We start from the raw sequence: 112,693 nt of genomic DNA on the forward strand, positions 1-112,693 counted from the left end.
GCTGTTCGGCCTGTCTCGGCATGAATCCGGACAAGGTGCCAGCGGGCGAACGCTGTGCATCCACCTCCAATCGCAATTTTGTTGGCCGGCAGGGGCCGGGTGCTAGAACGCATCTGATGTCACCAGCCATGGCTGCGGCTGCGGCGGTAACCGGCAAGCTCACCGATGTGCGCGAACTGACGAAATGAGAGGTTGATATGAGCGACGATAATGGAAAAGACGAGCCATCCGTGCAGGAGGGCGATTCCGCCGGCAAGGATGCCGGCAAATGGTCGACCGGAGTCAAGGTCGGCGCGGCGATCGGATCGGCTGCGATAGCCGCTGCGCTCATCTATGCCGGTCGGCACCAGATGAGAAAACATGATGATTTCAAGGCGGCCAAAGGCAAGCCGCTGCCAAAATATGAAAATGAACCGGATTATGATGAAGACGGTGACAGCGAAGCCGCCAACAAAAGCGAAGAAACATAAAGATGAAACCTGTCAAACGCGTTGAAGGCCGCGCCATTCCCTTCGGTCAGAAAAATGTCGACACTGATGTCATTATCTCGGCCAAATGGCTGAAGACGATCTCCCGGGAAGGACTCGGCGAGGGCGCGTTCGAGACGATCCGGGCGAAGGAAGGCAATGTCTTCGACGATCCGGAATATGCCGGCGCCTCGATCCTGATTGCCGGCGACAATTTCGGTTGCGGTTCGAGCCGCGAACATGCGGCCTGGGCGCTGGACGACATGGGTATCAAGGCCGTGATCGCACCGAGTTTTTCCGATATTTTCTCCGGCAATGCCTTCAAGAACGGCTTGCTGGCCATTGCCCTGCCGCAGCAAGCGATTGACCGGCTGATGGAAGTCGCAAAAACCGATCCCGTGACTATCGACATGGAGAGCATGAGCGTCACAACGCCCTATCAGGATCGCTTCCCGTTCGAGATGGATCCTTTTCGTCATCAGTGCCTGGTAGAGGGACTCGACGAAATTGACCTGACAATGGCGAAATCCGATGCCATAGAACGGCACGAGAAAAAGAACGATTCTACGCAGCCCTGGCTCAAACCGGTGGCCGCCTAGGATCTGAAAATGCTTCCAGGGAAGGGAATGATATGAAGGCTTTGATGTCAACCAAGGTGGGCGGACCCGATACGCTTGAAATGCTCGATGTGGACGATCCGGTCGTAGGCAAGGGGCAGGTCCTGATCGATGTCAAAGCCTGTTCAATCAACTATCCCGATGTATTGATCATTCAGGACATGTACCAGTTCAAGCCATCGCGGCCATTCGCGCCGGGTGGAGAAGTTTCCGGTATCATTGCGGCGGTCGGCGAGGGTGTTACCGATCTGAAGGTTGGTGACCGGGTTGCGTCGACCACTGGCCATGGCGGTTTGGTAGAAAAAGTTACGGTCGATCAGAACGCTGTATTCAAAATTCCTGACAGTGTCAGCTTTGAAGAGGCTTCGGCGTTGATCCTGACCTATGGCACGTCGATCCACGCGCTGGTTGATCGCGGTCATATTAAAGAGGGTGATACCCTGCTCGTGCTGGGCGCATCCGGCGGCGTTGGCATTGCCGCCGTCGAACTGGGCAAGGCCTTTGGTGCGCGCGTTGTCGCCGCGGTGTCTTCCGAAGAAAAAGCCGCCTTTGCCAAAGAAGCGGGCGCTGACGAAACCGTGATTTACGAACGGGCACCGTTCGACAAGGACCAGTCCAAGGCTCTGGCCGCACAGTTCAAGGCCGCTGTCGGTCCGAATGGCGCGGATGTCATTTATGATGCGGTCGGCGGCGATTATAGCGAGCCGGCTGTACGCTCGATTGCCTGGGAAGGCCGTTTTCTGGTGGTCGGTTTCCCGGCCGGGATCGCGAAGCTGCCGCTCAATCTGACCCTGCTCAAGTCCTGTGACGTTTGCGGCGTTTTCTGGGGTGCTTATGCAGCGCGCGATCCAGAAGGCAATCGCGCGCATATCGACCGGCTGTTCAAACTCTGGGAACAGGGCAAGATCCAGCCGCGCGTGTCCGAAGTCTTCGCTTTTGAAAATGCCGGTCAGGCCATCCAGAAAATGGCGGATCGTGGCGCTATCGGCAAATTGGTGGTAAAAGTCGCCGATTGATTGTCTCTCGGCACTTGCGGCAGGCTTCGCTGATGCCTATTTTCATACCAACTCAGTTCAAGGGAAGCTCATGACAGATTTTAAGGATCGCGAACACGCATTTGAAGCGAAGTTTGCGCGCGACGAGGAAATGCAGTTCCGGATTACCGCGCGGCGTAACCGTTTGGTAGGACAATGGGCAGCAGAGAAAATGGGCCTGACCGCTGAGGAAACCGACGCCTATGCGAAAGAAGTTGTGGCGGCCGATTTCGAGGAAGCGGGTGATGAAGATGTCATTCGCAAGCTTCTCGGTGATCTGACCTCCGCTGGCGTTGATATCGACGATGCGGCCATTCGCACCGCTCTGTCCGACAAGATGGTGGAAGCCCGCCGCCAGTTTATCGAAGAGGCCAGCTAAGCCCGATGCCGATGGCCAGCGCAGATATCGAGGCGATGATTTTGGAAGCCTTCCCGGATGCTTCGGTAGAAATTACCGATCTTGCCGGCGATGGCGATCATTATGCTGCGAAAGTCACTTCTGCTGCCTTCTCCGGAATGAACCGGGTGAAGCAGCATCAGGCGGTTTATGCTGCGCTGAAGGGAAAAATGGGCGGTGAACTGCACGCGTTGCAACTCACCACCTCCGTTCCCGAATAGGAGAAATTATATGAGCGATGTAAACGCGAAAATCGAATCCGTGGTTAAGAACAATGACGTCGTGCTTTTCATGAAGGGTACGCCGCTGTTCCCGCAATGCGGCTTTTCAAGCCGTGCGATTGCGATCCTCGAACATCTCGGTGTCGCATTTGAATCATTTGACGTTCTGCAGGACATGGAAGTCCGCCAGGGCATCAAGGAATATTCCGACTGGCCAACGATCCCACAGCTTTATGTCAAAGGGGAATTTGTCGGCGGTAGCGATATCATGATGGAAATGTACGAGGCCGGAGAACTGGGCGAACTGATGGCGGAGAAAAAGGTCGCCCCCGCGGAAGCCTGACCAATATCCCGGCAGGGATTATGACAGAATGAAAAACGGCTCGGTCTAGGAGGACCGAGCCGTTTTTATTTGGGGTATGTGTCGTCTAAATTCGTAATGAGAGGGGACAACGAAGACCAGTAGGTTGTCCCCCTCATTAGTACCTCCTGCAAGGAGGTTTTGGGTGTGAAGTATTAAAGACACAATATACTTTGCATTCTCTGTGCCAGTTTTACAAAAACGATATAAAACAACGCAGTATAGGGTTTATCCGCTGTTAACCTTTGCCAGATTGTAAGATTTCCCGACAATGTGCCGTTGGGGCTGCGTACCTTTGCTTTTCGACAAACGGTCACCGGTCATCCACCAACAACATTAATCCCGGGGTTGATATTGTTTACATTCGTAGTCGATGAAACTACAGATGTAGTCACCGACGATTCTCAAGGGAGGGACCGATATCGTGAGCGAGCGCATTAGCGATGCTGAACATGCCGTGATGGAAGTCCTGTGGAAACGCGCGCCCATGACCGCCACGGAAGTAGCGGGACAGGTTGTTGCGGAAAAGGACTGGTCGCTTCAGACGGTCAAGACCCTGTTGTCCCGGCTGGCCGCGAAAGCAGTGGTCGGCACCGAACGCGACGGCCGTCGGTTTCTTTATTCTCCGCTGGTTGAGCGGGACGATTATCTTACCGGCGTATCCAGAAATTTTGTGGACCGGCTTTTCGGGGGAAAAGTCACACCATTGGTTGCGCATCTGGCCGAGGCCGATGAGTTGAGCGCCGATGACATCCGCGAAATCGAAGAGCTTTTGAGGGAGTTGAAAAAATGAGCGGCGAACTGAACCAGTGGATATGGGATACCATGGTGTCGATGACCTTGCTGATGGGGCTGGTGTTGATGATCCGCAAACCGGTCAGCCATTTTTTCGGCGCGCGTATTGCCTATCTGCTATGGATATTGCCGCTCGCACGTCTGTTCATGCCGACGTTGACCCTCGAGGCACCCGCTGCCACCGATCCCGCTGTCGCTCTGGCACCTATGGCACTGGGTTCAGAGATGGTCGCGACCGTGCCGGTAGAGACGAGCGCTTTCGCTGCGCTGGCATCGCTCGACTGGATGATGATCGCGATCATCGTCTGGCTTGGCGGGGCGGGCCTGCTGTTCATCAGCAAACTGGCCGCCTATCTCCAGTTCCGCGAGGATATCGTCTCCGACGGGCGTTTGATCGGACGCCACGAGAATATCAAGATTCTGGAAACCGCAGCGATCAGTGGTCCGCTGGCTTTCGGTCTGCTTGAAAAATATATCGCCGTTCCCACCAATTTCTTTCGTGACTATGCGCCGCGCGAACGGGAACTGGCGCTGGAGCATGAAATTGCCCATCATGAATCGGGCGATCTGGCCGCCAATTTCATCGGACTGACAATCTTGTCGCTGCACTGGTTCAATCCGGTTGCCTGGTTTTCCTGGATCGCCTTCCGGCAGGATCAGGAAACCGCATGCGACGCGCGTATCCTGGCGCAAAGCGGCCGCGAAGTCCGCGCCGTATATGGCCGGACGATCGCCAAATCGGTTTCCGGTCATCGCCTCGGCCTCGCCAGTCCGCTAAATCAGAAGGACAAGATCAAAGGGCGTCTCAAGATGCTCGGTCGATCGGAAAAATCTTCGCTGCGGCGGAAGCTGGGCGCCGGGCTGGTCGCGATCGGTACCGTGGTGACATTGCCGCTGACCGCAACCATTACATATGCCGAGGCTGTCGATCCGCTGGATGTTTCCGAACCACTGGCGCCGGTCGCACCCGCTGTGCCACCAGCACCGCTCGCGCCGACAGCACCGCTTCCTCCGGCGGCTCCCGTTGCGCCGGCTGCGCCGGCCACCGATAGCGATTCGATTAACATCACGATGCTCAACGGTCGCAAAAATCCCGATATCTCGAAAGATTATGTGCACAAGGTCAAGCATAATGGCAGAACCGTCATTCTGCGCACGGACAAGAAGCTGAGCGAAAAGGAGATTCACAAGCTGGTAGCCGAAGCCGAAGCGTCGCGTCTGGCGGCGGACAAGGCTCTGCGCGACAGCGGCCTGGATCGGAAGGACAGGGATTCGACCATGCGCAAGGTGGAACGGGAACTGGCTGCAGCGGAAAAGGAAATGGAGCAGCAGTGGCAGGAAGCCCGGCTAGAGGTTCGCGAAGCGATGCGCGAAGCGGATCAAGCCAGACGCGAGGCTTTGGCGGGAGCCCGGGAAACGCAGCGCGAGGCTTTGGAGGAAATGGCACCCGTTTCGCGCCTCTCGTCGATATTCTATACCAAGGGACGCTCAGTGCCTTCTGCCACCAGCGTCAAGATCAAAGGCCCCGATTGCGTTGCGATGAACAAGCAGATCGCGATGGGCGGTGAGAATGGACTGGCGAGCCAAGCCTGGGCGGTGGTGGCCGGATGCGGCGGGTTTGAAGTCAAGATCGACAAGGCCGCAATACTTGGCGCGGCCTTGAAAGGCCTGAAAAAAGAGCGGGCCGAAGTGGAAAAATGCCACGATAGCGATCCCGACCGTACCAGAAAGATCAAGGAAATCGACCATAGCATCGCAAAAGTCAAAGCCGAGATGGCAATGATATAGGCCGGGGAAGCCGTATATCACGGGAATAAGGGCGGTGTGCGTGGCAGGCCGCCCTTTTTCGTGGTTGTTTTATGGCCCGAATATGCCACATCAGGTCCATGGACTTTGACCCTTCAAAATATCCCACCGGTCTGTGCGAACAGATGGAACCTCTGGTGGCCCGCGTGCTGGCCGGCAATCCCAGCCCCTATACCTATACCGGCACCCAGACCTATATCGTCGGCAATGGATCGGATCGGGCGGTTATCGACCCCGGACCCGCCATGGACGAGCATATCGATGCGATAATCGCAGCGGTTGGCGAGGCCAAAATCAGTGCGATCATGTGCACCCACACCCATCGCGATCATAGTCCCGCCGCCGCGCCGCTGGCAGCGCGCACCGGCGCGCCAATCATCGGCTGTGCGCCGCTGGTACTGGCCGACGACGGACCGCGGGCCGACGAGAGTTTTGACAAGGAATATAAGCCAGACCGTGTGCTTACCGATGGCGAGACGGTCTCCGGCGACGGCTGGACCATCGAAGCGGTGGCGACGCCCGGCCATACGTCCAATCATCTCTGCCTCGCGGTGCAGGAATCCGGCGCGATGTTCACCGGCGACCATGTCATGGCCTGGTCGACCAGCGTCATTGTTCCGCCCGACGGTGATATGGCTGACTATATGGCGAGTCTGCAGAAGCTTTATGAGCGCGAGGACAAGGTCTATTATCCCGCTCACGGCAAGAAAGTGACCAACCCGCGCCAGCTGGTGCGCGGGATGATGGGCCATCGCAAACAGCGCGAACGGCAGATATTGAAGCTGCTCGGAGAAGGTCCGGCGGTTATTACGGACATGGTTCCGCGCATGTACAAGGGGCTTGATCCAAGGCTGAACGGCGCCGCGGGGCAATCGGTGCGCGCGCATCTGATCGACCTGCAGAAAAAGGGGCAGGTGACCCAGTCCGATGATGTCTGGGCGCTGAGCGGATGACGGTCGAAAAGTTACGGCGTCTCTGGGTTCCGGTTGCTGTTACCGGCGTGATATTCATCATTCTCGGTACCTTGGCCTGGCTGCTTTTAACCCGTGTCGAAAACAGCATGGCGCCCGATCCGGTGACGATTGCCAATGCCAGCCTGACCAATATGCAGGAACAGAACCGGTTAACGGTCTTCTCCGCCAGCTACAATGCTACCGTCACCACCACCGTGACCAAATTGGGGCTGTCCGCGCGCAAGACCCTGATCATGCCCGGGACGGTCCGCTACGAGCTCGATCTGGCCAAGCTCGGCGCCGATGATGTCCGCTGGGATGCTCGCGACAACACGCTGTATGTCGAGATCCCGGCGATCGAAATCGCCCGGCCCGAGGTGCATATCGAGCAGATCCAGACCTATGATGACGGCGGCATATTGATGGCGCTGACCGATGCAGAAAATGTCCTCGATCAGGCCAACCGCAAGAAAGGCATTGCGGAACTCGCCGAACAGGCGAAAAATCCGGTTCAGCTGCGTCTCGCCCGGGAAGCCGCGCGCCGTGCGGTGCGGCATAATTTCGCCGTGCCGTTGCAGACCGCCGGCGTGGAAGCAAAGATTGACGCATTTTTTCCTTATGAGCGCAGCCGTTACAAGGAGCGGTGGGACTATTCGCGTCCGATCCAGGATGTTCTGGCGGAACAAAGACAGAAAAGGGACACGGGAGAGTGACAATGCGGGGCATGGCATGGACGGCGATTCTGTTGGGCGGATTGATGTTGACCGGATGCGAGCGCAGCCCGCAACCGGAGCAGCAGTCAGAAATTGCCGACTTCGCGCTGCCCGAACCGATCAGCAATAATGCCGTGGCGGTGGCGGACGGGCCGGAAGGTCCGACCCTCTACAGTTTCAATGGCCTCAAAGCCGGCAAAAGCTGGAAAGATACCAGCAACGCTGCCTTTGCCTGTGTGCTCGCGACCGAAACCTGCAAGACGATCGCGTCCGTCCCGGTCAGGGAAGGGCGCCTGGCCAGTGCGGCGGTGACCGTAGCGGGAAAAATCTATATTTTCGGCGGCTATACGGTTGCGCCCAATGGCGACGAGCTGTCCACGCCCGAGGTTTTTGCCTATGATCCGGCGACCGGCCGCTATGAACAAATGGCTGATATGCCAACCCCGGTCGATGACGCGCTTGCTGTGCCCTACCAGAACCGGTTCATTTATCTGGTCTCCGGTTGGCACGACGAGGGCAATGTCAGCGTGGTGCAAATGTTCGATACGCAAACCGGCGCCTGGACCGAGGCGTCTCCCTTTCCCGGAACGCCTGTCTTTGGCCATAGCGGCGGCATAGCAGGCAACAGCATCATCGTCACCGACGGGGTGGCCTCGGTTCTGGATGACGGCAAACGGAAATTTGTCGCAGCAAAGCTGACATGGCGCGGGGATATCAACCCGCAAAATCCCACGCAGATCAGCTGGCGCGGGGTGAATGCCCATTCCGGTCAGGCAAAATACCGGATGGCGGCGATTGGCGACGAGGCCGGGCAGCGGATCATTTTCGCCGGCGGCGGCGACAATCCCTATAATTATGACGGCATCGGCTATGACGGGGTGCCGGCGAAACCATTGGGCGGCTTTTTCGCCTATGATCTGAAAAGCGACCGATGGTTGGAACTGGGGCGGCTGGCCGAGCCGAGCATGGATCATCGCGGCCTCGCGAAGGCTGGCGCGGACTATTATATCGTGGGTGGCATGGATGCGGAGCAGAAGGTTATCGACCGGATTGTCAAATTCCGTATCAGCAATTGATTTCCTTTGGACGGTGACTTGCCCTAAACTAGTCGGGAATCAGAAACTCCGTTCGCCCTGAGCCTGTCTAAGGGCGGCAAGAGCATGTTTCGACAAGCTCGACAGGAACGGAACAGGAAATAGGAAGAGTATAATGGATGCACGTGGTGGAATTGGTGGCAGCTTGGCCGGGGTCGACATTGTCGAGGAAATCAACAAGCTGCGCAAGGAGCGCAACGCGATCATCCTTGCCCATTATTACCAGAAACCGGAAATCCAAGATATCGCTGACTTTGTCGGCGACAGTCTGGAATTGTCCCGCAAGGCCGCGGAAACCGATGCCGATGTGATTGCCTTTTGCGGTGTGAAATTCATGGCCGAAACCGCGAAAATCCTGTCGCCGGAGAAGATTGTCGTGCTGCCGGACATGGACGCCGGCTGCTCACTGGAAGACAGTTGTCCGCCGGACAAGTTCAAGGCGTTCCGCGACGAGCATCCCGATCATATCGCGCTGACCTATATCAATTGCTCGGCCGAGGTGAAGGCGCTCAGCGACATCATCGTCACCAGCTCATCGGCGGAACATATTCTCTCGCAGATCCCGCTCGACCAGAAAATCATCTTTGGCCCGGACAAGCATCTCGGCGGCTATATCGCGAAGAAAACCGGGCGTGACATGCTGCTCTGGCCCGGTGTCTGCATCGTCCACGAAGCGTTTAGCGAGACCGAATTGCTCAAGCTGCAGGCCCAGCATCCCGGCGCGCCGGTTGCTGCGCATCCCGAATGCCCCGCCTATATTCTCGATCACGCCGACATGGTCGGCTCGACCAGCGCGATCCTGAAATATGCGAAGTCATTCGAAGGCGACACGATCATCATCGCCACCGAACCGCATATCATCCATCAGATGGAAAAGGCGGTGCCGGAGAAGAATTTTATCGGCGCGCCCGGGGCGGACGGCAACTGCAACTGCAATATCTGTCCCTATATGGCGCTCAACACGATGGAGAAGCTCTATGTGGCGCTGCGTGACCTCGAACCACGCATCGAGATGGACGAGGAACTGCGCCTGCAGGCCCGCAAGTCGATCGACAAGATGATGGAAATGGCGAGCGCAACGGTCGGGCAGGGGGACCTGGGGCCGACTGGTCTTGCGCATAAAGGGTAAGGGGGTGACCTTCACCCTCGACCGTTTCGATCTCGACGCTTTCGTCGCAGCCACGCTCACCGAAGACCTCGGCGCCCCTTATGGGGCAGGGGGGCGCGATGTTACGTCGGAAGCCGTCATCCCCGCCGATGCGATATTCTCCGGTGTGATGGACAGTCGCCACGATGCGGTGATCGCCGGGCTGCCGATTGCCGAGGCTTTTTTCCGCTATCTTGATCCGAATGTCGAGATTGAAACTCTGGTTGCTGAAGGCGAGGCGGTACAGGCAGGCACCGATATCATGCGTCTGAAAGGCAAGGGCCGCGCAATGCTGACCGCCGAACGCAGCGCGCTCAACACGGTGCAGCATCTGACCGGTATCGCGACCATGACCAACGAATATGTCCGGAAAATCACAGGCACGAGTTGCACTTTGCTCGACACGCGCAAGACAATCCCCGGTCTGCGGGTGCTGGAGAAATATGCGACGCGGATGGGCGGAGCGCAAAACCACCGCATGGGCCTGTGGGACGCGGCGATGATCAAGGACAATCATGTCGCGGTCGCTGGTTCTGTCGGCGAAGCGGTCCGACGCGCCAAGGAAGCGGGCGTCGAGAATATCATTTGTGAAGTCGACCGGGTCGACCAGATCGAACCGGCGCTGGCGGCAGGCGCGACGCATTTGCTGCTCGACAATATGGAACCGGCGACCCTGCGCGGCGCGGTGACTTTGATCGGCGGTCGTGTGGCGACCGAAGCGAGCGGCGGCGTGACGCTGGAGACGATCCGCGACAAGGCGGAAACGGGCGTTGATTTTATTTCGGTGGGGCGTTTGACACAATCGGCACCGGCGGCGGATATCGGGCTGGATTTTGAGCAGGTATAGCAATCGTCATCCCGGCGAAGGCCGGGATCGAGGGCAATCGTCCGCGCTACGTGAAACGCGGGTCAGGCCCCAGCCTTCGCTGGGGCGACCAGTGGCTTTATTGCTGTTTTTGGCTATGGCCGCGACCCCCGCCCAAGCCCAATCCTACCAGTGCAGCCCGCCATCCGGCCTCAGCGCGCCCGCCGAGCGCAAGCCGGCCTCCGAACCGCGCCGGCTTACGCCCGTTACCAGCTATACGCTGGCGCTCAGCTGGTCGCCGGAATATTGCCGCACCCGCAAGGACAGCCGCCGCGACAAGACCCAGTGCAGCGGAGACGATGGCAGTTTTGGCTTCATTCTCCATGGCCTGTGGCCCGACACGCGCGGGCCGGCCTATCCGCAATATTGCGCGCCGACCCGGGCGCTGCCGCCTGCTGTGGTGAAGCGCAATTTCTGCATGATGCCGTCGACCAGGATGATGGCGCATGAATGGGCCAAGCACGGGACCTGCATGACCAGACGGCCCGAGACCTATTTCCGCGTGTCGCGGATCATGTTTGACGCGGTGCGTTTCCCCGATATGGATCGCTTGTCGCGCAAGCCGCTGACGGCAGGCCAGTTCCGCAACGCCTTCGCCGCGGCGAATGAGGGGCTGCAGCCCGATATGCTGCGGCTAAAAATTAACCAGCGCGGCTGGTTGCAGGAAGTGAAACTCTGTCTCGGCAGGAGTTTCCGGCCGCAGCGCTGCCCGGCCTATATGCAGACGACGGGGGACGATATGCCGGTCAAGATCTGGCGCGGGGGGTGATTTACCGATCTCTGGGCAAAGACCTACAGCTCCGCCGGTAACAGGAGGGCGTGCGACCAGGGCTCCGCATCAAGGGCGAAGCACGGCCATCAACCCTCCAGCGTCCGTGTGCCGGGGTGATGCTTGTCGAGATGCTTGCGGATGATCTTCAGATTCTTGCTGTTCGAACGCCAGAAAAAGTCGAACACATCGCCGGCGAAAGGAATGGCACCGAGCGCCGTATCGATGCCGACATTGGCCGCCATGCGGGTCAGTTGCAGCTTGGACATGCCCAGATTGCGCGCTTCCCAGACAATATAGGCACCCATGAGGGCGGTGACGATGTCACCGACCACAGGGACCAGTCCGACGATGGAATCGACGCCAATCGGGCGATTGATGCCAGGGATTACGAAGGCGCGCTCCAGCACTTTTTCCATAGCTTCGACGCGGGTGCGCACCGCTTGCGGATCGCGGCTGACATCGGGCAATTGCTCGGCGAGGCGTTTTAACTGTTCTTCGGAAATGGCCATGCGACCTCCCTGTCTTAGACTACTCACACAGTCAGGATATGGGTATGCCGACCAGATTATTCAATGGATGCCATCCGCGCGGGTTCACCGCAAAGCCGCGCTGTCCCGGCCGGGCGATGGACCAGCGGATCGGAACCGCAATCGGTATGAAATTATAATGATCCACCAGCATGATCTCGACCTCGGCATAAAGCCGTGCCTTGATCTGCAAATTGGTTGCAGCATCCGCTGCAGCGATTCTTGAATCTGCGTCATTCAGACAGACCGTCGTCTTGAAGCAGGTGAATTGCTTCAGGAACCATTGGGCGCTGTCATAGGGAGCGATTTCGTCCAGCAGTTGCACATGCGCTTTCTGGTCAAGCGCGACCTTTCGGGCATCCAGCCCCACTCTCCGGAGATCGGACTGGATACGCTTGAAGAATATATCGGCGCCGGCTGCATCGGGCAGCGCGATAGCCAGTGGCACGACCGGCCCTTCGGAGGCTTTCCAGCGACTGACATGGTTTCGGGCAAAGACGATCCGGTCCTGCATGGTCATGCCGGCCCAGTCGGGATAGGCGCTGATGCCGTCGACGTCGAGCGCTTCGGGGATGATCTTGAGCCGGCTTTGCCATGCGCTGACACCCGGAAAGGAGGTCAGCAAGGCCGGGCGGTTGATCGCCATCGCCAGTATTTCCCGATTGCCGGGTACCGCCCAGAAGCCCTCGGCGCGGACGAAACGTAGCCCGAACAGGCCAGCGACCGGATCGAGACGCAGGTCTCCGCTGCTGATGTCGCCGGCATCGACCAGCGGCAGGTGATGATATTTGCCGTTCAGCACCACTTGCACGCCGCCGGCACGATATCGGGCGATCGCCGTGGCGGCGGGGTCGCTGCTCAAGGAAACCCAGCGGTCATCTTCATCCTCTTCATCCTCTCCCTCCTGCGAGGGTTCGTCGAAGCGGGTCAGCTTGATTCCATTGTCTTCGCTCAAGAGGCGCATCGGGCCAGCGCCATGGCCAGCCCGAAACAGGCCGAGTTCGGGCTGGGCGAGCAGTTGCAGGAAATTGGGATGCGGCGCATCCAGCTTGATCTCGATCACCCGGCCGGTCATCGAAACGACCTCGTCGACCACGGACACGTCATATTGCAGCCGGCTTTTGCGCAATTCGGAGAAACGCTCGCGCAGCAGCCGCGCCACCCGCTCGGCCGTGATCTGGCGGCCATCATCCCATTTCGCGTCGTACAGGCGAAAAATATAGCTCAGACCATCGTCGGAAACGATCCATCGGGCGGCCAGTGCAGGGACGACCCGGCCTTCGGCATCGAGACCGACAAGCCCCTTGGCGATCGCCGCGCGCATGGTGGATGAGGAAAAGTTCAGCCTTGTACCGACCGGATTGATCCGCACCGGCGCGTCCTCGATCACCGTGACTCTTACCTGATCCTCGTCACCGGCGAAACCGCAGGCCGTCAGCAGCGGTATCGCAAGGAACGCGGAGAGAAGATTCTGCCAATATCCAGATCGAAAACCCATCATGGCCTTATACGCAGAGTGTAGCTGGGATGCACATTGGAAATATTATCTTCCCATCCGGCAATGCGTTTTGCAACCAGGCTGCGGGTGACGTAGAAATAGAGCGGCAGAACCGGCATGTCGGCAATCAGCATGGTTTCGGCCTGCTGCATCAGAGATTGGCGCTTTGCAGGATCCGGCTCGGCTATCGCCCGCGCCAGAACCCGGTCATAGTCCGGATTTGCATAGCCAGAGTAATTGCCCGCGCCATTGGCTTGCTGATGCACCAGCAGAAAATTTTCCGGCGTCGGCAGATCCGCAATCCAGCCGGAGCGGGCGAGCGAAAATTCGTGGCGGCGCAGTGCGGCAAAATGGAGGGCAGCCTCGCTGTTGAACAGGCTGGCCTCGACCGCGAGCGGCTGCCACATGGCGGCCAGGGCAACGGCAACCCGGCGATGTTCGGCGGAACTGTTGAAGCGGATTTCGAACCGCAAGGGACTGGATGCATCATAGCCGGCATCCTCCAGCAAGGCCCGCGCGGCCTGCAAGCGTTTCTCCCGCGGCCAGTCAGCCCAAGCGGGTCTTGCCGGTTCCGCTCCGGCAAGACCGGGGGGGAGCAGGCCCCATGCCGGAATATTGCCGACACCGATCACCTTGCCGGCTATCCATTCGCGCTCGACCGCCATCGACAGCGCCAGCCGGACCTTTCGGTCATCAAAGGGCGGAATGCGGGTGTTGAACGCGAAATAATAGCTGCCGAGATAGGGCACGCTGTGGGTGAGGTCCGGATGTTTGTTCTCCAGCCACTGGTGCCGGCTCGCCGGATAGTCGGCCGCGATATCCGCGCCACCGGACAGAAACAGGCGCATGGCCGATAGGCTGTCATCCATCGGTTTCCAGATGATGGTCGGAGTTGGCGCGGCCTGATCGTGCCACCGTGGATTGCGCTCCAGCCGGGCATGGTCGTTCAGTTTCCATTCCGCCAGTCGATAGGGGCCGCTGACAATCATCGGTCGGTCGGAGGTCCATTGGTCCCCGGCCTCGCTGATCCGGTGAAGGGGGATTGCGGCCATGGCGGGATGGGCCAGCAGGGCGGGCAGGGCAGGATCAGGGGAGGCCAGGTTGATCAGCAGCCTGGACCCGTCGACCGCTTGGACCGCGATAATATTGCCGAACAGGGATTTTGCCGGCGCCGCCGTGCCGGGGGCGCGCAACCGCTGCCATAGCGCCGGAAAAAGGCTCGCATCAAAAGCTGTGCCATCGGAAAATTGGAGCTTTGGCCGCAAATTGAACGTCCAGTTCAGGCCGCTCTCGTCAGTTTCCCAGTTGCGGGCCAGTCCCGCTACTGCTTTTCCCGCGCCATTCAGTCGCGTCAGGCCCTCGAACTGGTCTGCGGCAACCCGGAGTGATGACAGATCTGAGATTTTCTGCGGGTCGAGACCCTTGATCTCCGAATCGGACAAGCGGACGATTTGCGCCGGGCCGGGCGCGCTGTCCACCGCCGGACCTCTTTCGCACGAGATCAGCAGCAGGCAGGTGCAGAGAAGAGCGATAAAGCGCATATGACCCATCTAGATGGTTTTGCCGCCTCGACAAAGCGTAACTCTTGTGCTTGTTCGTGGCACTTGGGAGAAATGCTGCATGTCCGGTTTAGATTATGATATTTTCAGTATCGGCGAGGTCGGCCACAAGATACTGGTTTTGCTCCCCGAAATTTCGGCGCGCGCCGAGGAAACCGAACAGGCACGGCGCTTGCCGGCCGATCTGGCCGCGAAACTGGCTGCTGCCGGAGCCTTCAATCTTTCCAAACCGGCGGCGATCGGCGGACTGGAACTGGATCCGCTCGACTTTATGAAAATCGTCGCAACGGTTGCCGGGGCAGATGCCAGTGCCGGATGGTGCGTGATGATTGCGGTGACTTCCACCCTTGGCGCCGCCTATATGCCGGAACCAGCAGCGCGCGAAATCTTCGGGGCCGACGATGTCATCACCGGCGGTGTGTTTGCGCCGATGGGAAAGGCCGAGGACAGGGGCGATCATTATCTGCTCAGCGGCCAGTGGCAGTGGGGGTCGGGTTCGGCCAATTGTTCGTGGCTGGGCGGCGGCGCGATGATCTTCAAGGATGGCGAACTGCAGAAATTCGACAATGGCGCGCCCTATCACCGGATGTTGTTCTTCCCGGCGACAGAGGCTTCCTTCATCGACAGTTGGCATGTCGCGGGATTGAAGGGCACCGGTTCGGGTGATTTCTCCGTCGAGGGGGTGAAAGTCCCCAAGCAGCGTAGCGTCTCCTTTGTCGGTGACCGGCCACGCGATCCGGGCGCTTTGTACAAATTCCCGCTTTTTGGCCTGCTGGCGCTCGGCGTTTCGTCGGTCGCGCTGGGAAATGCCCGGGCTGCCCTCGAAGAAATCCATATGATGGTGATGAGCAAGAAAACGCCCGGTGGTGGCCGGTCGATGGCGCAGCGGGCCACCGTACAGGCAGATCTGGCGCGGGCCACCGCATCGCTTTCCGGCGCATTCGGCTATCTGGAAAATGCCATTGCCGGTTGTTGGGCCGAAGCGCGGGGCAGCGCGGAAATATCCGTCAAGGGGCGAGCCAATTTGCGCCTGGCCTGCGCTCATGCAACCGAAATCTCTGCCGAAGTCTGCAAAACGGCCTATACGCTCGGCGGCGGCAGCGCTGTTTATTCGGACAACAGCCTGCAACGCCGGTTCCGCGATGCTCATGTCGCGACCCAGCATATCGCAACCGCTCCTGCAGTGTTTGAAACAGCGGGCCGGGTCTTGCTGGATCAACCCGCTGACTTGGCGATGCTGTAGATATTGGTCAAATGTCGGCAATCCTGTCCGACTTAGCCGGGCAGATTGCCGGATTGTCAAAACTGGTGCGGACGGCGGGACTCGAACCCGCACACCCATTTCGGATAGCAGATTTTAAGTCTGCTGCGTCTACCATTTCGCCACGTCCGCACCGGTAGCTCCGGCCTGAAGCCGGAGCCTAGCGACAAGCATTATTGCGCGCGCGCGGTCAAGTGCGCAGACGCAAAATATCGGAATATTTCGAAAATCAGTCTTCGTTCAGCCGCTCGCGGATTTCCTTGCCCGGCTTGAAATAGGGCACCCGCTTGGCCGGAACCTCCACCGATTCCCCGGTGCGCGGGTTGCGGCCGATGCGGGGATTGCGCTGGCGGGTCGAGAAAGCGCCGAATCCGCGAAGTTCCACGCGCCCGCCTTCAGCCAGTTTCTGGCTGATCTGGTTGAAAAACAGGTCGACTATTTTCTCGATTTCATCCGGCTTCAATTCCGGATTTTCTTCAGCCAGTTTTTCCAGTAATTCAGAACGTATCATCGGTGCGCCTTTCCGATTTCCGGTCGATCCAGTGAACTTCCTTGCAGGAAACTTTCGGAATCGGGCGGTCAGTCAATTTCCAGACTCTAATTGATGCCAGAAATTATGTCTATTTTCAATGGCCTTGGCAACCTTGTCAGAAAATCGACCTGAAATGGGATATGCAAAAGAAAAAGCCCGCCCCGATGAGAGGGCGGGCTTTTCCGCTAAATCCAAGCTGTGATGGAAGAACTATTCTTCTTTCTTTTTCAGCGCGGCGCCGAGGATGTCGCCGAGGCTTGCGCCGGAATCGGTCGAACCGAACTGTTCCACAGCCTGCTTCTCTTCTGCCAGCTGATGCGCCTTGATCGAGAAGTTCGGTTTCTTCGAGCGGTCGAAGCCGGTGATCATCGCGTCGAGCTTCTGGCCAACCTGGAAACGGTCGGGACGCTGTTCGTCGCGGTCGCGGCCCAGATCGCTGCGCTTGATGAAGCCGGTTGCGCCATCGTCGCCCATCTGGACTTCGAGACCACCATCGCGAACTTCGAGAACGGTAACGGTTGCGACCGAACCCTTCTTGAGGCCGCCGGTATCGGCACCGCCCATGGCAGGCGCACCTTTTTCAAGCTGTTTCATGCCAAGCGAAATGCGTTCTTTTTCAACATCGATGTCGAGAACGATTGCTTTGACCTGCTCGCCCTTATGGTGAAGGTTGAGCGCATCTTCGCCGGAAATACCCCATGCGATGTCGGACATGTGAACCATGCCGTCAACGTCGCCTTCCAGCCCGATGAACAGACCGAATTCGGTAGCATTTTTGACTTCGCCTTCAACGGTGGCGCCGATTGGGTGCGTATCAGCAAAATCGGTCCACGGGTTCGACTGGGCCTGTTTGAGGCCAAGCGAGATACGGCGTTTCTCGGTATCGACTTCGAGAACGATGACTTCCACTTCCTGCGAGGTGGAAACGATCTTGCCCGGGTGGACGTTCTTCTTGGTCCAGCTCATTTCCGAAACGTGGACAAGGCCTTCGATGCCTGGTTCCAGTTCGACAAATGCGCCATATTCGGTGATGTTGGTGACCGAACCGGTAAGCTTGGTGCCAACCGCATATTTTTCGGTTGCGCTGTCCCATGGATCGCTCTCGAGCTGTTTCATGCCAAGCGAGATGCGTTGCGTGTCCTTGTTGATCTTGATGATCTGGACTTTCAGCGTGTCGCCGATGTTGATCATCTCGTTCGGGTGGTTGACCCGCTTGTAGCTAAGATCGGTAACATGGAGCAGACCGTCGATACCGCCGAGATCAACGAACGCACCATAATCGGTGATATTCTTGACCACGCCTTCGGTAACCTGACCTTCAGCCAGCGACTCGATAAGACCGCTGCGCTGTTCGGCGCGGGTTTCTTCGAGAATGGCGCGACGCGAAACAACGATATTGCCCCGCTTGCGATCCATCTTGAGGATCTGGAAAGGCTGGGCGATGTCCATCAGCGGGGTCACGTCGCGCACGGGGCGGACATCGACCTGGCTGCCGGGCAGGAAGGCGACGGCGCCGTCGAGGTCGACCGTGAAGCCACCCTTGACGCGACCGAAGATAATGCCTTCGACGCGATTGCCTTCGTCATATTCTTTTTCCAGCTTGTCCCAGCTTGCTTCGCGGCGGGCGCGATCGCGGGACAGCATGGCTTCGCCGTTCACATTTTCGATGCGGTCGACATAGACTTCGACTTCGTCACCGATGGAAATGTCGGCTTTCTGACCGGGAGCGGCGAATTCGCGCAGCGCTACACGGCCTTCTGATTTCAATCCTACATCGATGACAGCCATGTCGTTTTCGATGCCGGTTACGGTGCCTTTGACGACGCGGCCTTCAAAGCCCTGGTCTTCGCCACCGAGTGATTCGTTTAACATTGCCGCGAAATCGTCGCGGGTTGGAAATGCCGTTGAGGCCATATGGTTTATTCCTTGATAGTCAATTTTTCTGGCCAGGCGGTTGGTTCCGCCGGTCTTGGACCAAAATTGCCGCGGCCACCTCATGCGACCGCTGCATCCACCAGAAAACTGCCGATACTGGCTTATGCGTGGGCAAGTGCAAATAGCAAAAGCTGCGCCAAAGTCAGGCCGCTAGTTACACCGCCCGTCTTGCGCATCATTTGTCTGCTATGCCGGATCTTTGTCGTGCCGGCCGCTTGTTCTCGCATTCACCAAGGCAATCGCCTGTTGAACGGCGGCGTCTATAGTCAAATTGGTGGTATCAAGCAAGTCTGCATCTTCCGCAGGCTTGAGCGGCGCTGCGCTGCGGTTCTGGTCGCGGTCATCGCGCTTGAGAATGTCGGCAAGAATATCATCGAAATTGGCCGGTTCGCCGCGCCGTTTCATTTCCTCGAACCGCCGTACGGCGCGTGCTTCGGATGAGGCCGTCACGAACAGTTTGACATCGGCATCGGGGGCGATGACCGTTCCGATATCGCGGCCGTCGAGAACCGCTCCGGCCGGTTGATAGGCAAAATCCCTCTGCCGCTTGTCCAGCGCGCGCCGGACATCCGGGTGAACGGACACCCGGCTGGCGAGCCCGCCAACCGTTTCGCTGCGCAATCCCGGATTGTCGAGCAAGGCACCGTCAAACGCGCATGCCGCCAACGCATCGGCAGGATCATCGGCATTGCCGCCCTGTTCCCTGAGCGTCCAGCCGACCGCCCGATAGAGCAGGCCAGTGTCGAGAAAGGGCAGGGCAAAATATTTCGCCAGTTGCTTGGAGATCGTGCCTTTGCCCGAAGCGGTGGGACCATCGACCGCGATGATCATGATCCCTGCCTCGCCTGCTTCCGATAGGCCTTCCACAGGCCGCCCAGCGCAATCGAGATCCACACCATTTCCAGCAGAAAGGATGCCAGATTGAAATGGACCAGCAGGGAAATGGTCAGCAACAGCGCGCCGAGCAAATTGGTGCCATTATAGACAAACGGGTTCACCGTATCGGCATAGACATTATAGGCATAGGCAGACACCACCAGAATACTGCCCATTATGCCGATCACATTGGCTGTCAGCCCGTCGACCATCAGGACGACAGCTCCGCCATGAGATTCTGAAAGCCCGGGAAACTCGTCTGCACCGGCGCGATGTCGTCGATCGTCAGCCCGGATTTCGTCATCAGGCCGGCGACAGCGAAGCTCATGGCAATGCGGTGATCCAGCGCGGTTTCGATCACCGGTCTGGTGCGTCCGCCCGCCAGCGGTTTGCCGCCACTGCCGTGAATGATAAGCCCGTCGTCCTTTTCGGTGAGCTCGACGCCGAGCGCTTCGAGGCCTTTGGCCATCTGCGACAGGCGGTCGGATTCCTTGACCCGCAATTCGTGCAGCCCGCGGGTAGTTGTGGTGCCTTCGGCCATCGCAGCGGCGATGAACAGGATGGGGAACTCATCAATCATGCTGGGCGCGATATCGGCCGCTATATCAATACCGCTGAGCGAGCTGTGTCTGACATGGATATCCGCGACCGGTTCGCCGCCCACGGTGCGCTTTTTCCGGAAGCGTATGTCGCCCCCCATGTCCTGCAGTACTTCGAACAGGCCGGCGCGGGTTGGATTGATGCCGACATTTTCCACGATGATATCCGATCCCGGGATGATCAGCGCCGCTACCACCATGAAGGCAGCCGAGGACGGATCTCCGGGCACCTTGATCTTCTGCGGCTTCAATTCTGCTTCGCCCGTCAGCGATATGATCCGGCAACCTTCTGCATCGGTTTCTACATTTATGTCCGCACCGAATCCCTTCAGCATGGTCTCGCTGTGGTCGCGGGTAAGCACAGGCTCGATGATCCGGGTGATGCCGGGGGTGTTGAGGCCAGCCAGCAGAATAGCCGACTTGACCTGTGCAGAGGCAACCGGCAGGCGATATTCTATGGGAATGGCCGGACAAATGCCGCGCACCGTCAGCGGCAGACAGGACTTATAATCCGATGTCGCGCGCGCCTGGATGTCGGCGCCCATTTCCGAAAGCGGATCGATCACCCGGCCCATCGGCCGCTTGGACAGGCTGGCATCACCGACAAAGGTCGCGGAAATGCCGTGGGACGCAACCAGCCCCATGAGCAACCGCGTCGACGTGCCGCTATTGCCCATATCGAGTGCTACGGCCGGCTGGATAAGGCCTCCGACGCCGACGCCATGAACGGTCCAGACTTCGTCTTTCTTCTCGATTCTGGCTCCCATAGCCCGCATGGCGGCGGCTGTCGCGAGGACATCCTCGCCCTCCAGCAGCCCGGTGATCCGGCTTTTGCCGACGGCGAGCGCCGACAATATCAGCGCGCGATGGGAAATGGATTTGTCGCCGGGGACGGAAATCTTGCCGGTGAGCGGGCCAGACGGTTTGAACGTAACTGGCTGGGGAGTGTTGCTGGTCATGTCAGAGCTTTGTTAGCGGAACGCACGTATGATTCGTGCAGGAATATCAAACGGCTTTTGACAGCGCTGCAAAGCTATGGCAAGGCGCGCCGGATTTCGCGGCTGAATTAGGCAATACTTGACTCGCCGCATAGCAGACTTACCTTTCAACGAATTGATTTAGACAGGATTTGGACACCAGCCATGGTTAAACCGGAATGGGGCACGAAACGCACATGCCCGAAATGTGGAACTCGTTTTTACGATCTGGGCAAGGAAGACCCGGCAACCTGTGTTGAATGCGGGGAAAGCTTCGTGCCGGAAGCTGTTCTGAAATCCAAGCAGCCCATGCCTTTCGAAGCGCCGAAAAAGGCGGTGAAGAAGGAAGAAGACGCGGTTGACGATGATGATCTGGACATCAACATCGACGATGACGAGCCTTCCCCGGACAATGAAGTCGACCTTGGTGGCGACGACGATCTGGGTGTCAGCAAAGGCAAAGGTGACGACGAACCCGACGAAACCTAATTTTTGATTTGCATGTTGGAGAGTGTCTGGATTAAAGGCGCTCTTCAGATGGGGCCTTAGCTCAGCTGGGAGAGCGCTTCGCTGGCAGCGAAGAGGTCAGCGGTTCGATCCCGCTAGGCTCCACCATTTTCCTATATCTCCCAAAAATCCACCGATGCTGCCGGGTATAAGACGGCAAGACCCGCCGCCGGTCGGACGGCCATCCCGAACGGCTGCCTGCAGCCTTAACGGTCAGGTGATTCGCCAGGCATGTCTTCCGGTGAAGCAAATAACGGCTCACCCAGAATGAAACCGACGATATTTGGGCTGCCGGTCTGGGCGACCAGCGCCTTGCCCACGATCAATAGAGGCACCGCGATCAGGGCGCCCGCCAATCCCCATATCCAGGTAAAATAGCTGATAGCGAGCAGAATGACGACCGGGTTCATGGAAAAGCGCTTGCCCAGGATCGAGGGTGTGACCAGATTGGCTTCAATCGCCTGCAAGCCGATATAGGCGGCAGTAGGGACCAAGCCGCCGCCGAGATCGCCGGTAGAGGCCGCGCCGAAACCAAATAGCAGCACCGCCATCAGCATCGGCCCGAGATAGGGGATGAAGTTCAATATCGCAGCGAGGCCGCCCCACATCAGGGGCGATTCGATACCGAGCGCCCATGCGCCGAAAGCCACGATGATCCCGACCGTGATATTGATCGAGGTAACCGCGCCGATATAGTGGGACAGGTCCCCGGTGATACTTCTGCCGGCCCGGGCCGCTTTCAGGCTGGATGCCAGAGTCGACCGCTGGGACAGGATGATCCGTTTCAGCCGCAAGCGCGATTCGAGCATGAAATAGACCAGCAGCAGCACCAGCAGCAGCTCCAGGAGAATGGCGGGTGTGGCATAAGCGGCTTCTTCCATGACGGTGGGGCTCGCCAGGACCACCTCCCGGCCTCCGGATTCACCGATAGTGGAAGAGAATTCCGTACCCATCTGCGAAACCGACGCGGTAAACTGTCGGATGTCCACGAGCCGTTCCTGCACGATATTGGTAATATCGGGAAACCGTTCCGCCAGCTCCAGGGCGGGCTGCAGGATCAGCATGAATCCAAACGCGAGGAAAAGCAGAAAGGCGAGGACGGAAAAAAAGGCGGCAAGCGGGTTCGGCACGCCCCGTTTCGCAAGCGCACCGGTGAGCGGCATCAGCATCAGCATGATGACCATTGCGGCAAACAGGGGCCGGAAGAAAACCGCGCCCGCAGACAGCACGAACGGCACCGCGAGAAACAGGCCGAGGGACAAAAGAAAAATCGCTGTTGAAAGCTGCCTTCTTGTCGGGCCTGTCCGGCTTATTTGCAGACAAGACTCGGGTGATGCGCTAGCCCTCCCGCCGATATGGTCTCCGTCATCCGCCAATATCTGAAACGCCTTTCTGAGCAAATTTCTCGGCCCCGGCCGTGCATTTTACGGCGACGACCGGATAATCCATTTCCAGTGCCATATCGGACCGAAGCGCGGTGTTTTCCCTTCGCTCGCATTCACCGAGGGTCTCGAACATGCGCTCGTCCCGCGCCATTTCACGGCACATGGACATGTCATCCGAACATCCCATCAGGACGATGGCATAGGCGAGGCTGCTGATCATATCGGGCTCCATCGGCTTGCGGTTGCACTTGTTTTGAAAACGCGGATATCCCCAAAAGGTTGCGAGGGACCAATATGGTGGCAAGGAGTTCGGGAAGACGGGTGGCCCCTTGCAGCCGTTGCCATTGGCACGTATCGCTGTTAAATGCGGCCTCGCGCAGCCGCCGCTTCGCTTGTGCCATCGTCAACGGGACAAGCCGTTTTTCAAATCTGATCATGTTGCTGCAACGGGCGTGGGCCTTGCGAAGCAGAGAACCAATATTACCGCGTAAACGGCCATTGCAACGTTGCCGGCTTTAGAAAGTTTCCGAACATCCGATGTCCAAAGTCCCGACCCATTATGATGCGATAATTCTTGGTGCCGGCGGCGCCGGGTTGATGTGCGCGGCCGTCGCCGGACAGCGCGGGCGCAAGATATTGCTGATCGACCATGCCGACGAACCGGGCAAGAAGATCCTGATCTCCGGTGGTGGGCGCTGCAATTTTACCAATATCGGCACTGCGCCGGACCGCTATCTTTCGCAGAATCGCCATTTCGCCAAATCGGCACTGAGCCGCTATTCTGCCGCTGATTTTATCGCTTTGGTCGACCGTTATGGCATCGACTGGCACGAAAAAACGCTGGGACAATTGTTCTGTGACGGCTCGGCGCGGCAGATAGTGGACATGTTGCTGGCGGAATGCCCGGCCGACAATGTCAGTCTGTCGCTGGGAAAGGCGATTAGCACAGTCAGCCATAATGACGGCCGCTATCGCGTCGAATATGGCGGTGAGACCGCCTTTGCGCCTGCGCTCGTCGTTGCGACCGGCGGACCATCCATCCCGAAAATGGGGGCAACGGGATTCGCTTATGATCTTGCCCGCCAGTTCGGCCTGAAAATAGTCGAACCACGGCCTGCGCTGGTGCCCTTGACCCTGGGCGGGGAAGAAACCCTGTTCCGCTCGCTCTCGGGCGTGTCTGCGCCGGTAATTGCCCGGAGCGGTAAAACAGCATTTCTCGAGGCGGCCCTGTTTACGCACAAGGGGCTGTCCGGACCCGCCATTTTGCAGATATCCTCTTATTGGCAGCATGGCGAATCGGTCGAGATCGATTTTCTTCCCGACCTGCCCGGCGACTGGCTGGTCCAGGCGAAGAAATCCTTGCCGCGGCTCTCGCTCAAAAAGGCGATTAACGCTCATCTGCCTGCGCGGTTAACCGACACGCTGGTCGAGCGGATTGCGCTGGAAGGCGAACTGGGCAATCTGACCGACAAGAAGCTGGAAGAGGCCGCGCGCCGTCTGTCGCACTGGCGATTCATGCCCAATGGAACCGAAGGTTTTGCCAAGGCCGAAGTCACGGCCGGCGGCATCAGCACGGCTGAACTTTCGTCCAAAAATATGGAAGCTAGGCAAGTACCCGGTTTTTATGCTATTGGCGAAGCCGTTGATGTCACCGGCTGGCTCGGTGGCTATAATTTTCAGTGGGCCTGGGCGAGTGGCCATGCTGCCGGCAAGGCAATATGATCCCCAGCGCAGACCGTTTAACAACAAGATATTCTTCATAAACCGCAGGCGACTGGCAGTTCCGCGCGGCTTTCACATTTGCCACGGAATACAGATATTATGCCTTTCTCGAAAATCTCCCCGCTTCTTGCTGAAGCGCTCACGACGCGCGAATATGAAAAGCCGACACCGGTCCAGGCCGCTGTGCTTGAGCCGGAAGCAGATGGCCGCGACCTGATCGTGTCCGCCCAGACCGGCTCCGGCAAGACCGTAGCCTTTGGACTGGCGATGGCACCGCAACTGCTCGACGATAACGGGCGTTTCCCGTTTCTGGTCGAGCCGCTGGCGCTGGTGATCGCTCCGACCCGCGAGCTTGCCCTGCAGGTGAGCCGGGAACTGACCTGGCTCTATCAGCCTGCCGGTGCGCAGATCGCGACCTGTGTCGGCGGTATGGATGCTTCCAAGGAACGCCGGACCCTGCGACGCGGCGCGCATGTCATCGTCGGCACACCGGGCCGTCTGCGCGACCATCTCGAACGCGGCGCCCTTGATCTGTCGAAACTGCGTGCTGTGGTGCTCGATGAAGCGGATGAAATGCTCGACATGGGCTTCCGCGAAGACCTCGAGGAAATTCTGGACGCAACTGGCGAAGAACGGAGAACCCTGCTGTTCTCGGCGACCATGCCGAAGTCGATCGTCTCTTTGGCCAAACGCTATCAGAATGACGCGCTGCGCATTTCCACGGTCGGCGAAGATCGTGGTCATGGTGACATTGCCTATCAGGCGATCACGGTCGCGCCGGCCGACACGGAAAATGCCGTGGTCAATCTGCTGCGTTTTCACGAAGCGGAATCGGCGATGCTGTTCTGCGGCACGCGCGAGGCGGTGCGCCGCCTGCACGCCAGCCTGGTCGATCGCGGCTTCAGCGCCGTAGCACTGTCCGGCGAACATACGCAGAGCGAACGCAACCAGGCGATGCAGGCCCTGCGCAGCAAGCGCGCCCGCGTCTGTGTCGCAACCGATGTCGCGGCGCGCGGACTGGATCTTCCCACCCTGAGCTTGGTGATTCACGTCGAAATTCCGCGCGATGCGGAGACCTTGCAGCACCGCTCCGGCCGGACCGGGCGTGCCGGCAAAAAGGGAACGGCGGTTATCATCGTGCCCTATCAGCGGCGCAAACGGGTTGAATCGATGCTGCGCGGTGCAAAGATCAATGCCGAATGGAAGGATGCGCCAACGCGTGCCGACATTCGCAAGAATGACGCCGATCGGCTGATCGAGACCCTGCTGCAGCCGGTCGAGATCGACGATGATGATATGGAACTGGCCAAGCGTCTGATGGCGGAAAAAACGCCGGAAGAAATCGCTGCAATGCTGGTGCAGTCGCACCGCGCCAAAATGCCGGCGCCGGAGCAGATGCTCGATCGGGGCGCCCAGTCGCAACCCGCTCTCGGCGGCCCGCGTCCGGGATTTGAAGATACGGTCTGGTTCAAGATGAACGTCGGCCACAACCAGCGCGCGGACGCTCGCTGGCTGTTGCCGGTCCTGTGCCGCCGCGGCCATATCACCAAGAACGAAATTGGCGCGATCCGGATCAATGGCGATGACACATTGTTCGAAATTCCGCGCCGGGTGGTGGATAAATTCACCGCCGCCATCGCCGAGAAAAGAGAAACCGGCGGGGATGATACCGATGATATCGTGATCACCCAGTTCGAGGGAAAACCGCGCGACGAAGCCAAGCGCAACCGCAAGGGCGGGCGGGGCGACAACGCGGCAGGAAAACGTGATTATAGCAACGCAAGCAAGAAATTTGGCGGCAAGAAGTTCGGCAAGAACAAGTTCGGCGACAAGAAATATGGCAACAAGCCCAGTAGCGGCAAGCCATATCAGAAGCGGAAGCCAGAGGGAGAAGGCAGTTCTGAGGGTGGCGGACCAAAGCGCGAGTTTGGCGACGGGTTCAAGAAAAAGTCCGACTATAAGGGCGATCGCAAAGCCGGTGCCAAAGGCAAGTTCGGCGGTGGCGGCAAGAAACCGCATCGCGGCAAGCGCCCTTATGACGGCGCGAAATCCGGTGCACCCAAAGCCGACTGATTCGGTCGATGACCGGCGCTATTGAAATATTGGTTGATGCGGATGCCTGCCCGGTAAAGGATGAAATTTACCGGGTGGCGGATCGTCACGGCGTGGCGGTGGTGATTGTCAGCAACAGCCCGTTTCGTGTGCCCAATCATCCGCTGGTCAGCCGCGTGCTGGTCAGCGATGCCTTTGATGCGGCCGATGACTATATCGCAGAGCGCACCGGTGCTCGCACCATTGTGATCACGTCTGATATTTTGCTGGCGGATCGATGTGTGAAGGCGGGCGCTGCTGTGATCGGGTCGAACGGCAAGCCGTTCACAGCAAATTCCATCGGCGCGGCGGTGGCAACCCGCGCAATCATGGCTGACCTGCGGGCCGGCATGGGCAGCGAGAATATCGGCGGACCGCGACCATTCAGCAAGGCGGACCGCTCGCGCTTTCTGTCGTCTCTCGATGAAATACTGATTCGGTTGAAGCGGTCTGGCTAGTCTATGGTGACCTGAAAGGTCAGTGCGAAGCTGCTGGCGGCCGCCAGTGAAGTTGCCGTTGCCGTGATGGTGGAACCGGAAATATAGGCCCCATAGGGATCGCTTTCGTCGCTGCCGGTTGCATCGTCATCCTCGGCTGTTGCGGCGGATCCGCAATTGCTGCCGCTTCGCATCGACCCGGGATTATAGGTGAACGGTCCGGTAAGATTGTCGGTGGCGACAATGGAATCCGCGGTTGTCCCGCCGCTGTTGCTGATCAGAATGCAATATTGCACGATGGCATCCGGTATCCGTTTCGGATTGTCGGAACCATTGACGGGATCGCTGATAATCGAACTGATTTTGGTAACGCTGAGCGTAGTCGTTGGCCGGCAAAAGGTGATATCATGGATCGACATCGCCTGATTGCCCGAACTCGTCGGGGTGGTCGGCGGATAATTGTCATATACCACGGTTACCGAATCCACTGGCGAGGTGAAGGTGACGACCACATTGCCATAGGGATCGGTTGCACCGGAGGCGCCGTCGCCGATCACACTGTTGCCGCTGACATAATTTGCAGTGTTGTTCGACAGGGTCGGCAGCACCGAAGCGCCATTATAGGTGCCGGTGATGGTAACCCTGTCGGTGAACTGGTTGGCCGCATAATCGATATCGAAAATCCTGAACTGCAGGCCGGGAACAGCCGTCGGCAACGTGAATGTCGTGCTGGAACTGTGCGTTTCGTTACCGTTGTTCATGTAGAAGTAGAGAGCCCGGGTGCCGGATGCGCCGCCGCCTGAATTGCTGGTGGTTATTTCCGGCGTACTGTTGACGAAGCCATTTGGCGGCTGGGTGACGTTGAACAGGACATTGCCCAGACCCGAAACATTATAGGACTGGCTGAGCGAGCCGGACGGAGACCATGTGGTTGGCGAGGCCCAGCTGAACTGTAGCTGATTGGAGATTGAGCAAACCGACGTCAGCGGTGGTATATAGCCAGGCAGCCGACTGCCGGCGGTGAAGCTGACGCTGGCATAATCATCCTCGCTGGTCACTCCGTTATTCGGCGTTGAATCATGATCATAGGCGGAGGAAGATCGAATTTCCGCGACATTGGTGATGGTGCCGGACGAGGCCGTGATATTGACGTTCAATTCTATAGTGAATGTCTGCCCCGGCGCTATCGCAGTCCCCAGGGTCCAGATTCCGCCGCTATAGGTGCCGGTGCCCGAGGTGCCCGTGAGTGTGACTCCGGAAGGCAGATTATCGCTGACCGTAACGCCCGTCGCCGTCAATTCTGATGTCGCGGCATTGGTGACCGACAATGTATATTTGCCGGTGTTGGTCGAGGTGGCGCCGAAGCTTTTGCTTATCGAAAGATCCGCAGAGGGAGCTTTTTCGGTGATATACAGATCGGCCCGGCGAAAGGATCCGGTATCGATGCGCTGCTGGTCGCAGATCTTCAGCGTCCAGGTGCCGAATGCATTTTCGCCATCAAAGGCAGACAGGCTGCCCTGGGGCGTTCTGCTGCTGGCATATACCGGCGTCAGCGAATCGTTGGATGTGTGGGAGGCGATGTCGCCGTCATTGCCTTCATCGTCAAACTCGACATTCAGATTATTGGCACCGCCGCCGACATAGTCCATCAGCGTGACGACCGTGCCGCTGGGTGAAGTCAGGCTGATTTCCAGATCGCGACGATAAGTATGGTCCAGCAGGACACCGATGTTGACATCCCCGATAATATAGCTGGTGCCGACGCTGAAGGAGCGGTCGACGGTCGCCGGACAGGCGTTGTCCGGGATCGAGACTGTGCTGCTGTTTGAATAGGTGTTGACGGTCTGCGCTTCGGCTCTGGCGGCCGGGAACAGCGCCGTCGCGCACAGGCAGAGCAGCCCCCACAGCAAAGCGTGGACGGTCAATCGGCTCTGGCCCCCGAAAGATTTCCCCGAAAACATGAGCTTTCCCTATTCCGATAGGGCTAATTATTGGTTAACCACATGGCCGGGGCGGCAGGTTTTACAAGTATTTCAGGACGGTTACATCGGCGGGCGGGGTCGAGGCAGCTCCAGTCAGCGGGGATTCCAGTCCCCGCGACCGGCCATCCACAGGCTGATTGCCGCCAGAGCGGCGGTATCGGCGCGCAATATACGTGGGCCGAGCGAGACCGGCACCGACCGGGGCAGGGCGCGGATCATATCATTCTCCGCGTCGGAAAAACCGCCTTCCGGACCGATCAGGATCGCGGCCGGACCGTCATGCGCAACCAGCGCCTTGCGGAAACTGCCTTCGCCGCTTTCATGGATACGCTCGTCGGCAAAGAAAAGATGGCGGTCGGCGGGCCATTGTCCGAGCAACTCGGGTAATTTCAGCTGTGGAGCAAGCACAGGCAGGGCGGTACGCTCGCATTGCTCCGCTGCCTCGATCATATGGGCGCGAAGCTTCTCGTGCTTGAAATTGGAGCTCTGGGTGCGCTCGGTCTGCACCGGGATCATTTTGGCGACGCCCAGTTCGGTCGCCTTCTCGGCGATCCAGTTGAACCGGTCTTTCTTGATCGGGGCGGAGCACAGCCAGAGGTCGGGGACGGCTTCCCGTCCGCGGGTCTTGCCATTGATGGTCAGGATCAGGTCGCGTTTGCCGAGGGCCGAAACATGGGCGAGATATTCGCCGGTGCGATCGTCGAACAGCTTCACCGGATCACCCTGTCTGATCCGCATGACCTTGAGTAGATAATGGGCATGGCTGCCGTCCAGCCGGATTTGGGCGCCGTCGGCAAGCTCGGCATCGACATAGAGGCGCGGAGCGCTGTGCGGCGGATAGGCTGGTGTGGCTGGCATGGGGCAGTGTTTAGCGCCCGCTTTCAGTCCCGTCATGCTGAATTTGTTTCAGCATCTCGGGCGGAGGACAGTTTATGTCCGGGAGAGGTCCTGAAACAAGTTCAGGATGACGAACAGGGGAAATGACGATATGCGATCATCATGCCCAGCCCGTCAGATCATGTCGTCCCTGATTCCGAACATAAGGGCATCGTCGGCCTTCTGCCCGGGGCGGCGCGACCATTCGCTCTGCTCGCCCGTTTTGACCGGCCGATCGGCTGGTGGCTGCTGTTCTGGCCCTGTGCCTGGGGTGTCGCGCTGGCTGGCGGTGCGATTCAGCGCTGGGACCTGCTGCTCTGGCTATTGCTCGGATCGATCGCGATGCGCGGAGCCGGCTGTGTCTATAATGATATCGTTGACCGGGATCTCGACCGGCAAGTGGAGCGAACCCGCTCGCGGCCGCTGGCCAGTGGTGCCACATCGCTGAAAGCGGCCTGGATATGGCTCGGGATCCTGTGCCTCATCGGCTTGGCTGTCTGGTTCCAGCTCAACACCGCCGCCAAACTGGTCGCGCTGGGCAGTCTCGCTTTGGTTGCCGCTTACCCGTTCATGAAACGCATCACCTGGTGGCCGCAGGCCTGGCTGGGGCTGGTGTTCAGCTGGGGTGCGCTGGTCGGATGGCTGGCGATCGTACCGCAGGTTCACTGGGCCATGGTCTTGCTCTATTGCGGATCAATATTCTGGGTGATCGGCTATGACACGATTTACGCGCTGCAGGACCGGGAAGATGACGCGCTGGTCGGCATCCGGTCGAGCGCGTTGCGGCTGGGCGAAAATGTCCGTTTTGGCGTACTCGTCTTTTACCTTGTTGCGCTGACCAGTTGGGCAGCGGCCTTCTGGATGCTGCGGCCGCAATGGCTGGGTTTGGTGGCGCTGGTGCCGGTCGGGCTGCATCTTCTCTGGCAGGTCACGACCCTGAAAAGCGGCGATGGCGATGATGCGCTCGCCAAGTTCCGGTCCAACCGCTTCGCCGGTTTCCTGTTGTTTCTCGCTTGTCTGGTTCTCGGTCAGGCAGGCTAGCTGCCAACGAAATTGCATTGCGTTTCGCAACCCAAGGCGTCTATGCTGCTTAACCGCATAGTTAATCTGACATCCTGTTTCCCGGAGATATCTGCATGAAAACACGTCGTCTGGGCCGAAGCCCGATCTATGTATCCGAAATCTGCATGGGAACGATGACTTTTGGCAGCGGCGCTGACGAAGCGATGTCACACCGAATCATGGACGAATCGGTCGAGGCGGGAATCAATTTCTTCGACACGGCAGAAAATTACCCGGTGCCGCCCAAACGGGAATGGGCAGGGGAAACGGAAAAGATAGTCGGCCGCTGGATGAAGGGTAAGGATCGCGACAGCCTGATCATTGCGACCAAGGTATCGGGCCCCAGTCACGGATGGATCGAATCTTCGCAACGGGCCGGCATGACCGCCCTTGACCGGCACAATATCGTCAAGGCGCTGGACGACAGTCTCAAACGGCTGCAGACCGATTATATCGACCTTTACCAGACCCATTGGCCCGATCACGGCACGGCTTATGACGAAACCATGGAAGTGCTCGACGAGGAAATCCGCAAGGGCAAGATCCGCGCGATCGGCTGTTCCAACGAAACCAGCTGGGGCCTGATGAAATCGCTGGAAGCGTCCGAACGGCTGGGCGTCACCCGCTATTGCACGATCCAGAATAATTTCAGCATGAACAACCGGCGGTTCGAGGATGAACTGGCGCAGATCTGCCGGATGGAAGGGGTCAGCCTGATCCCTTATTCGCCGCTCGCCGGTGGGGCCCTGTCTGGTAAATATAATGACGGAGCTACGCCGGAAGGCGCGCGTTTTTCTGCCTATCTGAAAATGGGCGGTCGGCAGAAGAAAATGGCCGAGCGGTTCGTCAATCCCAAGTCCGAGGAATCGACGAAGCGCTATATGGCCATTGCCGAAGAACTGGGCGTAGCACCGGTGACGCTGGCGACGGCCTGGTCGAAACAGCATGATTTCGTCGCGTCCACCATCGTCGGCGCGACGCACACTGATCAACTGCCGGAAATATTCGCCGCCGCCGATCTGGAACTCAGCCCAGAGATGATGAAGCGGATCTACAAGATCAGCCGGGAAATCATGTATCCGATGGGCTGAGTCGCCAACGATAAAGAGAAAGACTTTTTATGAACCGTTTCCTTCAACATAGCGGCGCAAAATATCCGATCGTGCAGGCGCCGATGGGATGGATCGCCCGCTCGCAATTGGCTTCGGCCGTGTGCAATGCCGGCGGGCTCGGCATTATCGAGACCAGCTCGGGCGAGACCGAAAACTGCATGGCCGAGATCGAGAAGATGAAGGATCTCACCGACGCGCCCTTTGGTGTCAACCTTCCGATCATGTTCCTGAAAGACCCCGCGATCCTGACCCGTGTTTGCGAATCCGGTGTGAAATTCGTGACGACGTCTGCCGGCAGCCCGCGGAAATTTGTCGGTCCTCTGCAGGAGGCGGGTATCGTGGTCTATCATGCCGTCCCGACTGTTGCTGCCGCCATGGGCTGTGTCGAAGCCGGCGTGGACGGTCTGGTCGTCGAAGGTGCCGAAGGCGGCGGTTTCAAAAATCCCGAGGAAGTGTCGACGCTGGTGCTGCTGCAGGCGATCCGCCGGCAGACCGATATTCCTATGGTCGCCGCTGGCGGTATTGCGGATGGTAAAGGCATGGCGGCAGCCTTCGCGCTCGGCGCCGAAGCGATCCAGATGGGCACGCGCTTTGTGTCGAGCGCCGAAAGCCCTGTGCATATGAATTACAAGCAGGCGATACTCGATGCCGAGGAGACCGGCACCTATGTGCTGAACAAGAAAGCCTCGCCCTGCATTCGCGCGCTGAAGACCGAACGGACCGCAAAAATCCATGAGGACGGGGTGATGCCGCCCGACACGTTCAAGGGCATTATGGACGTCTATTTCGGCGGCGATATGGAGGCCTCCGTCGGGCTGGCCGGGCAATCTTCCGGTTTGATTGACGAGGTAAAAACTGCCAAACAGATTATCGACGAAACGGTGAGCGAATTTTTCGAAATCACCGGAGGACTGGGCGCGCTAGCGGCCAGCAGAAGTTTCTAGAAACATAGAAGAGAGGAATATTTCATGAGCCAATTTCCCGACGCAAAACAACTGTTCACCACCGTCACCGAAGACGGCAAATCGATCCTGTCGGTCGAACCCTATGACGTGCCCGAACCCAGGGAGCATGAAGTCGTGGTCCGGATGGAAGCGGTCCCGATCAATCCGTCCGATCTCGGCCTGCTGACCGCGGCCGCCAATATGGACACGGTGCGCAGCGAGACCGTTGATGGCCATCCGGCGCTGGTAGCCGATGTCGATCCCGCGATGCAGCCGTTTTTCAAAGGCCGTGCGGGCAAGAAGCTGGCGGCCGGCAACGAAGGCGCAGGCACGGTTGTGGCCGCCGGGTCTTCGGACGCGGCGCAGGCGTTGATGGGCAAGGTCGTGACCATCGTCGGTGGCGAGATGTATCGCACCCATCGCGTGATGCCCGCCATGATGTGCGTGCCGCTGCCCGAAGGCGCGCCGGCCAAGGAAGGCGCTTCGCTATTCGTCAACCCGATGACCGTGCAGGGCTTTCTCAACACGATGCGGGCCGAAGGTCATACGGGACTGGTCCACACCGCGGCCGCGTCCAATCTCGGTCAGATGCTGGCCAAGCTTTGCCTCAAGGAAGGCGTGCCGCTCGTCGCCATCGTACGATCCGACGCCCAGAAGAAGATCCTCACCGACATCGGCCTGACCTACGTCATTGACAGCAGCAAGGACGATTTCATGGAGCAGCTGATCGCTGCGCTCGCCGAAACCGGCGCGACGCTCGGCTTCGATGCCATCGGCGGCGGCAAGATGGCGAGTTACATTCTGACCGCAATGGAAAAGGCAGCCGCCGTGCGCGGTGCGGAATTCAGCGTCTACGGCTCGACCGTCAACAAGCAGGTCTATATCTACGGTCGCCTCGACACCGGCGACACCATTCTCGGCGGCGGCCTCGGCCTCTACTGGGGTGTCGGCGGCTGGTTGCTGACCCCGCATCTGGAAAAGGTCGGCGGCGAACGGATGATGGAAATGCGCATGTATAGCGTCGAAGAGCGCAACGGCATCTTCCACAGCGACTATTCCAGTGAGATCAGCCTGATGGACATGATCGATCCGGACATCGCCAAGGGTTATGACAAGAAGGCAACCGGCGAGAAGGTCCTGGTTAATCCGAGCCTGTAAAGGCGCTCAACAGGGGTGTCGTCACCCCGGACATGATCGGAGGGCCGGAGCGGCAACATGCCCGTGTGGCGGTTGCCGCTCTGGATCCTGAATCGGGGTCAGGGTGAGGAAGAGGGGCCTTCACTGATAGCTTACCACTTCCCACTCGATGCCGTTCCAGTCGAAGAAATAGAAGCGGCGGCCCGGATCATAGTCGGCATGGCTGAAAGGTTCGAGACCGGCAGCAATGACCCTGGCTTCCACCGCGTCCAGATCATCGACGGTTATGCCGATATGATTGAGCGGCTCGCCCTTGTTGAACGTGGGGTCTGACGCCTGCACATCCGGGTGGGTGTAGAGCGCGATATACTGATCCTGGGTGCCGACATGGATTGTATGGCCACCCGCCATCGCCGGTCCTTGCCAGCGGATGTGCCAGCCAAACAGATCGTGCAGCAGATCGGCGCTCCGTTGCGGATCGCTTACCGTGATATTGGCGTGTTCCAGTTTTCCGTTGGTCATTTTGCATTTCCTTTCTTCTTGTTTGAGGGGATGATCCGCCATGGCGGGAAGCGGCGATTGTCGCCGCCGCGAAACAGACAGAGCGGGTTGCCTGCGGGGTCGCGGAGCCGTGTCTCGCGCCAGCCCCAGCTCTGGTCGGTTGGTTGGGTGTCGAAGGTGATCCCGGTGGATTGCAGCTGCGCGACAATGTCATCGAGATCGTCGCATTCGAAATAGACCATGGTGGTCGGCGCACCGATTCTGTCCATTTTGTGAATCGAGAAAGTCTCGCCGGCCGGCGTCTCGAAGCGCGCATAGCGAGGCGGAGAATCGACGATCTGGATGAGACCAAGCCTTTGATAAAAGGCAACCGACTCATCATAATCCAGGCATCCCACGGTGACCTGATTGAGTTTCATATCTGGTTTCCTCGCAATATTGACATCGCCATATTGGAAGAATTGGAAGCATGTTTTCCGTATCGCGACCGACGCTCCGTGCCCGCCAATTTCTCCATGCTTGCGATTCGTACAACCTCAAGCTAAGTTGAGGTCAAGCTATTATTTTATCTTTTCATGCGCAGCATGGGGAAGGGGACGATCCGCAGGATGGTGGAGGGGGTAATTGCGGCAATAGGCCCCTCCGTCATCCGCCTTCTCCAAGGCTTCGGCGAAGGCCACCTCCCCATTGCTGCGTAACGGGAGGAAGAGTGGAGGAGACAATGAACATGCCTCAGACAAAAGCCCTGACCATCGGCGCGCTCGCTGCCCGAACCGGCCTGTCAGTCTCCGCCATCCGATTCTACGAAGAAAAGGGGCTTGTCGAACCCTTCCGCTCTGCCGGCGGCCAGCGCCGCTTTCTGCGCTCGGATATCCGTCGGCTGAGTTTCGTCCTTATTGCCCAGCAACTGGGATTGAGTATCGGCGAAATCCAGCGGCAGCTGGCAAATCTGCCTCACGGCCGCACGCCGACCCAGGCCGACTGGACCCGGATCAGCAAGGCGATGCGCGGTGTGATCGACGAACGGATCGCGGAATTGGAACGCACTCGCGACCGGCTTGACGGCTGCATCGGTTGCGGCTGTCTGAGCCTGAAGAAATGCGCGCTCTATAATCCGGAAGACCGGGTCGGACGGAAGGGGCCAGGACCGCAGCTGATATTGGGTGACTGAATTGCCAGATTTTTGAAGCGGACCGGTTCATGCGCGGGAACGCTTTGTGATTCGGCGCGTAACTAACGCCATGAAACACTCAATATTGCTGGACCAGAATTGTCGAGCCAAACGCCAGGAGGAGCTGCAGCACGCCATCGCGTCGATGATCTCCCGGCCGGAATTTCCCTGTGTCGGAGCCAAATCGGCGCTAGCGCGTGATAGTCTCAAGGTGATTACCGGGCATAGTCTCGACAGCAGCTGGGACGATTTGCAGGTCCATCGCGAATTGCTCGTCTGGGCGCGCGAATATCGCGATTCGTCTGAAGGCCTGCGGAGCCTTGCGGTCATATTCGAAGGACCGACAGATATTTCGGAAGCCGAATTCGAAAAGCTGTTGTGGGAGAGGATCCAGTCGATGGCGGACAAGGATGCCTGGCGCGGCCAGAGCTACGACGAACGGGTCAGCGCCAATCCCGATGACCCGCATTTTTCCCTCAGCTTTGGCGGCGAAGCCTTTTTCGTCATCGGTCTGCATCCCAATGCATCGCGCCCGGCCCGCCGCTTTTCCCACCCGGTGCTGGTGTTCAACCTGCACGACCAGTTCGAACGGCTCCGCGAACAGGGCAGCTATGACAAGATGCGCAAAACCATTTTGGCCCGCGATGAAAAGCTGGCCGGCGACATAAATCCGATGCTGGCCAAATATGGTGAGTCGAGCGAGGCTCGGCAATATAGCGGCCGCAAGGTTGGCGATGACTGGAAATGCCCCTTCCGTGATCGGCGCAGCCTATGAGCAGCTTTCGTATAGCGCCGCGCTCGGGCGTCGCGTTCCGGCTGAGGAAGGGCGAATATCTCGACGTGATTGATCCGGATGGCGGTCAGGTTTCGGATTTGCTCGCCTTCAATGCCGACGATGTCCGGGAAGTCATATCCAACGGCCGGACCTTCGATTACGAGGAAACAATCCAGCTGAGCGAGGGGAATTGCCTGTGGTCCAACCGGTCGCGGCGGATGCTGACGATCCTCGAGGATACGGTCGGGTCGCACGATTTTCTGCTGACACCGTGCAGCGAGGATACGTTCAAGCATTTCTATCCGGACAAGCCGGTGCATCGCGGCTGCTTCGGCAATCTGGCAGAGGCTCTGTCCCCCTTCGGCGTGGAGAAGGACTCCATCCCCTGTGCTTTCAACGTGTTCATGAATGTCCCTGTCGATCAGGCTGGCAAGCTGGAAGTGCTGCCACCAACCAGCAAGGCCGGCGACCGGCTGAGGCTGCGTGCGGAAATGGATCTGGTGATCGGACTGACGGCGTGCTCGGCCTATGCGTCGAATGGCGGGACGTTCAAGCCGATCGACTATCGGGTGTTGCCGAACGGAGCGCAGGCAGCGCTGGACGCCTAGCCGTTCAGAATCTTGCGCAATTCCTCGTTCTGTTCACACCAGGACCATTATTCAACCGCTCATATATCGCATGTGTCAAAGCAATCGCAAAGGGACGCATGGCCGGTGTCGCAACCGGTCAGCCCGGATTATCCCGTTAACCCCGATCCGCTGAAGCGCCTTTGTGACTGGCGGATTCGGATCACTCCGCCGCCAGCAATTCTTCTGCCGCGTTCAGATCGACCGACACCAGCTGCGAAATTCCGCGCTCGATCATCGTTACCCCGAACAGGCGGTGCATGCGGCTCATGGTTACGGCATTGTGGGTGACGATCAGGTAGCGGGTGTTGGTTTCGGCGACCATTTTGTCGAGCAGGTCGCAGAAGCGTTCGATATTGGCGTCATCGAGCGGTGCGTCCACCTCGTCCAGCACGCAAATGGGTGCAGGATTGGTCAAAAATAGGCCAAAGATGAGTGCCACGGCGGTCAGCGCCTGTTCGCCGCCCGACAGCAGGGTGAGCGACGTCAGTTTCTTGCCCGGCGGCTGCGCCATGATTTCGAGGCCCGCTTCCAGCGGATCGTCGCTGTTGATCATTTCCAGATGGGCCTTGCCGCCGTTGAACAGGGTGGCAAAGAGCCGCTGGAAATGCTGGTCGACTTCCTCGAAGGCGGCAAGCAGCCGTTGCCGGCCCTCGCGATTCAGGCTGCCGATCGATCCGCGCAACTGGTGGATTGCCTCGTTCAGGTCCTGGCTCTCCTTGGTGGATATAGCCCACTCGCCTTCCAGTTCCGCCAGCTCGTCGGCGGCGACCAGATTGACCGGACCGATGCGTTCGCGGCTGAGTGTGAGCCGCTCGAGTTCTGCCGATTCTTGCGATGCGTCACCAACGCTATCGTCGTCAAATTCCAGTTTTTTCGGCAATACCACCGCCGGGCATTCGAATTTTTCGGCTGAAATGCGGCCCATTTCCATGCGGCGCAAATCCTGGTTCTCGGCACGTGCCTTGGCGCCGGCGCGCAATTCGCGGGCCTGGCTGAGCATTTCACTGGCCTGATTGAGCCGGTCTTCATGGTCGCGCTGGGCGAGTTCGGCGGCCTGCAGCGCCGTGTCCTTTTCCACGACCTTGGCATCCAGCGCGTCCTGTTGTTCGGTCAACCGGGCCACCTCCACCTCGATCACCCGTGGGCGATCGGCAAGATTTTCCACCTCGGTCTCGATCAGCTTGGCTCGTTTGGCCATTTCGGCCATACGCGCTTCGGCTTCTCCCGAGCGATCCTGCCATGACCGGATTTGCGCACTGGCAACGGCTTTTTGCTCCTTCACCTGCGCCAGCTTCTGGTCGATCCCGGAGAGGGCCGCCTGCGCTGTCATCACCTGCTGCCGCGCCGCATCACGCTGGTCCTGCAGGATCGAGCGGGCGTTTTCCTGGGCCGCGCCATCGGGCTGGCTGGCGCGTTCTTTTTGTGCGGCCTCCAGTTCGGCGAGCGCTGCCGCATTTTCCGTCTTTAGCGCAGCCTCCCGCTCGGCGAGACTGGTCGTACGCTTTTGCAGCCATGCCAGCGCTTCTTCCGCCTGATCGGCTTCGCGCAACGCCCGTCGCAAGCCTTCCTCGGCGTCGCGTCGCGCCGTGCGCGCGTCCCCCAGCTGCGTCTCGATTGCCGATATTGTCTCGCGCCGCTCGACAAGCGCTGCTTCCGCAACGGAAACCTTGTCGCCGGCCGGGACGAGCAGCTGCTGCAATTCCCGCAACCGGTTGGCGCGAACCAGCCGTTCGGCGCTGGCATTGCCATCGTCGCGCGCGACAAAACCGTCCCAACGGCGCAAAGCGCCTGCTTTGGTGACAAGACGCTGGCCTACCGCCAGCATCTGGCTATCGTCGCTGTCTGCGACAAAAATCTGTGACAGACGATTGTGCAATTCGGCCGGTGCCTGGACTTGGCCCAACAGGCTTTCAGTACCGGCAGGTTCCTTGCCGGAAATGGTCATATCTCCCCCGCCCCAGAAGCGGTCTCCGTCCTCGCCGATCGATGCCAGCAAATCGTCGCCCAGCGCTGCGGCCAGCGCCCGTTCATAGCCCGGCGCCGGTTTGACCTGATCGATCGCCTTGTTGGTGCTTTCGGCCTTGGACAATTCGCGATCCAGCGCGTCATGTTCGGATTTCAGTCCAGCCAGTTCGGCCTTGAGCGTGGCCAGGCCGGATTGCGCCGCATCGCGAGCAGCTGTGGCCTCGATCCGCTGTTCCTCCAGCGAAGCGATTCTGACGATGCTGCTGTCGGCAGCTTTTTGCGCAGCCTCCCGCGCCGCGACCGCTTCGGTAAGGGATATCTGCAGCTCTCCCTCGTCGCCCATCTCCGCGCGTTCGGCGTTCAGCCGGCCGAGTTCCACTGACAGCCGGTCATGGCGCGTTTGCGCCGCATCGACGGCGGCATTGGCGACCTTGATTTCCGCCTGAATACGGGCTTCCTCGGCAACCGCCTTGGCCAGTTCGACTTCCGCTTCGCTGGCTGCGCGTTCGGCGCGTTCAGCGCCGCGCTCCAGCTCCGGGCGTTCCTTGGTCAGGTTGTTCAATTCGGTCGACAACCGCTTTTCGTCCTGCTCCAGCCGCGCCAGAGCCTCCATCGCATCGCGGGTCAGCTGGTCCTCGCGGGCATTATCCTCGTGGATGCGTTGCGCCTGTGCCTGGAGGTCGAGCAGGCGCGATTTCAGATTGTCGCGTTCGTTGGTCAGCGTCAGCAGCCGGTGGCTGGACTCGCTGGCTTGCTCGCGCGTCCGCTGGACCTCGGCGCGCAGGACGCCGAGCGCCTTGGCGCTTTCATTCTGGGCAGAGACAGCGGCCTGCTGTTCGTTTTGCGCGGCAGCGACTTTTGCTTCCGCCGCCTCGGCTTCGGCTTTGGCTGCATTGGAAGCAGCCGCCGCCTCTTTCCAGCGCGCGTAAATCAGCCGGCCTTCCGCGAGGGTGATTTCTCCGCTTAATTTTCTGTAGCGTTCCGCCTGCTTTGCCTGCCGTCGCAGATTGGCGGCGCGCTGCTCCATATCACCGAGAATATCGTCGAGACGCGCCAGATTTTTCTCCGCCGCGCGCAATTTCTGCTCGGCATCCTTGCGCCGGACGTGAAGGCCGGAAATGCCCGCGGCTTCCTCCAGCATCTCGCGGCGTGCTTCGGGCTTGGAGGAAATGATATTGGAGATTTTACCCTGGCTGACCAGGGCAGGACTGTGCGCGCCGGTGGCAGCATCGGCAAAGATCAGGGCAATATCCTTGGCCCGGACATCGGTGCCATTGGCGCGATAGGCGGAGCCGGCGCCGCGCTCGATCCGGCGGACAATTTCCAGTTCGCTGTCATTGTCGCCGGCGTGAAGCGATGATACGTCATTGGTTTCGCGCTCGGCGGTCAGCGCGACTTCGGCAAATTGCCGTTCGGGCCGGTCCTGGGTGCCGGCGAAAATGACATCTTCCATGCCACCGCCGCGCATCGACTTGGCGCTATTTTCGCCCATCACCCAGCGGATGGCCTCGAGCAGGTTCGATTTGCCGCAGCCGTTGGGGCCGACCACTCCGGTCAGCCCTTTTTCAATGCGCAGCTCGGTGGGATCGACAAAGCTTTTGAAGCCCGAAAGTCTGAGCTTCTTTATCTGCACGGGATGCCCCCCGCGTCGACTGTGTCAGTCACCCTTTGCAATGCGCCCCCCGTGCGACGTGGCCCGGCGCCTATCTGGCGCCGGCCTCCTTCAGTTTTGTTTCGACCGCAGCCCAGTTGGTACCGTCAATTTTCTGGCCGTTGAGCAGGAAGGTCGGGGTTCCCTGGATGTCAAATTCCTCGACCGCTTTCTGCGTATTGTTCATTAGCGCTTCAGCCGCCGCGCTGTCCGCGAGACAGGCCTTGGCCTGATCTTCCGAAATGCCGCGCTGCTGGAAAAAGCTGATCAGGCCCAGCTGTTCGGCAAGACGGACAAAACGTGTGTCCGGGCTGGCGCTCAATATGCTGCTATAGGTCGCCTCGCCCATGCCCTGCGCCTTTTCGAACATGGTTCCCTGGTAGCTCAGCGCCTGCTCGGTCAGGGGAAAAAACGGACCTTCGCCGCCACAGCGGGACAGGATGGCCGCGGAAAGATCGAGCGGATCACGCACGAAATTGCGGATTTCAAAGCTGACCTTGCCGGTTTCGACATAATTGTCGCGCAAGGGCGCAAAGGCCTGTTCGCCGAAATCCTTGCAGTGCGAGCAGGTGATCGACATATATTCGACCAGCTTGAGCGGTGCATCGGGATTGCCCATGACGATGCCGCCGGCTTCCGTCTTCGATACGGTTTCGGACCATTTCTGTCCCGCCGGGGCTTCGACCGCTTCGACCGAACCCGACGCGCTGGCACCGGATTCTCCCTCACTTGCTTCGCCGCATGCGGTTAGCGCCAGAGCGAGAGCCAGGGGAGCGATATAGTTGAAAGTGCGCATATTCTGTTCCTGTTTCCTGAAAATATCGAATGTCTATTGCGGAAGAACCGCCAGTTTCGGTTGCAATGCTGTCCAGCTGTGCACTTTGGCGAGCGGTTGATCGCCGATGGTGAAGCTTGGTGTGCCGGTCAGCTTGAGCGTCGATGTTGCATATTCCGTCATTGCCAGAATCTTGTCCTGTTCAGCCTGGTTGGCGAGACAGGCGTCGATCTGGGGCGCGGTAAAGCCACGGCCTTTCATCAGATTGTCGAGCCCGGCGGCGATGGCGATTTTCTTGAGCCGCTGGGGCACGGTGCCTTCATTGATCGTTTTCATCACTTCGGGAGAGGCGGACTGGAATTTCGTCAGCCATTTGGACTGCTGCATCAGCAGCGCGCGGTGATTGCCGAAAAACCGGGTCCGGCCACCGCAGCGAGCCAGCATGGCAGCCGTCAGGTCAATCGGGTTGAGAACCAGATTGCGCACCTCGAAGCTGATATGGCCCTTGTTCACATATTTGGCGGTTAGCGCGCTATGCGATTCCTTTTCAAAGGCCGCGCAATGGTTGCAGGTATAGCTCATATATTCGGTCAGCTTGTGCCGGGCGAGGGGATTGCCCATGACATGGCCGCCGATGGTGGACTGGGTCACGCGTTTGGTCCAGTCTGTTTCTTGCCCCGAAGCCGGGGCGACCATCACAACCGATGCTGCCAATGCCGAAGCAAGATACGCGCTTCCATACTTCATGTCCGGTCCTTCTTCTTGTCGCCGCCACCGATCTTGCCGATGATCCTGATGCTTTGTTGCGCCTCGTTCTTAGGGTCCGCTTCCGCCTTTGCAACTGCCGATGCCAGCGATTCGAGCACCCGGTTCAATTCGGGATCGCCAATATCGCGAAGATTCTCGCCCAGCTCGATCGGCGCGGGCTTTAGCGAAGCAGGCAGGGGGACCCTTTTTTCCCTGTCTTTCTTGGGCGTTACGGTGCCTTGTCTGAATCTAATCTGACTGACCGCGCCATAGCCGAAGAAGCGGTTGACCCGTTCGATGATGTCGGGCGCAATATGCTGCATCATCGTCGCATAGGCGCCACCGACCAGCAGATGCAGCGTCCCGCCCTCCTTCTCGCCGCGCGGAAAGCGGATCGATTCGGGCAGGGAAACGGCGGCGTAGCGTTCGCCGACAATTTCGGCCCAGCGGCTGACCACTGAGCTCTGGATAAAGCCATAGCGACGAAAGGCGGCGCGACCGATCTCCGGCATAAGATCGGAAATGCTTTTGGCCGGACCGCCGCGCGGACGCTGATATTTCTGATATGCCTTGGCAGCCGGTTTTCTGGCGGCTTTTTTGGGCGATTTTGCGGGCACAGCTTTACCGTTTTCGGCGCCCTTCGCCTTTTCATCACCGATTTTGCCAATTTTCTTCGCCATTATGTCCTTTTATGGCATGGCGCGGCCATGGCCGTCGATAGCTTCTCCGCCAAAGCAGGTAAAATTTCTGCCAATATCGGTGCACATTATGTGGATAAGGCGCGTGAACTCCCCTGGCGTTCGCCGCCGGGCAGCAATTTGCCCGATCCCTATCATGTCTGGCTGTCCGAAGTCATGCTGCAGCAGACGACGGTGGGCGCGGTCAAAAGCTATTTCGAGAAATTCACCACGCGCTGGCCGACGGTGCAGGAGCTGGCGCGGGCCGAGGAGGCGGACGTCATGGCCGCCTGGGCCGGCCTCGGCTATTATGCGCGGGCGCGAAATCTTCGTAAATGTGCGGCGTATGTCACGGAAAAGAAAGACGGAGTCTTTCCTCAGAAAGAGTCTGAACTGCTGAAATTGCCGGGTGTAGGCGTCTATACGGCGGCGGCAATCGCAGCGATTGCCTTTGGCGAGCGGGCGGTGGTGGTGGACGCGAATATAGAGCGGCTGGTGGCACGGCTGTTCGCCATCGACACGCCGCTTCCCAAGGGGAAGGCCGAGATTCGCGCGGCGATGGATGCCATCACCCCGCGCCATGGTGCCGGCGATTTCGCGCAGGCCTGTATGGATATCGGCGCGACCATCTGCACATCCAAAAATCCGAAATGTGACATCTGTCCGGTGCAGGATCAATGCTCCGCCTTTGCGCTTGGCAAGGTCGAGGCCTTTCCGGTCAAGCCGCCAAAGAAAGCCAGGCCGGTCCGCCGCGCGCGCTTTTTCTGGATCGAACAGCAGGGCCGGATATTGCTCGCCACGCGTCCGTCGAAAGGGATGCTTGGCGGGATGCGAGCGCTGCCGGATGACGGCTGGGCTGCGGGCAGGGACGGCCATGCTACGCCGCCGATGGCGGGCGCTTGGCAGGTGCATGACAATATCGTTCAGCACAGCTTCAGCCATTTTTCGCTCGAAGTGGATTTGGCGGTTTATCAGGACGAGAAAATCGTTACTAACAAGGATGACAATATCTGGTGGCCACTGGATGATATAGCGGGGGCAGGGCTGCCGACATTATATGCCAAGGCCGTGCAATGGAAAATGAAGGAAGAAAAATGACTGCTGGAACAATTGCTGCATCTTTGTCTGGACCATCATTTTCCCGGCGCTCCGTGCTCGGCGGCATCGGTGCCGGCGCCTTTCTGGCCGGCATGCCCTCCCTTGCCCTGGCCCGCGAAGCGGCGAACAAATTCCCCGGCCTGACCAAGATCATCAACCAATATGTTGCGGAAAAGAAAGTCGCCGGCATGATGGCCATGATCGGCTTTGGTCAGCAGGTGCCGGAAGTTATCACCGCCGGATCACAGAAACTGGGCGGCGACAGGCCAGTCGGGCCCGACACTTTGTGGCGGATGTATTCGCAGACCAAGCCGGTGACCGGCATGGCCACGATGATGCTGGTCGAAGACGGTCTGATCTCTCTCGATCAGCCGCTGTCGGATATTTTTCCCGAGTTTGCCGATATGCAGGTGCTGGTCGATCCCGAAGGTTCGATCGACAATGTGGAACCGGCCAAGGCCCCGATCACCATCCGACAGCTGCAAACCCACACGGCCGGTCTCGGCTATACGATCATATCCAAGGGGCCGATCCAGAAGGCCTATCTGGCCGCTGGTCTGACCCCGGGGCGCGTGAGCCGCAATCCCATCCCCGGTGTCGATGCCGGCGCGCCGACGCCTGACATCATGACTTTCGTCAAGCGCCTCTCGGAACTGCCTCTGGTCTACCAGCCTGGCACGCAGTGGAGCTATTCGCTCAGCCATGATGTCCTGAGTGCGGTGATCGAAAAGGTCTCCGGCAAGCCGCTCGACCAGTTTCTGCAGGAACGGATGTTCGGGCCCTTGGGCATGGACAGCATATTCTATCAGGTCCCCGCCGACCGCGCGGCTGACCTGGCCGACAATTACGCGCCGTTCGCCGGAGCGCTGATACCGATCGATCCGGGCGCGACCAGCATCTATCTCGACAAGCCGGCTTTTGCCTTTGGCAGCACCGGCCTGGTCGGCACCGCCGGCGATTATGACAAGTTCCTGCAGATGATCCTCGGCTTCGGCAGAGTGGGCGATGTGCAGGTGATGAAGCCGGAAACGGTGAAGCTGGGCATTTCCAATCTGCTGCCCGAAACGGCCAGCACGGCGGGGACCTGGGTGGCCAACCACGGCTTCGGCGCGGGCGGCCGTTCCGGACTCGGCACCGCCGTCAGTCCGCCGGGCACATTTGGCTGGGGCGGCGCAGCCGGTACCTCGGCCTTTGTGGACACCGTTCGCGGGCTGCGGGCCGGCGGCTATACGCAATATATTCCTTCGAACAGCTACCCCTTCCAGTCGGATTTTCCGAAATATGTCTATGCCGATCTTATCGGTGCGGCGCAGGCGGGTGCGGGCAAGACCAGCCCCTGAGGGCAGAAAATTCTCTCCCTGTTCCGGGGAGCAAAGATATAAATATCGTGAATGTCCGGGAGACAAGATGCCAAATACTGAACAGACCATCGTGCCGACCTTTGCCGGCGGAACGCTTGATCGTGCTGACCAGGTACGGGTCAGTCCCGACCGACTGCGCGCGGCGATGATGAATCCGCGGGCCAGGCTGCTCAAACTGGATGGCCTCAACCCGGTATTTGATGCCTATGGTGATCTGGCCTGGGGGGCCGCGTTTGAAGCCTCGCCGGACAATGATCTGCTGTTGCTCGGTATCGACGAGGATATACCCTATTTTGCCGAACTGAACGGGGCAGGGGATGCCGGGCCGGCGGCCAATCGGGCGCTGTGGCAGACTTTGGGTGCTTTGCCGGCCGAGCAGGCGGCAATCTATGCGACGGCGCGCAGTCTGGTCGACTGGCACGCGCGGCACAAATTTTGCGCGCAATGCGGCAAACCGACCGGGTCGCGCAAGGGCGGTTGGGCAAGGCTATGCGACCGCGAGCAGGACGGTTGCGGGGCCGAGCATTTCCCGCGCACCGATCCGGTGGCGATCATGCTGTCGGAATGCGAAGGTAAAGTCCTGCTTGGGCGTCAGCCCCGCTTTCCACCCAAAAGCTTTTCCGCGCTGGCCGGATTTCTGGAGCCCGGCGAGAGTATAGAAGGCTGCGTCAAGCGCGAGCTGTTCGAGGAAGCCGGGATCCATGTCCACGATGTTCGCTATGTCGCCAGCCAGCCATGGCCGTTCCCCTCATCGCTGATGATCGCGTGTACCAGTCATACCGACGATCCGACGCTGACCCTCGACGAAGAGGAAATCGAGGAAGCAGCGTGGTTCACGCTCGCCGAGGTCAAGGCGGCAATGGCCGGTGATCCGGATGCGCTGTTCGTCGCGCCGCCACCCTTTGCTATCGCCCATGATCTGCTGAAACACTGGGTCGACAGCAAAAGCTGATGCGCGGCTAGACCAACCCCAGGCTGGCCAGCTCGCCAAGCATCTCTGCCGGCATCTCTTCTGCGCCTTCCGCGCCATCGGCAAGATCGGGCGGCGCGTCTTTCGCTTCCAGATAGCGCCAGCCCTGATGGGCACGCTTGGGGACCGGTTGGACTGCAATCAGTTTCGGTTCGAGCCGGATCCACTGTTTTCCCTGACCGTTTTCCATGAAGCCGAGGATCGGCGAACGGCCGATAATTTTCTTGGCGTGAATCCAGTAGAGCGAGCCGCCGACCATTTCCGCATGCCGTTTCGGAAGATAACGGGTGGTCAGGCGCGCCTCCCCATCGGTGGTGCTGTTGTCCCTGTGTGATTCCAGCCATTGGCGCAGCGTTGCCGGGCTTTCGCTGCGATAGGCAATCTTGGTCATGTTGAGTGGCATGGGTGATATCTGTGGGGGGCGACCGCTTTAGTCAAGCAGCTTCCGGATCGTAGCGGGACCGACCGGCTCCTTTCCGAGGCGGAATCATGTAGTTTATTATTGCAAATGATTATCAATATCATAATGTAGGGAGAATCGGACAGCAAGGAGAGACAGATTGACCGAGATACTGGAGAAGCTTCTACTACCGTTACCGGATATCCGGTCGCTGCCGGCAGTCGAGGCGAAATTGATCATTGCCTTTCGCCTTGCCGTGGTGGCGAGCCAGAACTCGCTGGACTGTCTGGACAATCTGTCCGACCGGCTGGGAGGGCGGCAGGCGGCAACCCGGATGTTGATATTGGCCGAGACCATCGGATCGGCCTGGCAGGAACCGTTTCAGATCGGACGCCCCTGTTCATCGCTGACAACGCCGGATGAAATATGGCTGGTGGCGGCGATCCGGCTGGCGGCCGGTGACAACCGTCCGGGTTTTGATGCGCTCAGTTGCGAGATGCTGGGCGATTGCGAGCGGGAGCGGATTTATCAGGATCTCGGCAATTTTGTTGCCGCCTATACGAGCACTAGAGGCTGACCATCCCGCTGCCGACGGCGAGCCCGAGAAACGCAAGAAAACCCATGGTGTCGGTGATCATGGTGACGAACACCGAAGAGGCCAGCGCCGGATCCTGATCGATCCGGTCGAGCATGACGGGTACAAAAATCCCGGCAAAACCGGCGATCACAATATTGATCATCATCGCCAGCGCGATCACGCCGCCGAGCATTGGATTGGCAAAGACCAGACCGGTGCCCAGCCCGACCAGCACGGCGATCGTCGCGCCGTTGAGCAGGGCTATGCGGAATTCCCGCCCGATGATCCGGCGGGTGTTGGACCGGGTCAGTTCGTTCATCGCCAGCGCGCGGACCGAGACCGCCATGGTCTGGGTGCCGGCATTGCCGCCGATCGACGCCACGATCGGCATCAATATGGCCAGCGCCACCATCTGTTCGATCGCCGCCCCGAAAATCGAAATGACAAAGCTGGCGACCAGCGCGGTTGCCAGATTGGTGATCAGCCAGCGAACCCGCGCCTTGTAGCTGTCGCGGATCGGCTCGTTGATGTCGCCATCGCCGGCACCGGAGAGCAGCAGCACGTCCTCGCTGGCCTCGTCTTCGACAATGTGCAGAATATCATCGACGGTGATCATCCCGATCAGGCGCCCGTCATCATTGACGACCGCGGCCGAAATAAGATTATATTTCTGGAAGCGCAGCGCCACTTCTTCCTGGTCCAGGTCGACCGGGATCAACGTCTGTTCCCGCTTCATCACGTCGGCGATGGCAATGTCGCGCGGAGTCCTGAGGATCCAGCTGAGCTGGCAAGTGCCGATCGGCCGGAAAGCCGGATCGACGACATAAATTTCCCAGAATTCGGTAGTCAGATCATCATTCTTGCGGAGATAGTCGATCAGGTCGCCGACCATCATATGTTCGGGCACCGCGACAAATTCGCGCTGCATGATCCGGCCGGCGGTTTCTTCCTCATAGGTGAGGGCGCTCTCGATCGCGGCCCGGTCTTCGGCATCCAGTTCGGCGAGAACCGCCTGCTGCTCGCCTTCATCCAGATCCTCGATAATCGCCACCGCGTCATCGGTGTCGAGCTGTTCGGTCAGGTCGGCAATCTGGCTGGCGTCGAGCACGTCGATCAGATCTTCGCGAACATGCTCGTTCATCTCGGCGAGGACGTCGGCGCTGACCAGATCACCCAGCACGCTCGCCAGCGGCGCCCGCTCGTCGGCATCGACCAGTTCGAACAGATCGGCAATATCGGCATTGTGGAGCGGGTTGACCAGCTCCTGCGCCAGAACGCTGTTATTCTCTTCGACCGCATCGGAAACCGAACGGACAAATTCGTCGGTCAGCCGGTTGTCTTCGTCGAGAACCTCTTCGCGGTCGAGGACTGCGTCGGGGGCGTCGTTGATATCGGTCATCGCGATGCTCCCCTTTCTGCGCGAGTTCGGCTGTCTATTAGGCGTTGCACCGTTGCAATTGCAATCTTTTGTGACAATTATCCTAAGGCAGGGTGATTTTTCGCGAGGCCTTGCCTATATGCCCCGCAAGACCGATTCAATGAACGCAAAGGAAAAGACCCGATGTCCCATGAAAAAATGACTTTCCACCTCGATACAGGCGATGTTGAGATCAAGCTCCGTCCGGATCTCGCGCCCAATCATGTCGCGCGGATCACCGAGCTGGCTGCCGAAGGTTTCTACGACGGCGTGGTCTTCCACCGCGTGATCAACGGATTCATGGCGCAGGGCGGCGACCCGACCGGTACCGGCATGTCCGGCAGCGACAAGCCTGATCTCGCCCAGGAATTTTCCAAGGAGCCGCATGTCGAGGGCACTTGCTCGATGGCCCGCACGATGGACCCGAACAGCGCCAACAGCCAGTTTTTCATCTGCCTCGACGATGCCGGTTTCCTCGACGGCCAGTATACGGTCTGGGGTGAAGTGACTTCGGGCATGGAAGCGGTCCACGCGCTGCCCAAGGGCGAACCACCGGCACAGCCGGGCGCGATCAAGTCCGTAACCCTCGGCTAATCGATTAGAAATGCGTCTCGACAAACCCAGGATCGCCCCGCTCGCCGAGTCAGAACTCGGTCCCGAGCACCGGGCGATGCTGGGCGAGCGCTTCAAGACCGGCAAGATACTCAATATCTTCCGGACGCTGATAAAGGCGCCGAAAGCTTATAAAGCCTTCATGTGGTGGGGCGGCTATATCCTGTCCGATCATAATGCGTTGGCCGCCCGCGAGCGCGAGATTGTCATCCTGCGCACCGGCTTCAACTGGAAGTCCGGCTATGAATGGGCGCAACATGTCCGCATCGGCAAGGACTGTGGTCTGACCGATGCTGAAATCGAACGGATCAAGGCCGGGCCGGACGCGCCGGGCTGGACACCGGTTGAGAGCGCAATGCTCCGCGCCACTGATGAACTGACCAGCGATGGCCACGTGTCGGACGCTACTTGGGTTGCTCTTTCGGACCTCACCGAAAAGCAGCGCATGGATCTGGTGATGACCGTCGGCCAATATAGCCAAGTGTCGATGCTGCTGAACAGTTACGGCGTGCAGCTGGACGACGATTTGGAACTGGATCCCGATCTGAAGGCCTGACGGCCCAGGGGGCTAGAGGCCCGCTTTCACCACCCAGTCATGAAAAATCCGCACTGCGCGGTTCTTCATGTCGCGCTTGCGGCAGACGAACCAGTAGCTGTAAGGGCTGTCGACCTGATGATCGAACAGCCGGATCAGCCGCGAATCATTGGCATCCGAAAAATGGCCACCATGCATGATCGCGATTCCGAGACCCTGTGCCGCGGCTTCCAGCATCAGCGGACCACTGTCGAGATGGTCGATACCGGCCGGCTGCAAATCGGGAAGTCCCACGGCTTCTTTCCACTGGTCGAATGCCCGGGTCATATTGCTGTGGATCAGGATATTGTGATTCTGCAGATCCTCGGGCTTGCTGATGGCATTGGGGCCCTTGGTCAGCTCTACCGATGCAATCGCATAGACCTTGTTGCTGTCCAGCTTCACCGCATAGAGATTGGGATCGACATCATCGCTGATGATGATCGCCGCATCGACGGCATCGCCCAGCATATTTTCCGCATGGGAGGACGTATCGACATTGATATGCAGCTTGGGATAGAGTTTCTTGAGCTCCGGCAGGCGTGGTAGCAGGCGGGTGGCTCCGAACAGGGGCAATACGCCAAGCCGCAATCGCATATCGCCGCCGGTGACGGTCATCTGGTCGACCGCTTCGCCGATCACTTCCAGCGCCGGGGCAACCGCTTTCAGCAAGGCCTCGCCATCCCCGTTCAAGACCATCGACTGGTTGCGCCGTTCGAAAAGCGGCTTGCCGATATGGTCTTCCAGCGACTTGATTCGGCGGCTGAGCGCAGGTGCAGACAGCGCAAGTTCCGCCGCCGCAGCCTTGGATGAACCCAGACGGGCTACGCGAATGAAGGCCTCGAGGGCGCGAAGGGGGGGTAAACGGCGCATAGAAGTACCAATATTGAGGCTAAATGAGCTTTGTGCAACGCAAAATTAGAACCGAATCGAGAGGAATGGCGGAAAACTGTCACTACCAATATTGATAAGTTGCAAGTTATGCAACCTACAATGTTCTTTTCGCACTTGCACAATAATATGGTTTGCTGCATTCAGAATGGGCCTTTCAGGCATCCTCTCCTAAAAACTTTTCAGGCCAGTTCTTCGGAACTGGCCTTTTTTTTTGGCAGTTTCCGGTCGCCTGAACCTCCCACTAAAAATCTGATTCGCATATCGGCCTGACGATACCTATCTTGTTGGAAAGAACCGAAACGATTATCGAGGAGATCCACCCCAGTGTCCGATCCAGCGCCAATCAAAAGCAAATCCGATGATGATAATCTGCAGCTGAAGCTGCAGGTTGCCAATGCTCGCCCCGAAGACAGCGGTCGCGGCCTGGCCCGTCTTTCGCGCGATAATCTTGGGAAACTGGGATTGATCGAAGGCGATATCGTTGAAATTATCGGCAAACAGACAACCCCGGCCCGGGCGGTTCTGCCCTATCCGGAAGACGAGGGGCTGGATTTTGTCCGGCTGGACGGGTTGCAGCGGGCCAACGCCGGCATCGGCGCCGGCGATTTCGTCGAAATTCGCAAGGTCGAATCGAAACCGGCCAAGAAAGTGATATTTGGACCGGCGCAAAAGGATCTTCGCCTGCAGGGCAATGGCGGCGGTCTGAAGCGCAGCTTCATGGGGCGTCCGCTCAAGGCCGGAGATTTTGTTGCCACCCACGGCCAGCAACAGGTGGACCGCGGGGACATGCCGCCGCAATTGCGGCAGATGCTGGCGGCACCGGCTTTTTCCCTCACACAAATTCGCCTCAATGTCATCGCGACCACGCCCAAGGGCATCGTCCATATCGACGAGCATACCGAAGTAGAGCTGCGGCCGGAATATGAGGAATCGACGGAGCATCGCCGCGCCGACGTCACCTATGATGATATCGGCGGGCTGCACGAAACGATCGACCAACTCCGCGAGATGGTCGAGCTACCGCTCCGCTACCCGCAATTGTTCACCCGGCTTGGTGTCGATCCGCCACGCGGCGTGTTGTTGCATGGCCCTCCCGGGACCGGCAAAACGCGGCTGGCCCGTGCCGTCGCCAATGAAAGCGATGCCGAATTTTTCCTGATCAATGGCCCCGAAATCATGGGCTCCGCTTTTGGTGAATCGGAAAAGAAGCTGCGCGAAATTTTCGAAGCGGCAACCAAGGCAGCGCCATCGATCCTGTTTATCGACGAAATCGATTCGATCGCGCCGAAGCGCGGGCAGGTCCAGGGCGAAACCGAAAAACGGTTGGTGGCGCAACTGCTCACATTGATGGACGGCCTCGAATCGCGGCTTAATCTCGTGGTCATCGCTGCAACCAATCGTCCCGAAGCGGTCGATGAAGCATTGCGCCGCCCTGGCCGTTTTGACCGGGAGATCATTGTCGGTGTGCCCGATGTGGCCGGCCGGCGGGAAATATTGGGTATCCACACGCGCGGCATGCCGCTGGAAAAGTCGGTCGACCTGAAGGAACTGGCCCGCACCACCTATGGCTTCGTCGGTGCCGATCTGGCAGCGCTGACGCGCGAGGCCGCTATCGAAGCCGTCCGCCGGATCATGCCCAAGCTGGACCTCGAGTCGGAAACCGTACCGCCGGAAGTGCTAGAAGAGCTGGTAGTGCAGCGGCATGATTTTGTCGAAGCCCTGAAACGGGTTCAGCCGTCAGCGATGCGCGAAGTCATGGTCCAGGCACCCGATGTCCGCTGGGAAGATATTGGTGGTCTCGACGAGGCGCAGATGCGGCTCAAGGAGGGTATCGAGCTGCCGATGAAAAACCCCGAAGCCTTCACCCGCCTCGGTATCCGTCCGGCGAAGGGTTTCCTGCTCTATGGGCCACCGGGCACCGGCAAGACCTTGCTGGCCAAGGCAGTCGCGCGCGAGGCCGAGGCCAATTTCATTGCCACCAAATCGAGCGACCTCCTGTCCAAATGGTATGGCGAGAGCGAGCAGCAGATTGCCCGTCTCTTTGCCCGGGCAAGGCAAGTGGCACCGACGATCCTGTTTATCGACGAGATCGACAGTCTGGTGCCGGCGCGCGGTGGCGGCATGGGCGAGCCTCAGGTCACCGAGCGGGTTGTTAACACGATCCTCGCCGAGATGGACGGTTTGGAAGAAATGCAGTCGGTGATCCTGATCGGCGCGACCAACCGCCCGGGTCTGGTCGATCCGGCCTTGCTGCGACCCGGCCGTTTTGACGAACTGGTCTATGTTCCGGTTCCAGGGAAAGCCGGCCGTCGCCGGATATTGGCGATCCACACGGCCAAAATGCCGCTCGGCAAGGATGTCGACCTCGACGACATGGCGGACCGTACCGACCGCTATTCGGGTGCCGATCTGGAGGACCTGGTTCGCCGCGCCGGACTGTACGCCCTGCGGGAATTTGGCGGACTCGTGGAGACTGTCCAGATGAAGCATTTCGAACAGGCACTGGACGACAGCCGCGCTTCGGTCACCGAGGAAATGGAGGAAGAATATTCCAAAATGGAATCGCAGCTGAAGCAGAACGCGATGCGGGCCGAACCGATCGGCTTTGTATCGCCGGGCATGCTGACGCCGGTGAAGGACAGCAAGCACTAGTTGCCGCCACCGGGCCGCGGGCCGCTAGTTTTTGGTCATGACCTGATCGTCGAGCTTGAGAGTTTTGAAACCCCAGCCGAACAGGAATACACAGATGCCGGTCGCCAGCCAGAAGGGCAGGGGGCCGGCATAAGTGTAGAGCAGCACGCCGAATGCCGGCGAGGCGATGAAGGCCATGCCATTGACCGATGCGACGATACCGGCGACGCCGTTTTGTTCGGACCGTTTGACCGCGAGCGAGGCACCGGCGGTGAAGCCGGGGCGGAACAACCCGAAGCCCAGAGACGCCACTGCAAAGCCGATGATGATGCCGTAAAGATCGTGCGACAGGCCGATGATAAGGCAGCCGAATCCACCCAGGACCATGCCCCACAGAACCGAAGAGCGCGGTCCCATTTGCAGCAGTGGGATCAGGCCCCATTGCGAGAGAAGCGTTGCGGCTGCGCCGGACATCAGGACAAGGCCGGTCATCCGGATGCCCAGATCCGGGTCGCCGCGCAAACCGAGCCGGTCGAGCACGAGAAAACCGACGACGCCCAGGATCAGGGCGTGGGCGTTGCCGCCCAAAATGCCGGTAATCAGCCATGGCTTGACCCGGTCATCGCTCCAGCGCAACCGCGGCGGCACGCTGCTCTCCTCTTCGCTGCTGTCGTCCTCTTCTTTAAGACTGCCGGCCGAGGGCGCGGAGCTATAGGGTTCCGACGTCACCACACCACGCGCCTGATAGCCGGGATTGTCATTGGGCAGTTTCAGCGCCAGCGCGATCATTACCAATATGCCGATTGCGGCAAAGGCGAACATCGGACTGGACAGCCCGAGCACCGGTATCATCAGCAGCGGCGCAATCGCCGGGCCGACGATCGTGCCGAGCCCGAAGGAGGAGGAAATCAGCGACAGCGCCTTGGTCCGGTCGGCCCGCGGGGTGCGGGCGGCGACATAGGCTTGCACCGCAGGTGGTGCGGCCGAACCGAGACCGCCATAGAGGCTGCGAAAACTGGCGAACAGGATGAACGTCCAGAGCGCGCTATACCAGCCGAGCAGACCCAGAAAAAGCGCCAGGCCGGCCAGCGCGAACGATGTGGTGAATCCGATCATGCCGAGCCGCATCAGCGCCTTCCGGCCACGATGGTCGGACTGGCGGGCCCATTTCGGTGCGGTATAGACCCAGAGCAGGGCAGACCAGCTGAAGGCGGCGCTGACCCAGAAATCGGGAATCTGCAATTGCGTGCCGATGGTCGGCAATATCGATTGCATCGCTGTATTGCCCGACGCGGTGACCAGCATCACCGAGAACAATACGGCCATCCGGGTGCTGTCTATCGGCTTGGCATCGGAACCTGACGCCAGTGCACGGTTCGGTGGTTCAAGATCGGGAGAATCGGCCATGGGCGCTCCTATGCCACGCTATTTCTGCCAGTCATAGGCACGTTCGACACGGGCAACATGCAGACTATAGGCGCTATACCATTTGTCGCGGCCCTGTTCGCGGATCCGGGCATGTTCCGGATGATCGCGCCAGGCTTTGGCGCTGGCATCGTCGCGCCAATAGCTGACGGTAATCCCGAAACCATCCGCAGAACGGGCATGATCTTCGCCGAGATAGCCCGGTTGTTGCGCCGCGAGCGCCCCCATGGCTGCCGCAGCGTTCTGATAGTCTTGCTCGCCCGAACCGGTGCGCTGGGCGCAAAAAATCACCGCGATGGAGTCGTCTGGATGCAGCTGCATGATGGTCTTTTAGCCGGTCGGATGGAGCGGGCAACCGCTATTATATTTGTCACCGTTGCTGTAACGCTCTACTATGACAGTTTGATCTGTTGCCGGAGGAATGGTTTGTCAAATAGTGTTGCCAAGACGAAAATAACGGACCGTATCAAGTCGGGCCTGGAGCGCCGTCTCGGCCCCTGGGGCGTCTTTTTCAAGGGCTTTGTAAAGCATCCGGTGATGGTTGGCTCGATCATTCCCTCCTCGGATGTCACGGTCAGGAAGATGCTGGAACCGGTCAAATGGGACGAATGCGACCTGTTTGTCGAATATGGCCCGGGCGTGGGGACTTTCTGTCGTCCGGTGCTGGAACGGTTGAAGCCGGGAGCTGCGCTGGTGGTGATCGATCTGAATGAAGATTTTATAGAATATCTGAGCAAGACGATCCGCGACAGCCGCTTTTACCCGATCCACGGATCCGCCGCCGACGTCCAAAAGATCATCAGGGAGCTTGGCCACGAGAAAGCCGATTATGTGCTGTCCGGTCTGCCCTTCTCGACATTGCCCGACCAGCTGGGCCCGAAAATAGCGAGGGAAACCTATGATGTCATCCGGCCGGGTGGCGCCTTTCTGGTCTACCAGTTCGTCAAGAAGGCCCGCGATTTCATGGCGCCGCATTTCGACCGGATCGACAGCGGCTATTCGCTCTGGAATATATTGCCCTGTCATCTGTTCTGGGGCTGGAAGGCAAAATAGCCGTTAGTCGACGCCTGAGGGGCGTTGGTCGAAGCTGGCGGTAGACCCGAGCGGGTTTGACGCCATGTTCAACATTGAAATATCGCATATTGATAGAGAGGAATATCCCGATGTCCCGTTTGTCCCGTTCCCTGTTGCTGGCACTGACCACCACAGCGTTGACGGTCACTGCACCCGCGCTGGCAAAACATCATCAATCCGCCGATCCGGCGCCGGTTAGCGATCTGGTCGCGGAGGTCGATATCCCCTATGAGCAATTCACCCTCGACAATGGTCTGAAAGTTCTCGTCCACACCGATCGCAAGGCGCCGGTTGTCGCGGTCTCCATCTGGTATGGTGTCGGATCGGCCCATGAACCCGAAGGCAAGACCGGCTATGCGCATCTGTTCGAACATATCATGTTCAACGGATCGGAAAATGCCCCCGGCGACTATTTTGAGCCGCTGCGGCAGATTGGTGCCACCGACCTCAACGGCACGACCTGGCTCGACCGGACGAACTATTTCCAGACCGTCCCGACCTCCGCGCTGGACGTCGCCCTGTTCCTCGAGAGCGACCGGATGGGGCATCTGCTCGGTGCGGTGACGCAGGAGAAGCTCGACAACCAGATCGGCGTGGTCTCGAACGAAAAGCGCCAGGGGGACAATCAGCCTTATGGCCTGGTCAGCTATCGCCAGACGGAATTGCTGTTTCCCCCGGACCATCCCTATGGTCACAGCACGATCGGTTCGCTGGAAGATCTCGAAGCGGCGTCGCTCGACGATATGAAGCAATGGTTCACCGACCATTATGGACCGAATAATTCGATCCTTGTGCTGGCTGGTGATATCGATGTCGCGACCGCGCGGACCAAGGTCAATAAATGGTTCGGCGCAATTCCGAGCGGCAAGCCGATCCCCGAACTTGCTCCCGAGCTGCCGACGCTTGATGCCCCGATTTACGAGGTGATGAAGGACAAGGTTGCAACCACGCGCATCTACCGCAACTGGGTGGTGCCGGGCCTCAACGATCCCGATTATACGCCGCTCGATGTCGGTCTGACCGTGCTCGGCGGGCTGGCCAGCTCGCGGCTCGACAATATCATGGTGCGGGACGAGAAAAATGCGGTTTCCGTTTCCGCTTATGTCATCCCGTTCGTGCACGGCAGTCTGGTGAATATCCAGGCCGACGTAAAGCCGGGCGAGGACGCGGATGCGGTTGCCGGGCGGCTGGATGAAATCATTGCCGATTTTATCGCCAACGGCCCGACGGAAGACGAAGTGCAGCGCGTGGCGACACGCAACGCCGCTGCCCGGATTGCCGGGCTGGAACAGGTGGGCGGATTTAGCGGCAAGGCCGTCGCTCTGGCACAGGGCGAGCTATATTCCGACGATCCGGAATATTATAAAAAGGAACTCGGCCGGCTGGCATCGACCACACCGGAAGCGGTGAGGACGGCGATGCAGAAATGGCTGACCCGTCCCGTTCTCGGCATCACCGTGGTGCCGGGCGAGCGGGAGGAATATCAGGAAGTGGGAGCCGGTATCGGTGAACGGACCGGCGTTTTGACCGCGCCCGCTTTCTATATGCAGGACGATCAGGGCGGAACCGTGACCGCTCCCGACCGGTCGACCCTGCCGCCCGTGGGTGATATCCCCAATGTCGACTTTCCGGATGTGGAGACCGCAACCCTGTCCAACGGCATCAAGGTCTATTTCGCCCGTCGTGATGCGGTGCCGATGACCCGGGTGACCCTGTCGTTCGACGCCGGCACCAGCGCCGATTCTCCGGCAAAGCTGGGCTTGCAGAATTTCGTGACCGCGATCCTGGATGAGGGCACGACCAGTCTGAGCTCGGTCGAAATCGCCGAGCAGCAGGAGCGGCTCGGCGCCAATATCAGCATCGGGGGCGGCCGCGATCGCACCGATGTCGATCTGAGCGCGGTTAATCCCAATCTGGATGCGTCGCTGGATCTGATGGCGGATATTGTCAAAAATCCGGCATTCAAAACCGATGATATCGAGCGTATCCGGGTTCGGCAGCTGACCGCCATCGATCGCGAGGAAAGCGATCCGCTGAGCATCGCCAGCAACACGCTCCCGCCGCTGATTTTCGGTACAGACCATCCCTATGGCCGCGGCCTGTCGGGTAACGGCACCAAGGCAACGGTGTCGGCCATCACCCGCGACGACCTGGCTGCTTTCCATCAGCAATGGATGCATCCGGCCAAGGCAACGATCTTTGCCGCCGGACGGATCGACAAGCAGGAACTGGTCGACAAGCTGGAGCTGCGCTTCGGCAAGTGGAAGGGCGCGGCAAAAGCTGCCCCGGCGAAGAATTTCGACGCGGCCATTCCGGAAGGAGAAGGTCGGATCGTCGCCATTCACCGGCCCAATTCTCCGCAGTCGATGATCCTTGCGGGGCAGGTCCTGCCCTACAGGGGATCGGATGATTTGCTGACCCTCAACGCCGCCAACGAGGTGCTCGGCGGCAATTTCCTCTCGCGGATCAATATGGATCTGCGTGAGACCAAGGGCTGGAGCTACGGCACGCGCAACAGCCTGGTGCGCGGCGAAGACCGGGTCATGTACACCATGCGCGCGCCGGTCCAGACCAACCAGACCGGTCCCGCGGTGGCGGCCATTGATGCGCAGGTGCGCGATTTCCTTGGCGAGAACGGGGTGACGGCGGCAGAGCTGGAGCGTACGATTAACGGTAATGTGCGCCAGTTGCCCGGCCAGTTCGAGCGTACGTCCCGGATCCTGGGCCAGATGCAGGGTGATGTGATATTCGGCCGGCCCTCCGACTATGCGGAAACCGTTGCAGACCGCTACCGGGCGCTGACCGAAGATGATCTGAACAGTGCCATGGCCGCAGCCATTGACCCTGACAAATTTACCTGGGTGATTGTGGGCGACCTGACCAAGATCAGGACCCAGCTGGACGCGCTGGACATGCCGGTCGAATATCGCGGCTATGAAGTTAATGACACTGCTGTTAATAGTGATAGCAGTTCGAACGATTCGGCGGGTAGCGACGAATGATCGTCAGCCCCGACAGAGTCAGGGCTTTGACATGAAAAGGAGAATGGAATGTCTATTGATGGAACTTATACTTGCGTAACCAAATCGCCGATGGGAGACCAGACATCGGAATTTACCATTGTTACCGACGGTGACACGTTCACCGGCACCAACGCCGGCGCTATGGGTTCGATGGATGTCGAAAATGGCAAGGTTGACGGCAATCACATCACCTGGGAAATGAACATGACCGTTCCCATGCCGATGAAGCTGGAAGGCGACGCGACGATCACCGATGGCCAATTGGCCGGTTCGGTCAAGGCAGGCGCTTTTGGTGAAATGGCAATGACGGGCACCAAGAAATAAAGGCCGGTCAGACATTAAAAAGGGCCGCTACCTGCACAGGTAGCGGCCCTTTTTTTTGTCCAATGTTCGGCCGTTCTAGCGGATGACGACACTCACGGCGCGGCGGTTCTGGGCCCAGGCGCTTTCGTTCGACCCGAGCGCTTCGGGACGTTCCTTGCCATAGCTGACCGTGGTCATCCGGGCCGGGCTGACGCCCAGCGAGGCGAGATAGTTTTTCGCCGCATTGGCGCGGCGTTCACCGAGCGCAAGGTTATAGTCTCGGGTGCCGCGTTCATCGGCATGGCCTTCGATTGTGACCCGCGCATTGGGATGTTGGGCCAGCCAACGTGCCTGGCTCTGCAGAATGAGCTGGTCCTGCGAGTCGACATTGAAACGGTCGGTATCAAACAAAATCCGGTCGGACATCGTGTTGGCCAGGAAGTCGCCTTGGGAACCCGGTGCATAGCCCGGACCGGAGGGTGTTGGCGTTGGTGCAGGCGTGCTCGTATCGACTGGTGCCGGTGGCAGTTCTTCCGGTGCCTTTTTCGAACAGCCAGCCAGAACCAGACTGGTGGTAATCAGGAGGGGAGTCGCATATTTGATCATAATTCTGCTCCTATTCAATTGTGCCCTTGGGCGTTACATAATCTCTTTTCAGTGGCTTGTCTTGAACTGAATCTATGGCAGCAATGGACCCCAGGCCGGGTCCGATCCGTCTACAGGCGTCGGCAATTGCCGTTCGTTGCGGCCGGTCAGGTCGACCTGCCAGATGCCGGTCTTGCCGGTTCCGCGGGTGGTCCGGAAAAACTGGATCACCCGGCCATTGGGCGCCCATGTCGGAGCTTCGTCCTGCCAGCTGTCGGTGAGCAACCTTTGCCCGCCGCCGCTGGGAGTCATCACGCCTATGCGGAAATTGCCAGCCATTCTGGTGAAGGCAATCAGATCGCCACGCGGGCTCCATTCCGGCGTCGCAAAGCGGCCGCCGCCAAAGCTGATGCGCCGTTCATTGCCGCCGTCCGCATCCATGACATAGAGCTGCTGGCTGCCCGAGCGGTCGCTTTCGAAGACGATCCGGCTACCGTCTGGCGAGAAACTGCCACCGATGTCGATGCCCGGTGAAAAGGTCAGTTGTTGCGGCTTGCCGCCACCGGCTGCCGAAACCTTGTAGATGTCGGTATTGCCGGCAATCGCCATGGAATAGAGAATCCACTTGCCATCCGGTGACCAGCGCGGCGCGAAGGTCGGATTGGTGCTCTGGGTGATCAGGCGCTGCCGTCCGGTGCCGATGTCATAGACATAGATGCGCGGATTGCCGTCGAGAAAGCTCAGATAGACGATGCTCTTGTAATCGGGCGAGAAACGCGGGGTGAGCGCCGTGGCCTGGCCATTGGTGATGAACCGGTGATTGGCACCATCGCTGTCCATGATCGCCAGCCGCTTGACCCGGTTCCCCTTGGGGCCGGTCTCGGCGATATAGGCGATGCGGCTGTCGAAAAACGGTGATTCCCCGCTCAGGCGCGAATAGATGCTGTCGGCGCATTTATGTGCGGCCCGGCGCCAGTCGCGCGGCTCGACGACAAAACCCTGGCGGGTGAGTTCGGTTTCCAGCGCGACATCATAGAGATAGCAGCCCACGGTCAGCTTGCCGTCGGGATTGGCCCGCACGAAGCCCTGGATCAGGGCCGAGGCATTGGTGCTGTTCCAATAGGGAAATTGCGGTGCCGTGACTTCCGAATAGCTGATAGCGCGAACCTGGTTGCGGCCCATCGGCTTGAACAGTCCGCTTGATCGCAGGTCGGTGACGATCACGTCACTGATCCTGCCGCCCAGTTCGGCCGTGCTGCCGGCAGGCGTGTCGATGCTCTGCTGCGTGGGCAGTCCGGGCACGGCGATAACCAGTTCTTCCGAAGCGCTATTATCAACATCGACGGTCAGCTGGGCATGGGCAGATGCGGTCAGCCCGAAACTGGCGAAGATACCGAGCATCGCGCTACGGAAAAAGAGGGAGGGTGATTGCATGGCTGGTCTCCTAAACGCCGAGATAGAGGACAGGTTCAATAACCTTCCATTCGTCATAATATTTTTCCGGGAATGTCGTGAAAGGTGCCGCAAGTTGCACCGCAGCGATGGCCCGCTCCTGATGGATTTCAACCTGAGAGCGATTGCTTGGTGTGATGCCGGTCGTTCTGGCGGTCGGTCTGCCGATGATCTGTCCGCTGCTGTCGAGGCGCGCGGTTACCGTGGTGCGCAACAGTTCGGCGTCTGCGCCCGTCGGCGGACGCCATTTCTGCTTGATTAGCCGGTACAATTCACGCTCCAGCGAGGCGACGGCTGCCGGCGAAGCCCGTTCCGCCGCGATATTCTGGCTGCGGCTGACCGATGGGGCATCGGTTACCCCTTTCAGGAAATCATCGCCCAGACGCGAGCCGCGGGGGGTCGGCCTGGCGACCGGTTTCGGCTCTGCCTTTGGGGCGGTGCTGGCCGGTTTGTCTGGGCGCCGACGGGGTTCCCGGGAGACGGGAGCCGGTTTCGGTGCCGGGGTTGGCTTGGCTTCGGCTTTCGGTGGCTCGGGCAGCGGTTCCGGTGCGGCAATGCTGCTGTCTTCCGGCGCGCCCAGTTCCGGGGCAACGCTGGTCGCGGGAGTGACCATCGCAGGGTCGGGCGCGGCGCTTTCCAGACCCACCTCGTCGGCGATCATTACTTCGATCGGCTTGTTGCGAAACGCGTCATTGGTACTGCTCAATATGCTCAGCGAGAGCACGCCAAACAGGGCCACATGACCCGCCGCCGCTATTCCCAAGCCAATTTTTTCAGCTTTCTCCATATCAGCGGTCCACTCTTACGGCGTCTCTGATGAACCTGTAGTGACCAGCGAAACCCGGTTCAGTCCCGCCCGGTTCAGTTCGCCCATCACCCCCATGATCAGACCATAGTCGAGCGTCTTGTCGCCGCGCAGCATGATCTGGCGCGGGTCCTCGGGATTCTGCTCGGCGGCAATGTCGCGCAGCCTTGTCTCCAGCGCGCCGCGGCTCAGTTCCTCGTCATCGACGAAAATACGGCCTTCGTTGTCGATCGAGATCTGCACCGGTTCCTGTTCCTGTTCCAGGGCGTCGGCGCGGCTTTCCGGCAGGTCGACAGGCACGCCGGTGACCAGTAGCGGTGCGGTCACCATGAAAATGATCAGCAGCACCAGCATCACGTCGACAAAGGGGGTGACGTTGATCTCGGCCATCGGCGCGCGGCCGCGGCCATTGCCGCGCCTGCCGATGCCGGATCCCATGTTCATGCCCATGCTCAGTCTCCCAGTTCCAGTTCGCGGCTGAGCGTTGCGTGGAAACCGTCGGCGAAGCGGCCCATCCGGGCCTCGAGCTTGTTCAGGCGGTGGGAAAAACGGTTATAGGCAATGACAGCGGGAATTGCGGCAAACAGGCCGATGGCCGTGGCGAAGAGGGCCTCGGCAATGCCCGGGGCGACCACGGCGAGCGAGCTGTTCTGTTCTGCGGCAATGGCCGAAAAGCTGCGCATGATGCCCCAGACCGTACCGAACAGGCCGACAAAGGGGGCGACGCTACCTACGGTCGCGAGGAAATTGAGCCGGTCGGCAATCCGGTCGACTTCGCGGGCAATGGTCGTGTTCATTGCGCTGGCAAGCCGCTGGCGCGTGCCTTCGCGGTCGATCGGAGCCTTGGACGTCGATCTGCGCCATTCCCTGACACCGGCGGCCAACACCTTGGCGCTGGGCAGGGAAGACTTGCCATATTCGTCAAAAAATTTGTCCAGATTTTCGGTTTTGTCAAAGGCGCGTTCGAACTTGTCCGATTTGCGTGAGATTTGCCCGATTTTCATGCCGAAGCTGACAATGATCGTCCAGGTCCAGATACTCGCGAGCAACAGACCGATCATCACCGCCTTGACGACTATATCGGCTTCCATGAAAAGCATGAGGGGAGAGAAATTTCCGGCAGTCGCTCCCAGCGAAAGTTGGTCTAGCAAGATCTATTATCCTTCATTTCGTATCGGTCTGGTTCATGACGCTGGCAAATGCCTGTGTCCATGCCTTGGGTTGTCGTCGCGGACGTCCGGCAGGCGTAAGAAATGCTGCGTGAACGGAAGCTGACGTAATCTGGTCCGGGCCACGGATGATTTTCTGGTCGATGATCACGCTGGCGGCGCGCAGCGTCTCGACCGTACTGACAACGACCAGATCGTCATTCAGTTTCGCCGGCAACAGATATTTCATTGTCAGATCGACCACCGCATAAACGCCTTCACCGCTGTCATAGGCCGCGCCCTGATCCATATCTAGCAGGCGCAGCATGTCGGACCGGGCCCGCTCCATATAGCGCAGATAATTGGCGTGATAGACTATGCCGGAGAAATCCGTGTCCTCGAAATAGACGCGACAGGCGAAATAATGTTTGCCGTAAACAAAACGGCCGTCAAATGGCTTGATATCGGCGGGGGCTTGCATGGTCCGCACATTAGGGAGATGTCCGCGCGCGGGGAAGGGTGAAAAGCGATACGGTGACATTTTGGGCGCAAATAAGACTCGATTGGACCGGCGCAGCCTGCATCGGCCTGTTCCAGGCCGGAGGTGCGATGCAATCAGCGGGCGCAATCAATGCATAACGCCGCTGCCGGATCGATTTCCAGCCGGCGAAAGGCAACCGGATCGCCGCACTCGGTGCACCAGCCATATTCATCCTGTCCGATGCGCTTCAGCGCCATTTCGATCCTGGCCAGATCGCTGGTCCGCCGCCGTGCTTCGGCCTGGGCCATTTCCTGCTGTTGCATCGCGTCCATTCGGGACAGGCGGCCGACGCTCTGCTGGTCCAGTTCGACCGTATTGCGCCAGCTCGCTGCTTCTGCATCCAGCGCTTTCAACTCGGTCTGCCGGTCGAGCAGCCTCTTGTGCAGAATGTCAATTTGCGTTGCTGAGAGTTCAAGCGCCACGGTCAATCTTGCGGCGACAGATAATCCAGCGCCGCTGCTGTCATCGCTTCGGTTCCCAGCGTCACAGACTCGCGCGGAGCGACCTTGAAGAAGGGCGAGTGATGGGACGGGACCGGAGGGCCGCCCGCTGCGGCGCGGTCAAAATCGGCCTGCGGCGTGCCGCCGACGGCAAAATAGACACCGGGCACATCGGTATTGGGGGCGACGAAATAGGCGAAATCCTCTGCGCCCATGCCTTCGCGCGGTTTGTTGTCGAAGACATCGTCACCAAAGCGCGCGGCGAAAACGCCCTTCACCCGTTCGGTGAGTTCGGCGTCATTATAAGTGGCCGGAGTCGACTCACGCGAAACCAGAACGTCGGGCAGCCGGTCTTCCGGCAGGCCGTTCATCCGGCCGACATTGGTCGCAATGCGCTTGATCCCTTCGAGCAATTTGGCCCGCGTCTCGGCGTCGTCGGAACGGACGGTCAATTGCATCACCGCCTTGTCGGATATGATATTATGCTTGAAGCCGCTGTGGAAGGAGCCAACGGTTACCACAGCGGGTTTGAGCGGCGCGATTTCACGGCTGACGATGGTCTGCAGCGCCATGATGATTTCGGCGCCCATCACGATCGGATCTTTGCCCCGATGCGGGGATGCGCCGTGCGCGCCAACCCCGTGGATGACGATATCGACGCTGTCTGACGAGGAATAGTTGATCCCTTTGCCCAGTGCCAGCTTGCCGGTCGGCGTGTCGGCCGAAACGTGGAAGGCCATGGCAAAATCCGGCTTTGGAAAACGGCTATAGAGCCCGTCCTCCATCATCAGTCTGGCGCCGCCGATCCGCTCTTCGGCCGGCTGTGCGATCAGCACCAGCGTGCCCGACCACTGATCCTTGCGCGCCGCCATTTGCCGGGCGGTGCCGATCAGCGACGTGATATGCACATCATGGCCACAAGCGTGCATCACCGGCTTTTCCTCGCCATCGATGCTGACCTGTCTGGCCGTGGACATATAGTCCAGCCCGCTATCCTCGACGAGCGGGAGGCCGTCCATATCGGCGCGCAGCATCAGGGTCGGGCCCTCGCCATTTTCCATTACCGCAACCACGCCGGTGCCGCCGACTTTCTCGGTAACGGTAAATCCTGCTTCGCGCCATTTGCCGGCAATGATCCCGGCGGTGCGAACTTCCTTGTAGGACAGTTCCGGGTTTTTGTGGAAATCGATAAACAGGGCTTGCAGCACATTGTCATAATCCGCCGCGATGGCGGCCGCGAGATCGGGTGACGGCGAACTATTCTGTGCCGCCACCGGTGCAGACCAGATCAAAGCCGTTGTCGCGGCGAGTGCCAATAGATGCTTCATGATTTTCTCCCCGTATCTTGTTTCCTTATGTCTGATCAAATCGGATAGCGCAAAGCCGGATTTTGGAGCCGCCGATCAAAAAAGGGCAGAAGCGACGCGCTCCTGCCCCGATCCTTCGGATATGGCTTTGCCGGGATCAACCGGTCGGACAGCTGCCGATGCGTTTGCCGTTGCTTCTGGCGGAAATGTTCATTTTCATGCCGCCTCCGCCACCGACCATGTTCATCGTCATGTCATAGCTGCTCGGTCCATATTGACCATCCATTTCCATGGTCATCTCGCCGGGTGTACCGCCCATATTGCTGCAGGACATTTCGGATGATACGGCGCCGCCGCTCATGTCGAATTTCTTCACTTCGCAATTGGTCTTTTCCTGCGCGGCAAAGAACTGGGCTCCGGGATTTTCCGCTTCTTCCTTGGTAATGCAGGATTTCGTTGTTGTGGTCTGACCCTTCATGCGGTCCATGATGCCGGCCGGCACGCCTTCCGGCAGTCCCTCGATTTCGACATCTACGATTTCTACGGTATTTTCCCATTCGCCGGGCTCAAGCGTAACCTGATTCATTTCTTTGGCCACTTCTTCGGCGGTGATCTTGCCGTCGCCGTCATGGTCGGCACCCGTGTCCGAACAGCCGCCAACAAGGCCGAGTACAGCAACCGAAACCAGTAATTTTCTCACAAGAATTTCCCCTAAATATTATGCGTTGTCGATCACTTTAAGACGATCTGGAGCGGATGTAAATTTTCTATCTCTCCGCAGGGCCAAAAACTCCACAACGGGGATGACATTGGTCCCTTTTTGTTCCATATCGGCTCTATGACAGAATTGGTTATCAGAAGAGGTCTCGCGGAACCCGAAACCGGGGATGATTTCGTTCCGCACAAGCCCAGTCGTCCGGAAAAATCGGAAGGCGGAAGGCGCTTCAAGCTGGTCAGCGATTTTGAACCGGCGGGCGACCAGCCGACGGCTATCCGGGAACTGGTAGAGGGCATGCGCGATGAGGAGCGCGACCAGGTGCTGCTCGGGGTCACCGGGTCGGGCAAGACCTTCACCATGGCCAAGGTGATTGAAGAATTGCAGCGGCCGGCGCTGATTCTGGCGCCGAACAAGATATTGGCGGCGCAGCTGTACGGCGAGTTCAAGAATTTCTTTCCGGAAAATGCCGTCGAATATTTTGTCTCTTATTATGACTATTACCAGCCCGAAGCCTATGTCGCGCGGTCGGACACCTATATCGAGAAGGAAAGCTCGGTAAACGAGGCGATTGACCGGATGCGGCACAGCGCCACCCGTTCGCTGCTCGAGCGCGATGACGTGATCATCGTCGCGTCGGTGTCCTGCCTCTATGGTATCGGCTCGGTTGAAACCTATTCGGCGATGGTCTTTGATCTCAAGAAGGAACAGTCGGTCGACCAGCGGGATATCATCCGCAAGCTGGTGGCGCTGCAGTACAAGCGCAACGATATGGCTTTTGCCCGTGGCAGCTTTCGGGTGCGGGGCGACAATCTCGAGATTTTCCCGTCGCATTATGAAGATATGGCCTGGCGGATCAGCTTTTTCGGCGACGAGATTGAAGAGATTGTCGAATTTGATCCGCTGACCGGCAAGAAGGGCGCGAGCCTGAACAAGGTGCGCGTCTATGCCAATTCGCACCATGTGACGCCGGGGCCGACGATGAAACAGGCGATGGAAGCGATCAAGTTCGAGCTTGCCGAGCGGCTGAAGGAGCTGGAAGCGGAAGGCAAATTGATCGAGCATCAGCGGCTGGAGCAAAGAACCAATTTCGATCTCGAGATGATCGCGGCCACCGGCAGCTGCGCCGGCATCGAAAATTACTCGCGCTTCCTGACCGGTCGCCTGCCCGGCGAACCGCCGCCGACCCTGTTCGAATATCTGCCGGACAATGCGCTGCTGTTTGTTGACGAGAGTCACCAGACGGTGCCGCAAATCGGCGCCATGTCGAAGGGCGACCACCGTCGCAAGATCAATCTCGCGGAATATGGCTTCCGCTTGCCCAGTTGTATTGACAACCGGCCGCTGCGCTTCAACGAGTGGGACGCGATGCGACCGCAGACGGTCAGCGTCTCGGCAACGCCGGGGTCGTGGGAAATGGAGCAGACCGGCGGCGTGTTCAGCGAACAGGTCATTCGTCCCACCGGGCTGATCGATCCGCCGGTCGAGATCCGGCCGGTCGAGGACCAGGTCGATGATGTGATCAACGAATGCCGCAAGGTCGCCGAACAGGGTTATCGGACTTTGATCACCACGCTGACCAAGCGGATGGCCGAAGATCTCACCGAATTCATGCACGAGGCGGGAATCAAGGTCCGCTATATGCACAGCGATGTCGAGACGCTGGAGCGGATCGAGCTGATCCGCGATCTTCGGCTCGGCGTCTATGACGTGCTGATCGGCATCAATCTGCTGCGCGAAGGGCTGGATATTCCGGAATGCGGATTGGTCGCGATACTGGACGCCGACAAGGAGGGTTTCCTGCGCAGCGAGACATCGCTGATCCAGACCATCGGCCGTGCCGCGCGTAATGTCGATGGCCGGGTGATCCTCTATGCCGACCGGATGACCGGGTCGATGGAGCGCGCGATCAGCGAGACCGATCGCCGCCGCGAGAAACAGGTCGCCTATAATCTCGAACACGGTATCACCCCGCTGTCGATCAAGAAGAATATCGGCGATATTGTCGCCCATGCCACGGCCAAGGACATGGTCACCGGCGCGGTCGACGACGACAGCAAGCCTCTGGTCGGCCACAATCTGCGCGCCCATATTGAAAGCCTCGAGAAGCAGATGCGCGATGCAGCGGCGGATCTGGAATTCGAAGAAGCCGGCCGGTTGCGTGACGAGATCCGCAAGCTCGAGGCGGAAGAGCTGGGTCTACCCGCCGACCTGCAGGTGGCGCAACCCAAGGGCCGCTCCACCGAAGGCCGACCGGGCACGCGGAAAATGGGCTATGGCAAGACGCAGCGGAAGATGTAGGGCAGGGATGCTGTCGACAAAAAGGCAACATTTTCAGCAAGCGGGTCATCCCCGTCCGGCTGACATTCGTGGCAGGCGTATGTCGCGGTTACGATCCGGGCAGGAGATGCCCAATCTGTATATTTTTGCCGGAAATCAGGCGTCGAATCAGTATTAAATGTAACTATATGGAAAATAAGGTCTTTTTCAAACGTCATCCGAAATGGCCAATTTCGTCCTGAATATCTGATCTGGCGCTGTGCATAAATTACGCAAAAATGTAATATAATTTCAATGGTTTACCAGTTGTTACCATAGTTTACATGACCGTTCAGGTCAGGTTAGCTAGAGGACGGCCATTACAGATTGCAGAGACAAGAACTGACCCGGCAATCGCATTCCGACAAGCAGGAATGGATCGCGGTCAGCATCGAAACAATAAGTTCTCCATATCCGCCGGCACGTGCTGGCTGGCGGAAGGGAAGAGTTTGACCGGCGGTGCCTTTAAGTAGGGTCGCACGCTGTCGGAGCAAAGGGGGAGGCAGATCCTTGTTGCGTACTGGGTCTGTCTCCCAACCCTCGGGAATGATGCAGGCAGAAAAAGCATTGCTATCGGGTCCGGGGACCTGTTGACGAACGGCCTCAGGGGGCTTGAGGCGGTCGTCCTATCCCCGGATCCTGGGGCGCAGGGCTGGTGCGCGCGTAAAGTTTGCGTACCGGTCCTGCATTATCCAGTCTGTCAGGATGCATATTTGACCGAGCAGCCGTACGGCCGCGCCTGGGCGACACTGACCTTGTCGCCGGATTTGATTTCCTTCAGCGCCGCCAGCACATGATTGCGGGCCATTTTGATATCGGCAACATTTGCCGTTGGCTTGTCATCGATCCCGCCCTGGTAGACCAGAATGCCCTTGTCATTGATAATATACATATGCGGGGTGGTTTTGGCGGCATATGCCTTGCCGACCACGCCCCGTGGGTCGAACAGATAATTGGTCGCCATGATTTTTTGCTCGGCGATCAGCGCCTTCGCCTCGGCACCGGTCATATGACCCTGTTTGCCTTTCGCACCGCTATTGATCGTCAGCCAGACCGCGCCCTGCTGTCTGGCGGCTTTCTGGGTCGCCTGCATATTGCCGCTATCATAATGTTTGGCCACAAAGGGGCAGCCGGGATTGTGCCATTCCAGAACCACGGTCTTGCCGCGGAACTGTGACAGCTGAACCGTCTGTCCGTTGACGTCGGTGAGTTTGAAATCCTGAGCGACGGCACCGTTTCTCTGGGCAGCGGCCAGCGGGCTGGCCAGCGCGATCGCTGCGACACTTGCGGCTGCCAGGGATGAAAAATTTCGCATTGTCAGACTCCATTCATTGGGGAAAGAAAAGGGGAGTTCGCCTTATACCGATTCACCGACCAATTCTGTCAATGTCGATACCGTGAGAATCTGCGGCAGAATGACCGGTTCTTCACCAGGCGCATAATATAGATACAGGGGAACGCCCGCCCGCCCGTGTTTTTCCAGAAATCTGCTGATCACCGGATCGGGGCGGGTCCAGTCGCCCATCAATACGGCAACTTCGGCGGCCTTGAACGCGTCCGCGGTCTCGCTGCGCTGGATGGCGGCGGCCTCGTTGGCCTTGCAGGTGATGCACCAGTCGGCGGTGAAATAGGCAAAGACCGGCTGGCCGGATTCGCGCAGTTCGGCCAGTCGTGTTTCGCTAAAGGGTTCACTGGGCAGGGTGGCGCCGGAAGCCGCGGTCAGTTTCCGGCTTTCCATCGCCTCTTCGCCGGGCAGGCTGATGACACCGCCGACCAGAACGGCGATCATTGTCGCGCTAGCCAGCGCACCGCGCGAGATGCCCTTGACCTGTCCGCCGCCGAACCACCAGAGGATAAGACCGACAACCAGCAGGAAGACCAGCGACAGACCCAGCGCATCGGTTCCGATCTGGCGACCGAGCAGCCAGATCAGACCGATGCCGGTGAGAAACATCGGGATCGCCATGACTTTGCGAAAGCCGTCCAGCCAGGGCCCCGGTTTTGGCAGGCGGTTGCGGATTGCCGGCACGAAGGCGATAAGCAGGAAGGGCAAAGCGAGGCCGACGCCCAGTCCTGCAAAAATCACCAGCGCCGCGATCGGCGGCAAAATGATAGTCGCCCCGAGGGCCGCGGCCATGAACGGCCCGGTACAGGGTGTGGCGACAAAGGCGGCCAGTGCGCCGGTCCAGAACGATCCGGCGGCGCCGTCTTTCTGGGTCAGCTTGTTGCCGAAGTTGATATTGGGCAGCTCGAACAGCCCGGCCAGATTGAAGCCGATGGCGGTGACCAGGGCCAGCAGGATGAAGATGATCCGTGGGTCCTGCAGCTGAAATGCCCAGCCGACCGCCGCACCGCTGGCGCGCAAGCCGAGCAGGGCCGCTCCGAGCGCCGTGGCGAAGAGAACAACACCGGCGGTATAGGCAAGCGCATCGCGCCGGACGACCGTTTCACTGCCGCCGGCCTTGGCCAGGCTGATTGCTTTCAGGCTGAGAATCGGGAAGACGCAGGGCATCAGGTTGAGCAAAAGCCCGCCCAGAATGGCGCCGCCCAGTGCCAAGAACAGCAGCGAGCCACCGCCCTCGTCCTTTGCGCTGTCGCCGGACAGGGGGAGGCCGGTCATTTCGACCTTGCCCTTGGTGGCAGTGATCAGAAAACCGTCATGATCGCCAATCTTCAATATGCCGCTGATTGTGTCATAGCCATCGCCGCGCGCGCCGGTTTCGAGGATCAGGCGGTCGCCGTCACGATTGAATGTCTGCGGCGCGGCATAGTCGACAATGCCATCTTGCAGAATGAAGAAATAGGGCTGGTCGATCGCGACGTTCGCGGGCAGCGGGATAGACAGGCGGAACAGGTCTGCGTCGACAGCAAAGCTGGCTTCACTGCCCAGAGGACGAGGCAGGGCCGCGCGGAACGCGTCAAACGCCGTGTTTCGCGAGATTGATGTATCCTCGCCGACAACCTGCAGGGTGATCGACAGTTCGTCCTGTTCGGGCACGCAAATCTCGTCGGTGCAGGACAGCCATTCGGATTTTACCGCAATCGGGAGGGGGCCCGGGCGGACTTCACCGGACAGGGTCAGGTTGACCAGGACCGCATAATCGCCCTTGTAGATATAGTTCATGATACCGGCGATCAGCAGCCTGTCGGGTACCTGGAACTGGGCCTCTCCGGCCGTCACGCCCGGGGGCAAAGTCCAGTCAAAGCTCATGCCGATACCGGCATCGCCGGGATTTTCCCAATAGCCGTGCCAGGTCGGTTTCGGCTCCATGACAAAGGCGAGTGTCACGCTTTCCCCGGCCTTCACCTGCTGGGATTCCGCTACCAGTGTGGCGGCTACATTCAGCTCCGTATTGCCCAGCCGGTTCTGTGCTTCGGCTACCGGCGCAAAAAACAGCGCGGCAAACGCCACCATGATCGAAAATAGACGCAAATCAGATGTCATAAAAACTCACTATTTCCTGTATAATGGCATTTAGGCTATTGGACCGTTGCTTTCTATAGCGACAATTACCCGTGAGGACCATTCGTGCAAAAATCGATTCTAGTTACAGCTGTTGCAGCGCTTATCACATTTTCCGGAACCGCTCATGCGGAAGATTCCGGCCAAAGGAAATCGGCCCAGCCGGATCTTGTGGTCGCCATATCGGTGGACCAGTTTTCCGCCGATCTTTTTAGCGAGTATCGCAGCAGCTTTACCGGCGGTCTGGCCCGGCTGGCGCAGGGTGTGGTGTTCCCGTCCGGCTATCAGTCGCACGCTGCGACGGAGACCTGTCCGGGCCATGCAACGATTATGACCGGTGTCCATTCCGGGCGGGCGGGGATCATTGCCAACAACTGGATCGATCTGTCGATCGAGCGCGAGGACAAAACTGTCTATTGCGCCGAGGACGAGCGCATCGACGGGTCCAGCTTCGGTGACATTACCGCTGCCGCGCAGGGTGATTATATCGCTTCGGTCTGGCATCTTCTGGTGCCGACGCTGGGCGACCGGCTCAAGAAAGTCTCGCCGGATTCGCGCAATGTTGCGGTGTCGGGCAAGGACCGCGCGGCGCTGATGATGGGCGGACATGATGTCGACGAAATATACTGGTGGAAAGGCAAGGGCTTTTCCACGCTTCAGGGTCGCAAGACCATGCCGGCTATTGCCGCCCTCAACAAGTCGATTGCTTCGACTATCGACAAGGCGCGGCCAGCTTTTGCGGTGCCGGCCCATTGCGCGGCGCGCAATGCCCGTATTGCACATGGCGAAGGCAAGTCGGTTGGCGATTATGCCTTTCAGCGCCCCGAAGGCGCCGCAAGCGTTTATCGCGGGTCTCCGGACTTCGACAAGTCGGTGATCGACGCGGCAACGGTCCTGATCAAGGAACTCGAGCTGGGGCAGGGCGACGCCACCGATATCCTGTCTGTCGGACTGTCCGCAACCGATTATATCGGCCACGGCTTTGGCACCGAAGGGCTGGAGATGTGCATCCAGATGAGCGAACTGGATCGTTCTCTCGGGCAGTTTTTTGATCTGCTGGACGGAGCGGATATTGACTATGTCGTGATGTTGACCGCCGATCATGGCGGGCTCGACCTGCCGGAACGGATGAGCCTGCAGGGCGTAGCGACAGCGCAGCGGGTCGACCCTGATCTGAACGCCAAGACGATCGGCCGGAAGGTCGCAGAAGTTTTGGGCCTTCCGGCTGACCAGCCTGTGCTCTACGCCGATGGCCCATTCGGCGACTATTATGTCAGCACAGAGCTTTCCGAGGATATGCGGAAAAAGGTCAAGGATAGCGCGGTAGCGCTGATCGCCGCCCACACGCAGGTGGAGATGGTGCTGGAACATGACGAGATTGCGGCGATTGAGGTGCCGCGCAGCGCTCCGGAAGAATGGACCTTGCCGCAGCGTGCCCGCGCCTCTTTTCACCCCGACCGGTCCGGTGATTTTGTCGTTCTGCTTAAAAAGGCGGTGACGCCGATCGCCACTACCGCGCGGGGATATGTAGCAACCCATGGCAGCCCATGGGATTATGACCGTCGCGTTCCGATCCTGTTCTGGCGCGAGGGCATCCGGCATTTCGAACAGCCCTTGTCGGTGATGACGGTCGATATTGCACCGACGCTGGGTGCGCTCGTCGGCGTGGACATCCCGGCGGAGGAAACCGACGGACAATGTCTCGATATTGACGGCGGTCCGCTAAACAGCTGCGAGTGAGGCGAGGGGCTTTCTAGCGCCGCTGGTAGCGGGTCAGGCCGCGTCCGAGACTGTTGTTGGCAATGCGAAGCTGGTCGCCGCTCCAGTCGGCAACAAACCAGGTGTTCCGGTTCACGCCCTTGGCGAGCGAAGCGCTGTTGGAATGGATGTTGAGACCTTCCGAACTATGGTCGCGGTCTTCCGCGGCGATGGCAATGAAAGCGCTCCAGTTTTCCTTGTTCTGGCCCTGCACGAAGACATTGCCGCTGATTACGCCGGTGGCGCCGGCCGGAAGATCGATCATATAGTTGGTGGTGCGACCCTGCGTGTCATCAAAGCTGTTGTTGGTGATCGTCGCCCGCGGGGCGCGGCTTTTGACATAATGGCCACCGCTGCCCTTTTCGAAGCGGCTGTTGGTCACCTTCAGCGATCCGAAATTACCGATATAGATGCTGTGCGCGCAGGACAGGCCCCGATCGCAGCGTCCGAGCCGCTGAAAGGTTGACCGGTCGATGACAATTTCCGCGCTCGGGTCATTGGCGCTCAATATGCCCTGTTCGGCATTGCGGAACAGGGCGTTATAGACATAAAGGTCGCCGCGCTCGATCCGGATGCCCGCACCATTGCCGTCCGGCACCCGCTGGTTCTGGAAAATGATGCCGTCGATCGTCGCCGCCTTGCCCCGCAGGACGAGACTCGCTTTGCCTTCGCAGACGCCGCCATCCAATATGGTCTGGCCGGGAACCGATGCCTTGTAGGTGATGCGGCCGGCTGTCTGCACCGCACAATCGCCATAGGCACCGGGAGCGATGACAATGGTGGCATTATTTCCACCAATGGCAGCCACTGCATCGGCCAGACGCTGGTAGCTCTGGCCGGTTTCCATCACCTTGAACGCCCCGACACGCTGGCCCTGTGCAGCCGTACCGGCCAGTGAAGCCAATATAACGGTGGCGATCAAACGTGTCTTGAGCTTCATTTCGGCTGTCCTGAATAGAGGGAATTGGGCAGTTTCAATATCGCCTGCGGCAATATCAAACAACATCTATGCTTATATTGTCCCAGATGAATTCAGGCTGAGCGGCAGAGGTTAACGGGATTGCCGGAGGGGCTATTCGTTCAAATTGGGCCGCAGCCATTGCCGCGCCTGGTCGAGGCCGACGCCGCGCCGCGCCGCATAATCCTCTACCTGGTCCTCGCTGATTCGCGCCACACCGAAATAATCCGCCTGCGGATGGCCAAAATAGAAGCCCGACACGGCAGCGGTCGGTGTCATTGCAAAGCCGCTGGTCAGTTCGATTCCCGTATGCGCGGTGGCATCAAGCATCTCGAACAGGATCGGTTTCAGACTGTGGTCCGGGCAGGCCGGATAGCCGGGGGCGGGGCGAATGCCCTGATATTTTTCCTGGATCAGCTGCTTGTTGTTAAAATTTTCGTCCGCCGCATAGCCCCACAGGTCCTTGCGGACATGTTCGTGCATACGCTCGGCAAAGGCCTCGGCCAGCCGGTCGGCCAGCGCCTTTAGCAGGATGCTGTTATAGTCGTCCTTGTCCATCTCGAAACGCTGGACATGTTCTTCAATGCCGTGGCCGGCGGTGACGGCAAAGCCGCCGATCCAGTCATCCTCGGTATCGATGAAATCAGCGAGGCAATTGTTTGGCTTGCCGCCGCGCTTGATCACCTGCTGGCGCAGCATCGGCAAGCTATATTCCGCATTGTCCGGAGAGACGCGAATATCGTCGCCGTCGCGCCGGGCGCGCCAGAGTCCGGCCACACCTTTGGCCGTCAGCCATTTCTCCGCGATAATCTGGTCGAGCATCGCCTGCGCATCGCGGAACAGGTCGCTGGCGCTCTCGCCGACGATTTCGTCGGTCAGAATGGCGGGATAGTTGCCGGCCAGTTCCCAGGCGCGGAAGAAGGGCGTCCAGTCGATATAGTCGCGCAGCTCGGCAAGATCCCAGTCCTCATAGACATGCAATCCTGGTTTCGCCGGTGCCACGGGCTTGAGATTCATATCGATCTGGGCGGCATTGGCACGGGCTTCCTCGAGCGTCGCCAGCTTCTTGCCGGTCTTGCCAGCCCGCGCGACACGGACCTGCTCATAATCTTCCCGTGTCCTGGCGATAAAGCCGTCTGCCTGCGTATCGCTGACCAGTTGCGACGCGACGCCGACCGCACGGCTGGCATCCAGAACATAGACCGTCGGTCCGCTATAGGCGGGCTCGATGCGCAGCGCAGTATGGGTTTTTGACGTGGTCGCGCCGCCGATCAGCAGCGGCATGGTCATTTTTGCCCGCTCCATTTCCTCGGCGACGGTCACCATCTCATCGAGCGATGGCGTGATCAGGCCCGACAGCCCGATAATATCGGCATCATTTTCATTCGCGGCCTTCAATATGTCGGTCCAGGCCACCATTACGCCGAGATCGATGACTTCAAAGCCGTTACATTGCAGCACGACGCCGACGATATTCTTGCCGATATCGTGCACATCGCCCTTGACCGTGGCCATGATGATCTTGCCCTTGCCCTTGGCATTCTCGTCCTTCTCGGCTTCGATATAAGGGAAGAGATGGGCAACGGCCTTCTTCATCACGCGCGCGGATTTCACCACCTGCGGCAGGAACATCTTGCCCGAGCCGAACAGGTCCCCGACGACATTCATGCCGTCCATCAGCGGGCCTTCGATCACTTCGATCGGCCGGCCTTCGCGCGCCTTGACGGCGAGCCGCATTTCCTCGGTATCCTCGATGATATGGGCGTCGATACCCTTGACCAGCGCATGTTCGAGCCGCTTGTGCACTTCATAGCCGCGCCATTCTGCCGCCGCTTTCTCCGCCACCTCGTCCGTGCCGCGGAATTTTTCGGCGAGCGTGATCAGCCGGTCGGTGGCATCCTCGCGGCGGTCGAATATGACATCCTCGCACAGCTCGCGCAGTTCCGGGTCGATGTCGTCAAAAATATCCAGCTGGCCGGCGTTGACGATCGCCATGTCCATACCGGCAGGGATCGCGTGGTAGAGGAAGACGCTGTGCATGGCCTTGCGCACCGGTTCGTTGCCGCGGAAGCTGAACGAGAGGTTGGACAGGCCGCCGGAGATATGGACATGCGGGCAGCGTTTCTTGATCTCGCGGGTCGCCTCGATAAAATCGATGCCGTAGCGGCGATGCTCGTCAATCCCGGTCGCGATCGCGAATACATTGGGATCAAAGATAATATCTTCCGGCGGAAAGCCGATGCCGGTGAGCAGCTGGTAGGCGCGTTCGCAAATCTCGACCTTGCGATCCCTGGTATCGGCCTGACCCGTCTCATCAAAGGCCATGACCACGACGGCGGCACCATAGGCCATGCATTTGCGCGCGTGGCTGAGAAATTCTTCCTCGCCTTCCTTCATCGAGATGCTGTTGACGATCGGCTTGCCGGAGACACATTTCAGGCCTGCCTCGATCACCGACCATTTGCTGCTGTCGATCATCACCGGCACCCGCGCGATATCGGGTTCGGCGGAGATCAGCTTGAGAAAGGTGGTCATCGCGTGATGCGCGTCGAGCAGGCCCTCGTCCATATTGATATCGATCACCTGCGCACCATTCTCGACCTGCTGGCGGGCGACTTCGACCGCGGCTTCATAATCGTCATTGAGAATCAGCTTTTTGAAGCGCGCCGATCCGGTGACATTGGTGCGTTCGCCGACATTGACGAAATTGGTAGAAGAGGGCTGTGTCATGATATTGTGATGGTATCCGTTGGCCTTGCGCGCAGACGAAAGGCAGTTATGCTTCTGCGGTCCGTTCCGAATTTTTCTTCGAAACGAACCGCAATAGTGTTTCTTCAGGCGGCCATATTGAATGGCTCCAGGCCGGACAGACGCGTGTGCACTGGAATGGCCGGTATCTTGCGTGGCTCGTGACCGTCAACAACCTTTGCAATAGCGGCAATATGCTCCGGCGTCGTGCCACAGCAACCGCCGACAATATTGACCAGTCCGTCGTTGAACCAGTTCTCGATCAGCTCGGCGGTTTCGTCCGGCAATTCGTCATATTCGCCGAGTTCGTTGGGCAGGCCGGCATTGGGATAGGCCATGATCAGCGTATCCGCCTCCTTCGCCAGCATGGCGAGGTGCGGACGGAGCTGGTCGGCGCCGAAGGAACAGTTGAGCCCGATGGTCAGCGGCTTGAGATGCCGGACCGCGTGCCAGAAAGCCTCGACGGTATGGCCCGACAGATTACGGCCGGACAGGTCGGTCAGGGTCATCGAGATCATCAGCGGAATATCCCGTCCGCTCGCTTCGGCCGCTTCCATTGCCGCCATGCCGGCGCATTTGGCGTTGAGGGTGTCAAAGATCGTCTCGATCAGCAGAAAATCAACGCCGCCTTCGATCAGCGCGTCGCACTGCGCCCGGTAGACGCCTTTCAGATAGTCATAGTCGATTTCGCGGAAACCCGGATCGTTGACGTCGGGCGACAGGGAAAGCGTCTTGTTGGTCGGCCCGATGGATCCGGCCACAAAGCGCGGGCGGCCATCCTTGGCTTCGGCCTTGTCACAAGCCGCGCGCGCGATTTCGGCTGATTTGACGTTCAGGTCGCGGACCAGATGTTCGCAGCCATAATCGGCCTGGCTGATCTCGGTCGAGCTGAACGTATTGGTCTCGATGATGTCGGCGCCGGATTCGAGATAGGATGTATGAATGGCTTCAATGATGTCCGGCCGGGTCAGGCTGAGCAGATCATTATTGCCCTTCTGGTCATCGGCCAGTTCCAGCGTGCCGCGATAGTCGCGTTCGCCGAGGCCATAATTCTGGATCGCGGTGCCATAGCCACCGTCGAACACCAGAATTCGTTCGCCAGCCAGTTTCTGCAATCGTTCGCGCGCGCTGGTCATGCCGCTTTCTCCTGTTGTGCGCCAGCGGGGCGCTTGCCCAGCAAATGGCATATCGCGTAGCTGAGTTCGGCCCGGTTGAGCGTATAGAAATGGAACTGGCGAACGCCGCCGGCATAAAGTTTGCGGCACAGTTCTGCCGCCACGGTGGCCGCGATCAGCTGTCTTGCCGCGGGATGGTCGTCGAGGCCTTCGAACAGATCGTTCATCCAGCCCGGAATTTCCGCGCCGCACATGCCGGCAAATTTGCGTGTCTGGGCGACGTTCGACACCGGCAAAATGCCCGGTACCAGCTCGGCATCGATCCCGGCCGCGGCCGCGGCATCGCGAAACCGGAAAAAGGCTTCGGCGGTGAAGAAGAATTGTGTGATCGCCCGGCTGGCGCCCGCGTCCAGCTTGCGCTTCAGATTATCAAGGTCGCTTTGCGGACAATCGGCCTCGGGATGGGTTTCCGGATAGGCCGCCACCGAGATTTCAAAGGGTGCAATATCCTTCAATCCCTTGACCAGATCTGCCGCGCTGGCATAGCCATGGGGATGCGGTTCAAAAGCCGTTCCTTCCGCCGGGGGATCGCCGCGCAGGGCGACAATATGCCGGACGCCTGCCTCCCAATAGGAGCGTGCAACATCCGCTATTTCGTCCTTGCTGGCACCCACACAGGTCAGATGCGCAGCAGCCGGAATATCGGTTTCCCTGGCGATACGGGCTACCGTTGCGTGGGTGCGTTCCCGCGTGGTGCCTCCTGCGCCATAGGTGACGGAAACAAATCGCGGGGTGAGTGGCTCGAGCGTCACCACGCTGTCCCACAAGGTTTTCTCCATCTTCTCTGATTTTGGCGGGAAAAATTCGAAGGAGACATCGGCGTCGCCGCTCAATCCGGCAAAAAGAGGAGCATCCAGCGCGCGCTTGGCTTCTTCCAGTTCGCTGAGGGCCAGTGGCCGTGCGGGGTTGCTCATGCTGATGCTCTTTTCAAATTTTTGTTCGGGAGGTGTGATCCCCGCGAATCGGGGTGGAGGCTGGGGACGGCGTTCTTTCTGGCGACCCAAATTTTGACTGTCAGCTCACCGCCATCCAGGGTCTTGCTCTGTACCAGCTGCAGCTGTGACGTTTTGAGCCAGTGCTTCATGCTGTCATCGCTGAAACCAAGTCTTGCGTGGGCATGTTCGGTGCGCAGATCTTCCCGGTCGTGGGCGGCAAAGTCGGCGATCAGGACGAGACCATCGGGATTGAGCACCCGCGATACTTCGTCCAGAACCGCTTCGGGATGTTGCGCATAGTGCAGAACCTGGTGGAGGATGACGCTGTCAACCGCAGCATCTTCCAGCGGAAGATGGTTGAAATCGCCTTGCTTCAGTTCTGTCTTCTGTATCAGCTCTGCTCCGCCGCCGGCTTCGCTTTCGAGCAATTTGGCCCGTGCCAGCCGAAGCATTTCCGGACTGTTGTCGATTGCGATGACCGATTGCGCCGCAGCACCGAACAGTTCGACCATCCGGCCGGTCCCGGTTCCGATGTCGAGCATTTTGCCGAGTGGTGCATCGCGGAGCAGGGCGAGCATCGCCCGTTCGACTTCCTCCTCCGGCAGATGGAGCGAACGGATAGCGTCCCATTCGTCGGCGTGGGCAGCGAAATAGCGCTCGGCCATTTCTGCGCGTGCCTTGCGAACCAGTGACAGCTGGGCCTGGTCCTGCAATGCCTGTTCGGATTGCGCTACTGCTTGCGACCGGAAAATCCGGCCCAGGATTTCAAGCTCCGACGCCGTGCCCGGTTTGAGGAACACCCAGCTCCCTTCTTTCCGCCGTTCGGCCAGGCCAGCCTCATCCAATATCCTGATATGGCGCGAAATACGGGGCTGACTCTGGTTCAGAATCTGCGCCAGTTCGCCGACGGCCAGTTCCATCTTTTGCAGCAACAGCATGATTCGCAATCGCGTCGGGTCGGCCAGCGCCCTGAATATATTCAAGATATCGTCCATGTTGCAGCACTATATAAAGAAATCTTTATATCTGGTCAATCGGCTTGATCTTCTGCGGCTGGCTTTTTCTTTCCGGCACTGGCTCTAGGAGATTTTACAAGTCAGAATGGGCCGAATCAGGTTGGTCATTGCGTTCATTCGGCCATATCGCTAAAGATAGGCCCGCAGGCCTGAGGAGCGAAAAAAACTCCCCGCCGGCTTGGTTTTTGAGGACTAAAATAGAGGGTTATCCCAATGAAAAAAGTTACAACATCAATCGTACTCGCCGCTGCACTTGGCCTGGCCGCTTGCTCCGGCGCAGACAATGCCGAAACCGGTGTGGAAGAAGCGGCAGAAGGCACGGAAGCAACGGCTGAAGAAGCTGCTGCTGATGCCATGGATGCTGCTGAAGGCACTGCCGACGCCATGGGCGAAGCGACTGCCGAAGCAACCGCGGAAGCTGCCGATGCCGCTGGCGAAGCTGCTGTAGCCGCTGGCGAAGCTGCCGAAGCCGCTGGTGAAGCTGCCAAGGACGCTGCGAAAAGCGCAGTCGACAAAGCTGCTGACGCTGCGAAAAAAGCAGTAGAATAAGCTTTTCAGAATTTATCGGAAAAGGGCTGTCTCCGGACGGCCCTTTTTTTTGTCTTTGGTCCGGCCGGGACAGGGCTTATGGAGATGTCATGAGAACCGTGGTCAACATCATAATATTAGCAGGACTGACGGCCTGCGGCCCGGCGCAGAATGATCCGGGGCCAGGCGGGGTGACCGTTGGCGAGGCCGAAGCGCTGGATGAAGCGGCAAAAATGCTGGACGAGCGCAACTTGCCACCGGATTTGATGGACGATATGCCATCCGGGGACGTTCAAAGCGAATAGGCGTCAGCCCGGATGATAGCGGCCCACCGCCCGGGTCACCGCCTGCATCATGCGCATGCGTTCGGGAATAGAAGCGGTCGTGTCGCCCAGCATCACCACCACTGCATAGCGCGTGCCATCGGGTGCGGTCATGATGCCGATATCATTATAGCCCGTCGCCACCGCACCAAGAACCTGGCCGGTACCAGTCTTGTGCAGGAATTCCCAGCCCGCGGGTACGCCGGCCTTAAGCCGGTTCGGCCCGCTGCGGGTGCGCTTCAATATCGATTGCAGCAATTTGGTTGAATTGGCGGAGAGCAATTCGCCGCGGGCCAGCTTGTCGAGTGCGTGTACAATCGCCCGCGGACTGGCGCCGTCAACCGGATCGGCGAGATAGGCGTCCAGCGATTGCCGCCGGCGTTCAACCGGCACTTTCGCGCGGGCGGCATAGAATGACCGGCGATAGGACAGATCCTGCTTCCATTCCATTCCGGCAATGCCCGCCTGCAACAATCGCTCTCCGGGACCGAAGCGGATCTTTCCCAGATTGTTCTTGTCGATGAACTTGCGGACGGCTTCGGGGCCGCCGGCGTGACGCAACAGGGCATCGTTGGCGGTATTGTCGCTGCTGGCCAATGCTTTTTCCAGCAGCGTGTAGACGGATTTCACCACGGCGCCTTCCCGTTCCACCTCAACCGCCATCGGTTGATGAAACAGAGTCAGGTCTTCCTTGCCGATGCGGATCGGGTCGGACAGCGAAGCGCGGCCTTGATCGATCTTGTCGAGCATGGTCATGGCCACCCAGAGTTTGGACACGCTTTGCTGCGGAAAATATTCGTCGATCCGGTGGCCGAATTCCCACTCGCCATCGATCCGCTTGATGGCAATCCCGGTCTTTCCCGGAAAGGTTCGCCAGAGCTGTTCGATTTCCTGGACCAGCGCCGGGTTGGGACGTTTGCGTGCGGTATTGGAGACGGGCGGAGCCGAAGGTGCGGGGTTCTGGTAGGTGGGGGTGGGAGCCGTGGCGGGTCTGGTCGCGGACCGATTGGGGGCAGACACGCAGGCGGCCAGAGTGACGGTCAGCATCAAGGTCAATATTTGACGGAAAGGTCTCATGAGCGGTCGATCATCTGCTGCTGGAATGTTCATAGATCCTTCTAACTACGCGCTCCCGTCTGAACAGAGACAAAACTGCCGATTGCGGTGAACGATTCTTCTGCTGCGACGGATTGCTCCGGCTGGTGCGTGAAATCACCGGATCTGGCAGGAAATGGCTATTTCAAGATACCGAAGTTGAAACGGCGAGTGACGCGATAGTCGAGCGTATTGACGAGAAAATAGCATATGGCCCAGCGCAGACGATTGAGAAATGTCCGCCGGGATTTATGCAGGTCCGGTGTAATGGCTTCGCTATGCTCGTGCAGGATATCGATCAGGCTGCGCGCATGGTCGGCAAAGGCGCGATCCTCGATCCGCAGCATCATTTCCACATTGATGAACAGGCTGCGCAGATCAAAATTTGCCGAGCCGATATAGACGGCGTCATCGACGATGACCAGTTTCGTGTGGAGCCGCTTGGGCTGGAATTCGAACAGGCGCGCATGCCGTTTCAGCAAATATCCGTAAAGCAGCCGGCTGGCCCCCATGGTGGCGCCATTGTCGGTCTTGCCCGGCAAGATGATCCGGCTGTGGCCGCCGCGCTTCGACACGCCGCCAATCCGGCGCAACAGCCCTTGTCCGGGAGAAAAATAGGCGGTGACGAGATCCAGTCTGCTGCCTTGCTCCAGATCATTTTTTATCGCGCGGGCCCAGCGGCTCAAGCGATTGCTTGGTCCGCCGAGAAGCCACTGGAACTGTCCGTTGCCAGCTTCCCACAAACGCACCATTTTGCGCAGCGAACGCATATTGCCATTGTCCCGATAGACCCAGTCGGACAATAGCCTGAAATAGCTGGCGAGACTGGCAACCTCGGGGCCGTTGAATTCCAGACCCAAATCCTCCCAGCTTTCGTCTTCCCCGTCATCTCCTCCGGACGGTTCATGCACGGCAAAATATTCGTCGGCGATATTGAACCCGCCAATCAGGGCACAGCAATCATCCGCGATGATCATTTTCTGGTGATTGCGGACAAAATAGCTGGTCGAGAAACGCGGGCTGAATATTTTGAACCTGCCGCCCGCCTGGACGAAGGAATCAAAAAAATTGCGCGGCGCACCATTGGAGCCGAAACTGTCGACCATCATCTCGACGGCGACGCCCCGTTTACAGGCCGCGATCAGAATATCGAGAATCTTCCGGCCGGTCGAATCGTCTTCGAACATGTAGAAGAAAAGCTTTAGACTTTTATCGGCCTGTTCGAGCAGATTGACGAGTGCGGCAAGGCGCTCGTCCGGCGCGCGCACCAACCGCAACCGGTTGGCGCCGACGTCAAACCATTGCGCTCGCCCGGGCTGCCATGCAATTGTACTCGCGGGGGTGTTTTTCATGGTTTCGAGGCATAGATTATCACCGCCCGACCGACAAACCATTAGATTGTATTTCGGGCTATGGGGCGTAGGACGGGGCCACCCGGATTTGTTGACAAATCCCGCCAATAGCCCTACATGCAGGCCTCTTTTCCTATAGTTTGCAGAATCAGGAGCGCCTTATGGCTCGCGTTACGGTTGAAGATTGCGTTGATAAAGTCACAAACCGGTTTGATCTGGTGTTGTTTGCAGCCCAGCGCGCCCGCGAGATTTCCGGCGGCGCAGAGCTGACGGTCGATCGCGACCGCGATAAAAACCCGGTTGTCGCCCTGCGCGAGATCGCGGAAGAAACGATCAAGCCGAAGGATCTGGAAGAAAGCCTCGTGCAGTCGCTGCAGAAGGTTCTCATCGACGATGATGATACGCCGGATGAAATCGGTTCGATCAGCCAGTCGGCAGAAGCGCTTCGTCTTACGGCCGCCGCACCGCCACGCAGCGCCGGTGTCGCCGGGGACTATGGTCGCCGCTAAACGGTCTGCGGTTCGCCGCTGATATCATCGAGACAAAAGAAAAGGCCGCCGGGAATATCCCGAGCGGCCTTTCTTCTGTTCCGGCTCTTTGCGGTAAGCCTGTCAGGCGCCTTGTGGCTTGGGATCGCCAAACGGGCCCTTTTTCTTCCGCCCCGCTTTTGGAATGGACGTGCCGACCGAAGGAGCGGCAGCCGGCTTGATCACTCCGCCATCAGGCCGCTCGAACTTGCCGGTCTTGACCAGTTCGTCGATTTCCTCGCCCGACAGGGTCTCATATTCGAGCAGCGCATTGGCCAGTGCGTGAAGCTGATCCTCATGATCGGTCAGCAACTGTTTCGCGCGGTCATAGCTGTCGTCGATCAGCTTGCGGATTTCCAGATCGATTTTCTTTGCGGTTTCGTCCGACATATGAACGCGCTGGGACTGTGAATAGCCGAGGAAGGTTTCGCCCTGTTCCTCTTCATATTGCAACGGCCCCATCAGGTCCGACATGCCCCATTGGGTCACCATGTCACGGGCCAGCTTGGTGGCATATTGAATATCGCCGGATGCGCCGGAGGAAACCTTGTCATAGCCGAAGATGATTTCCTCGGCGACGCGGCCGCCCATCGATACCGCCAGATTGGCGTGCATCTTGTCGCGGTGATAGCTGTAATTGTCCCGTTCGGGCAGGCGCATCACCATGCCGAGCGCACGGCCACGGGGGATGATCGTCGCCTTGTGGATCGGATCGGAGGCCGGCTCGTGGACTGAGACAATGGCATGGCCGGCTTCGTGATAGGCGGTCATTTTTTTCTCGTCGTCGGTCATCACCATGGACTTGCGCTCGGTGCCCATCATGACCTTGTCCTTGGCGTCCTCGAACTCGCTCATCGCGACCATCCGCTTGCCACGCCGGGCCGCCATCAGTGCCGCTTCGTTGACAAGGTTTGCCAGATCAGCGCCGGAGAAGCCGGGCGTGCCGCGTGCAATGGTCCGCGCGTCGACGTCTGGCGCCAGCGGCACTTTCTTCATGTGGACAGCAAGAATCTTCTCGCGGCCTTCGATATCGGGACGCGGCACGACAACCTGCCGGTCAAAACGGCCCGGACGCAGCAGGGCCGGGTCAAGCACGTCGGGACGGTTGGTCGCGGCGATGATGATGATGCCTTCATTGGCTTCGAAACCGTCCATTTCGACCAGCAGCTGGTTCAGCGTCTGCTCGCGTTCGTCATTGCCATTGCCGAGACCGGCACCACGATGACGACCAACGGCGTCGATTTCGTCGATGAAGACGATGCACGGCGCGTTTTTCTTCGCCTGTTCGAACATGTCGCGGACACGGCTGGCGCCGACGCCGACAAACATTTCGACAAAATCCGAACCGGAGATGGAGAAGAATGGCACGCCCGCTTCGCCTGCGATAGCGCGAGCCAGCAGCGTTTTACCGGTACCCGGCGAACCGACGAGCAATGCGCCTTTCGGGATCTGGCCCCCGAGTTTGGCAAAGCGTCCGGGATTTTTCAGAAATTCGACAATCTCTTCCAGCTCTTCGCGTGCTTCGTCGATGCCGGCGACATCGGCAAAGGTCACCTTTCCCTGTTTCTCGGTCAGCAGCTTGGCCTTGGATTTGCCAAAGCCCATCGCTCCGGACCCGCTGCCCTTCTGCATCTGGCGCAGCACGAAGAAAGCGATGCCGAGAATCAGCAGGAAAGGAAGCGACTGGACGAGGATGATCTGCCAGATGCTGGCCTGCTCCTGCGGCTTGCCGCTATATTCCACGCCTTTCTCGTCCAGCAGCGTTACCAGCGACGGATCGCTGCCAACCGGTGTGGTGGTGAACAGGTCGCCATTGGTCAGCTCGCCGGTGATCTTGTCCGGCGCAATGGCCACGCTTTTCACACTGCCTTCCTCTACCTTGTCGCGGAAGGAGGAATAGCTGATGCCGGTCGCCCCTTCGCCCGAGGCGCCCGCTCCGAACATCGATACGGTGAGCAGAAGCGCGATGATGACGCCGGCCCAGATGAACATGCTTTTCATCCAGGGATTTTCTTTGGGATCCTGTTCGTCATTCATTGCGTATTTTGTCCTGTAATCAATGTTGCAGCGGATGAACGGCATCACGCCACAATTATCTATGCTTTCAAGATAGTCCTTTTGCTGCGGATGACAATAAGTAGGCCAATGTTTTTACCGATCAAAGTGATCGGCTCAGCCGCTATCCAGCGCCGTGTCGCTCCGTCAGCTGGTCCGGCGCCTTGGCGCCGGCTGGAAGCGCCAGACTGCGCCACCCCGGCATAATATATTCCCCAGGGTGACGGTTTCGCCTTTTTCCAGTGCTAGGATTGTCTGGTCGATCTGGTTACCGCGTGGAGACAGGGCAGGATCACAGATATGCAGGCAACGGAGCAACAGTCGCCGCTGGATCTCGTGCGGAAAGCGGGTGTCGGACAGGGTGCAGCCCGTGGCCGTGCTTTTGATATGGTCACCGGCGAGTTGATCCGTCATCCATTCTATAGCCTCGCGGGCGTCGCCCACTGCGCTTGCGCTCTGGCTCGCAAGGCTGGTATCGAAGCCTTCCAGATCCTGCAGCGCCTTGCGCACCCGCACCCGGTCAAAACCCTGATCGCGATTGGAGGGATCGTCGACCGCTTCCAGGCCGTGGCCGGCGACATAGGCGACCAGTTCCGGTTTCTGGAAATCAAGCAGGGGGCGGATGATATGGGAGCGTTTCGCCCTGATCCCCGAAAGGCCGTCAATGCCGCTGCCGCGCAGGATGCGCATGATCATGGTCTCCAGCTGGTCATCGGCGTGATGCGCGGTTGCCAGCCAGTCGATACGCCGGTCCTTCATCCAGTCGTGGAGCAACCCGTAACGGGCGCGGCGTGCGGCGCTCTGGATACTGCCGCGGATCGGAACAACCGGGCGCAATATGTCGTGCGGAATGTTATGTTCGCGACAGACCGAGGCCGTAAATTCCGCCTCTTCGCGCCCGGCGGGGCGCAGGCCGTGGTCGACGGTGGCTGCGGCGATCCTGTCCGGATAGGCTTTGGATGCCAGCAACAGCAGGGCCAGACTGTCGGGGCCGCCGGACACCGCCAGACCGAGTGTCTGTTCCTTGGATGCAAAGGACGGCAGCAGCCGGTCAAGCGCCTCCGCGAAACGGATTTCCAGCGAGGCAGGGGCACCGGTCATGGCCTATTTGCAATTGGCAGCAGCCTTGCCCGATGTCACGCGGCTGGCCAGCCGGCCACTGGCGACCTCGGGATAGACATCCTCCATCTCGGCCAATACCCGACAGGCATCGTCCTTTTTCCCCAGCTGTACCAGCGCGCTGCTGAGAAAATAGAGGCTGTCCGGAGCGCGCTCTCCGCGCGGCCTTTTCTGGTAGTTTTCATAGAGGGCAACCGAAGCCAGCGCCGGCTTGTTGTCATCGAGATAGGCGCGTCCGAGCAGATTTTGCGCAAAACTCGCGCGGCGATGGTTCGGATGATCCTCGACTGTTTTCTTCAACTGCGCTTGCGCTTCCGGATAGAATTTCGCATCCCACAGGCGGTAGCCGTAAATATAGGAATCCTCGCCGGCATCGCCGGTGTCCGGCATGACGATCGCGGCGACGCCCACCACTCGTTGCGGATCAGGTGCGGCCTCCTCGGCTGTGGTTGCAGCCGTCGCTGCCGCAGCGCTGCCGCTATTGGCCGTCGACACGCTCGCCGTCGGGGTGGCGGCCGCTGCCAGCTGGTCCTCTATCTTCTTCAGCCGAAAGCCGTTCTCCTCGACCTGCCCGGTGAGATTGGCCAGGCTGGACTCGAGCGCATCTACCCGGGCGATCAGGTCACTGACAGCGGAAGTCGTGACCGATGTCGCGGGGGTTGCCGGACCCGATTCCGCGGTGATTTCAGGTTCGAAATAGCGGGTTGAACCACCCGGGAAGACTTTGCGCTGGACCGCACGCATCTCCTGTTCGAGCCGGTCGACGCGCTTGTCCACATCGGCGCTCTGGGCCGATAAAGGCGTGCTGGCAAGCAGGCTGGTGAGCAGGATTGTGATACCGAATGTCTTCATCGAGGCCTCCGCAAATTGCGCGCATATTAACCATATACTGCGCTGAAAAGTAAATAATATTATACCGGACAACGGGTTTGATCCGGAGGCGTGTCGCGATCCTGGCGGCCCCGGCGGCGGTTATTCGGACGGCAGATCGGCATCCGGGTTGTTGACCGTTTCCCGCGCCAGCAGCGCGGCCGCGCTGACGCCGACGTCCTTTATCGTCCGCTCGGCGCTGCCCAGCTGGGGGACAACCTGTCCGTCAATGGTGACCGTCAGCGCTGCAGGGCGTCCGGTCAGGATCTGCGGATCATCGGCATCTGCCGGCACGGTAAAGGTTTCGCCGGCGGCCATCTGGTCCTCGAACAGACGCTCGCCCTCCGCATCATAGATTTTCATCCAGACCGGTTCGGTTGCCGTAAGAACGACAGTGCCCTGACCAGATGGCATCGGGTTGCTGCCCGCGACAGTCTGGCCCGGGGTATCGGGCGATGCAGTTTCTGCCGGCATAGCGGGTTCGCTGTCTGCAGCCAGTTCAAGGTCACCGGGATTGAGGATCAATGTACGCCAGACAAGATAACCGATCAGAACCAGCGCGCCGATACCTGCCGCTGTCCATGCCAGATAGCGGGGCGGAATGCTGGACGGGTTTGCCGGTGCATAATCGCTTACTTCGGCCTGATAGGCGCCGTGTCCCTGTTCATCCATTTCGGCACGCAACTGGCTGCCGATCGTAGCGTCGACCAGGCCCACCGTTCTGGCGTAGGATTTGGCAAAACCGATTGCATAGGTTCGTCCGGGCAGCGCTTCGAAATCGCCGCTTTCTAGCGACTCCAGATGGCGCAGCGGGATTCGGGTCTTCTTGGCAACATCGTCCAGCGAGAGATTTTTCTGCTCCCGCGCACGGCGCAACAATTCGCCCGTGCTGTGCAGATTCAGCTCAACATTTGCGTCTTCATTGGTTTCTTCGGCCACAAAAACTCCCTTGGCCGGATCAATTTGCGACCCTTTTCGCACGTCCCGGATTTGCGACGAAAAAGCCAGTTTGGGCGGCAAAAGTCAATGACTATCATGCGTTAGTCGCTGGATTTTACTTTTTCTCTGGCTCGCAAGGTGAATCGTCGGCGGATCGCCTGGCAATGGTCAGCCCAGATCAACATCGCGCTGATTGGCCCATTGCTCGAGGCGCGCTCTCGGCTCGTTTGGCGCTTCCTGCAATATCGCTTCCATCTCGGATCGGGCTTCGCCGAGATTAAGAGACCGGACCATTGCCTTGATCGGACCGACCGAGGCGGGGGTGATCGACAGGTTCCGGATGCCAAGGCCAAGCAGCGCCAGAGCATCGAGCGGCCGGCCGCCCATCTCTCCGCAAATACCGAGCGGGATATCAAAACGCGCAGCATTGTCAGAGGCGCGGCGCAGGAATCGGAGAATGGCCGGGCTCATCCAGTCGAACCGTTCGGCCAGTTTCGGGTTGCTGCGGTCGGCGGCAAACAGAAACTGGGTCAGATCATTGGTGCCGATCGACAGAAAATCGAGCCGGTCTGCCATCAGGTCCAGACATTCTGCCAGCGCCGGAACTTCCAGCATGGCGCCGTAGCGGATCTGCGTTGGCAGCCGCTTCTTCTGGCTTTGCAGATAGAGGCGCTGATTTTCGAATACCGCCCGTGCCTCGTCAAATTCCCACGGCTCTGCAATCATCGGGAACATGACGTTCAGTTTCCGTCCCGCTGCAGCCTCGATCAGGGCGCGCGCCTGAACCTTCATCAAGGCGTCCCGTTCCAGACCGATGCGGATCGCCCGCCAGCCCATTGCCGGATTGTCTTCCTTGATCTCGCTGGCCTGGAAATAGGGCAGGGGCTTGTCGCCGCCGATATCGACGGTGCGGAAAATGACCGGCTTGTCTCCGGCGGCATCCAGCACATCGCGGTAAAAGCGCGTCTGCCCGGCCCTGCCCGGCATGGTCGCGGCGACCAGAAACTGGAATTCGGTGCGGAACAGACCGATGCCGTCCGCGCCGGTCAGATTGAGCAAAGCCAGATCGTCCCGCAGGCCGGCGTTGATATTGAGCGTGATCCGGACGCCGTCCCTGGTTACGGCTTCCTTGTCGCGCAGTTCGGAATAGGCGGCGCGTTTTTTCTGGCTGAGCTCCAGCTGCGCCTCGAACGCTTCCTCCATCGAGGGGCTGGGACGGACGAAGACGGTCTTTTCGTCGACATTTAGCAGAAGAGGATCGTCTTCCCGGACGAATTGCCGGATATTCTTGACCTGTCCGAGTATCGGTATGCCCATGGCGCGCGCGATGATCGTGACATGGGCGGTCAGCGAACCTTCCTCGAGGATGACGCCTTTCAGCTTGCGCCGGTCATATTCGAGCAGTTCGGCCGGTCCGAGGTTGCGGGCAATCAGGATCGAATCCTGCCGCAATCCCATTTTTGCGGCGGTTCCCAATTGTCCCGAAACCGTCCGCAACAGCCGATTGGCGAGATCCTCCAGATCGTGCATGCGCTCGGCCAGCAACGGATCGTCAATCTGCCGCATGCGCATCCGCGTATGCTGCTGCACGCGTTCGATCGCTGCTTCGGCGGTCAGGCCGCTGTCGATCGCTTCGTTGATCCGCCGGCTCCAGCCCTCGTCATAGGCGAACATCTTGTAGGTCTCGAGCACCTCTTCATGCTCGCCGCCCACCCCGAATTCGGCCTGGCTGGTCATCTGGTCGATCTGGTCGCGCATCTTGTCGAAGGCGGAATAGACCCGGTGCCGTTCCGCTTCGATATCTTCCGCCACCGTATGCTCGATCTTGACACGCGGCTGGTGGAACACCGCATGACCGCGCGCCTTGCCCTTGACCAGTTGCAATCCGCTCAGGCGGTTGGCACCAATGTCGAGGGTTGCCGTCTCCTGGGCGAAATTGTCATCGACCAGTTCCGCGCTGATGATCAGCTCGGACAGGACCATTGCCGCCGTCTGGAACGCTTCAATCTCGACTTCGGAATAGCGGCGGGGTTCGACATGCTGGGCACAGAGAACACCGATAGACTGCTGGTTGCGGATGATCGGCACACCGGCAAAGCTGTGAAATTTTTCTTCGCCGGTTTCCGGCCGGTACTGGAAGTCAGGGTGGCTCGCCGCCTCGTCGAGATTGAGCGTCTCGACATTCTTGGCAATATAGCCGGTCAGGCCTTCGCCCATCGCGAGTTTCGTTACATGCACTGCTTCCGCGTTCAGCCCGCGGGTTGCGTAAAGTTCCAGCAGGCCGTCGCGGCGCAAATAGATTGAACAGACCTCGCTGCTCACCGCCTCGGCTATGGTCTCAACCACCTGGTTGAGCTTCGCCTGTGCGTTGCCGCGGGACGCCATGATCGACCGGAGACCGGTCAGGATATTGCGGGCAGTCTTGGTGCTGGAGGGATCGGATGCGGGCATGGTCATTGCCTAGCAGAAACGCCGTATGAGTGCGAAGCAGAAAACGGCACTTCGGCCAGGGCAATGAATATTTTTTCCGGACCAGCCGGTTCGTCGTCCCCGATTTTCCGCTAGTTAAGCAGTTCCTCTTTCAGCCGGAGCTTTTCTTTCTTCAGATTATGGATTCGAATCGTGTCCGGAAGCGGGCGGGTTTCTTCTTCATTTATCTTGCGTTCCAGCGCTTCATGTTTTTTGCGCAATGCTGACATGTGATCCTGAATCATAAAAATCTCCTCAGAAATATTGTTTTTTGAAAATGAAAGAGGGTGAAAGCTTCCTTTCCTGCTGAGCTGGCCAATTTGGCCTCGCCTCCTGCTACATGGGTTAAAGGTCTTGGTTTCGACCTGAACCATGAATAGAGTGAAGATTGCAAAATTGCGTAAGCGACGCAAGGGGGAGATTGAGCCGGAATGGGGATGAGCGATGAAGAGTTGCAAATGCGGCTTGAAATGCTGAAAGTCGAGCATCGCGATCTCGACGAGGCGATTGCCGCGCTGGTGGCAACGGGCAATCCGGATCAGTTGCGGACCGCGCGACTCAAGAAAAGAAAATTGCAGTTGCGCGACCGGATCATCATGATCGAAAACCAGCTGATTCCGGATATTATCGCCTGAGGCCGCGCTCGTCTGCGGACCTGCCGTCCGTTAACCAGTGCCGTCCACCAGTTAACCCTGGAACCTTCCGCGTGTCAGTTTGAAACAGAGGCCCCGCAGGCCGTTCTGACGTGGAAAATTTGCTGTCAAAGAACTGCAAAAAATTGCTACGGAGCTTCTATGCCAGATCGTGAAGCCCTTTTGACGACCAGATTGATCGACGCACTTTATACCGAAGCCATGCTGCTCGCGGACGAGTCCCGTTCCTATTTTGAATCCGGGCGTTTCCAGGAAGAATCCGATCCGGACAATCTTCTGGCCGTTTCCTTTTCATGCGAATCCCTCAAAGTCACGACCAGACTGATGCATTGCATCGCCTGGCTGTTGAATCAGAAAGCCTTGCAAAGCGGGGAATTGTCCGAAGCCGAAGCATGGAACCGGGATCGCTCGCTCGGTCAGGCACCCGTTACCGATCAGGCGCTGGTCGAGAGTTTTCCGGTAGAAGCGCGCCAGATCATCATGGCCAGCGAAGAATTGTTCCAGCGCCTGCTGCGCCTCTCCGGGCGCATGAATCAGGACAAGGAAGCCGAATCGGCGGTCCAGAATATGTTCCGCCGACTCCAGAGCAACTTCTGATCGAACGCCGGCAATTCAGGCCGTCGCGACTTTTTCCTCATCCATTGTCGGATAGTCGGTATATCCTTCCGGACCCTGGGTGTACCAGGTCGGGGTGAAATCGGTCGGGTTGAGTTCCGCGCCCGCCCGGAACCGCTCCGGCAGGTCCGGATTGGTCATGAATGTCCGGCCAAAGCTGATCGCGTCGGCCTTGTTTTCAGCCAGCGCTGCGGTCGCGTTATCGTAGAAATAGTCGCTGTTGAGCACCAGTGGCCGATGGAAGACCGGGCGGATATCGGGGCTGACCGGCGGCACGTCGGTATTTCCGTAGGTGCCGTGGGCAGGGGGCTCGCGCAGTTCGAGAAAGGCGATGCCGATCTGGTCGAGCAATTTGGCCGCAGCGGTAAAGGTTTCCACCGGTGTCGCGTCATCCGCGCCCTGGGAATCGCCATTGGGTGACAGGCGGACCGCAACCCGGTCGCTGCCCCAGACCTCAACCAGCCGCTGCGTTACTTCGCCGAGCAGGCGGATACGGTTCTCGACCGGTCCGCCATATTCATCGGTCCGCAAATTGGTGCCGGAACGAATGAACTGGTCGATAAGATAGCCATTGGCGGCGTGCAGCTGGACACCGTCGAAGCCGGCCTTTTTCGCATTTTCCGCCGCATTTTGGTAATCGTCGAGCAGGCCGGGAATTTCCGAGATTTCCAGCGGACGGGCTTCTTCATAATCTTTCTTGCCCTGATAGGTCCGGACGCTGCCGGGCGCGGTCGTGGCTGAAGCGGAGACCGGCTTTTCCCCATCGAGAAAATCGGGATGGACGATGCGACCCATATGCCAGAGCTGGCAGATGATCTTGCCGCCGGCCTGGTGCACGCGTTCGACAACCGGCTTCCACGCTTCGGTTTGCGTGTCGTTCCAGATGCCCGGAGCGAAGGGCGTGCCGAGACCCTGCTGGCTGATCCCGGTGGCTTCCGAAATGATCAGGCCGGCACCGGCGCGCTGGGCATAATATTCGCCCATGATCGGCGTGGGGACAAATTCCATGGTCGAACGGCAGCGGGTCAGCGGGGCCATGAACATGCGGTTGGAGGCTTCGATGGCGCCAACGGTGATCGGATCGAACAATGTGGTCAAGATGGAATTCCCTGAAACAAGAGGCGTGAAATGTTAATCAGACAGTTAAGAGGCCTCTGCTCTAAATGCAATGGTTTGAAACCAGGCAATTTCTGTCTATGTTGATAGGGCTGATTTCAAAGGAACCCCCATGTCTGCATCGCTTCCCGAAGAACCGACCCTGGACGAAGTGCGCTCTTTTCTCGCGCCATCGCTGGCTGCGCAGGCCGCTTTTGACGGCTGGAACGGAAAGGCTGTACTGGCGGCCGCACAACTTGCCGGCGTGGACCCGGATCTTGCCACACTCGCGTTCAATGACGGGCCGGTCGATATGATCGACGCATGGTTTCAGGCGGTGGACGAGAAAATGGCGGCAAAATATAGCGCCGAAGAACTCGCCGGAATGAAAATACGCGAACGGATCAAGGCGCTGGTCGAAGCGCGGCTGGAGGCGCTCGCGGCAGACCGCGAAGGCCTGCGGCGGGCGGTCGCCATATTGGCGGCACCACCGCATTTACGCCGGGCCGCGAAAATGGGCTGGCGCGCTGCCGACAAGATGTGGCGGCTGGCTGGTGACACGGCAACCGACTATAATCATTATACCAAGAGGACGCTGCTATCCGGCGTCTACGGCAGTACGGTCAGTGTCTTTCTGGATGACGAAAGCGATGATTTTTCCGATACCAGAGCGTTTCTGGACCGGCGGATCGAAAATGTCATGCAGTTCGAGAAGGTAAAGGCCAGGGTCACCGGCGGTGGCGGTGACCGCTTCAGCATGGCCCGCTTTATCGGGCGGTTGCGCTATCGCGGAGCCTGAATGACAGTAGCGCCTGTGGGGCGGAGCGGCGCGGCGCTGGGCGTCTGGTGACAAATAGGCAGAAAAAGACTCGCCAAGCCGAATCTATATTGATAATCAGTCGCAATTAGAAAGGCCCTGTTGCGATATATGCAGACTCCCACAACCCTTGACCAGCTGTCCCTCAATCAAAATGCCGAAATTGTGGGCATAGACTGGGGAGCGATTTCCGATGCCGAGGGACGCCGTCTGCGCGCGCTCGGGATCGACGAAGGTGTTTCGCTGGAGAAGCTGCACCAGGGAATGTTTGGGCTGAAAGATCCGATTGCCCTGAAAGTCGGACGAATGATGATTGCCGTCCGCAAGGCCCATGCACAGGCTATATCGGTTCAGCCGGTTGCAGCATCGATAGCTGCCTGAACGATGACGGAAGCTGCGCCACTCATTGTCCTCGCGGGCAACCCCAATTCCGGCAAAAGTGCCTTGTTCAATGCACTGACCGGAGCCCGGCAGAAGATTGCCAATTATCCCGGTGTTACGGTCGAACGGAAGTCCGGCCATTTCGCCTTTGCCGATGGTCGTCCGGCCGAACTGGTCGACCTTCCGGGCAGTTACAGCCTCGATCCGACCAGCCCGGACGAAGAAGTGACGCGCGGCGTCATCATGGGGCTGCAACAGGGCGAACGCCGGCCTGACATGATCGTGCTGGTGCTCGATGCTGCCAATCTCGACAATCATCTGCGTTTTGCGCTGGAAGTGATCGCACTCGGTCACCCGGTTGTCGTGGCGCTCAACATGATGGATCTGGCGGAGCGGGACGGACTGACTCTCGATCCGGCAAAGCTGGCGGAGGCTCTCGGGGTTCCCGTGGTGCCGACCGTCGCCGTTCGCCGGCGCGGACTGAACGAACTTGCGGCGGCCGTGGATGGTCGTCTCAAGGCAAAGCCGGATGGCGTAAAGCCGATCGTCGCACAGGAGCGCGATCACGGTTTGCGGCAGCAGGCCAAGCGGATTGCCAACCAGGCGATCGTTTCCGAAACCGCAGGACGACGCTGGTCGGAGCGGGCCGACCGCCTGTTTCTCCACCCCTTTGCCGGACCGTTGATTCTGCTCTCGGTGCTGTTCGTCATGTTTCAGGCAGTCTTTGCCTGGTCAGAGGCGCCGATCGGCTGGATCGAAGGGGCGAGCGAATGGGTTGCCGCGGCGGTCGAGTCGAATCTGCCGTCCGGTTTCCTGCGCGACTTCATCATCGAAGGCGCCATTGCCGGGGTCGGTTCAGTGGTGGTCTTCCTGCCGCAGATCCTGATCCTGTTCCTGTTCATCCTGCTGCTCGAAGCCAGTGGCTATATGACACGCGCCGCTTTCATCATGGACCGGCTGATGGCCAGTGTCGGCCTGTCCGGGCGCAGTTTCATTCCGCTGCTGTCCTCGTTCGCCTGCGCCATTCCCGGCATCATGGCAACGCGCAGCATCTCCGATCCGCGAGACCGGCTGACGACCATATTGGTTGCCCCTCTGATGACCTGCGCCGCGCGGCTGCCGGTTTACGCGATCATCATCGGCGCGTTCATCCCGCCAACCAGCGTCGGGCCGGGAATCGGCCTGCAAGGTCTGGTGCTGTTCGGCCTCTACGTCTTCGGCATTCTCGGGGCGATGATCGTGGCGCTGGTTCTGCGATCGACCGTAACCAAGGGGCCGAATAGCGGCTTCCTGATGGAAATGCCGAAATATCAGCTGCCCAGCCTGCGCGACATATTGATCGGCCTGTGGCAGCGGGCCTGGATATTCCTGCGCCGTGCTGGCACGATCATCTTTGCGGCGACCGTCATATTGTGGCTGCTGCTGACCTTCCCGAAGGTCCCCGAGGACAGCGCGATGAGCCAGGTCGACTATAGCGCGGCGGGCCGGATCACCAATGTTATTGCTCCGATCGTCAAGCCGATCGGCTTCGACCGGGATATCGCGCTCGCCCTGATCCCGGCGATGGCGGCGCGCGAAGTGGCTGTCGCGGCGCTCGCGACCACTTATGCGATTGATGCGCCGGACGAAGAAGCGGAGGCAAAATCCCTGACCGAACGGCTGCAAAGCCGCTGGTCGCTGCCGACCGCTTTGGCTTTTCTCGCCTGGTTTGTCTTTGCGCCGCAATGTATCTCGACCATCGCCGTGACCCGCAGGGAAACCAACGGCTGGAAATGGCCGACCTTCATGCTCGTCTATCTTTTTGCGCTCGCCTATGTGGCGGCCGGTATTACATATTGGAGTGCCGTCGCCCTCGGTCTATAGAGTTCCCAAGAATCGAAAATCACATATATTTTTTGGGGAATTTGAAATGGCCGGCGGCATCAACAAAGTCATCATCGTAGGCAATCTGGGCAAGGATCCGGAAGTGCGTACCTTTGCCAATGGCGGCAAAGTCTGCAATTTCAGTGTCGCCACATCGGAAAGCTGGAAAGACAAGCAGACCGGCGAACGCAAGGAAAAGACCGAGTGGCACAATATCTCGATCTATAACGAAGGCCTGGCCGGCGTTGCCGAACGCTATCTGCGCAAGGGCAGCAAGGTCTATCTTGAAGGCAAGCTGCAGACCCGCAAATGGCAGGACCAGTCCGGTAATGACCGCTATTCGACCGATGTTGTGCTGCAGGGCTTTGACGCGAAAATGGAAATGCTCGACAGCCGCCAGGGCGGCGGTGGCCAGGGTGGCGGTTCCAATGACGGCTGGGGTGGTGGCCAGGGCGGCGGCGCGCCATCCGGTGGCGGTTCCGGTGGCGGCTGGGGCCAGACCGGTGGCGGTGGTCAGGGCGGCGGCGCCTTTGACAGCGATCTGGACGACGACGTTCCGTTCTAGAGCGCAACCCATGGCGAAAGCATTCTGAGTCTCTGTCGAGACGGGGCTTTGTTGCAGGATTGGATCCGCGCCTTGGCCGTTACCCATGGCAGCGAATGGGTGGATAGCGGAATGAAAGGTTTCGGGGAAACATGCCAATGGTTCGGTTTCGCAGATCCATTGGCAGCTAGCCCCTGACCCTACGGCTTTGGCATCGGACCTTCAGGCCGATATTTATCCATCACGCTATCGAGCTTCTCATTGGTGATGGACGGATTTTCGGCCTGCAGGCACGGCAATAAAATGGCCTTGTTTGCATGTTGTTGTGTGACCGACGGGTCATGGTTGGCTTCAGGAGAAACGCCGGAGAAACAGTCGACAAAGACCTGTTCGGGAACGCCAAGATCGGCGGCGACCAGATCGGTCGGTCGTTCGTGAACAGGTGGTGGCGGAGCAGGCTTGGCCAGACTGGCTGAAACTGGTGCCAGTGAAATCACCAGAATTGCTACGATCAAGCGACGCATGAACTTACTCCTTTATGAGAGCGGTTATAATGCTGCGCTTATTGGCGTGGCGTCAATTCGATAAGTGTATCAATATGTAGCCAGAGGCTGATGGCGGCGGCCATGGTGTGTCAGCATCACGATTAAGGGCCGTTTTCACGTTCCCAATAATCCGTTCGAAGGGCCGAGAGTGAAGATATTTTCATGCACGCTGGCGCGCTGAGACTCCAGTCGCCTGTGAGAACACAAACTTTCTACTCTTCCGCTGCTCCCGGGTTCGTCTCAACCGCTCAAACGAAACCAGCTTTGTCCTGGTTGCGAAGTGGCGATCTCGTCGAAAGCAAGAGCGCGGCAACGGCGGGTAGAAAGAGGCCCAGAGCCATTGGCAGCGGCGTGCCGGTTCCTCCCATTGCGACCAGGGAAGAGACGGTGAAGGCAATACCAAATTGGATCGCTCCCAGTAAGGCAGACCCTATTCCGGCCGCATCTCGTGACGATGCCATCGCGATTGACATGGCGTTCGCAGAGAGTAGCCCCACTGTTCCAATTGACACCCATAGCGGCAGAGCAAAGAGCCACAGCGTTGTCGTGCCTGACAACAAAGTCAGCACAAGCGTGAACAGTACGTAATAAGGCAATCCGCTTTTCAGGATATGCGAAGGCGAGAAACGGTCGAGCAATTTTGTATTGATACGCCCGAACAAAAGCAATGCTGTCGCGATACCCGCAAACATCAGGCCATAAGCGAGCGGGCTAAGGCCGAATACGCCTTGGAATACACCGGATGATCCCGTGATGAAGGCAAACATGCCGCCCTGGATAAGGCCCGCTATTACAGCCGGTAGCATAAATTTGGAACGGGTGACCAGTTTCACCGCTGCCTTACGTCCGGTGAGAAATGGAGCGGCAGCCCGGGCCTGGCGCGGCAAGGTTTCTGGCAAGATTATCAGGGATAATATTAGCGCGACGATGCCAACGACTATCATCGCGACGAATATCGACCGCCATCCGAACGATTCAAGCAGAAGACTACCAATGGTTGGGGATACGATGGGACCTATTGTCAGCAACATGACCAATACGGTCATGGCCTTGGCTGCACGGCGGCCGTCGTACAGATCGTGGACGACCGCGCGGCTGACCACCATCCCGCCACAGGCACCCAGCGCTTGTAGAAAACGCAGCGCATTGAACAGCGCGATGTCTTTGATCAGGATCAGGGCGAAAGACGTTGCGATAAATAGGACCGTTGCGGCGAGCAAGGGCCCTTTGCGTCCGAAGCCGTCGATCAGCGGTCCCATGACAAGTTGTCCTGCACACAGGCCGAGAAAAAATATGGACAGCGACAATTCGGTGGCCGCAGCGCTCGATTCCATCGCTATTGCAATGTCGCCGAGACCGGCAAGATACATATCGGTGGCCAGCGGCGGAAAAATGGAAAGCAAGCCAAGCACGGCGGTTATGCAGGCGGCCCGGCGGGCAGTGAGGGATTCTTTTAGCATAGTCATGGGCCTCAAAATGCAGGTGGCGACTCCGGAACAGTCAGGTGCGGATTAATAGACTGTAGTCTAGCAATATAAATGGACTAGTGTCTAGTAATTAATTGGCTGCTGGGATATGGTCCCGGCCAGGAGGCTTGCATGAGCGAAGGAAAACGATCAGCCGGACGGCCACGGGATGCAGAAGCAGCGGGTACGATAAAGGCTGCTACACTGAAACTGGTGCGCGAGCGCGGCTATGAGGCGGTTAGCATTGCCGCTATCGCGAGCGAAGCAGGGGTGGCACGACAGACATTATATAATCGCTGGAACACCAAGGCTGATCTGGTGCTGGATGCGGTTTTTGAAGAAACGGGCCGATATGCATCAGCGCCGCTCAATGATCCGACCCAAACATCCAGGATGCAACTGGAGCGCTTCCTGGTTCAGGTGTTTGAACATCTGGCCGAAAATGGAGGCACTATCCGAGCCTTGATTGCAGCAGCGCAGGAAAACAACGGCTTTCGTGAGATATTCAGAAAGCGTTTTGTGAATCCACGTGAGGAGATAGTCACTGACCTGTTGAAACGAGCACAAGAACGCCGCGAGATTGGTCAGGACTGCAATATCAATATATTATCCAGTTTCGTCCACGGCGCGTTTTGGTACGCCCTGCTTAACGGCGACACCCTGGACAAGGATTTCGCACGAAATATCGCGGATGAGATATTCCGGAGCGACCGCAAGTCATCCGGACAGGGTTGAATAATGCGCCAAGCAGGGATCAGACATCAGAACATCACAATTGATGCCCGGTGCGGTCCCGCTTGGTATCGAGATAAAATTCATTGTGCGGATTGGCGGCTATCTTGACCGGCAGGCGCTCTTCGACGGTAACGCCGCATGCCTCCAATCCTTCCACTTTTTCCGGATTGTTGGTCAGCAATTTCACCTTGGGGATGTTGAGCAGTTCGAGCATCCGGGCGGCGATTGAGAAATCGCGGGCGTCGATGGCAAAGCCGAGACGCTGGTTTGCGTCGACCGTGTCAAAGCCCTGATCCTGCAACGCGTAAGCGCGCAGCTTGTTGATCAGCCCGATGCCGCGGCCTTCCTGCCTCAGGTACAGCAGCACACCCCAGTTGGCCTCGGTCATCTGGTCGAGCGCGGCATGCAATTGTGGTCCGCAATCGCATTTCAGGCTGCCGAGAACGTCTCCGGTGAGACATTCGCTGTGCAAACGCACGACTGGCGTGCTGCTGTCACGCTGGCCGACCACCAGCGCGACATGATCGGTGGCGTCAGCGTCGCTGCGGAAGCCGAAGATATGGGCGTTGCTATTGGCAGCGACCGGAAGCTTCGCATGCGCGCTGATCGTCAACGCGCTGGAGTCCGCATAGGCAGCGGCATCGTCAGCCTGTACGGGATCCTCCGTCGCATCCACCACTACAAAGGCCGGTAGCAGACCACCCTGACGGGCCAGTTCCATTGCGGCTTCGGCGGCTTCGGGATTGGCCAGCGGTTCGCTGCGGAACGGACCTTTCAGCGGATATTGCATATCGAGCACCGGATCGACAATGGCGATGATCTCCGCCGCGGTGACCGGAGCCGGAAGGCTGATCTGGATTGGCAGACCCGGGTCGCCCGCAGACAGTTGATTGTGCAGCTTGAGCGTCGCGGCGCGGCTGGCGGATATCAGCAGGGAAACGGTGCCGGTTTCCGGCAGGGCTTCTTGCAAATTTCCAGTTTCGACCGGGAGCAGATTCAACCGGTCGCCATCCGCCTCCACGCCAATCGACCAGCCCCGGCGAAGCGCATCGATCGCACGGGCCGCACGGCGGGCGGCAGCCTTTCTGGCCCCCTCGGGCGGCACTGCGTTCAAAATTCGAATTCCGTGATCAGGGGGGCATGATCGGATGGCTTGCCCCAGCTGCGCGCATCTTCGAGAACGACGTGGCTCTTCGCCTTGTCTCCCAGTTCCGGGCTGGTCCAGACATGGTCGAGCCGGCGACCCTTGTCCGAGGCCCGCCAGTCCTTGGCGCGATAGCTCCACCAGGTATAGAGGCGCTCGGGGTCGGGGATCAGCTTGCGACCGATGTCGACCCATCCATGGGCGTCGCGCATGGCGTAGAGATGGTCGATCTCGATCTGGGTGTGGCTGACGACCTTGAGCAGCGCCTTGTGGCTCCAGACGTCCGATTCGAGCGGTGCGACATTGAAGTCGCCCATCAGGATCGTCGGCTCTTTGAGATTGGCCGACCATTCGGTCATCCGGCCGAAGAAATCGAGCTTCTGGCCAAATTTCGGATTGAGTTCCCGGTCCGGAATCTCTCCGCCGGCGGGGATATAGACATTCTCGATCCGCACGCCGTTTTGCAGCACTGCACCGACATGGCGCGCCTCGCCATTATTCTGCCAGTCGTACCGCTCATCCTTGTGCAGCGGCACACGGCTGATGATCGCAACGCCATGGTGCATCGGCTGGCCATGCAATATCATGTGATTATAGCCCAGCCGGCGGAACATGCCTTCGGGAAATTGTTCGTTGCGCACCTTGGTTTCCTGCAGGCACAGGACATCGGGCGCTTCTTCGGTCAGGAAACGTTCGACGATGTCGAGACGGGCACGGATGCTGTTAATATTCCAGCTGACGATTTTCAGGCTATCACTCATGCCGAGTCTGATAGCCACGCTCGCGGAGAAACCCAAGCCCAAAGGCAATAGAGATTCGTGCAATTTTCCCGGGCCAAAAAAGGAAAACCCCCACCTCCGGGGGCATTAAGGAGGTGGGGGCAAACTCGCGTTCGTCACGCATGAATGAGTTGAGACTGATTTGGTCAGGTAACAGGGGGAAAACCTGACTGTCTCTCCTCATCCTGTTTCTGGTTATAGCCCCGTATTTCTGTCGGCAGCATGAACGAAAGATGGATCATTTTCTGCTGATCGGCAGCCCGTCTCGGCTCATCGCTTGCGGCGCGTTTTTCTCCGCGGATCGGTCCAGCTGAAGCTGCTGTTGGCCACGGGAACCCCGAATTTCTGATTGGACAGGCGGATCGAAGTGCGATTGTTTTTCGAATCGAGCGATACCCAGCCATCCAGGCTCAACCCGCCGGGCGCGCCGGGCTTTTTGGTAAAGACCATTGTAATCACGCCATATTCCGGCCTTTTCGGATCGCGGACCTCGACGCTGAGCACCGCTGGATTGCGTGTCGGAATGATCTTGCCATATTTCGACAGGTCGCGTTCGGGGTTGAGCAGCGCCGCCAGCGGGCTGTTGCCGATCGGCCAGCGCTGGACCTGATTCACATCATAGTCGATCAGGGTCAGCGCCTTTCCATCCCCGACGATCAGCAAATTGGCGTCGTCCTGATATTGAAAGCGAATCTTGCCGGGCTGTTTCAATATCAGCTTACCGGTCAGCATTTGGCCGCTGCGGTCGCTCTGGCTGAAATTGGCAGTCATCGTGGTCATGGCGCGCAAATGGGCCTGAACCTTCGACAGACTGTTGGCGGGGCTTTGCTGTGCGGTGGCGGGCAGGCTTGCTGTCAGGGCCAGCGGCGCAGCGATCAAGGCGAAACCATATTTCAACATTACGAAAACTCCAGATTATCAAGAGATACGCCTAGCGGGTGGCGATTGAACAATGGCTTAATCATTCCGTCAGGATGCAAGGCATCGCGCGGAGCTAGAGGGGTTCGCCATTCTGGTCGCGCAGCACTTCGCGGCGGCCGATATGATTGGGCGGACTGATGAATTCATCCTCTTCCATCCGGTCGATGATCCGGGCAGCGGTGTTATAGCCAATCCGCAACTGCCGCTGCAGCCAGCTGGTCGAAACCTTCTGGCTCTCGAACACGATCTGGCAGGCCTGCGCATATTGCCGGTCTTCCTTGCTATCGCTCAGGTCGGCACCATCGAGGGCAAAGCTGCCATCCTCGGGCTCTTCGGTTACCGCCTGGATATAGTCCGGTGCACCCTGCGAACGCCAGTGATCGGCGACCCGCCGAACTTCGTCATCGGAAACGAAGGGGCCATGGACACGGGTCAGCTGCTTGCCGCCGGGCATATAGAGCATATCGCCCTTGCCGAGCAGCTGCTCGGCGCCCTGTTCGCCCAGAATCGTCCGGGAATCGATTTTAGAGGTGACGTGGAAGCTGATCCGGGTCGGCAGGTTGGCCTTGATCACGCCGGTGATAACATCGACCGAGGGACGCTGGGTCGCCATGATCAGATGGATACCCGCCGCGCGCGCCTTTTGCGCCAGTCGCTGGATCAGGAATTCAACTTCCTTGCCGGCGGTCATCATCAGATCGGCGAGTTCGTCGACGATGATCACGATCTGCGGCAGCACTTCGTAGTCGAGCTGCTCTTCCTCGTAGATCGGGCGAGAGGTTTCCGGGTCATAGCCGGTCTGGACACGACGGCCGAGCGGCTGGCCCTTGGCCTTGGCGGCCTTCACCTTCTCGTTGTAATTGGCGAGATTGCGGACCGAGATCGATGACATCATCCGGTAGCGCTCTTCCATCTGCTCGACCGCCCATTTCAGCGCCCGAATGGCCTTGGCCGGTTCGGTGACCACCGGGGACAGCAGATGCGGAATATCGTCATAGGTGCTGAGTTCCAGCATCTTCGGGTCGATCATGATCATTTTGCAGTCTTCGGGAGTCAGCCGGTAGAGCAATGACAGGATCATGCAGTTCAGACCGACCGATTTACCCGAGCCGGTGGTACCCGCAACGAGCAGATGCGGCATCGGTGCCAGATCGGCAATGACCGGGTCGCCGGAGATATTCTTGCCGAGAATGATCGGCAATTTGCCAGTCTGTTCGGCGAAACTGTCGCTGCCGACCATTTCGTGCAGCACCACCATCTCGCGGTTGGTGTTGGGCAATTCAATGCCCATGACGGTCCGCCCGGGAATGGCGGCGACACGCGCCGAGAGCGCCGACATGTTGCGGGCGATATCCTCGGCCAGCTGGATCACCCGGCTGGCCTTGATGCCGGGCGCCGGTTCCAGCTCGTACATGGTGACGACCGGGCCCGGCCGCACGGCATTGATGTTGCCCTTGACGTGAAAGTCGTCGAGTACCGATTCCAAGAGGCGCGCGTTGCGTTCGAGGCCAGCCTTGTCGATAACATTATTGTCCTGCTCGGGCGCGGGGGTCAGCAAATCGAGCGACGGCAGCACATAAGGGCCGAAGAAATCCCCCTGTTTGCCCTTGCTGACGCCGGCCTTTTTCGGCGGCAAGGCGCGTTCGCTAATCTCTGGCGGCGGCCGGTTATCCGGTTTGACTTCCTTGCGCGGAGCGGGTTCTTTTTTCGGCTTGGGCTTGGCCGCGCCCGAACGATCCGGCTCGACCACCAGGCTATCCTCTTTCTCGGCGAACGGACTCTTTATCGCTGGCAGCTTGAACGCGGTGCCGGAGAATAATGGTTTGTCCAGCCGCAGGCTGAAATAGCCAAGGACGAGGCCGCCGGTCAGGGTCAGCGCGATCAACAGGCCGGAAATCAGGCCGCTCCAGCCGGCGGAAATTGCGTTGAGTCCGGCTCTGGTTCCGTTGGCGATCAGCATCCCGGCAAGGCCGCCCAGACCGGAAGGCAGTTCCATTTCCGGTTCCGGGAACCAGAGGGCGAGGGCGGTGCCGACCAGCAATATCGCCAGAAAGCACCAAAGCAGTTGCTGTTTCCAGCCGGGCTGCGGAATGTCGCGCCACAACCGGTTGGCCAGCACCAGAAGCAAAGGCAGCAAGAGCAGGGCGGGCAGGCCGACCAGCAACAGCAGCAAATCGGAAAGATAGGAGCCGAAAACGCCCATCCAGTTATGCTCGACGCTGCCGGCCGAAGTGTTGAAAGCAGGATCGCTGGGCGAATAGCTGACCAGCGCCAGAAACAGGAAGACGGTCGTCAGAAAAATCGCGATGGCCCCGATCAGGGCACCGCTGCGCAACAGGCTGAGGCGCATGATTTCACGCCAATTCGCTTCTTTGGCTTTTCCCGCCATCATATACTCCCGTACGTCGCCCCAGCCGAAGGCGCGCATTAACTATCTGCTCCTTTGCGCGAATCGGGGACTCGCCGTCAAGTTTCTTGGCTTTATTTTACCGGATTTGCCTTTCTTTCCCGACCATCGATGCCTAACTATATCCCATATTCGGGCTCGGAAAGGCGTCTCTATGGGAATTGACTCTCGGCAAAGCGATATCATCATATTGGGTGCGGGCATGATCGGTCTGACCCAGGCGCTGACGCTGGCAGCCCACGGCTTGCGCATCGCGATCATCGACCGCGCCGATCCGGCCGAACTGCTCAATCCGCAGGCCGATGCGCGGGTTTCGGCGATCAACAGCGCCAGCTGGAACATGTTCGACGCCATCGGCCTGGCCGACAAGCTGCGACCGCATGGCTGCGATATCGAGAAGATTCTGGTCAACGACGGGCTGAAGCCCGGCACGCTGGACTTTGTTCCGGGCGAAGGCGAAGGCCCGATGGGCATCATGGTCGAAAATGCCGTGCTCCGGCGACTCCTGTTCGAGGCGATTCAGGCCAGTGACAATATCACGCTGCATCTCTCGACCCAGGTTGCATCCTGCGAACGTGGCGGCCACAGGGTCGATATCGCGCTGGAAAACGGCAAGCAGCTCTCTGCCCCGTTGCTGATCGCCGCCGACGGGCGCGGCAGCCGGATGCGCGAGGAAGCCGGCATCATCATGGCGCACTGGCAATATGACCATAATGCCATTGTCTGCAAAATCGCGCACGAGAAGCCGCATGGAAACACCGCCTATGAACTGTTCTTCCCTTCCGGTCCGTTCGCCATCCTGCCAATGCTCGACGATGCGGACGGACGGCACCGTTCGGCGGTGGTATGGACGGTTTCGCGAAAGGACGGTCCGGCCTATGCGAACATCAACAAGCGTGCCTTCGTCGCGGAGATGATGAAGAAGACCGGCGGATTTCTTGGCGAGATCGAGCTGCTCACCGATCGGCCGACCTATCCGCTGGGCTTCCACCACAGTTCCCATCTGACCGCTGACCGTCTGGTGCTGATCGGCGATGCCGGTCACGGCATCCATCCGATTGCGGGGCAGGGGCTCAACCTGGGCCTGCGCGACGTGGCGGCGCTGACCGAATGTCTGGTCGAGGGTGCGCGCACCGGTCTTGATCTGGGTGATGCCCAGATTCTCGCGCGCTACGACCGCTGGCGCAGCCTCGACAATATGATGGTCTCGGCGGCCACCGATCTGCTCACCCGCCTGTTCGGCCTGCCGGGAGAAACCTCTTCCAGGATCCGCCGGATGGGCATCGGGCTGGTTCAGCGCATCCCGCCGCTCAAGGCACAATTCATGGCCGAAGCCAAAGGCGAAACCGGCGATTTGCCCAAGCTGCTCACAGGCGAGCTGGTCTAGCTTCGGGTCCTAGCGTCCGCCCTGGCCGTCGTCGATCTTGATCACGGTGCCGGTCACCGCGTCGGAAGAGGGTGATACCAGATAGAGCAATGTGCTATCCATCTGCTCCGGCTGCGCTACGCGCTTGCGCGGGAAGTGAACCGAAAAATCGCCAGCGCGCTCAATCATGCCGTCGGCCATATCGGTGGCGAACAGACCCGGCGCGATGCCGTTCACATTGATGTGGAATTTTGACCATTCCACCGCCAGCGTCTCGGTGATGCGAACAACTCCCGCCTTGGTTGTGGAATAGAGAGCAGCTCCGCCGCCGCTATAGCTGGTCGCGGCAATGGATGCGATATTGACGATCCGCCCGGGCGCTTTCCGGGCGATTAACGGGCGAGCGAATTCGTTCGACAGGATGAAGACGCTGCGCAAATTCGTGTCCAGAACATCGTCGATCAGATCGGTGGACATCCGCGTGGCATGTTCCGCGTCGACGATTCCGGCATTGTTGACGAGTATATCGGGCTGACCCAGAGATTCCGTCACGGCGGGAATGATCGCCTGAAGCTGCGCCGCATCGCGCACGTCAAGGGCGAAGGCCTTGGCGGTGCCGCCATCGGCCGTAATTTCTGCGACGAGATCGTCCAGCTTGTCCTTGCGCCGGGCGGTGCAGGCAACTTTCGCGCCGCAAGCGGCCAGCACCTTGGCAAAGCGGCGGCCCAGACCGGCCGATGCGCCGGTCACGAGTGCGGTTCGTCCGCTCAGGTCAATGGAAAAATTGGGTGTGGTCATGAAAAAGGCATCCTCTGCAAATTTTTGCAGGGGATGCCCGTGATCATGGGGTTGGCGCAAGCGCTAATTTAGTTGTTCAGGTCGTCCTGCTCGATCGGCACGATCTTTATTTCGACCCGGCGGTTGGCCGCGCGGCCCTCTTCGGTGCTGTTGCTGGCAACCGGCTGGCTTTCGCCATAGCCTCGGGTTGCGAGCCGTGCGCGCTGGACGCCGCTGTTGGCAAGGAAATTTGCAACCGCATCGGCACGCCGCTCGGACAAGGCCTGGTTATAGGCGTCGCTGCCGGTGCTGTCGGTGTGACCAAGCACGTCGACATAGCTTTTTTCATATTGCGCCAGCGTGTTGGCCACATTGCCCAGCGTTGTCTGGAATGCCGGGCTGATGGCGCTGCTGTCTACGGGGAAGGTAACGCTGGACGGCATGTTGAGGATCAGATTGTCGCCCTCGCGGGTAACATCCACGCCGGTTCCCGCGGTCTGCTGGCGCAGCTTCTTTTCCTGCTCGTCCATATAATAGCCGATGCCTGCGCCGGCGAGACCGCCAAGGCCGGCGCCGACGATCTTGGCCGTGCGGTCGTTTCTGCCGCCCAATATATCGCCGAGCAGATAGCCGCCGACGACGCCGCCGATACCACCGATAGCTGTTTTGGAAATCGTCCGGTTTCCGGTTTCCGGATTGGTCACGCAGCCGCTGGTCAATGCCAGAGCACCGAGTGAAACTGCTGAAATTATTGATTTGTGCATCCGCATATTATCTTCCCTTGTGGCTCCTCTTGTCTCTCCGGCATAACGCCCCGCCGAAGAGATGGTTCCGTTTAGCGCGCGATAAATGAACGGTGACTGACAGCAAACTTGAGATTGTGTAAAACTTGCTGCTAAAGGGCTTATGGCATTTCGCCCTATCAATGGACAATATGACACCCTTTCCCTGGTTTGATGTAACGATCATAATATTGCTGGTACTGATCAATGGCATATTTGCCATGTCGGAACTGGCGATTGTCTCTGCCCGCAAGGCGCAATTGCATGGTCTTGCGGACCGCGGCAGCAAGCGAGCCAAGGCGGCTCTGCGTCTTGCCAGCGATCCGGGGAAGTTTCTCTCCACCGTGCAAATTGGGATCACGCTGATCGGCATTATTGCCGGCGCCTATTCCGGAGCCAGCCTTGGTGGCCCGGTAGCGGAGCGGCTGCAGCTGCTGGGCATGGGGCAGGAGCTGGCGGGCACCGTCGGCTTTGTTCTGGTGATCGGCCTGACCACCTACGCCTCGCTGGTGATCGGGGAGCTGGTACCGAAGCAGATTGCTTTGCGATCCGCAGAACGTATCGCCCTGATCATGGCCCAGCCGATGGAGTTGCTGGCCCGCATTTCCGCGCCGCTGGTCTGGCTGCTCGATAACAGCAGCGCCATGATTTTCCGCCTGATGCGGATCAAGCGCGAGCAGGTCAATCATGTCACTGCGGAAGAATTGCAGATGGTCTTTGCCGATGCGACGCGGTCCGGCGTTATCGAGGAGCATGAACGCGCCGTGATGGCCGGGGTCGTGCGTCTCGCCGACCGCCCCATTCGCGAGGTAATGACCCCCCGTACCGAGATTGACTGGCTCGACATCGATGCGAAGCGCGGGGATATTCACAAGCTGCTGATGGAATCCCAGCACAGCCGTTTCCCCGTCGCCGAACATTCGGTCGATGAAATCCGCGGGGTGGTCCAGGCCCGCGATATCGTTGCCGCGCAACTCGGTGGCGAGAAGCTGGATTTGCGCAAGCTGATGCGCCCACTGGAAAAGGTGCCGGACCAGCTCGACGCGCTTGATGTGCTGGAAATATTGCGTGAGACGGAAGTTCCGATGATCTTGGTGCACGACGAATATGGCCATTTCGAAGGGATCGTCACGCCCAATGACCTGCTCAGCTCGATCGCCGGCGAATTTGTCTCCGACCAGGACGAGAAGACCCAGCGCAGCCTGATCGAGCGGGCCGACGGCAGCTATCTTGTCTCCGGCGCGATGGCGATTGACGCGCTGGCCGAACGGCTGGGAATCCGGCTCTCAGAAGACCGCGACTATGCCACGGTGGCCGGCCACGCGCTGGCGCAATTGCGCCATCTTCCCGAAGAGGGCGAAAGTTTTGAAGACCAGGACTGGGTGTTCGAGATTGTCGACATGGACGGCCGGAAAATCGACAAGCTGATCGTCCGGCCGAGCAATCCCGAGGTCGACTGACGGGAAGCCGCTGTTGTTCAGAGCTTGCCGTATTTTTTCTCGAACCCGGCAATGTCATCCTTGGCGAGGAATTTCGCCTGGTCGATCCAGGCGTCCCGGGTTATCCGTCCGCTGAATGCACCGAGATATTGATCCACTTCGCTGATTTCAGCTTCTTTCCAGGCGGCAATCTGGTCAAAACGGGTCACGCCGAGGCTGATCAGCAAGCTGTTCAGCTTGGGCCCAACGCCCTTGATCAGACGCAGATTGTCGGGTTCTCCGACCGCTGCCGGAATTTTCGGTGTACCTTCCACCGGTTCTGCGGCCACGGGCGCGGCTTTGGCCTCGGCCTTGGGTTTGGCGGCAGGGGCCGCGGGGGCGACGACCGGCTTGGGTGTTGGTGGCGGCGGTGGCGGCGCAACCGCTTTCGGTGCCGTGGCGGGAGCGGTGACCGGTTTGGGGTCGGTCGGCGGCACCGGTTCGCCGGCTTTCTCCAGCAGCCCGTCATCGGCGTTGAAGCTGTCGAGGGCGGATGCCTCGCGACCGGTCGCAGCCCAGATCCAGAATGCGGTGACCACACCGATTAGCAGTGCGATCAGATATAACAGCCAATTGGCGGTGATCAGCGTAATCATTTCTCAAAACCCCGTTTTGAACATTAACTCTAGCCGGTTTTGGCTAATATTCTTCTGTGCTCCGGCCCCAGACAAACCAGCCGATGGCGAGGCCAATTGCAAAAGTAATCAGCAGGAGCAACAGATTTTCAAGTAAAAGTGGCATCGTTCAGCTCTCCTGTTGCGATTTGGCATCATCTTTTTGCGGGCCGTTGGCGGCGCTGATCCGGAACTCGATCCGGCGGTTCTGTGCGTCGGCGGCCGCGTCCGAACCCGTCGCGCGAGGCCGGGTAGAACCGTAGCCTTTCGCGCTGATCAGACTTGCCTTCACGCCGCGCTCGATCAGTCCGGCCTTTATGCGGTCGGCCCGCTCCTGCGACATGTTGCGATTGACGGCGCTATTGCCATTGTCGTCGGTATGGCCTTCGACCGCAATCGCCAGTCCGTCGCATTCCTGCAGGGCCGTTGCGATCTGGTCGAGGATTTTCTGCGTCTCCAGCGACACATAGGCGCTGCCGGAACGGAAGCTGATATTGTTGGCGGCGATAATCTTGTCGACCCTGCTTTGGCAATTGGCAGCCTGGGTCTGCACGGCAGCGGTGGGGGCGGCTTTTTCAGTGGCTTCACCCTCGGCAGCGACAATCACATGCTGGTCTTTCCAGCTGGCACTGGAGATGCCGGGGATTGTCATGACCACACCCATAGCTTCCTGTTTCGCCTCGTCCCCCACTTCGCCATCCAGTACAGCCGCGCGGGACAAGGGGTCGTGGCCGAGGCTGACATGCGCGCCATCCAGTCCGCGCGCCGCGAGTTCTGTTTGCGCCTGCTGTTCCAGACCGTTGATGAAATTCTCACCCGCTATTGCATGACCGACCAGACCCAAAACCACGGTCGCCGCTGCACCTGTCAATATCTTGCCCCGGATTTCCATAGATAATCTCAGTCCCTTTTCCGCCCCAAGTGTCACTTTCCTAAAATCATTGGACAAAATGGCGGATATTGTAGCGTGAGTCCAGTTGGCTTGCCCCGCCAACCGGCGGGCATTCCAGTGAAACTGTGCCCATTTGAGACAAAAGCTTATCAAATAGGGTTAATTTCCTTAAATATATTTGTCCGTCTGCCGGTGTGCGCCGCCTTCAACTGCTGCTATTGCTATCCGCCAGATCGTTGAGCTTGCGGAATTCCTGACGCCAGTAATCTCCACCCTTGCCGCTGAGCAATCCGATATTCCGGAAATCATAGCTTCCGAGATATTTGTCACCGCGCAGCTTCTGGCCGAAGGCGGCGACAGCGACCGCGAAGGCCATATCACCACGGGGCTCGCTAGCAGACCGCATATCTCCCGCCGCGATCGGCCGCGAGATCAGCCGGGACCTGTCCTCGTCGGGCAATTTATAGCGGAGTTTTACGTGCGCCATTTCGCCGCCAAGGTCGGACCGGCCGTCGGTCACGCGGTTGGCAGGATAACGCCGTTCAGGAAGCCATCCGGATGCGTCGGCCGGCATTATTTCATAAAGTGCCGTGACCTGATGACCGGCGCCGATATCACCAGCATCAATCTTGTCATTGGCAAAATCCTCTTCCGCGAGCAGCCGGT

At 59.1% G+C, this 112,693-nt stretch carries 110 protein-coding genes and 2 tRNA genes (2 of these 112 running past the window's edge); 52 read left to right on the top strand and 60 right to left on the bottom strand.

Annotation, left to right across the window (positions count from 1 at the left end; genetic code table 11):
- From leuC to ACHZCJ_RS15855, 15 genes are all read left to right on the top strand, one after another.
- On the top strand, positions 1–188 hold the end of the coding sequence (leuC, locus tag ACHZCJ_RS15785) for a 3-isopropylmalate dehydratase large subunit (RefSeq protein WP_321327509.1). 1,243 nt of this gene lie to the left of the window's left edge; 188 of the gene's 1,431 nt are visible here — the last part of the coding sequence; its start codon lies beyond the left edge, outside the window; the stop codon is at positions 186–188.
- A gap of 9 nt (positions 189–197) precedes the next feature.
- A complete protein-coding gene (locus ACHZCJ_RS15790) occupies positions 198–470 on the top strand; it encodes a hypothetical protein (protein WP_159644647.1) in 273 nt (90 codons plus the stop codon).
- A 2-nt stretch (positions 471–472) separates the two neighbouring features.
- Complete coding sequence (gene leuD / locus ACHZCJ_RS15795; RefSeq protein WP_159644644.1) at positions 473–1,066, top strand: 3-isopropylmalate dehydratase small subunit; 594 nt, start codon at positions 473–475, stop codon at positions 1,064–1,066.
- A gap of 32 nt (positions 1,067–1,098) precedes the next feature.
- Positions 1,099–2,100 (top strand): NADPH:quinone oxidoreductase family protein, encoded by a 1,002-nt coding sequence (locus ACHZCJ_RS15800; RefSeq protein ID WP_321327513.1) that lies wholly within the window; start codon positions 1,099–1,101, stop codon positions 2,098–2,100.
- A 70-nt stretch (positions 2,101–2,170) separates the two neighbouring features.
- Entirely contained in the window at positions 2,171–2,497 is a 327-nt protein-coding gene (locus ACHZCJ_RS15805) for a DUF1476 domain-containing protein (RefSeq protein WP_159644639.1), read from the top strand.
- A 5-nt stretch (positions 2,498–2,502) separates the two neighbouring features.
- Positions 2,503–2,736 (top strand): BolA/IbaG family iron-sulfur metabolism protein, encoded by a 234-nt coding sequence (locus ACHZCJ_RS15810; RefSeq protein ID WP_159644610.1) that lies wholly within the window; start codon positions 2,503–2,505, stop codon positions 2,734–2,736.
- Between the two features lie 10 nt (positions 2,737–2,746).
- Positions 2,747–3,079, top strand: a complete 333-nt coding sequence (grxD, locus tag ACHZCJ_RS15815; protein WP_159644597.1) for a Grx4 family monothiol glutaredoxin — start codon at positions 2,747–2,749, stop codon at positions 3,077–3,079.
- A gap of 442 nt (positions 3,080–3,521) precedes the next feature.
- On the top strand, positions 3,522–3,890 hold the full coding sequence (locus ACHZCJ_RS15820) for a BlaI/MecI/CopY family transcriptional regulator (protein ID WP_321327516.1): 369 nt from the start codon (positions 3,522–3,524) through the stop codon (positions 3,888–3,890).
- Positions 3,887–5,680, top strand: a complete 1,794-nt coding sequence (locus tag ACHZCJ_RS15825) for a M56 family metallopeptidase (RefSeq protein ID WP_321327518.1) — start codon at positions 3,887–3,889, stop codon at positions 5,678–5,680. Before ACHZCJ_RS15820 ends, ACHZCJ_RS15825 begins: the two co-directional genes overlap by 4 nt.
- 98 nt (positions 5,681–5,778) lie before the next feature.
- Positions 5,779–6,651: an MBL fold metallo-hydrolase gene (locus ACHZCJ_RS15830; protein ID WP_321327519.1), complete on the top strand. Its 873-nt coding sequence runs from the start codon at positions 5,779–5,781 to the stop codon at positions 6,649–6,651.
- Positions 6,648–7,364: a DUF4230 domain-containing protein gene (locus ACHZCJ_RS15835; RefSeq protein ID WP_159644561.1), complete on the top strand. Its 717-nt coding sequence runs from the start codon at positions 6,648–6,650 to the stop codon at positions 7,362–7,364. Before ACHZCJ_RS15830 ends, ACHZCJ_RS15835 begins: the two co-directional genes overlap by 4 nt.
- Before the next feature lie 2 nt (positions 7,365–7,366).
- The gene (locus tag ACHZCJ_RS15840; RefSeq protein WP_321327521.1) at positions 7,367–8,440 is read left to right on the top strand and encodes a kelch repeat-containing protein; all 1,074 of its coding nucleotides are present in this window, start codon (positions 7,367–7,369) and stop codon (positions 8,438–8,440) included.
- A 133-nt stretch (positions 8,441–8,573) separates the two neighbouring features.
- On the top strand, positions 8,574–9,587 hold the full coding sequence (gene nadA, locus ACHZCJ_RS15845; RefSeq protein WP_321327523.1) for a quinolinate synthase NadA: 1,014 nt from the start codon (positions 8,574–8,576) through the stop codon (positions 9,585–9,587).
- 4 nt (positions 9,588–9,591) lie between these two features.
- Positions 9,592–10,452 (top strand): carboxylating nicotinate-nucleotide diphosphorylase, encoded by an 861-nt coding sequence (gene nadC, locus ACHZCJ_RS15850; protein WP_321327524.1) that lies wholly within the window; start codon positions 9,592–9,594, stop codon positions 10,450–10,452.
- A gap of 91 nt (positions 10,453–10,543) precedes the next feature.
- On the top strand, positions 10,544–11,239 hold the full coding sequence (locus ACHZCJ_RS15855; RefSeq protein ID WP_321327526.1) for a ribonuclease T2: 696 nt from the start codon (positions 10,544–10,546) through the stop codon (positions 11,237–11,239).
- A gap of 89 nt (positions 11,240–11,328) precedes the next feature.
- On the opposite strand, the gene ACHZCJ_RS15860 is transcribed toward ACHZCJ_RS15855, so the two are convergent.
- Genes ACHZCJ_RS15860 through ACHZCJ_RS15870 form a run of 3 tightly spaced genes read right to left on the bottom strand, consistent with a single transcriptional unit; the run spans position 11,329 to position 14,745 of the window.
- A complete protein-coding gene (locus ACHZCJ_RS15860) occupies positions 11,329–11,751 on the bottom strand; it encodes a DUF4112 domain-containing protein (protein ID WP_159644532.1) in 423 nt (140 codons plus the stop codon).
- Positions 11,752–11,782: 31 nt separating this feature from the next.
- Positions 11,783–13,270 (bottom strand): ABC transporter substrate-binding protein, encoded by a 1,488-nt coding sequence (locus tag ACHZCJ_RS15865; RefSeq protein ID WP_394700151.1) that lies wholly within the window; start codon positions 13,268–13,270, stop codon positions 11,783–11,785.
- The gene (locus tag ACHZCJ_RS15870) at positions 13,267–14,745 is read right to left on the bottom strand and encodes an ABC transporter substrate-binding protein (protein WP_394700152.1); all 1,479 of its coding nucleotides are present in this window, start codon (positions 14,743–14,745) and stop codon (positions 13,267–13,269) included. The genes ACHZCJ_RS15865 and ACHZCJ_RS15870 overlap by 4 nt, the downstream gene beginning before the upstream one ends.
- A gap of 142 nt (positions 14,746–14,887) precedes the next feature.
- Between ACHZCJ_RS15870 and ACHZCJ_RS15875 the strand changes: the two genes are divergently transcribed.
- Positions 14,888–16,069 (top strand): acyl-CoA dehydrogenase family protein, encoded by a 1,182-nt coding sequence (locus ACHZCJ_RS15875; RefSeq protein WP_321327532.1) that lies wholly within the window; start codon positions 14,888–14,890, stop codon positions 16,067–16,069.
- Between the two features lie 63 nt (positions 16,070–16,132).
- Here ACHZCJ_RS15875 and ACHZCJ_RS15880 read toward each other — a convergent pair.
- From ACHZCJ_RS15880 to aroA, 6 genes are all read right to left on the bottom strand, one after another.
- Positions 16,133–16,219, bottom strand: a tRNA-Leu gene (locus ACHZCJ_RS15880).
- A gap of 97 nt (positions 16,220–16,316) precedes the next feature.
- Positions 16,317–16,598 carry an integration host factor subunit beta gene (locus tag ACHZCJ_RS15885; RefSeq protein ID WP_159644513.1) on the bottom strand — a complete coding sequence of 94 codons (282 nt, stop codon included), beginning with the start codon at positions 16,596–16,598 and terminating at the stop codon, positions 16,317–16,319.
- Positions 16,599–16,829: 231 nt separating this feature from the next.
- Positions 16,830–18,533 (bottom strand): 30S ribosomal protein S1, encoded by a 1,704-nt coding sequence (gene rpsA / locus ACHZCJ_RS15890; RefSeq protein WP_159644511.1) that lies wholly within the window; start codon positions 18,531–18,533, stop codon positions 16,830–16,832.
- 207 nt (positions 18,534–18,740) lie between these two features.
- Positions 18,741–19,385 carry a (d)CMP kinase gene (gene cmk, locus ACHZCJ_RS15895; protein WP_159644507.1) on the bottom strand — a complete coding sequence of 215 codons (645 nt, stop codon included), beginning with the start codon at positions 19,383–19,385 and terminating at the stop codon, positions 18,741–18,743.
- Positions 19,382–19,642: a hypothetical protein gene (locus ACHZCJ_RS15900; RefSeq protein WP_159644502.1), complete on the bottom strand. Its 261-nt coding sequence runs from the start codon at positions 19,640–19,642 to the stop codon at positions 19,382–19,384. Before ACHZCJ_RS15900 ends, cmk begins: the two co-directional genes overlap by 4 nt.
- The gene (gene aroA, locus ACHZCJ_RS15905; RefSeq protein WP_159644497.1) at positions 19,642–20,988 is read right to left on the bottom strand and encodes a 3-phosphoshikimate 1-carboxyvinyltransferase; all 1,347 of its coding nucleotides are present in this window, start codon (positions 20,986–20,988) and stop codon (positions 19,642–19,644) included. Before aroA ends, ACHZCJ_RS15900 begins: the two co-directional genes overlap by 1 nt.
- A gap of 183 nt (positions 20,989–21,171) precedes the next feature.
- Between aroA and ACHZCJ_RS15910 the strand changes: the two genes are divergently transcribed.
- Both ACHZCJ_RS15910 and ACHZCJ_RS15915 read left to right on the top strand, forming a co-directional pair.
- A complete protein-coding gene (locus ACHZCJ_RS15910; RefSeq protein WP_100094012.1) occupies positions 21,172–21,495 on the top strand; it encodes a TIGR02300 family protein in 324 nt (107 codons plus the stop codon).
- A 50-nt stretch (positions 21,496–21,545) separates the two neighbouring features.
- Positions 21,546–21,621: transfer RNA gene (locus ACHZCJ_RS15915), tRNA-Ala, on the top strand.
- A gap of 98 nt (positions 21,622–21,719) precedes the next feature.
- On the opposite strand, the gene ACHZCJ_RS15920 is transcribed toward ACHZCJ_RS15915, so the two are convergent.
- Both ACHZCJ_RS15920 and ACHZCJ_RS15925 read right to left on the bottom strand, forming a co-directional pair.
- Entirely contained in the window at positions 21,720–22,775 is a 1,056-nt protein-coding gene (locus tag ACHZCJ_RS15920) for an AI-2E family transporter (protein WP_321327537.1), read from the bottom strand.
- Positions 22,776–22,878: 103 nt separating this feature from the next.
- Positions 22,879–23,118, bottom strand: a complete 240-nt coding sequence (locus ACHZCJ_RS15925; RefSeq protein WP_321327538.1) for a hypothetical protein — start codon at positions 23,116–23,118, stop codon at positions 22,879–22,881.
- 317 nt (positions 23,119–23,435) lie between these two features.
- On the opposite strand from ACHZCJ_RS15925, the gene ACHZCJ_RS15930 reads away from it, so the two are divergent.
- From ACHZCJ_RS15930 to ACHZCJ_RS15940, 3 genes are all read left to right on the top strand, one after another.
- Entirely contained in the window at positions 23,436–24,620 is a 1,185-nt protein-coding gene (locus ACHZCJ_RS15930; protein WP_321327540.1) for an NAD(P)/FAD-dependent oxidoreductase, read from the top strand.
- Between the two features lie 99 nt (positions 24,621–24,719).
- Positions 24,720–26,693, top strand: a complete 1,974-nt coding sequence (locus ACHZCJ_RS15935) for a DEAD/DEAH box helicase (protein ID WP_321327541.1) — start codon at positions 24,720–24,722, stop codon at positions 26,691–26,693.
- Positions 26,694–26,713: 20 nt separating this feature from the next.
- A complete protein-coding gene (locus ACHZCJ_RS15940) occupies positions 26,714–27,169 on the top strand; it encodes a YaiI/YqxD family protein (protein WP_321327821.1) in 456 nt (151 codons plus the stop codon).
- On the opposite strand, the gene ACHZCJ_RS15945 is transcribed toward ACHZCJ_RS15940, so the two are convergent.
- Positions 27,166–29,073 carry a proprotein convertase P-domain-containing protein gene (locus ACHZCJ_RS15945; protein WP_394700153.1) on the bottom strand — a complete coding sequence of 636 codons (1,908 nt, stop codon included), beginning with the start codon at positions 29,071–29,073 and terminating at the stop codon, positions 27,166–27,168. The genes ACHZCJ_RS15940 and ACHZCJ_RS15945 overlap by 4 nt on opposite strands.
- 150 nt (positions 29,074–29,223) lie before the next feature.
- On the bottom strand, positions 29,224–29,988 hold the full coding sequence (locus ACHZCJ_RS15950) for a 16S rRNA (uracil(1498)-N(3))-methyltransferase (RefSeq protein WP_321327544.1): 765 nt from the start codon (positions 29,986–29,988) through the stop codon (positions 29,224–29,226).
- Between the two features lie 141 nt (positions 29,989–30,129).
- Between ACHZCJ_RS15950 and ubiA the strand changes: the two genes are divergently transcribed.
- The 4 genes from ubiA to ACHZCJ_RS15970 all read left to right on the top strand — a co-directional run bounded on the left by ubiA (position 30,130) and on the right by ACHZCJ_RS15970 (position 34,282).
- Positions 30,130–31,047: a 4-hydroxybenzoate octaprenyltransferase gene (ubiA, locus tag ACHZCJ_RS15955; protein WP_321327545.1), complete on the top strand. Its 918-nt coding sequence runs from the start codon at positions 30,130–30,132 to the stop codon at positions 31,045–31,047.
- Positions 31,048–31,142: 95 nt separating this feature from the next.
- Positions 31,143–32,159, top strand: a complete 1,017-nt coding sequence (locus ACHZCJ_RS15960; protein ID WP_321327546.1) for an aldo/keto reductase — start codon at positions 31,143–31,145, stop codon at positions 32,157–32,159.
- 29 nt (positions 32,160–32,188) lie between these two features.
- On the top strand, positions 32,189–33,124 hold the full coding sequence (locus tag ACHZCJ_RS15965; protein ID WP_321327547.1) for a nitronate monooxygenase family protein: 936 nt from the start codon (positions 32,189–32,191) through the stop codon (positions 33,122–33,124).
- A 24-nt stretch (positions 33,125–33,148) separates the two neighbouring features.
- Positions 33,149–34,282: an NADH oxidase gene (locus ACHZCJ_RS15970; RefSeq protein WP_321327549.1), complete on the top strand. Its 1,134-nt coding sequence runs from the start codon at positions 33,149–33,151 to the stop codon at positions 34,280–34,282.
- Positions 34,283–34,402: 120 nt separating this feature from the next.
- On the opposite strand, the gene ACHZCJ_RS15975 is transcribed toward ACHZCJ_RS15970, so the two are convergent.
- Both ACHZCJ_RS15975 and ACHZCJ_RS15980 read right to left on the bottom strand, forming a co-directional pair.
- The gene (locus ACHZCJ_RS15975; protein WP_321327551.1) at positions 34,403–34,783 is read right to left on the bottom strand and encodes a VOC family protein; all 381 of its coding nucleotides are present in this window, start codon (positions 34,781–34,783) and stop codon (positions 34,403–34,405) included.
- Positions 34,780–35,181, bottom strand: a complete 402-nt coding sequence (locus tag ACHZCJ_RS15980) for a VOC family protein (RefSeq protein ID WP_159644436.1) — start codon at positions 35,179–35,181, stop codon at positions 34,780–34,782. The genes ACHZCJ_RS15975 and ACHZCJ_RS15980 overlap by 4 nt, the downstream gene beginning before the upstream one ends.
- 308 nt (positions 35,182–35,489) lie before the next feature.
- Between ACHZCJ_RS15980 and soxR the strand changes: the two genes are divergently transcribed.
- The 3 genes from soxR to ACHZCJ_RS15995 all read left to right on the top strand — a co-directional run bounded on the left by soxR (position 35,490) and on the right by ACHZCJ_RS15995 (position 37,316).
- Positions 35,490–35,933, top strand: a complete 444-nt coding sequence (gene soxR, locus ACHZCJ_RS15985) for a redox-sensitive transcriptional activator SoxR (RefSeq protein ID WP_159644433.1) — start codon at positions 35,490–35,492, stop codon at positions 35,931–35,933.
- Between the two features lie 70 nt (positions 35,934–36,003).
- Positions 36,004–36,708 carry a guanitoxin biosynthesis heme-dependent pre-guanitoxin N-hydroxylase GntA gene (gntA, locus tag ACHZCJ_RS15990; RefSeq protein ID WP_394700154.1) on the top strand — a complete coding sequence of 235 codons (705 nt, stop codon included), beginning with the start codon at positions 36,004–36,006 and terminating at the stop codon, positions 36,706–36,708.
- Positions 36,705–37,316, top strand: a complete 612-nt coding sequence (locus ACHZCJ_RS15995; protein ID WP_321327554.1) for an urea carboxylase-associated family protein — start codon at positions 36,705–36,707, stop codon at positions 37,314–37,316. The genes gntA and ACHZCJ_RS15995 overlap by 4 nt, the downstream gene beginning before the upstream one ends.
- Before the next feature lie 181 nt (positions 37,317–37,497).
- Here ACHZCJ_RS15995 and smc read toward each other — a convergent pair whose 3' ends face one another.
- From smc to ACHZCJ_RS16015, 4 genes are all read right to left on the bottom strand, one after another.
- Entirely contained in the window at positions 37,498–40,935 is a 3,438-nt protein-coding gene (smc, locus tag ACHZCJ_RS16000) for a chromosome segregation protein SMC (protein WP_321327556.1), read from the bottom strand.
- Positions 40,936–41,005: 70 nt separating this feature from the next.
- Positions 41,006–41,749, bottom strand: a complete 744-nt coding sequence (locus ACHZCJ_RS16005; protein WP_159644411.1) for a thioredoxin domain-containing protein — start codon at positions 41,747–41,749, stop codon at positions 41,006–41,008.
- Positions 41,750–41,782: 33 nt separating this feature from the next.
- A complete protein-coding gene (locus tag ACHZCJ_RS16010) occupies positions 41,783–42,475 on the bottom strand; it encodes a thioredoxin domain-containing protein (protein WP_321327559.1) in 693 nt (230 codons plus the stop codon).
- On the bottom strand, positions 42,472–43,155 hold the full coding sequence (locus tag ACHZCJ_RS16015) for a DUF721 domain-containing protein (protein WP_159644403.1): 684 nt from the start codon (positions 43,153–43,155) through the stop codon (positions 42,472–42,474). The genes ACHZCJ_RS16010 and ACHZCJ_RS16015 overlap by 4 nt, the downstream gene beginning before the upstream one ends.
- A 27-nt stretch (positions 43,156–43,182) precedes the next feature.
- Between ACHZCJ_RS16015 and ACHZCJ_RS16020 the strand changes: the two genes are divergently transcribed.
- The 3 genes from ACHZCJ_RS16020 (at position 43,183) to nudC (ending at position 46,563) form a co-directional block, all read left to right on the top strand.
- Positions 43,183–44,250: an A/G-specific adenine glycosylase gene (locus ACHZCJ_RS16020; RefSeq protein WP_321327562.1), complete on the top strand. Its 1,068-nt coding sequence runs from the start codon at positions 43,183–43,185 to the stop codon at positions 44,248–44,250.
- A complete protein-coding gene (locus ACHZCJ_RS16025; RefSeq protein WP_321327564.1) occupies positions 44,247–45,590 on the top strand; it encodes a serine hydrolase domain-containing protein in 1,344 nt (447 codons plus the stop codon). The genes ACHZCJ_RS16020 and ACHZCJ_RS16025 overlap by 4 nt, the downstream gene beginning before the upstream one ends.
- Before the next feature lie 67 nt (positions 45,591–45,657).
- Positions 45,658–46,563, top strand: coding sequence for an NAD(+) diphosphatase (gene nudC, locus ACHZCJ_RS16030; RefSeq protein ID WP_321327565.1), 906 nt, complete (start codon positions 45,658–45,660; stop codon positions 46,561–46,563).
- Positions 46,564–46,570: 7 nt separating this feature from the next.
- Here the strand turns inward: nudC and ACHZCJ_RS16035 are convergent, their stop codons facing one another.
- Positions 46,571–46,984 (bottom strand): DUF1489 domain-containing protein, encoded by a 414-nt coding sequence (locus ACHZCJ_RS16035; protein ID WP_321327566.1) that lies wholly within the window; start codon positions 46,982–46,984, stop codon positions 46,571–46,573.
- A gap of 157 nt (positions 46,985–47,141) precedes the next feature.
- On the opposite strand from ACHZCJ_RS16035, the gene ACHZCJ_RS16040 reads away from it, so the two are divergent.
- The gene (locus tag ACHZCJ_RS16040; protein WP_321327567.1) at positions 47,142–47,558 is read left to right on the top strand and encodes a hypothetical protein; all 417 of its coding nucleotides are present in this window, start codon (positions 47,142–47,144) and stop codon (positions 47,556–47,558) included.
- On the opposite strand, the gene mgtE is transcribed toward ACHZCJ_RS16040, so the two are convergent.
- Complete coding sequence (gene mgtE, locus ACHZCJ_RS16045; protein WP_321327568.1) at positions 47,548–48,957, bottom strand: magnesium transporter; 1,410 nt, start codon at positions 48,955–48,957, stop codon at positions 47,548–47,550. The genes ACHZCJ_RS16040 and mgtE overlap by 11 nt on opposite strands.
- A 162-nt stretch (positions 48,958–49,119) precedes the next feature.
- On the opposite strand from mgtE, the gene ACHZCJ_RS16050 reads away from it, so the two are divergent.
- Both ACHZCJ_RS16050 and ACHZCJ_RS16055 read left to right on the top strand, forming a co-directional pair.
- A complete protein-coding gene (locus tag ACHZCJ_RS16050) occupies positions 49,120–49,569 on the top strand; it encodes a peptidylprolyl isomerase (RefSeq protein ID WP_159644364.1) in 450 nt (149 codons plus the stop codon).
- A 10-nt stretch (positions 49,570–49,579) separates the two neighbouring features.
- A complete protein-coding gene (locus tag ACHZCJ_RS16055; RefSeq protein ID WP_321327569.1) occupies positions 49,580–50,143 on the top strand; it encodes a carboxymuconolactone decarboxylase family protein in 564 nt (187 codons plus the stop codon).
- Positions 50,144–50,155: 12 nt separating this feature from the next.
- Here ACHZCJ_RS16055 and ACHZCJ_RS16060 read toward each other — a convergent pair whose 3' ends face one another.
- On the bottom strand, positions 50,156–51,034 hold the full coding sequence (locus tag ACHZCJ_RS16060) for a LysR substrate-binding domain-containing protein (protein ID WP_321327570.1): 879 nt from the start codon (positions 51,032–51,034) through the stop codon (positions 50,156–50,158).
- A gap of 390 nt (positions 51,035–51,424) precedes the next feature.
- Here ACHZCJ_RS16060 and ACHZCJ_RS16065 point away from each other — a divergent pair, with 390 nt between their 5' ends.
- Positions 51,425–53,707 (top strand): CDC48 family AAA ATPase, encoded by a 2,283-nt coding sequence (locus tag ACHZCJ_RS16065; RefSeq protein ID WP_394700171.1) that lies wholly within the window; start codon positions 51,425–51,427, stop codon positions 53,705–53,707.
- 24 nt (positions 53,708–53,731) lie between these two features.
- Here ACHZCJ_RS16065 and ACHZCJ_RS16070 read toward each other — a convergent pair whose 3' ends face one another.
- Complete coding sequence (locus ACHZCJ_RS16070; RefSeq protein ID WP_236553942.1) at positions 53,732–55,093, bottom strand: MFS transporter; 1,362 nt, start codon at positions 55,091–55,093, stop codon at positions 53,732–53,734.
- 18 nt (positions 55,094–55,111) lie between these two features.
- Positions 55,112–55,432 (bottom strand): antibiotic biosynthesis monooxygenase, encoded by a 321-nt coding sequence (locus ACHZCJ_RS16075; protein ID WP_321327573.1) that lies wholly within the window; start codon positions 55,430–55,432, stop codon positions 55,112–55,114.
- 105 nt (positions 55,433–55,537) lie between these two features.
- Here ACHZCJ_RS16075 and ACHZCJ_RS16080 point away from each other — a divergent pair, with 105 nt between their 5' ends.
- The 3 genes from ACHZCJ_RS16080 (at position 55,538) to ACHZCJ_RS16090 (ending at position 59,532) form a co-directional block, all read left to right on the top strand.
- On the top strand, positions 55,538–56,164 hold the full coding sequence (locus tag ACHZCJ_RS16080) for a class I SAM-dependent methyltransferase (protein ID WP_236553941.1): 627 nt from the start codon (positions 55,538–55,540) through the stop codon (positions 56,162–56,164).
- A gap of 110 nt (positions 56,165–56,274) precedes the next feature.
- Positions 56,275–59,187, top strand: coding sequence for a pitrilysin family protein (locus ACHZCJ_RS16085; RefSeq protein ID WP_321327574.1), 2,913 nt, complete (start codon positions 56,275–56,277; stop codon positions 59,185–59,187).
- 48 nt (positions 59,188–59,235) lie between these two features.
- Complete coding sequence (locus ACHZCJ_RS16090) at positions 59,236–59,532, top strand: hypothetical protein (RefSeq protein WP_089134483.1); 297 nt, start codon at positions 59,236–59,238, stop codon at positions 59,530–59,532.
- Positions 59,533–59,607: 75 nt separating this feature from the next.
- Here the strand turns inward: ACHZCJ_RS16090 and pal are convergent, their stop codons facing one another.
- From pal to ACHZCJ_RS16135, 9 genes are all read right to left on the bottom strand, one after another.
- Complete coding sequence (gene pal / locus ACHZCJ_RS16095; RefSeq protein ID WP_321327824.1) at positions 59,608–60,114, bottom strand: peptidoglycan-associated lipoprotein Pal; 507 nt, start codon at positions 60,112–60,114, stop codon at positions 59,608–59,610.
- Between the two features lie 75 nt (positions 60,115–60,189).
- On the bottom strand, positions 60,190–61,497 hold the full coding sequence (gene tolB / locus ACHZCJ_RS16100; protein ID WP_321327825.1) for a Tol-Pal system beta propeller repeat protein TolB: 1,308 nt from the start codon (positions 61,495–61,497) through the stop codon (positions 60,190–60,192).
- Between the two features lie 43 nt (positions 61,498–61,540).
- Positions 61,541–62,335, bottom strand: a complete 795-nt coding sequence (locus ACHZCJ_RS16105; RefSeq protein WP_321327576.1) for a cell envelope biogenesis protein TolA — start codon at positions 62,333–62,335, stop codon at positions 61,541–61,543.
- A 15-nt stretch (positions 62,336–62,350) separates the two neighbouring features.
- Complete coding sequence (gene tolR, locus ACHZCJ_RS16110; RefSeq protein ID WP_321327578.1) at positions 62,351–62,803, bottom strand: protein TolR; 453 nt, start codon at positions 62,801–62,803, stop codon at positions 62,351–62,353.
- A 2-nt stretch (positions 62,804–62,805) separates the two neighbouring features.
- Positions 62,806–63,453 carry a protein TolQ gene (gene tolQ / locus ACHZCJ_RS16115; RefSeq protein WP_159647969.1) on the bottom strand — a complete coding sequence of 216 codons (648 nt, stop codon included), beginning with the start codon at positions 63,451–63,453 and terminating at the stop codon, positions 62,806–62,808.
- 64 nt (positions 63,454–63,517) lie between these two features.
- Positions 63,518–63,982 (bottom strand): YbgC/FadM family acyl-CoA thioesterase, encoded by a 465-nt coding sequence (locus ACHZCJ_RS16120; RefSeq protein WP_321327579.1) that lies wholly within the window; start codon positions 63,980–63,982, stop codon positions 63,518–63,520.
- Between the two features lie 134 nt (positions 63,983–64,116).
- Complete coding sequence (locus tag ACHZCJ_RS16125) at positions 64,117–64,464, bottom strand: TraR/DksA C4-type zinc finger protein (protein WP_321327580.1); 348 nt, start codon at positions 64,462–64,464, stop codon at positions 64,117–64,119.
- A 2-nt stretch (positions 64,465–64,466) separates the two neighbouring features.
- Complete coding sequence (locus ACHZCJ_RS16130) at positions 64,467–65,810, bottom strand: amidohydrolase (protein ID WP_321327581.1); 1,344 nt, start codon at positions 65,808–65,810, stop codon at positions 64,467–64,469.
- A 136-nt stretch (positions 65,811–65,946) separates the two neighbouring features.
- Positions 65,947–66,489, bottom strand: coding sequence for a DUF3617 domain-containing protein (locus ACHZCJ_RS16135; RefSeq protein WP_159644308.1), 543 nt, complete (start codon positions 66,487–66,489; stop codon positions 65,947–65,949).
- Between the two features lie 138 nt (positions 66,490–66,627).
- Here ACHZCJ_RS16135 and uvrB point away from each other — a divergent pair, with 138 nt between their 5' ends.
- Positions 66,628–68,805, top strand: coding sequence for an excinuclease ABC subunit UvrB (uvrB, locus tag ACHZCJ_RS16140; RefSeq protein WP_159644303.1), 2,178 nt, complete (start codon positions 66,628–66,630; stop codon positions 68,803–68,805).
- 718 nt (positions 68,806–69,523) lie between these two features.
- On the opposite strand, the gene ACHZCJ_RS16145 is transcribed toward uvrB, so the two are convergent.
- Complete coding sequence (locus ACHZCJ_RS16145; RefSeq protein ID WP_321327584.1) at positions 69,524–70,138, bottom strand: redoxin domain-containing protein; 615 nt, start codon at positions 70,136–70,138, stop codon at positions 69,524–69,526.
- A 42-nt stretch (positions 70,139–70,180) separates the two neighbouring features.
- A complete protein-coding gene (locus tag ACHZCJ_RS16150; RefSeq protein ID WP_321327585.1) occupies positions 70,181–72,268 on the bottom strand; it encodes a protein-disulfide reductase DsbD domain-containing protein in 2,088 nt (695 codons plus the stop codon).
- A gap of 84 nt (positions 72,269–72,352) precedes the next feature.
- On the opposite strand from ACHZCJ_RS16150, the gene ACHZCJ_RS16155 reads away from it, so the two are divergent.
- On the top strand, positions 72,353–74,026 hold the full coding sequence (locus ACHZCJ_RS16155) for an alkaline phosphatase family protein (RefSeq protein ID WP_321327587.1): 1,674 nt from the start codon (positions 72,353–72,355) through the stop codon (positions 74,024–74,026).
- Between the two features lie 13 nt (positions 74,027–74,039).
- Here ACHZCJ_RS16155 and ACHZCJ_RS16160 read toward each other — a convergent pair whose 3' ends face one another.
- The 5 genes from ACHZCJ_RS16160 to ACHZCJ_RS16180 form a co-directional block, all read right to left on the bottom strand.
- On the bottom strand, positions 74,040–74,984 hold the full coding sequence (locus ACHZCJ_RS16160; protein ID WP_321327589.1) for a right-handed parallel beta-helix repeat-containing protein: 945 nt from the start codon (positions 74,982–74,984) through the stop codon (positions 74,040–74,042).
- A 132-nt stretch (positions 74,985–75,116) separates the two neighbouring features.
- Positions 75,117–77,855 carry a methionine synthase gene (metH, locus tag ACHZCJ_RS16165; RefSeq protein WP_321327826.1) on the bottom strand — a complete coding sequence of 913 codons (2,739 nt, stop codon included), beginning with the start codon at positions 77,853–77,855 and terminating at the stop codon, positions 75,117–75,119.
- A complete protein-coding gene (locus tag ACHZCJ_RS16170; protein WP_159644276.1) occupies positions 77,837–78,886 on the bottom strand; it encodes a homocysteine S-methyltransferase family protein in 1,050 nt (349 codons plus the stop codon). Before ACHZCJ_RS16170 ends, metH begins: the two co-directional genes overlap by 19 nt.
- A complete protein-coding gene (gene metF, locus ACHZCJ_RS16175; RefSeq protein ID WP_159644271.1) occupies positions 78,883–79,839 on the bottom strand; it encodes a methylenetetrahydrofolate reductase in 957 nt (318 codons plus the stop codon). Before metF ends, ACHZCJ_RS16170 begins: the two co-directional genes overlap by 4 nt.
- Positions 79,836–80,855, bottom strand: a complete 1,020-nt coding sequence (locus ACHZCJ_RS16180; protein ID WP_159644258.1) for a metalloregulator ArsR/SmtB family transcription factor — start codon at positions 80,853–80,855, stop codon at positions 79,836–79,838. The genes metF and ACHZCJ_RS16180 overlap by 4 nt, the downstream gene beginning before the upstream one ends.
- Before the next feature lie 234 nt (positions 80,856–81,089).
- Here ACHZCJ_RS16180 and ACHZCJ_RS16185 point away from each other — a divergent pair, with 234 nt between their 5' ends.
- Both ACHZCJ_RS16185 and ACHZCJ_RS16190 read left to right on the top strand, forming a co-directional pair.
- The gene (locus tag ACHZCJ_RS16185) at positions 81,090–81,425 is read left to right on the top strand and encodes a hypothetical protein (protein WP_159644248.1); all 336 of its coding nucleotides are present in this window, start codon (positions 81,090–81,092) and stop codon (positions 81,423–81,425) included.
- An 89-nt stretch (positions 81,426–81,514) separates the two neighbouring features.
- Complete coding sequence (locus tag ACHZCJ_RS16190; RefSeq protein ID WP_159644235.1) at positions 81,515–81,709, top strand: hypothetical protein; 195 nt, start codon at positions 81,515–81,517, stop codon at positions 81,707–81,709.
- 3 nt (positions 81,710–81,712) lie between these two features.
- Here ACHZCJ_RS16190 and ACHZCJ_RS16195 read toward each other — a convergent pair whose 3' ends face one another.
- Complete coding sequence (locus tag ACHZCJ_RS16195) at positions 81,713–82,804, bottom strand: serine hydrolase (protein WP_321327594.1); 1,092 nt, start codon at positions 82,802–82,804, stop codon at positions 81,713–81,715.
- Positions 82,805–82,962: 158 nt separating this feature from the next.
- Positions 82,963–84,174 (bottom strand): phosphatidylserine/phosphatidylglycerophosphate/cardiolipin synthase family protein, encoded by a 1,212-nt coding sequence (locus tag ACHZCJ_RS16200; RefSeq protein WP_321327596.1) that lies wholly within the window; start codon positions 84,172–84,174, stop codon positions 82,963–82,965.
- Positions 84,175–84,335: 161 nt separating this feature from the next.
- On the opposite strand from ACHZCJ_RS16200, the gene rpoZ reads away from it, so the two are divergent.
- Positions 84,336–84,683 carry a DNA-directed RNA polymerase subunit omega gene (rpoZ, locus tag ACHZCJ_RS16205; protein WP_159644220.1) on the top strand — a complete coding sequence of 116 codons (348 nt, stop codon included), beginning with the start codon at positions 84,336–84,338 and terminating at the stop codon, positions 84,681–84,683.
- Between the two features lie 102 nt (positions 84,684–84,785).
- Here rpoZ and ftsH read toward each other — a convergent pair whose 3' ends face one another.
- The 6 genes from ftsH to ACHZCJ_RS16235 form a co-directional block, all read right to left on the bottom strand.
- On the bottom strand, positions 84,786–86,738 hold the full coding sequence (gene ftsH / locus ACHZCJ_RS16210; protein WP_321327597.1) for an ATP-dependent zinc metalloprotease FtsH: 1,953 nt from the start codon (positions 86,736–86,738) through the stop codon (positions 84,786–84,788).
- Between the two features lie 165 nt (positions 86,739–86,903).
- Positions 86,904–87,857 (bottom strand): tRNA lysidine(34) synthetase TilS, encoded by a 954-nt coding sequence (gene tilS, locus ACHZCJ_RS16215; protein ID WP_321327598.1) that lies wholly within the window; start codon positions 87,855–87,857, stop codon positions 86,904–86,906.
- Between the two features lie 3 nt (positions 87,858–87,860).
- On the bottom strand, positions 87,861–88,727 hold the full coding sequence (locus tag ACHZCJ_RS16220; protein ID WP_159644199.1) for a tol-pal system YbgF family protein: 867 nt from the start codon (positions 88,725–88,727) through the stop codon (positions 87,861–87,863).
- Positions 88,728–88,847: 120 nt separating this feature from the next.
- The gene (locus ACHZCJ_RS16225) at positions 88,848–89,684 is read right to left on the bottom strand and encodes a RodZ domain-containing protein (RefSeq protein WP_321327601.1); all 837 of its coding nucleotides are present in this window, start codon (positions 89,682–89,684) and stop codon (positions 88,848–88,850) included.
- A gap of 168 nt (positions 89,685–89,852) precedes the next feature.
- Entirely contained in the window at positions 89,853–92,135 is a 2,283-nt protein-coding gene (gene ptsP / locus ACHZCJ_RS16230; RefSeq protein ID WP_321327603.1) for a phosphoenolpyruvate--protein phosphotransferase, read from the bottom strand.
- Between the two features lie 110 nt (positions 92,136–92,245).
- The gene (locus ACHZCJ_RS16235) at positions 92,246–92,398 is read right to left on the bottom strand and encodes a YdcH family protein (protein WP_159644190.1); all 153 of its coding nucleotides are present in this window, start codon (positions 92,396–92,398) and stop codon (positions 92,246–92,248) included.
- A gap of 192 nt (positions 92,399–92,590) precedes the next feature.
- Here ACHZCJ_RS16235 and ACHZCJ_RS16240 point away from each other — a divergent pair, with 192 nt between their 5' ends.
- The gene (locus ACHZCJ_RS16240) at positions 92,591–92,788 is read left to right on the top strand and encodes a YdcH family protein (protein ID WP_159644184.1); all 198 of its coding nucleotides are present in this window, start codon (positions 92,591–92,593) and stop codon (positions 92,786–92,788) included.
- A gap of 159 nt (positions 92,789–92,947) precedes the next feature.
- A complete protein-coding gene (locus ACHZCJ_RS16245) occupies positions 92,948–93,403 on the top strand; it encodes a DUF1465 family protein (protein ID WP_236553937.1) in 456 nt (151 codons plus the stop codon).
- 15 nt (positions 93,404–93,418) lie between these two features.
- Here the strand turns inward: ACHZCJ_RS16245 and ACHZCJ_RS16250 are convergent, their stop codons facing one another.
- Complete coding sequence (locus ACHZCJ_RS16250) at positions 93,419–94,519, bottom strand: alkene reductase (RefSeq protein WP_321327607.1); 1,101 nt, start codon at positions 94,517–94,519, stop codon at positions 93,419–93,421.
- A 130-nt stretch (positions 94,520–94,649) separates the two neighbouring features.
- On the opposite strand from ACHZCJ_RS16250, the gene ACHZCJ_RS16255 reads away from it, so the two are divergent.
- From ACHZCJ_RS16255 to ssb, 4 genes are all read left to right on the top strand, one after another.
- Positions 94,650–95,315 carry a COQ9 family protein gene (locus ACHZCJ_RS16255; protein WP_159644177.1) on the top strand — a complete coding sequence of 222 codons (666 nt, stop codon included), beginning with the start codon at positions 94,650–94,652 and terminating at the stop codon, positions 95,313–95,315.
- 129 nt (positions 95,316–95,444) lie between these two features.
- Positions 95,445–95,714, top strand: coding sequence for a FeoA family protein (locus ACHZCJ_RS16260; RefSeq protein WP_159644162.1), 270 nt, complete (start codon positions 95,445–95,447; stop codon positions 95,712–95,714).
- A 3-nt stretch (positions 95,715–95,717) separates the two neighbouring features.
- Positions 95,718–97,577, top strand: coding sequence for a ferrous iron transporter B (locus tag ACHZCJ_RS16265; protein WP_321327610.1), 1,860 nt, complete (start codon positions 95,718–95,720; stop codon positions 97,575–97,577).
- A 46-nt stretch (positions 97,578–97,623) separates the two neighbouring features.
- On the top strand, positions 97,624–98,142 hold the full coding sequence (gene ssb / locus ACHZCJ_RS16270) for a single-stranded DNA-binding protein (RefSeq protein ID WP_321327612.1): 519 nt from the start codon (positions 97,624–97,626) through the stop codon (positions 98,140–98,142).
- A 179-nt stretch (positions 98,143–98,321) separates the two neighbouring features.
- Here ssb and ACHZCJ_RS16275 read toward each other — a convergent pair whose 3' ends face one another.
- Both ACHZCJ_RS16275 and ACHZCJ_RS16280 read right to left on the bottom strand, forming a co-directional pair.
- Positions 98,322–98,645: a hypothetical protein gene (locus ACHZCJ_RS16275; RefSeq protein WP_159644150.1), complete on the bottom strand. Its 324-nt coding sequence runs from the start codon at positions 98,643–98,645 to the stop codon at positions 98,322–98,324.
- Positions 98,646–98,914: 269 nt separating this feature from the next.
- Complete coding sequence (locus ACHZCJ_RS16280; protein ID WP_321327615.1) at positions 98,915–100,126, bottom strand: multidrug effflux MFS transporter; 1,212 nt, start codon at positions 100,124–100,126, stop codon at positions 98,915–98,917.
- 138 nt (positions 100,127–100,264) lie between these two features.
- On the opposite strand from ACHZCJ_RS16280, the gene ACHZCJ_RS16285 reads away from it, so the two are divergent.
- Positions 100,265–100,867 (top strand): TetR/AcrR family transcriptional regulator, encoded by a 603-nt coding sequence (locus ACHZCJ_RS16285; protein ID WP_321327616.1) that lies wholly within the window; start codon positions 100,265–100,267, stop codon positions 100,865–100,867.
- Positions 100,868–100,901: 34 nt separating this feature from the next.
- Here ACHZCJ_RS16285 and ribA read toward each other — a convergent pair whose 3' ends face one another.
- The 4 genes from ribA to ACHZCJ_RS16305 all read right to left on the bottom strand — a co-directional run bounded on the left by ribA (position 100,902) and on the right by ACHZCJ_RS16305 (position 106,100).
- Entirely contained in the window at positions 100,902–101,981 is a 1,080-nt protein-coding gene (gene ribA, locus ACHZCJ_RS16290; protein WP_321327617.1) for a GTP cyclohydrolase II, read from the bottom strand.
- Entirely contained in the window at positions 101,978–102,772 is a 795-nt protein-coding gene (locus tag ACHZCJ_RS16295; RefSeq protein WP_159644140.1) for an exodeoxyribonuclease III, read from the bottom strand. Before ACHZCJ_RS16295 ends, ribA begins: the two co-directional genes overlap by 4 nt.
- Positions 102,773–103,060: 288 nt before the next feature.
- Positions 103,061–103,690, bottom strand: coding sequence for an outer membrane lipoprotein carrier protein LolA (locus ACHZCJ_RS16300; RefSeq protein WP_321327619.1), 630 nt, complete (start codon positions 103,688–103,690; stop codon positions 103,061–103,063).
- Between the two features lie 94 nt (positions 103,691–103,784).
- The gene (locus ACHZCJ_RS16305; RefSeq protein ID WP_321327620.1) at positions 103,785–106,100 is read right to left on the bottom strand and encodes a DNA translocase FtsK 4TM domain-containing protein; all 2,316 of its coding nucleotides are present in this window, start codon (positions 106,098–106,100) and stop codon (positions 103,785–103,787) included.
- 172 nt (positions 106,101–106,272) lie between these two features.
- On the opposite strand from ACHZCJ_RS16305, the gene ACHZCJ_RS16310 reads away from it, so the two are divergent.
- Entirely contained in the window at positions 106,273–107,505 is a 1,233-nt protein-coding gene (locus ACHZCJ_RS16310) for a UbiH/UbiF/VisC/COQ6 family ubiquinone biosynthesis hydroxylase (protein ID WP_321327622.1), read from the top strand.
- A gap of 9 nt (positions 107,506–107,514) precedes the next feature.
- Here the strand turns inward: ACHZCJ_RS16310 and ACHZCJ_RS16315 are convergent, their stop codons facing one another.
- Positions 107,515–108,282: an SDR family NAD(P)-dependent oxidoreductase gene (locus tag ACHZCJ_RS16315; RefSeq protein ID WP_159644124.1), complete on the bottom strand. Its 768-nt coding sequence runs from the start codon at positions 108,280–108,282 to the stop codon at positions 107,515–107,517.
- 68 nt (positions 108,283–108,350) lie between these two features.
- Positions 108,351–109,031 (bottom strand): OmpA family protein, encoded by a 681-nt coding sequence (locus tag ACHZCJ_RS16320; protein WP_159644122.1) that lies wholly within the window; start codon positions 109,029–109,031, stop codon positions 108,351–108,353.
- Between the two features lie 155 nt (positions 109,032–109,186).
- On the opposite strand from ACHZCJ_RS16320, the gene ACHZCJ_RS16325 reads away from it, so the two are divergent.
- Complete coding sequence (locus tag ACHZCJ_RS16325) at positions 109,187–110,503, top strand: hemolysin family protein (protein ID WP_159644119.1); 1,317 nt, start codon at positions 109,187–109,189, stop codon at positions 110,501–110,503.
- Between the two features lie 17 nt (positions 110,504–110,520).
- Here the strand turns inward: ACHZCJ_RS16325 and ACHZCJ_RS16330 are convergent, their stop codons facing one another.
- From ACHZCJ_RS16330 to ACHZCJ_RS16340, 3 genes are all read right to left on the bottom strand, one after another.
- Positions 110,521–111,117 (bottom strand): hypothetical protein, encoded by a 597-nt coding sequence (locus ACHZCJ_RS16330; RefSeq protein ID WP_159644117.1) that lies wholly within the window; start codon positions 111,115–111,117, stop codon positions 110,521–110,523.
- A 148-nt stretch (positions 111,118–111,265) separates the two neighbouring features.
- Positions 111,266–112,027: an OmpA family protein gene (locus ACHZCJ_RS16335; RefSeq protein ID WP_321327625.1), complete on the bottom strand. Its 762-nt coding sequence runs from the start codon at positions 112,025–112,027 to the stop codon at positions 111,266–111,268.
- A 205-nt stretch (positions 112,028–112,232) separates the two neighbouring features.
- Positions 112,233–112,693, bottom strand: the 3' portion of a protein-coding gene (locus ACHZCJ_RS16340) for a VWA domain-containing protein (RefSeq protein ID WP_321327626.1). 1,279 nt of this gene lie beyond the right edge of the window; only the last 461 of its 1,740 coding nucleotides appear in the window; its start codon lies off the right edge, out of view — the gene reads right to left on this strand; it ends in the stop codon at positions 112,233–112,235.

This window comes from uncultured Parasphingorhabdus sp. (assembly GCF_963677535.2).
Classification (GTDB): domain Bacteria; phylum Pseudomonadota; class Alphaproteobacteria; order Sphingomonadales; family Sphingomonadaceae; genus Parasphingorhabdus.

Bases quoted from the DNA above. Each gene is read 5' to 3' on its own strand.
- ACHZCJ_RS15790 (WP_159644647.1), top strand. From the start codon at position 198: ATGAGCGACGATAATGGAAAAGACGAGCCATCCGTGCAGGAGGGCGAT.
- leuD (WP_159644644.1), top strand. From the start codon at position 473: ATGAAACCTGTCAAACGCGTTGAAGGCCGCGCCATTCCCTTCGGTCAG.
- ACHZCJ_RS15800 (WP_321327513.1), top strand. From the start codon at position 1,099: ATGAAGGCTTTGATGTCAACCAAGGTGGGCGGACCCGATACGCTTGAA.
- ACHZCJ_RS15805 (WP_159644639.1), top strand. From the start codon at position 2,171: ATGACAGATTTTAAGGATCGCGAACACGCATTTGAAGCGAAGTTTGCG.
- ACHZCJ_RS15810 (WP_159644610.1), top strand. From the start codon at position 2,503: ATGCCGATGGCCAGCGCAGATATCGAGGCGATGATTTTGGAAGCCTTC.
- grxD (WP_159644597.1), top strand. From the start codon at position 2,747: ATGAGCGATGTAAACGCGAAAATCGAATCCGTGGTTAAGAACAATGAC.
- ACHZCJ_RS15825 (WP_321327518.1), top strand. From the start codon at position 3,887: ATGAGCGGCGAACTGAACCAGTGGATATGGGATACCATGGTGTCGATG.
- ACHZCJ_RS15830 (WP_321327519.1), top strand. From the start codon at position 5,779: ATGGACTTTGACCCTTCAAAATATCCCACCGGTCTGTGCGAACAGATG.
- ACHZCJ_RS15835 (WP_159644561.1), top strand. From the start codon at position 6,648: ATGACGGTCGAAAAGTTACGGCGTCTCTGGGTTCCGGTTGCTGTTACC.
- ACHZCJ_RS15840 (WP_321327521.1), top strand. From the start codon at position 7,367: ATGCGGGGCATGGCATGGACGGCGATTCTGTTGGGCGGATTGATGTTG.
- nadA (WP_321327523.1), top strand. From the start codon at position 8,574: ATGGATGCACGTGGTGGAATTGGTGGCAGCTTGGCCGGGGTCGACATT.
- ACHZCJ_RS15860 (WP_159644532.1), bottom strand. From the start codon at position 11,751: ATGGCCATTTCCGAAGAACAGTTAAAACGCCTCGCCGAGCAATTGCCC.
- ACHZCJ_RS15865 (WP_394700151.1), bottom strand. From the start codon at position 13,270: ATGATGGGTTTTCGATCTGGATATTGGCAGAATCTTCTCTCCGCGTTC.
- ACHZCJ_RS15875 (WP_321327532.1), top strand. From the start codon at position 14,888: ATGTCCGGTTTAGATTATGATATTTTCAGTATCGGCGAGGTCGGCCAC.
- ACHZCJ_RS15885 (WP_159644513.1), bottom strand. From the start codon at position 16,598: ATGATACGTTCTGAATTACTGGAAAAACTGGCTGAAGAAAATCCGGAA.
- rpsA (WP_159644511.1), bottom strand. From the start codon at position 18,533: ATGGCCTCAACGGCATTTCCAACCCGCGACGATTTCGCGGCAATGTTA.
- cmk (WP_159644507.1), bottom strand. From the start codon at position 19,385: ATGATCATCGCGGTCGATGGTCCCACCGCTTCGGGCAAAGGCACGATC.
- ACHZCJ_RS15900 (WP_159644502.1), bottom strand. From the start codon at position 19,642: ATGGTCGACGGGCTGACAGCCAATGTGATCGGCATAATGGGCAGTATT.
- aroA (WP_159644497.1), bottom strand. From the start codon at position 20,988: ATGACCAGCAACACTCCCCAGCCAGTTACGTTCAAACCGTCTGGCCCG.
- ACHZCJ_RS15910 (WP_100094012.1), top strand. From the start codon at position 21,172: ATGGTTAAACCGGAATGGGGCACGAAACGCACATGCCCGAAATGTGGA.
- ACHZCJ_RS15925 (WP_321327538.1), bottom strand. From the start codon at position 23,118: ATGATCAGCAGCCTCGCCTATGCCATCGTCCTGATGGGATGTTCGGAT.
- ACHZCJ_RS15930 (WP_321327540.1), top strand. From the start codon at position 23,436: ATGTCCAAAGTCCCGACCCATTATGATGCGATAATTCTTGGTGCCGGC.
- ACHZCJ_RS15935 (WP_321327541.1), top strand. From the start codon at position 24,720: ATGCCTTTCTCGAAAATCTCCCCGCTTCTTGCTGAAGCGCTCACGACG.
- ACHZCJ_RS15950 (WP_321327544.1), bottom strand. From the start codon at position 29,988: ATGCCAGCCACACCAGCCTATCCGCCGCACAGCGCTCCGCGCCTCTAT.
- ubiA (WP_321327545.1), top strand. From the start codon at position 30,130: ATGCCCAGCCCGTCAGATCATGTCGTCCCTGATTCCGAACATAAGGGC.
- ACHZCJ_RS15960 (WP_321327546.1), top strand. From the start codon at position 31,143: ATGAAAACACGTCGTCTGGGCCGAAGCCCGATCTATGTATCCGAAATC.
- ACHZCJ_RS15965 (WP_321327547.1), top strand. From the start codon at position 32,189: ATGAACCGTTTCCTTCAACATAGCGGCGCAAAATATCCGATCGTGCAG.
- ACHZCJ_RS15970 (WP_321327549.1), top strand. From the start codon at position 33,149: ATGAGCCAATTTCCCGACGCAAAACAACTGTTCACCACCGTCACCGAA.
- ACHZCJ_RS15975 (WP_321327551.1), bottom strand. From the start codon at position 34,783: ATGACCAACGGAAAACTGGAACACGCCAATATCACGGTAAGCGATCCG.
- ACHZCJ_RS15980 (WP_159644436.1), bottom strand. From the start codon at position 35,181: ATGAAACTCAATCAGGTCACCGTGGGATGCCTGGATTATGATGAGTCG.
- soxR (WP_159644433.1), top strand. From the start codon at position 35,490: ATGCCTCAGACAAAAGCCCTGACCATCGGCGCGCTCGCTGCCCGAACC.
- gntA (WP_394700154.1), top strand. From the start codon at position 36,004: ATGAAACACTCAATATTGCTGGACCAGAATTGTCGAGCCAAACGCCAG.
- ACHZCJ_RS15995 (WP_321327554.1), top strand. From the start codon at position 36,705: ATGAGCAGCTTTCGTATAGCGCCGCGCTCGGGCGTCGCGTTCCGGCTG.
- ACHZCJ_RS16005 (WP_159644411.1), bottom strand. From the start codon at position 41,749: ATGCGCACTTTCAACTATATCGCTCCCCTGGCTCTCGCTCTGGCGCTA.
- ACHZCJ_RS16010 (WP_321327559.1), bottom strand. From the start codon at position 42,475: ATGAAGTATGGAAGCGCGTATCTTGCTTCGGCATTGGCAGCATCGGTT.
- ACHZCJ_RS16015 (WP_159644403.1), bottom strand. From the start codon at position 43,155: ATGGCGAAGAAAATTGGCAAAATCGGTGATGAAAAGGCGAAGGGCGCC.
- ACHZCJ_RS16020 (WP_321327562.1), top strand. From the start codon at position 43,183: ATGGCCGTCGATAGCTTCTCCGCCAAAGCAGGTAAAATTTCTGCCAAT.
- ACHZCJ_RS16025 (WP_321327564.1), top strand. From the start codon at position 44,247: ATGACTGCTGGAACAATTGCTGCATCTTTGTCTGGACCATCATTTTCC.
- nudC (WP_321327565.1), top strand. From the start codon at position 45,658: ATGCCAAATACTGAACAGACCATCGTGCCGACCTTTGCCGGCGGAACG.
- ACHZCJ_RS16035 (WP_321327566.1), bottom strand. From the start codon at position 46,984: ATGCCACTCAACATGACCAAGATTGCCTATCGCAGCGAAAGCCCGGCA.
- mgtE (WP_321327568.1), bottom strand. From the start codon at position 48,957: ATGACCGATATCAACGACGCCCCCGACGCAGTCCTCGACCGCGAAGAG.
- ACHZCJ_RS16050 (WP_159644364.1), top strand. From the start codon at position 49,120: ATGTCCCATGAAAAAATGACTTTCCACCTCGATACAGGCGATGTTGAG.
- ACHZCJ_RS16055 (WP_321327569.1), top strand. From the start codon at position 49,580: ATGCGTCTCGACAAACCCAGGATCGCCCCGCTCGCCGAGTCAGAACTC.
- ACHZCJ_RS16060 (WP_321327570.1), bottom strand. From the start codon at position 51,034: ATGCGCCGTTTACCCCCCCTTCGCGCCCTCGAGGCCTTCATTCGCGTA.
- ACHZCJ_RS16070 (WP_236553942.1), bottom strand. From the start codon at position 55,093: ATGGCCGATTCTCCCGATCTTGAACCACCGAACCGTGCACTGGCGTCA.
- ACHZCJ_RS16075 (WP_321327573.1), bottom strand. From the start codon at position 55,432: ATGCAGCTGCATCCAGACGACTCCATCGCGGTGATTTTTTGCGCCCAG.
- ACHZCJ_RS16085 (WP_321327574.1), top strand. From the start codon at position 56,275: ATGTCCCGTTTGTCCCGTTCCCTGTTGCTGGCACTGACCACCACAGCG.
- ACHZCJ_RS16090 (WP_089134483.1), top strand. From the start codon at position 59,236: ATGTCTATTGATGGAACTTATACTTGCGTAACCAAATCGCCGATGGGA.
- tolB (WP_321327825.1), bottom strand. From the start codon at position 61,497: ATGCTCGGTATCTTCGCCAGTTTCGGGCTGACCGCATCTGCCCATGCC.
- ACHZCJ_RS16105 (WP_321327576.1), bottom strand. From the start codon at position 62,335: ATGGAGAAAGCTGAAAAAATTGGCTTGGGAATAGCGGCGGCGGGTCAT.
- tolR (WP_321327578.1), bottom strand. From the start codon at position 62,803: ATGGGCATGAACATGGGATCCGGCATCGGCAGGCGCGGCAATGGCCGC.
- tolQ (WP_159647969.1), bottom strand. From the start codon at position 63,453: ATGCTTTTCATGGAAGCCGATATAGTCGTCAAGGCGGTGATGATCGGT.
- ACHZCJ_RS16120 (WP_321327579.1), bottom strand. From the start codon at position 63,982: ATGCAAGCCCCCGCCGATATCAAGCCATTTGACGGCCGTTTTGTTTAC.
- ACHZCJ_RS16130 (WP_321327581.1), bottom strand. From the start codon at position 65,810: ATGAAGCATCTATTGGCACTCGCCGCGACAACGGCTTTGATCTGGTCT.
- uvrB (WP_159644303.1), top strand. From the start codon at position 66,628: ATGACAGAATTGGTTATCAGAAGAGGTCTCGCGGAACCCGAAACCGGG.
- ACHZCJ_RS16145 (WP_321327584.1), bottom strand. From the start codon at position 70,138: ATGCGAAATTTTTCATCCCTGGCAGCCGCAAGTGTCGCAGCGATCGCG.
- ACHZCJ_RS16150 (WP_321327585.1), bottom strand. From the start codon at position 72,268: ATGACATCTGATTTGCGTCTATTTTCGATCATGGTGGCGTTTGCCGCG.
- ACHZCJ_RS16160 (WP_321327589.1), bottom strand. From the start codon at position 74,984: ATGAAGCTCAAGACACGTTTGATCGCCACCGTTATATTGGCTTCACTG.
- ACHZCJ_RS16170 (WP_159644276.1), bottom strand. From the start codon at position 78,886: ATGACCAGCGCGCGCGAACGATTGCAGAAACTGGCTGGCGAACGAATT.
- metF (WP_159644271.1), bottom strand. From the start codon at position 79,839: ATGAGCAACCCCGCACGGCCACTGGCCCTCAGCGAACTGGAAGAAGCC.
- ACHZCJ_RS16180 (WP_159644258.1), bottom strand. From the start codon at position 80,855: ATGGACGATATCTTGAATATATTCAGGGCGCTGGCCGACCCGACGCGA.
- ACHZCJ_RS16185 (WP_159644248.1), top strand. From the start codon at position 81,090: ATGAAAAAAGTTACAACATCAATCGTACTCGCCGCTGCACTTGGCCTG.
- ACHZCJ_RS16190 (WP_159644235.1), top strand. From the start codon at position 81,515: ATGAGAACCGTGGTCAACATCATAATATTAGCAGGACTGACGGCCTGC.
- ACHZCJ_RS16195 (WP_321327594.1), bottom strand. From the start codon at position 82,804: ATGAGACCTTTCCGTCAAATATTGACCTTGATGCTGACCGTCACTCTG.
- ACHZCJ_RS16200 (WP_321327596.1), bottom strand. From the start codon at position 84,174: ATGAAAAACACCCCCGCGAGTACAATTGCATGGCAGCCCGGGCGAGCG.
- rpoZ (WP_159644220.1), top strand. From the start codon at position 84,336: ATGGCTCGCGTTACGGTTGAAGATTGCGTTGATAAAGTCACAAACCGG.
- ftsH (WP_321327597.1), bottom strand. From the start codon at position 86,738: ATGAATGACGAACAGGATCCCAAAGAAAATCCCTGGATGAAAAGCATG.
- tilS (WP_321327598.1), bottom strand. From the start codon at position 87,857: ATGACCGGTGCCCCTGCCTCGCTGGAAATCCGTTTCGCGGAGGCGCTT.
- ACHZCJ_RS16220 (WP_159644199.1), bottom strand. From the start codon at position 88,727: ATGAAGACATTCGGTATCACAATCCTGCTCACCAGCCTGCTTGCCAGC.
- ptsP (WP_321327603.1), bottom strand. From the start codon at position 92,135: ATGCCCGCATCCGATCCCTCCAGCACCAAGACTGCCCGCAATATCCTG.
- ACHZCJ_RS16235 (WP_159644190.1), bottom strand. From the start codon at position 92,398: ATGATTCAGGATCACATGTCAGCATTGCGCAAAAAACATGAAGCGCTG.
- ACHZCJ_RS16240 (WP_159644184.1), top strand. From the start codon at position 92,591: ATGAGCGATGAAGAGTTGCAAATGCGGCTTGAAATGCTGAAAGTCGAG.
- ACHZCJ_RS16245 (WP_236553937.1), top strand. From the start codon at position 92,948: ATGCCAGATCGTGAAGCCCTTTTGACGACCAGATTGATCGACGCACTT.
- ACHZCJ_RS16255 (WP_159644177.1), top strand. From the start codon at position 94,650: ATGTCTGCATCGCTTCCCGAAGAACCGACCCTGGACGAAGTGCGCTCT.
- ACHZCJ_RS16260 (WP_159644162.1), top strand. From the start codon at position 95,445: ATGCAGACTCCCACAACCCTTGACCAGCTGTCCCTCAATCAAAATGCC.
- ACHZCJ_RS16265 (WP_321327610.1), top strand. From the start codon at position 95,718: ATGACGGAAGCTGCGCCACTCATTGTCCTCGCGGGCAACCCCAATTCC.
- ssb (WP_321327612.1), top strand. From the start codon at position 97,624: ATGGCCGGCGGCATCAACAAAGTCATCATCGTAGGCAATCTGGGCAAG.
- ACHZCJ_RS16275 (WP_159644150.1), bottom strand. From the start codon at position 98,645: ATGCGTCGCTTGATCGTAGCAATTCTGGTGATTTCACTGGCACCAGTT.
- ACHZCJ_RS16280 (WP_321327615.1), bottom strand. From the start codon at position 100,126: ATGCTAAAAGAATCCCTCACTGCCCGCCGGGCCGCCTGCATAACCGCC.
- ACHZCJ_RS16285 (WP_321327616.1), top strand. From the start codon at position 100,265: ATGAGCGAAGGAAAACGATCAGCCGGACGGCCACGGGATGCAGAAGCA.
- ACHZCJ_RS16295 (WP_159644140.1), bottom strand. From the start codon at position 102,772: ATGAGTGATAGCCTGAAAATCGTCAGCTGGAATATTAACAGCATCCGT.
- ACHZCJ_RS16300 (WP_321327619.1), bottom strand. From the start codon at position 103,690: ATGTTGAAATATGGTTTCGCCTTGATCGCTGCGCCGCTGGCCCTGACA.
- ACHZCJ_RS16305 (WP_321327620.1), bottom strand. From the start codon at position 106,100: ATGGCGGGAAAAGCCAAAGAAGCGAATTGGCGTGAAATCATGCGCCTC.
- ACHZCJ_RS16310 (WP_321327622.1), top strand. From the start codon at position 106,273: ATGGGAATTGACTCTCGGCAAAGCGATATCATCATATTGGGTGCGGGC.
- ACHZCJ_RS16315 (WP_159644124.1), bottom strand. From the start codon at position 108,282: ATGACCACACCCAATTTTTCCATTGACCTGAGCGGACGAACCGCACTC.
- ACHZCJ_RS16320 (WP_159644122.1), bottom strand. From the start codon at position 109,031: ATGCGGATGCACAAATCAATAATTTCAGCAGTTTCACTCGGTGCTCTG.
- ACHZCJ_RS16325 (WP_159644119.1), top strand. From the start codon at position 109,187: ATGGACAATATGACACCCTTTCCCTGGTTTGATGTAACGATCATAATA.
- ACHZCJ_RS16330 (WP_159644117.1), bottom strand. From the start codon at position 111,117: ATGATTACGCTGATCACCGCCAATTGGCTGTTATATCTGATCGCACTG.
- ACHZCJ_RS16335 (WP_321327625.1), bottom strand. From the start codon at position 112,027: ATGGAAATCCGGGGCAAGATATTGACAGGTGCAGCGGCGACCGTGGTT.